The organism is Paenibacillus sedimenti (assembly GCF_014534655.1).
GTDB lineage: Bacteria > Bacillota > Bacilli > Paenibacillales > NBRC-103111 > Paenibacillus_E > Paenibacillus_E sedimenti.
Genome location: NZ_JACVVD010000013.1, coordinates 1 through 115,343 on the forward strand (window position 1 = coordinate 1; position 115,343 = coordinate 115,343).

Below are 115,343 nucleotides of genomic sequence, written 5' to 3' on the forward strand. Positions count from 1 at the left end.
ACGCCGCCAGCGTTCGTCCTGAGCCAGGATCAAACTCTCCAAAAAGGATGAATCTGAATAGCTCATTTAAAGCTGACGAGATTGTTAATCTCTTAAAGTTTAGAGTCGATTGCTCGACTTGCTTCTTCACTCGTTGTTCAGTTTTCAAAGAACAATTTCTTTCGTTTTCCGACTCGCTCTCGCGGCCGGATTTACAATGTACCACAGTTTCGACATCAATTGCAAGCTGTTTTTTCTTGGAATTTTTTGTCGACTTCTGCGAGATCACATCATAGCATATGTTGCTGATCGAATGCAAATCCTATTCTCTAGCGATCATGTACTCGTTCGGAGCAACGAGAGATAATGTACCACGATCCAAAAACAATTTCAATACCTTTTATAAATGTTCTACAATTCCAACTGTTCCGATTGTTCTGCATCCTAACGTGTAGATTTAATATTCAATTGTAATAATCGGGGTGCCCGCAGTTAAACGCCATAAACCTGTTGTAGATTCCTGATGAAGAGCTATTTGCAAATTTACGGTTTGATTACCGCTTTTAATAGAAGAATGGAACTGATCCGCAGCAAGCGACACACTTACCGTTTTGGTATCGGTATAGCTTTCCACGATTTTGCCTCTATATTCTTGTACTAATGATTCTATTAGTTCCACCGTGTTTGTTTGACCAGATAATACATAACCTTGGACCATGATATTCCATTCGCCTTTAATTCCTAAATCCGCAAGTCGATTCCCTTTTTCCTCTTGCCATTTGACCAATTTGGCCGGATCCGATGCCTGAGATGCATCCAGTTGCAGTATCATATAGCATGCGGATTGCCCTTGCGGACTTGCAACCGTTAGTGTGGCGACTGTACCAGGTACAACCTCTACTTTTTCCTTATATATAGAATGTGAATTTGTTTCGCTCAACGTTTCCGCCCGAGGAAGCCCAAAAGCTTCTGATAATCTCTTACCTGCTTGCAGCAACTGTTCCTCAGTTCCGCCGCATGTGCCGTAATACCCTGTATACTTCAAGGTGATCTGATATTCATTCACCATATAAGGCTTTATGCTGTTTAAAAGCCGCGGCGTATCTTCCCCACCCCGAGCATCGACATGACGGACCCACCCAAAAATAATACCTGTGATTGAAATCCATATTATAGATAAGAGCCAAAACTTTTGCATATAAAACAGCACCTCTCATTAGATAGAAATCTTCAACTCTAGTAAAAAGGATGCCCAAATCTAGTAATTGTTAAACTGCCTCATAAGGGAGTCACAGTTTCCGTGTCTTCGGGGATCGTATGTTTTAAAAAAAGCAAAGAGAATGAGATATAGATATGTATAACCTTTAAAATTTATATTTACAGGTTATGCATTTGCATGTATATTGAGTTTATAACCACTAATATTAATTTTAAAGGTTATAGTAACTGAAAGGAATGATGTCCATGAACATTCAAAAGCTTCCTTGGGCTGGTATTCGCGTACAATTCGAAACGACAAGCATCGTAATTGATCCATTGTTTCATTTTCCAAGCAAGTTTGGTCAACCACATGAACCGATGGTGCCGCTTAGCGATTTGGGAGCCATCGATGCTGTATTGATTACTCACCACCATGGAGATCATTTTGATCCCGAAGCATTAGCGATGTTTTATGGCAAGGATATCCCTGTACATATGCCTTCAGAATCTTTGGAGATCATAGGTGAAACCAAATTGACTAACGTAAACGGAGTCAGCATCGGCCAAACAATCCAAGTGGGAGCTCTAACGGCAACAGCCACCTACTCCGTAGATGGTATAGGCGACCCTCAAATCGCATGGATCGTACAGGGCGGCGATAAAAAAATGATCCATTGCGGAGACACTCTATGGCATGGATACTGGTGGAGAATAGCCAAATCATACGGGCCTTTTGATGCGGTCTGCTTGCCGGTCAACGGCGCAGTTCTCGAATTACCGGGCATGACACCCAGCGGACAGCCGATCTCCTTAACGCCGGAGCAAGCAGCGTCGGCCGCGGTTATTTTGGGGGCTGGCACTTGGATTCCTATTCATTATGGCGTGATTCATCATCCGCCTATTTACCGCCAAACGCCAGATTTGTTCGATCGTCTACAAGCGGCCGCGCAAGATAGAGTCAACCTGACATTGTTAAACACGAAGGAAAGCATTACACTATGAAAATAATCCCATCTTCATAGAAAATCAGGAGTTGATCTGCATTGGACACTCCCCCTTACCTCTTAGGCGGAAGTACATGGTTGAACTTGGTCAATACCCTTTACCTGCAAAATAAAGAAAAACATGATGCTCTGACTGATTCTGCATCGACCCTGCAATGGCTGCACGCTAATCAGTTGATTCGCGAACCATATGATGTTTTAGGAGCAGAAACCCTTCTTGAAGTTCGTGTTGAACTTGCTTCTCTTCGTGACCTTTGCAAAGAGATTCTAATCGATCTTGATATGGGCAATGAGCTTGCAGCGGAGACATTTATTAAGTTGAAAGCACGCGCTCAGAGCTTATCCATCCAAATTCATGCAACGGTTTCTGAAGGGAAGTTCACCCTTAATTATGAAGGAAAGAGTGCGGTTGATCATATGCTGTACATGATCATTCGTTCAATCTTCGATACTTTAGATACTTACACGCCCGATCGAATTCGAAAATGCGAACATGAAGACTGCATCCTTCATTTCGTCGATACATCCAAAAGCGGCAAAAGACGATGGTGCAGTATGGAAGCTTGCGGAAACCGCCATAAAGCAGCCGAGTTTTACGCAAAGAAGAAACTGAAGAAGTCAATGCTTTGAAAAAAGCCTAATCGCGCAGCGCAATTGCAAATAGCCGCTGCCGGATTAGGCTTTTTTTATAATGGGGATTTCATGTTGGCAAAGGCGTGCTGATGAAGAGCGCATTGGGCATGGGTGCCCTGTTGATAGCAGCGGTCCTTTGGGGCATGTTCGTTGCTCCTAAAGCATCCGTCGTCATTGCCGAACCGTATCGGCTGGTCGTCGAACTCGCAATTTTTGCGAGTGCATTTGCTGTACTTCATGTATCTGGCCAAAAGCCGCAACAAGAAACCCACCTAACCATTCGCTGGAATCGCGGTGGCAGATGGGCTTTTTTTCATTGATTGGACAGACGTTTATTTATTGCGTAAATACCAGTAGGCAGCTGATCGTTAGCGCCAATATCGATAACATCCGTTGCATCGAAATCGCTCAACCTTTGCAAGTTGGTTCCAGTGGCAAGTCCTTCTATTTCGGTTACGTCAAAAGATACAAACCTGTTTGCAAGCACCATGTTAAGCATCGTCAAAACATGGGCATCCCTATCAAACCAGCTTACGGTGAAGGTCTCTCCCTTCTCTGTTTTCGCCTCCGCGTACTGTTGAGTTATCGTAAGATCGTATTCTTTCTCCAGACGCATGAGACTCACGGCCGAAAACGGCTTATTAAAAGTAACCGCAAAAGGAATTTGCGAATCGGAAGGGGCTGTTTTCAATAAAAGTGCCGCATCTTTTTTATAGGTTTCCAGCTGCTCTTTGGTCTGAATACTTGCGTAGCTTTTTACTTTTTTATTTTTGGTCAGCAACGACTCCGCTCGGCCGTTTAAATTTTCACTGTCGAAAGGAACAACCGGATAATTTACACGAGATTCCATTATAGCGGCTTGCTTCCAATCGGCACTCACAATCTGATCTGCAGGCGATATCAAATCATTGACACTTCCATCCCCCGGTTGAGCGAATCGCTGCAAGGACTGTAATGAAACATTAGGATTATCTTGCTGCTGACCGATGAATTCCCATGCCGTAAAGAACGTCTAAGATTTATCTGACTGAAGTTTGGAGGCGTCCAGCACCGTAACCTTAGTCTCAATCCCCCTGTCGTCATCGATCAGCTTTCTATTAAATTTGGCACCTGGTAAATCTGTCAGCATGAGTCTAGGCTGCAATGCATCAGACCGGTCTGAAACGAATTTCAGAGCAGGGACAAAAAATTGCCGATTCGTAAAGTTAATTTGGTCAGAACTCCATTTGATATTCGCGGTAGAGGATAAGAACTTATCTTTTAACCTTGATGTTTTAAATTCTCCTTCAGACGGGTAATCCCAATTAGCAGAATCTTGATTGGTAAACTCAATCTCATTCGCACTTGCAGTAGTGCTGATCAATAAATTAACGGCAAGAAAAAACAGACCTAGTGTCTTTTTGCTCATCCTTCCACTCCCCTCCTTCTAAATTTTAACATTATTTTCCTGAAGGTACAAGAAATGAGTGATTAAGAACCGTTCTACACATAATTTCCCATAATGTTACGAAGCGTTGCGTTCTATCTGGAGCCGGCGGAGACTGATGACGATGCCGATCGGAAGGAAGCCATCGCCTAGCCAGGCAGACGAAAAAGCGGTTGAGCACGATAGTCTGAACTATCGGTACTCAACCACTTTTTTTGTTTATCCGTAAGGTCCGGCTTAAGCTTTTACTTTCGCTTTAATCTCTTCAAGCGGCTTGTGATTGCCGTACTTCGGATACTCGCGCGTAGAAGGAGCAGCCCAATGCACAGCGTTGCTGATCACACGACGGACTTGCTCATTGTAGTAAGTGCGGTATGTCTCGTGTCCCGGACGGAAGTAGAAGATTTTGCCTTGACCGCGCGTGAATGTACAGCCGCTGCGGAATACTTCGCCGCCTTCGAACCAGCTCACCATGATCAGCTCATCCGGCTGAGGAATGTCGAAGTGCTCGCCGTACATTTCCTCGGCTTCCAGCTCGATGTATTCGCCAATGCCTTCTACGATCGGATGGCCTGGGGATACGACCCAGATGCGCTCTTTCTCGTCGGCTTCGCGCCATTTGAGGTCGCAGGACGTGCCCATCAGTTTTTTGAACACTTTGGAGAAATGTCCGGAGTGCAGCACGATAAGCCCCATGCCATGCAGTACGCGTTGTTGAACACGATTTACGATCTCATCCTGCACTTCGTCGTGTGCTTTATGTCCCCACCAGATTAAAACATCGGTGTTATTCAACACTTCTTCGGTCAGACCGTGCTCAGCGTCATCCAATATCGCATAAGTAACTTCAACGGCACCATCCAAGCCCTCGCCGATGGCAGTATGGATGCCTTGCGGATAAGCGGCGCGTACGATTTCGCTTTCTTTTTCATGACGGAATTCATTCCATACAGTAACTCTAAGCTTCTGACTCATGTTCGTTTCCCTCCAAATAAGAGCGTATTCATTTATACCTCGAGTATAGTCACTTCCCCTGCAAAAAAAAATGCATGATCCTGCCCACTTCTTATTCGAAAGTGTCCTTCACATTCGAACAGTGTTATACTTATTGTTGATAGATCTTACTCGGATGCAGATATCATTTATTCAAAAATGTCCTTTCCGATAGCGAGGTATACGCTTCTATGGATGCTTTACACAGCTCTTCTACCGAAATCGTTAATGAAGAAGTCATTTATCAGAACCCTCTGCTTTTTTTGAAAATATGGGAAATAAGTATTGACGCCCCGACTTGCGGCATCCACGATCCTTGGTATTGGCATTATCACAAGCAGGTTGAATTTCTCGTCGTGATAGAGGGTCGCCTCGGCATTCAAACCAAGGACAACTACACCGTGATGGAACCCGGCGATGTCATGGTTCTCGGCTCCTCCCAACCGCACCGCACGCATAAACACTCGATCGAGCCGCTTAGACAAATCGTATTCCAAATTGACTTGACTCAGCATTTTGACCTGGGGACGATGCCTTACCTGCATTGCTTCTCGGAGCTGACCCACCCGCTTGAGCAATTTAACGAGCTGTTTCGCGGGAATGAGCCGGTCAAGCATGCTGCATACGGTCTCATTATGGATATTTACGAGGAATCACAATCCCGAAAGCTAGGGTATGAGCTGGCCATTAGCGCAGCGATCAAGAATTTATTGCTGCTTATGCTCCGTAACGACAATCGTGATTTATCGGCATTAGCCGAAGAGACCGGACTTTCCCGGCTGCGTCCGGCGCTCGATTATGTGGATCTGCATCTCAGCGACAAAATCGCGGTGGAAGACGTATGCAGCTTACTGAATCTGAGCTACCACTACTTCATTAAGTATTTTAAAAAAGTGATGGGCATGTCTTTCGTCGATTACGTGAATTACAAGCGGATCAAAAAAGCTGAGCGCCTCCTTCTCACCGGAGACCTCAGCATTATGGAAGTTAGCTTTGAGGTGGGCATTCTGAACATGGCGCAGTTCTATAAGCTGTTCAAGCGCCACAATCAGTGCTCGCCCAAAGAGTTCAAGCAGCGCATGCGAAGTCAGACAAGCTTGGCGCCTGTGCTTGCGCAGGCGGATTAACGCGCCTCAGGAAAGCGGCGTGCAAAGATCCGTAAGCCATCAAGGTAAGAACCCTTGCTGGCTCACAAACACCCGCTCCTGCGGAAAATACCGCAGGAGCTGTTCGTGCACGCGCGCGTACGCATCACGACTGTACCAGTCGCTCAGCCCTAGCGCGTCATAGATCGAGCGCACGCCGATGCGTTCCGTGCGCTTGCCTTTGCTGCCATCGCCCATGAAATAGTCGTCGATGCACACCCGATCCACGATGCCGGCCAGCCGCTCGGCGAACTGCTCCGAGCAGGGCAGCACAGGCGCAATCGTGGCCTGCACCGGAATGCCGCGAGCGGTAAGCTCGCGCAGTGCCCGAAGACGCGCCGGTATCGGCGGCGCGGCCGGGGTGAACGCCCGGCGGACGTCCTCGCGGTCCGTCTCTACCGTCATGCTGACTCGCACGCGCGGTCCGAGCAGCTCCAGCAAATCCATATCGCGCGTAACGAGCGGACTGCGCGTCTGCACGAACAAAAAGTCAGGCGGTTGCGCCGCCATGACTTCCAGAAGCGAGCGGGTAAGCCGCTCCGCGTACTCCATAGGTTGATAAGGATCCGTGCTCGATGACATGAAGATCGTCACGGGTCCTTTGCGCTTTGCTTTGACCAGCTCGCGTTCCAATAGAGCAGCTGCGTTTTCTTTTACATCAACCCAGCCTCCCCATTCCCCATCATGAAACAGCGCCACCGGCATCTGCCGCACATAACAATACGAGCACGCGAACGCACAGCCTGAGTAAGGATTTAACGTATGCGTATAACCTTGAAGAAAGCCGCTGGCCTTATTTAATAGCTGCTTGGCCGACTTTCTCGTTACTTTTGGCTGCACGACGTCCCTCCAATGATAGCAAGCTCTCTTTATTCTGCAGTCCGCCTCTGTAACCGGTTAGTGAACCATTCTTCCCTAGGACGCGGTGACATGGAACGACAATCAAAACCGGATTTGCGCCAATCGCAGTGCCTACGGCGCGTACGGCTTTGATTTTATCCAGCTTGTGAGCGATTTCCGAGTAACTGCTGGTTTGCCCGTGAGGAATACTTTGAAGCGCCTGCCAGATCGTCATTTGAAATGGTGTACCTCTTAGATCCAGAGAAAGGGTGAATACGGGGCGCTGTCCGCTTAAGTACTCCTTGATTTGCACAATATAAGGCTCTAGAAAATCCTGATCGCGCACCAATTCATGCCCTGGAGCATACTTTCGTATCCATTTCAGCAGATCCGACCATACCTCATCCTCCATATATTGGGCCGGTGAACTGTTCAAAAACTGCAGGTAACATAATCCCTGATCCGATGCCGCCAGGAGCAAATCCCATATATCCACATGGACAACCGTCCAGTAGATAGGGTTTTGTGTTCTGGTTTGCATTCTCCATCCCTCCTCGGTTATGGTTATCGTGTCTGACCCGCACGCCCATACGCATGGCGGAACTCCGTTGGGGTCAAACCGGTTTTTTTCTGAAATAATGTAGCAAAATGGGCTGCGCTGGGTATCCCTACCTGAATGGCAATGGCATTCATCGCCAAGTCTGTCTCTGTAAGAAGCTGTTTTGCAGCGTCGATTCGAAGTTGTTGGAGATACGTTAGCGGTGTGAAGCCCATTAAACGCTTGAAAGTGCGCTGCAGATGATAGACACTAGCATAAAAATGATCTGCCAGAACAGCTAGCGTCAACGGCTCTGCATAATTCTCTTCGATATGCTGCGTGATGTGCTGCACCCATTCCTCGTCAGGCAATCTCGCTCCATCGGGACGGCATCTTTTGCAAGGGCGGTAGCTTGCAGATATGGCATCCTGCTTATTCACGAAGATGCGAACATGCTCTTTGTTCGGAAGCTTGGATTTGCACGATGGCCTGCAGAAAATGCCTGTTGTTTTCACCGCATAAAAAAACTTGCCGTCATATCGGGAATCATTTTCGACAATGGCTTTCCAAAACTCACCTGTCATTTTCTGCTCTCCTTCCTATCAACCCGTCGTCTTTCTACACCCTCAGTATACCCAAACAAGAACGCACTTGTAAGAGATCGGGAATGAGAAAGCAAGAATACGAAAGTCCATTTCAGCGATAATGAAGGAAAGATTCTTTGTACCAACGCATGAAAAAATGGAATAAAGGAGAATCAAAGATGCAGGATCAACACCTTTTTGACCTTTCTATGATCGAGTGGCACGAGCGGACACGCTGCCTGACTTTGCAGCTTCCCAAGCCATTTAGCTACGAGCAAAATCTAGTTTATCTCTCCCGCTCCACCAATGAATGCCTATTCCATGTGGATAACTCCTATATCTATAAACTGCTGCGGATTGTGGATAAAGACGTGCTGATCGCTATCAACAGTGAGGATAATCGGGTGCTGTGTATCCGCTTTGTGAATATGGAGGATGTGGGCGATACAACCGACGACCTGCTTGACGCAGTAGCACGCTATGTGTGGGAATGGTTCGATCTGGGCAGAGACCTGACCCCATTCTATGCGCTCGCAGCAAACGACCGGCTGCTCAGTCAAGTAACGAAGAGCTTCTACGGACTACGTCTTATGGGCATTCCGGATTTGTTTGAAGCGATGAGCTGGGGAATTATCGGGCAGCAGATTAATCTGACTTTTGCTTACACGTTAAAAAGACGCCTTGTCGAAGCCTTCGGCACCCGACTGGAATGGGAGGGCCGGACTTATTGGTCATTCCCTACGCCCGAGCGTATTGCAGAGCTTACCCCTGAAGACTTAACGGCGCTGCAATTTACAGAAAAAAAAGCGGAATATCTCATCGGCGTTGCTAAATTGATGGCAGAGGGTACGCTTACCAAAGAGAAATTACTTGCTCTGCATGATCTCCAGGCCATGGAAAAAGAATTAGTGCGCATTCGAGGCATAGGTCCTTGGACCGCTAATTATGTACTGATGCGCTGTTTGCGGGATCCCGCTGCCTTTCCGATAGCCGATGTCGGACTGCATAATGCGCTAAAGCATGCGATGGGGCTGGAAGACAAGCCATCGCTGGAGGAAATTCGGCAGCTTGCTGCTAAGTGGTCGGGATGGGAGGCTTATGCTACTTTTTATTTGTGGAGGATTCTTTATTAATCATTTGGCGCAACAATATGTTATGTCCATGTTATATTTATTTCGTAATTTATATGATTTTCGGCATGTTTTTATAAATAATCGTTATTTGTTAATCGCGTTGAGTTAGATTATATTACATTTAGATAGAGAGAAGGTCGTGAACAATAGGAAAATAGAGGAGGACAATACTTATGATACAAATCCGGCGTTATTCCCCGCTCGATCATGACGATGTCTGGAGAATTCACTTATTAGTCATTTCCGAGGCGAATGTAGAGCCCACCCATCAGCATTACCACGATATCCTTAACATTCCCGAGCAATACTTACATACAGGCGGAGAATTTCTTGTAGGTATCGGCGATAATGGCGTTGTGTTTGCCATGGGAGGATTGAAGATTATCTCGGAGGGAAAAGCGGAAATCAAACGGCTCCGTGTCCATCCCAGCTTCCAGAAAAAAGGCTATGGTCAATTGATTTTATCCAAATTAGAGCTAAGAGCCCAAGAACTCGGCATCCAGCATCTCATCCTCGATACACTTTCGAATCAATACGGAGCTCAAAAACTTTTCGAGAAAAATGGATACAAGCAGCAAGGCCCGGCAATTATCGACGGTTTTAACGTTGTTTTGTATGAGAAAAAGCTTGCGTAAACGAACACGCAAAAAGGTTGCCCCTAGGTCTGTATAAGACCGGTCGGGACAACCTTTTTATCATTGTCATGGCGTGGCAATCGGTGCTGGCGTAGCAGCCGCTTGGCTCGAGTCCGCCTTCGCTCTTAGCTTCGCTCCACCCAGATGCGAACCACCTTTGCGCTGAACGAATTGCTTCAACTCGTCGGCCATACTATCCTTCAATTTGGCGATCAGTTGATCTTCCGTAATCCCCTTCTCTTGGGCGATTTCCGCGAGGGATTTCCCGGCTTTTTGCTGTGTGGCCAGCTCCTCTTCGGTGATGCCAAGAATGTTAGCTATGGCTTCGTGATTCCCCCGTGCTCCATGACCCAGGGTACCGCTCCGATGCTGCGGTTTACCATGGAAATCCCCGACTTTCGGTTTAGCCTCGATCATTTTTTTCAGACGTTCCGCCAAACCGGCCTTATGCTTATCAGCTTGCTCCTGCGTGATTTTGCCGGCGCTGAGCGCTTCATCAATCTTTTTCGTATGGGCTGCGGTCAGCTTTTGAAGCAGCGCCTCTTCCGTCAATCCGGCCTTTTCCTGGGCGATCTGAGCTGGCGTCTTCCCTTGTTTGATCTCTTCCTTCAACGCAGCCTGGTCAATCCCCAGGATTGCAGCTAAATCCATGCCGCCTTTGCCGAACTCAAATCCGCCATGAAATTTTTCAAAGCCTTTGTGAATTTTATCTTTATGTATAACAGAAGTTGGTGCGGGTGTTGCTGCGCTTGTCTCATTGGCGAACACCTGATTATACTGCAGAACAAGTCCGCCTCCGATCAATACGCCCGCCGCCAGCGTACCCGTAAGAATTTTTTTGTGAAGGGCCTTCATCATGCAATTCCACCTTTATTATGGATTGTTTTTACACAGTTTCAGTATAGGCAGCAATTGTGAAAAAACTTTGAAGGCCAGCTTAACGTTACATAAATTTATCCTTAATCCGGTTTATGTCCGCGTGTCATGAGGATGAAGCAAAGAATAGCGCCTACTTCCATCAGGGCGATCACAATACCAAGCGGAACCGCGGTTTGGCTGCCTCCGATGCCGACAAGCGGGGCGACAATGCCTCCTACGATAAAAGAAAGCAAGCCCAGCAATGCGGCAGCGCTGCCTGCTGATTTGCCTTGGCTTTGCAGAGCGAGCGATGAGGTGGCCGTGGACACTAGACCTACACTTGAGACGATGAAAAAGAAGGCCGGAAGGATCACAGATAACCCGCCGCCTGTAAGCGTTGCTGCGAGCAGCAGAAGCCCTCCGAAAGCGGCGATTGCGAGACCTGCGACGAGAATTCGGCGCTCGCTCACTCTGCCCGCCAGTTTGCCGGCGATTTGGCTGGCGATAATGATGCCAATTCCGTTAACTGCAAAGCACACGCTGTACATCTGAGGCGAGACTCCGAAAATGTCCTGCAGCACGAACGGCGACCCGGATATGTACGCGAACATGGCGGCGAATACGAGTCCCTGCGTTAGCGCATAACCCATGAACATCCGGTCCGTCAGCAGACCCCGGAATGTCTTGAGCGTGTTACTAAGCCCGCCTTTAAGCCGACGCTCGGCAGGCAGTGTTTCTTTAAGCCCGAGTACGACAGCGAATAGCATGATGACGCCGATCAGACTTAATACGACGAAGACGCCGTGCCATGTCGTCACCTGCAAGATTTGCCCGCCTACAATTGGCGCCAGAATCGGCGCCGCACCGTTCACCAGCATCAGAAGCGCGAAAAACTTGGTCAGCTCCACGCCGGAATACAAGTCTCGGACGATCGCCCGCGAGATCACAATGCCCGCTGCGCCGGCAAGCCCTTGGATGAAGCGCAAGCCAAGGAACATCCAGATGGAGGACGAGAACACGCAGAGCAGCGAGGAAATCGCATAGATGACGAGTCCGATCAGCAAGGGGATTCGTCGCCCCCGCACATCGCTGATGGAACCGGCTGCGAGCTGACCGAGCGATAGGCCGAGCATACAGGCGGTAAGGCTCATTTGCGCCAGCGAGGTTGTTGTGTGAAGGTCTTGGGCCAGGATGGGCAGCGCAGGCAAGTACATATCGAGCGATAGCGGACCGAAAGCGGCCAGCGAACCGAGCACCATGGCGATCCATAGTCGGCGTGAACGGCTTAGTGAAGTGCTCGCTTCGGGAGCGGCGCTGTTGCTATTTTTCATGTGCATCACTGTCTTTCTGTTATGTATTAGGCCATGTCATTCTTCCAATTAGTTGTTACGACAATTATTACATCTAGGCTAACACCGGCCCCAAGTTTTTGTCTAGATGAAGTTGTGCGTGGGTAAAAGCTACTAGTCAGATGGGGCTCCCTTCCGCTATAATGAGTGAAACGACGAAGAACGTCCCTATTCATCTTGCCGATGAGTTAGGGACGTTTTGTTATTTTTATACGTAGGAGTTGAGTGATATGAGCTATCAGGAAGCGCATCAAGTCTTCATCCAATCTCATATAAACCGGAGATCGGGTGAACGCAGAGGTCGGCTGGAACGCGGACATCAGCATGCTGAAATGCTGTTTTTACAGCAGGTATGGTATCCGCTTTACGGCCATTTTGATGATTTACACCCTGAATACGAAGTACTAGATTTACGAGGGCGTCCGTATTTTGGCGATTTTGCTTATTTACCCGGCGACTTAAAATTTATCTGGGAAATAAAAGGTTACGGCCCCCATGTGCTGGATATGGACCGCAAACGTTACTGCGACGAATTGAATCGCGAAACATTCCTGCAGGCGTTAGGCTATCGCGTCGTTTCCTTCGCTTATGATGATGTGGCTTACCGTCCAGAGCTATGCATAACGTTGCTGCGTATGCTGTTGAGTCGCTATCAACCTTCTCCATCCCCCGCTAGCGTTGCTCTTATTGCTGAGAAAGAGGTCGTGCGGCTGCACCTCAAGCTAGCCAGACCCATACGCCCTAAAGACGTCGAGGAACATTTCAGCGTTCATCATCGCACAGCAGTCAGGCTGCTCCATTCCTTAGTTGATAAAGGCTGGCTCCGCCCAGTACTCCGCGGCAAAGGCATCAAAATTGTGCAATATGAGCTTGCTCGAGGCGTGCTGGATTATTTCGATTGAAGCTACTCTTCTGCGATGGATACTCCCAGAGAAAGTGATAATATGCTTTGTTGCGGAAATAATCATGCAAAATGTGCCTTTTTTTTCTAGCGATAAGCGTTTGGTTGGCCGTAATCCTGCTAAAAATGCTGTTAAATCGGCCCAATTGCCTATGCATGGCCAATTTTGAAGAATTTACAGGCATTAAACGCATGTAAACGACCCATTTTGACGAAAACTCGCAATTTTACGGCACTTTTTGCTGTTAGGCGCCAGTGGAGGTTAGGAGACGGTAAATTTGCAGTTAGGTGCACCAATGGAGGTTGGGAGACGATACATTTGCATTTAGGTGTTCCAATGGAGGTTGGGAGACGATACATTTGCAGTTAGGCGTGCCAATGGACGTTGGGAGACGGTAATTTGCATTTAGGTGTGCCAATGGAGGTTGGGAGACGGTAAATTTGCAGTTAAGTGCACCAATGGAGGTTGGGAAAATGGCACTTTTTGCAGTTAGGTGCGTCAACGGAGGTTCAGAGGGAGCGGCTATGTCACGAAAAAAAGCCCTCACTCACTCCCATCTGGAGCGGTGAAGGCTTAAATAAGCTTACTTCGCTACATTAACCGTAATCTTCTCGCTGCTCGTTACGCCGGCGGCGTTCACGAGCTCAGCTACGTACTCATACACGCCAACCGTTCTGCCGGAAATCTCCGATACCGCGCTTTGCGCATTAGGCGTTGCAGCGGTCAAACTTTTCGTGTCGATCAACTGACCGTTCTCGTACAAGCGATACTCGGTTGCGTTGGTACCCCACCACATGTTCATCGTCACCTTGTAGTTGCCGTCGCCGTCCCAGTTATCTTGCGACAATACCGGTTTGCCCGGCGCAGCGTCGGTTACGTTTACGACAAGCGGACTGCTTGTTGTCGTTCCGAAAACGTTCGTCAATTCCGCCGTATACGTATACGTTCCGTTTGCCTTGCCTTTGACGTCGAATTTCGCGACTTGAGCGGAAGGCGAAGCGTCGGTCAAGCTTTGCGTGCTGACCAGGACGCCATTTTCATACAACTTGAACAAGGTACCGTTGTTCCCCCACCACATGTTCATTGTAACTGTGTAATTGCCGTCCTGAAGTCCGCTTTGTCCGTTATTGCCGGACAATACCGGTTCGCCGGGAACGCCCGCAGCGAGCGGCTTTTTCACAGTAATAACTACAGAATTAGATCCTACCGTAACACCGTTCAATGTCACGCTTGCCATTACTTGTGCAGTACCTTCGGCTACGGCAGTTACGTTGCCTTGAGCATCTACAGTAGCTACCGCACTATTGCTGGTGCTGTAAACAACAGTCGCATTACTTAAATCAGCCTGACTGCCGTTGCTCAGTGTACCGCTCAGACGAGTCGCTGTATTTTCACCGATTTGCAAGGTTGTGATATCAGCCGAGAGTGCGGCTTGGGCTAATACAACACTTGCCTTCACTTGAAAAGTAAAGCTTTGCTCCGATTTATTATCCGCAGCATCTGCCACACTATATTGTACCGTATGAGCGCCCAGCCCAAGATCGGAAGCTTTCAGCGCTTGACCGCTGCTGATCACATTACCGTCCAGCGTTAATGTTTGCGACGCAACACCGGAAACCGCATCGGAACTTGCCAAATCAAATTGCAATGAGTCGGCATCCGTTACATCACCAATCGCGTGCCCCGATTGCGTCAAAGTCACGATTGGCGCAGTTTTATCCAACTTCACCTGCAAGGACTTCGCTACCTCGGCATTGCCTGCAGCATCCGTAGAGAAATACGAAATTGTATTCGTTCCTTCTGTGGAAACCACCACCGGCGCCGTATAAGCAGCTTCCGCCCCACCGCCAATGGCATATTTCGTTATAACAGCATCCTCACGGTCATCCGATGCCGTCAATGTAACCGATACATCCTGGTTGAACCAACCTTGGCCGTTCGCACTACCTGACAATGCAGCCGTAGTTACGGGCGCTGTCGTATCCGCAGGCACCGCAAAATCGCTCAATCCTCTTGGTTTCAGTTGGAATACGCCTCTGAAAATAGCGGAGACCCCTTTGATGTTAACGGTTTGTCCCTCTTGGTACGGGAAGGCGCTTTGCGTTAAGCCCGTGCGCGCATCTACACGAATATGATTGCTTACCGAGCCGTTCACCGCATCAAATTCGAAAGAACCTGTAGGTGAAGCGCTAATCAAGTTGCTGATCGTTACATGGCTTAGCTCGACCAGTTGACCTTGGTTCTCGTACGTGATAGCAGTCACAGGAATCGCCGCCGGAAGCGCGGACGTACCCGTTTTCGTGATTTCAACCGGATCCGTCAATTCGAGCTCCGTATTAAATACCGCCGTTGGCGCTGTAATCTTAATCGTGTCGCCCAGATGGAAGCCGCTCAAGCTTTGGAACACGTAAATGCCGCCCGTCGCATCCTGCAAATAGAAAGCTTGTCCGCCAAATGATCCAGGCTCGGTCGTCACAACACCCTCTACCGTCACTAGCGTACCTGTCGATTTGCTGCGAGCTTCAGCGATGGTGATTTTCGCCGGGATCGGATTTTGCTCTTCCGGCAACGGCTCGGCCGGAACGTTCCCAAGGGTTACCGATTGGGTTTTCAGGTTCGTACCGTTTTGGCGCAGACGAAGGTTCGCCGCAGCCGTAGTGCCCGGTTTGATGCGGACCGTCAAATCCTTATAGGCATGGCCTTTGGAATCCGATGTCAAACTGAACGCGGTACTATAGCCTTCCGTAGCCGGCCATGTTCCGTCGGCGTTCTGAATCTTGGCAATTTGAGCGCCGCCGCTAACTAAATAAATACCCGTTTGATAGCCCGAAACTGTCGTATTGGCCGGCAAGTTGTCAATGACGACACGGATTTGGAAATCCTGTGCATTCGGCAATACGGCTTGATGCACGAAGCTGTATACGGCACTGGCCGTCGCAGCGGGACCACCGTACGAACCCGGCTTGAACGTACTGCGGTCGTACCATAAGTAGCCGGCATTCGGTGCCGCCCATGGCTCAGGCTTCGGTTCCGTAGAAGTAGCCGGTTCTTCAAAGGGCAGCAGTGCTGTCGGTTGATCCAACTGCAAGCCGCTGACCTCAGTGAGGCTCGTGTAGCTCTCTTTTTTCGATAACCAGTTCACCATGTTAACCAGCAGTTTACCATCGTCAACTTCTTTAAATCCGTCATAAGTCGTCTTCTTTGCACCTGTATCTTCACGCAAATATTTCGGTGTCGCATCCTCGACCGGCGAGGAATCGCCGATAAAGGCGGCTTTACCCGCTCCTGCTTTGGAAACTGCAACGTATGGGCCTTCAGCGACGCCTCCGCCATTATAGACGCCCTGATCTACCGCATTCGGCCATGCCTCATTGGTTTGCGGCAAGTAGACAATGCCTTTGGCCTTCGTCGGATCAATGATCGCGAGCGTAGAGCCTGCATGCATGGCAACGCCGGATACGCCGTTCGTAATGTCGAACGCTTGATCCGGCGTTACGATTTGATTCGCTGTAATATCGCCAAGCGCATTATAACGGAATCTGACGCCGAACTGCGTTGCCAGCCAGTCCGTGCTCGCAACATCCTGCATCGCTGAGGAAGCGATCTCTTCGGCGCTCATCCCTTGTACCGGATTCGTCCAGGCGCCACGGCGGTAACCATTGAATACTTCGGAGCCGTCCCAACGATTTTTGTTGCGGTCCGCATTATAGTGGTCGCCGATGAAGAAAATACTGCCGCCGCCTTGCACGTATTGCGCCATGGCCGCTTGCTCGCTTGTTTTATAAGGAACGTTCGCTTCCGCAACAACAAACACATCATAGCCGCTCAGATCACTCAGCGTGATTGGCGTTGTTTTACGAAGTTCTTTCACATAATAGCCATTATTCGCTAGCGCATTGGCAAAATCGGAGAACCCTCCGTCAATGACCCAATCCGCTGCACCGGCTGTTTGTTCATGTGTATTATCAAAAAGCACCTTTTTGCCGGCGTTCTCATTTATTACTTTGGCTTCGATGAACGGCGCCGGATCCGTCGGCCCCTCCGCCATTACCGCTTGCCAACTGCTTGTAGCCAGAACTTGCAACGGTAACGCAACAGTTAAAGCAAGTGCAGATTTCAATAACTTAGCTTTCCAACTTGCCATGAATCCCATGAATATCCTCCTTTGTTATAAAAGACTATCAATCTAGCGCATCTTATTCTACCAAAAATATACAAATAAAAGTGATATTTATTTGTAAATAGATGAAGTTTATGAAAAGCACCAATGGGTTTGGCAGAGTCGACAATATTTTGTATCATTTAAAGCAGTATGGATACAATAGTCCCCAGAAACACAAAGAAGGAGCGAATTTTATGGACTGGTTTTCAGAAACCGAATATCCATTCGCCATGTTTTCTCCGCAACATTTATTTCCGCTTGCCGTAATTGCTCTGCTGGTTCTCCTGTTATACCGGTTTAAAAAATCTCTTCGTCTGAACGTCAGCAAACAAATTATCAGGTTCGGGCTTAGCGCAATTCTTATTCTCTTTGAACTCTTACTTTACGGCTGGTATTTTTATCACGAGCAATTCGCCTGGGATTATTCCCTCCCCCTCCAGTTGTGCAGCATTAGTTACCTCCTAACCATTCTTATGCTCCTTTTCCCTTCCTATCGGCTGTATGAATTTCTATACTTCGCAGGCATCGGAGGAGCTGTTCAAGCCTTGCTGACACCTGCAGCGATCCTGTCCGGATTCCCTCATTTCACCTACTTTTACTTTTTTGTCGGTCACGGCGCCATTGTATGGGTTGCTTTATACATGACCTGGGTTCACGGCTATCGGCCGACATGGCATTCGATCTGGAGAGTGCTTCTAATGATGAACGGTCTATTGGCCGTCATCATACCGATCAATTGGATCACAGGAGGAAACTACCTTTTCGTCGCGGAAAAGCCCGCCGGGGATACGCTGCTCAATTACTTGGGTCCTTGGCCATGGTATTTGTTATCCCTTGAAGCGGTGATGGTGGTTATCTTCATTCTCATGTATCTGCCCTTTCATTTTGGCAAGTCCAGTAAATCTGAGTAATGAAACCCGAGTGGTGCGGACTCCAAAATAAAATGAACCGCTGCTGACACCAAGGCGCCCGCAGCGGTTCCACTAAAGAAAACTATAGCTTGAATTTTTGGATTTCATCCAGCAAATGTCCGGCACTTTGCGACAGTTTCTCCGAAAGTTCGGAGATTTTCAAAATAGTGGCAGTTTGCTCTTGTGTAGACGAAGCTACTTCCTCTGTCGCTGCCGCACTTTCCTCCACGACCGCCGCCACATTAGCCATCAAACTCGATATCTTGCATGCATTCTCAGATAATTCTGCTGCGGATTTCGGGACCTCCTGAATTTGCGTAACGATGCCTTCAATGGATTGCTTGATCTGCTCAAAAGACGCTTTCGTTTCTCCTACAGCGGCCTCTTGTTTCTCAACGACTTCCTTGGCCATCGTCCGTAAAAAAGCCTAACCAGGCACCCAACGGGCAACTAGCTAAGCTTTTTTCTCTCAAAAACTGTTCATTTCTTAATCGGATAGTCAATCACGACAACACTATCAAGGATACCGTCCAGCATTTTCACAAACTGTTGGTGCACAGGGTGCGGTCCATATTGGCGCAACGCCTCCTGATCCTCAAAAGTTACTCGCAGTCCTAGCGTAAAGCCGTGAATATTGTCCGTCTCTTCGGTTACATTCACGCCCGCTGTTAGTTCAACAATCCCAGGAATCTGATTTTTAAAAGCCAACAACGTTTCCACAAGCTGACTTTCCTGCTGCGGGGTATAGTTTGCATTGAATTTAAATGAAACGAGATGCTCGAACATAGGCAGTTTGCTCCTATCCTTTGTTATCCGCGGGAAATACGAGCCCCACTTGTCGTCTGGCCTCGGTCATGATTCCCGCAACGACCGTGGAGGTCGCATGGGAGTTCGTGCGGGATTCAAGCGTTCCGCTCTTAATCAAGCGAATGAATTCCGCTGCCTCATACATCATTGTTCTCGTCGATTGAGGCCGGGTTAAATCCTCTACAACACCACCCCGATAGCGGATCTCCACTTTCTCCGGCTCGTTGATTTTATCGATGACCATCGTCCCGTTCTCACCCTGAATCTCTGTAGGCGCATAGGAGCTGGTAATTTTCGAATGCATGATGATTGCATCCATGTCCTTGTATCCTAGAAGCAAACTGCCTTCCCCGTCTATTCCGGATTCCAGCAGGATAGCGTTAGCTTGAATACGATCCGGCTTGCCGAACAGCACAGCAAGGGGGTAAATGCAATAAATGCCAAGATCCATTAAAGAACCGTTAGAAAAAACGGGATTAAACGCATTGAGCACCGTTCCCTGCTTATAAGCATCATATCGCGAAGAATATTGGCAATAGCTCGCAAAATAACGGCGGACCGGCCCAATTTTATGCAGGTTATCTTGAATGGCTTGGAAATTAGGCATGAGTGTCGATTTCAAAGCTTCCATGAATACGACATTATTTTGTTCAGCAGTTGCTACCATGGCCGCAAGCTCTCGAGCGTTAGACGCCGCGGGCTTCTCGCACAACACGTGCTTGCCGTGATTCATGCAAAGCACCGCCTGCTCGGCGTGAAGAGAGTTCGGACTGGCGATATACACGGCATCGAATTCACCGCTTCTCACGAAAGTTTCCAAGTCCGTGAACTGATGAGGAATTTCAAACTTCGCTGCAAATTCCCGTGCTTTGTCCTCGGTTCTGGAGTATACAGCTGTGAGCGCGAACTCCCCTGTTTCCTTAGCTGCTTCAATGAATGTTTCTGTAATCCAATTCGTTCCGATGATGCCAAAACGTATCATAGCTTCTCCTTAATGCGCTTTTTTTCTTATTTTACTATAGCATGTTTCGTCAATGCGAATACACCGACATCAAGGATAGCTCTTCGGCATGATCAATATCTAACAATAATCTGATCCCGCTTGGGACCGGTAGAAACCCAGCGTATCGGCACTCCGATTAATCGTTCAATGTATTGGATATAGTTTTGAGCCTCTTTAGGGAGCTCATGAAAGGATTGAACCTGTGTAATATCACACTTCCATCCAGGAAGCATGTCATACACAGGCTCGGACTGAGCCAATTGCTGCGTATTCGGAAAATGCACGGTGTTTTCATCACCGATTCGGTAAGCCGTACAAACAGGGATCTCTTCCAAATAGCCGAGAACATCAAGATTGGTTAAAGCCACCTCTGTCGCTCCTTGAATTTCGCAGCCATACCTTGTTGCGACGGCATCAAACCAACCGACTCTCCTTGGACGCCCGGTCGTCGCGCCAAATTCCCCAGCGTCTCCTCCGCGTTTACGCAGCTCATCCGCAGCTTCAGCATGAATTTCGGTCACGAACGGCCCTTGCCCGACACAACTTGAGTATGCCTTCGTCACCGCTACAACTTGTTTGATGGCATGGGGAGGAACTCCCGCTCCAATAGCAGCAAATCCGGCGATCGTGGACGAAGAGGTCGTATAGGGATATATGCCGTGATCCGGATCCCGCAATGCCCCCAACTGTCCTTCAACCAATATTGACTCTCCATCGGCCAAGGCCTTATGCAAGAGCTCAGTTGTATTACAGATATAAGGCTTTAACAATTCTGCTTGCTCTTGTAAATCATCCAACAATTGCTCAGGCTCTATGGTCGCTTGATGATATAAATGCTTAAGCAGCACATTCTTCGATTCAAGCGAAGCTTTCAACTTTGATCTCAGATGCGTTTCGTCGAACAAGTCCGCAACCTGAATACCAAGCTTCGCATATTTATCCGAGTAAAACGGCGCAATGCCTTGCTTGGTCGAACCGAACTTGCGATCTCCGAGCCGCTGCTCTTCCAATTCGTCAAACCGAATGTGATAAGGAAGCACCACCTGTGCCCGATCGGAAATGCATAGCGCGGGTTCCGGCACTCCCCTTTCCGCCAGTTCATGGAGCTCGCTGAACAGTTGACTCACATTCAAGGCAACGCCAGGCCCAATCACATTGGTAACCCCGAGGTAAAAAACGCCGGACGGCAGCAAATGCAAAGCAAACTTGCCATAGTGATTAATGATCGTATGGCCTGCATTGCTTCCTCCCTGATATCGAACCACATACTTAGAGTTGGCGGCAAGCACATCGGTTATTTTCCCCTTGCCCTCATCGCCCCAATTGGCACCCACAATAGCCGTAACCGTCATATCCGCACTCTCCTCATCCACTTGGAATTCCAATCTAAAACCAAGTATAATGAAGTCGGACACATTAAAAAAATTAATATTAATAATAACTGGCATAAATCACATTAATGGCTAGCAGGTGAACCTAATGATCCATAACATGGAGCTGTATCAGGTATTTTATATCACAGCTAAAGCGGGAAGCTTGTCCAAAGCGGCTGAAGAACTGTACATTACCCAACCGGCCGTTACCCATTCGATTAAGCAATTGGAGGCTAAGCTTGGCGGTCAGCTGTTTGTCCGAACACCGAAAGGCGTCATACTGACGACTGAAGGCCAGACACTTTTCACGTATATTGAGCAGGCCTATCATTTTATACTTAATGGGGAACGCAAGATCTCCGAAATGCACCAACTGACGGACGGGGAGGTAAAAATCGGAGCAGGCGATACGCTGTGCAAACACTATCTATTACCGCATCTGAAAACGTTCCACGAGTCTTTTCCAAAAATAAAAATTCAAGTAACCAACCGGACAACCGCCGAAACGATCACGCTGCTCAAAGAGGGGAAAATCGATATCGGCATCGTGAATCTCCCCATATCCGACCATCAAATCGAAGTTCAAGAAAGCATTGCGATCCATGATTGTTTCATAACCGGAGAAACGTATAAGCATTTATCTGAAAAACCGATTTCGTTAGAAGACGTGCTGAGGCATCCCGTTATCCTTCTCGAAAAAGGAAGCAGCACCCGCGCTTACCTGGATCAATTCGCCTCTGAGCAAGGGCTGGCTTTCATGCCGGAGATCGAACTCGGAAGTGTGGATCTCCTGGTTGAATTTGCACGCAACGGGTTCGGCATCGCCGGTGTGATTAAAGAGTTTATCAAGCAAGAACTTGACGATCATTCATTGTATGAAATTCAACTTAACAAGCCCATACCCCCGAGAAAAGTCGGGATAATTAAGCTGAAAAGCACTCCTTTATCCGCCGCAGCGAGACGTTTCTACGAAACGTTATCATAAGATGCATAGATCACACGTTAGCATAAGATACTTGCAGGCCTTCCAGCGCACTTACGTGATGGTGCTTGGTTTCCAAAATGGCCGTTAAGGTATGCAAAGCGCCTTCCTTCAGTTGGTTGGACTTGGCATTCTTCTTCAACTCATTCAGAATCGTCCGGTTGACGATGACTTCCATCAGCTGGCTTTTGAGCTCCGCCGCGTTTCTCGCTTCGATCGCAGCGCCGACACCGACCAGAAAAGCCGCATTATCCTGCTCTTGGCCGGGAATCGGTTTGTACAGCATCATCGGCAGCTCCAACGCAAGCGCTTCCGATACCGTCAGCCCGCCAGGCTTCGTCACGATCAAATCGGACAGCGCCATCAGCTCGTGGATATGATCCACAAAGCCGGTTATGACCACGCGGTGACGGGTTTTATCCCCGCCAAACTCCTCTTCAAGTCTCATCTTCAACTTCTCATTGCGTCCGCATACGAAAATAAACTGCACCGGAGAAGTCAGATCATCCGATTGAAGCACAGATTTGAATTGTTTGCCGATCAAGCCGTGCCCGCCACCCATGACCAGTACGGTCGGCAGCATACGATCCAGCCCGTATTTATCGCGCAGCTCCACACGGTCATACGTTTGCGTGAAGGTCAGCCTGATCGGAATGCCCGTTACCACGATGCGGTTCTCCGGTATGCGGTATCGCAGCAGCGCTTTTTTCACATGTTCAGCCCCAACCAGATAACGATCCGTACAAGGGTGAACCCAGTAACTGTGATCGGTATAATCGGTCATTACGGTAACTGTAGGGACGGTCGTTAAGCCGTTGCATTTCAAATAGGACATCGCCGCGGCAGCCCCCGGGAACGTGCTGACGACCTCGGTCGGATTATATTCGTGCAGCAGCTCCAGCATGCGGTCGGTACTGAACGATTTCATCCGTTTGAACCAATGGGAGAACGTATTGTCATCCCGTGTCTTACGGTATAAGTACCCATAGACCGACGGAAGGCTTTTCATCCACTGCATGTAACAGTACTTGCCCACCGAGTGCAAATAGGGATGCGTCCATTCCAAAAAGTCGACGACTTTCACTTCCACATCCGGGCGATAGAATCGTGCCGCCTCGAGTATCGCTTGTGCAGCTTTATTATGACCATCCCCTAACGCGCCGGTCAGGATTAAAATTTTCTCTCTGCGAATCATCTTTCAAGACCCCCTTCAATTTGACCCCGCTGCATGCCGGCAGCTAATGGTTTAACGAACCAACCCTTACGCACTCTATTCACGACGTAAATGACACCTTCTGCAACCAACACCGCACCAATGATATCCAAGAGAACATGCTGTTTCATAAATTGGGTCGAAGCAATAATGAGCAGCGACAACAGGGTTACGATTGACGTGTATATGCGAGAAATATGAGCTGTGCTCAGATAAGCTTTCATCATTAAGTAAGAAGTCAGCACATGCGTGCTGGGAAAACAATTAAACGGTTGATCGTTATTGTACACCCACTGCACCATTCGCATCATCCAGTCATCTCCACCGATTGCAGGGCGTGGAACATGAGTCTGGTAAACGGCATAAACCCCATAGCACAGAAGAAGACCGATGATGAATTGCAGCAGCGTCTTGTAGTAGGTTTGACGATCCTTGTATGCCAGGTACATGAAGCCGGCCAGCAGGAAAACATACCAAGATACGTACGGCACCACGAAAATTTTCAGAAAAGGGATTTGCCGGTCCAAATCCGTAACCAAGCTATAATACCGCTCTCCCCCATGGTTCAAATACACATAGATGAGACCCACTAACGGGATCGATAGTAATGCGCTGCATGCCAGCAGATAAGAAATGAATGATTCCTTTTTCATTGCAACTCCTCGCTCTCCATTTCGTTATATTCATCTTAAAACAGAATGACTTCGGTCAAAACGCACTTTGGTAGTGTCTTCCTTTAGCCAAAGGTCTTGAGAAAACCTAGACCAAAGGCTAAGTTCTAAATGAAAAAAAGCTCACACATTAAGGTGCAAGCTTTCCAGTAGCAACGATTTTCGGAGCTACGGCATTGATTTTCTCATTTGACCGTAAATAGAAGCACATCCTGTTCGTTCACGAAAGTCAAACCGAGAGAGGCAACTTTGCGCTAAAAGAATTGTTCAGATGTGGATAACTCACCCTGTGGATATGTGTATAATCGAGCTGATGGATTATGCACAGCATGGTATGTGGACATGTGATATTGTGGGTAAGTGTGTGGATAAGTTGGGTTGTGGTGAGGATGAGAATAAGGATTGAGGGTGAAGAATAGTTGAAATGAGGGAGTGAACGAGATGGAAAAAGATTTTTTTGTTATTGACACGAAACCAAATGGTTGCGTATAATCCTGTTATGAAACTAAAAGGTTTCATATCGACCTAAACTTGCGGGAGGGCAGTTTTTATGAAAAGCGCAAATCCTTTTGTCGTTGTGAATAACTGCGAAGAAGCGATTCATTATTATCGGCAGATTTTTGGCGGCGACATCAAGATCCTGAACAATCATGGCGGCAAAATCCTGCACGCCGAGCTGCATATTAACGGCAGTATGATTCATTTTTCCGATTCCTATGGTCAAAACTACGCAGCTGGGCAAAATACGAAAATCATTCTTCAATTCGAAAGTGAAGAGGAAATTCGCAATGTCTTTGAAACCCTGCTTGCTGACGGCGACGCTACGATTGATCTGCAGGATACTTTTTTCGGGGCGCTGCATGGCCAAGTGACCGATAAATATGGGATCGGCTGGGTTATGAATTATTTCAGATCATAGGGAGGCATCATGCTAGAAGAACTACTGAAAAAGCTGCGTTACAAACAGGGACAAGCTATTGTCCTCAATGCACCGGAAAGCTACAAACTTGGGATCGAAGCACCGGGTATGCCTGATGGCAAATATGATTTTGTTCAGCTTTTTGTCAACAATGCAAGCGAAGTGAATGAATGGGTCCCCAAAGCGATCCCGCTCCTGAATGGCGATGCGGTGTTCTGGGTAACGTATCCGAAGCAAAGCTCAAAGGTAAAAACCGACATTAACCGTGACAGTCTCTGGAGCCTGATGGAAAGCATCTCCTCCTATCGGCCTGTCAGCAATGTGGCTATCGATGAGAAATGGTCGGCACTGCGGTTCCGCCATAAGGACCTTGTAAAATCAAAATAAACAAACGGAGGCAAAAGGATATGGGAAACCAATTAAATACACTGCCGGCAATCCGGCAAACACAAGTTTTTAACGCACCGATTGAGAAGGTATGGAGCGCTGTCGCGACTTCAGAAGGGATCGCCGTGTGGTTCATGCCGAACGATTTTAAGCCTGAAGAAGGTTATGAATTTCATCTGGAAGCGGGACCATTCGGTAAATCGCCGTGCAAGGTCACGGAAATCACGCCGCCGAACCGCCTTTCTTTTGAATGGGGCAAGGATTGGACGCTGACGTTTGAATTGGTTGACCTTAAAGGTAAAACCGAGTTCACCCTGATTCATGACGGCTGGGATCCGGAGAAAGTCACCGAATTCGGTCAAACTCACGCCGAGGTTCGCGAAAGAATGTCTGGGGGCTGGGTCGGTATTGTACAAAAGCTCAGCCAGTACATCGAGGCTTAAGATGGCTGTTCCTTCGCAAAAGCATGACGTATTTCAAGCTATCGCCGATCCGACCCGCCGTCAGGTGCTGAAACTGCTGGGCGAACAGGAGATGCCGGTTACGGTCATTAGCGGGCACTTCCCGATGAGCCGCACCGCGGTATCCAAGCACCTGCGAATACTCGCCGATGCCGGTCTGGTGAAAGAAAGGAAAGTCGGTCGAGAGACGAGGTATCGACTGGATGCTGAACCGCTCATGGAACTCAAACGATGGCTTGCTTATTATGAACGCTATTGGGAAAATAAATTGAACGTGCTCAAACGTTTCGTTGAAGCCGATGATGGGAAGAGCCTTTTTGCCGGGCTGGAACCGGTCGATCCGGAGACGAAGGAATAATCTTATTTGAAATAAAAGGATAGCCGGGGCGCATTACTGTACCCTGACTATCCTTTTCTCTTTTTAACTAATTCTGCACGTATTGCGGCCAAGTAATTTATTCATGCCGCATTTTTGCATCAATCCTGTAATTAGAAACGGAAGCGCGATAAGTCCGGTTAATTTCCAATATCCAGGCAAGAAGATAAATAACGACAATAGCGCAATACCCACAATTATGCGAATAACGCGATCCGCTCCGCCAACATTTTTCATCATCTAAATCCCTCCATGCAGCTTTGTTTTGGTTGATTGACTTCCTGTGAATGATCATAGCAAAAGTCGAATTCGTTCAACCGTAACTTTGTCACATAGCGAAAAATAGATTTGGCAGCGTCTGTACTGCAGGAGACATTGGCGTGATCCTTCCAATGAAGTATGATGGGTATATCGCAGGAAAATTATACCACAAAGCCATGTGCAAATCACTTGACGAAAGGGCGGGATCGTATGCAGGACATGAGCGCGTTACATCGCGGTTTGGCTATTATTTCTTCATGCAAAAAAGAAACCGGCGATATTTGGCATGCGCATTTTGGCGCAGCAGGCATTGCCGGATACCTGTTATTGAAAGAAAACGATTTGCCGGTCGAAACCTCCCGGGCGATTACCGAGCAACTGCAGGCGATGCTACTGAAGCATGCTTTGTCGGAACGTATGGAGAGCACGGTCCATCTGGAAGTTGATGAGGCAGAAAAGCGAATTACGAGCGCATTGGAAATTAATATCGACCAGCTCCACTGGGTCGGGCATAACGCCATCTATACCGCGCTCAGCTTAAGCGCTATCCGTGAACTGCGCGGCTGGGGAAGCGAAGCGGACATTGAGGGCATTTACGAGCTGATCCGCGCGTTCGATCGAACGATTCCCGGCAGGTCGTGGCTTGGTTGTACCGCTGGGGATGTGAAACGCTTCGTGATCGAGCCGGGCGAAATGCCCGTTATCGAGTATCCGGAGCAGTTGTCCGCCTTCGTTCTTGAGGAGCTGGCCGCGTTCCGGGTCATTTATCGCGCGGAGGCTCATCACGATTTGATCGGTCATATGCTGACCTTCTCGCATGCGCTATGCTTGCTGCATGACCTTGGTTACTCGGCTTTGTTCCGGCGAGGGCTGACTCCCTTATTGCAGCTTGTGAAGGCGCTGCGGAGAAGCCAGAATTTGCATCCGGAGAGTGCGAGCGAACTGCGATTAGTGTCGCCTGTCGATCGGCTTCCTCTCGTTCAAGCAGAGCCTTCGCCCTGGCTGCCGCTGGAGCAGGAGTTTTGGGAGCGCGACCATAGCCTGCACGATTGGGACTTCGGCCATCAATTCAAGTTTACTTGCAGTTATTATTATCATCTTAGGCGTGTCCCACGTCTGCATGAGGCGACTATAGATCGTTTTCGCTGCATTATTAATTTCTAATGAAAAGAAGGTCAACCCTCTTATCTTACAGATAAGAAGATTGACCTTTTTTACGTTTATTCCGGGACTGGCAACCACTCGGACGACCATTTGCCGATCTCGACAAAAATCGGAGCCAGCGCCCGCCCCTTATCGGTTAATGAATATTCAATACGAACCGGACTTTCCGGGAATACTACTCTCTTTACAATTCCTTCTTGCTCCAGTTCCTTCAGCCGTTCCGATAACACCTTGCCGCTTAAATTGGGAAGCGCATGATCGATCTGTACAAAACGCTGCGGACCCGAAAGCAATTGGAACACGATCAGCGATGTCCATCGCTTGCTTAGAATTTCTACGGCTTTCTCAAAGCGTGGACACATTTGCGATTGCGATTGACATTGGTCCATGTTCATCACCTCAGTATTCTTTTTATTATAGCGTAAGATGAAGTCGAAAAACAAGGTTACACAAAGTACATTAATTACTTGACGAAATGTAGTGTGTATTATATACTCAGTTACATTAAGTAACTAAATGATTTGAGGTAACAATATTATGAAAGGAGTGATATCCATGATTTCCCCTATATTTGTAGGCCACGGCTCGCCTATGATGGCGATTCAAGATACGGCGTGCACGGAGTTTCTTCTTGATTACGGAAAGAAGCTGGCTCCGAAAGCCATCGTGATCTTTACCGCGCATTGGGAGACTGAAGTGCTTACCATTTCATCGATGGACGACGTCTATGAAACGATTTACGATTTCGGCGGTTTTCCGAAAGAGCTTTACCAAATCAAGTATCCTGCCAAAGGTTCGACCGAGCTGGCCAGCAGCATCGCCGAGCGTTTCCAGGCCAAAGGAATCCCGGTAAATCTGGACTCGAAACGCGGGCTCGATCATGGATCCTGGGTCCCTCTGTCCCGGATGTTCCCGAACCCGGATTGCCCGGTCATTCAAATTTCCGTTCATCCTTATCTCCCTCCAGCCGAGCAATATCGCATTGGGGAGGCGCTGCGCGGTCTCGACCAAGAAGATATTTTAATCATCGGCAGCGGTGCAACCGTGCACAATCTGCGGTCGCTCAATTGGAATGCCACCGAACCGGATGCATGGGCCGTCGCCTTCGACGACTGGCTGGTGGAGAACGTACAAAAACAGGATCTGAATACCTTGTTCCAATACGAAACGCAGGCTCCCCATGTACGGATGGCCGTGCCAAGACCGGAACATTTCGTTCCTTTTTATATCGCAATGGGCAGCGGCAATCCGGATCGTCAGGCCCAGGTTATTCACCGCAGCTATGAACTAGGTTCGCTTAGTTATCTATCCATCGCTTTTTAACCATGATTAACCATATAAAATATTAATGACGAGGTGCTTAAAGATGAAATGGACAGTTCGCATTCTTCAAGGATTACTAGCTTTGGGTTATCTGATGTTCGGCTTTATGAAGCTATCGGGCAACGAGATGCAGGCGCAAGCTTTCTCAGAGGTTTATGGTTATGGGGTAGGCTTCATGTACGTGGTTGGCGCCATTGAACTTCTCGCTGCGATCGGGCTTATTATCGGCTTCAAAAAGCCGCGCGTCGCTTTCTACTCGGCGGGTGTCATCGTGCTGACAATGGTTGGCGCAGTAGGGACCCATTTGATGGCGGGTCAAGGGATTGGCGTTGCCACAATGCCGATTGTATTGCTGATCTTGGCATTGATCGTAGTGCTAGGTCGTCGTTCGGAGCGTGCTGCTTAATTTAAAAAAGGCTTCTCCCGTGTCACCCTTATGGGTGACGATGGGAGAAGCCTTTTTTTAGACCTCAAAAATGGAATCCACAACAACCGGCAGATTGTCTCTTAATGTGCTGGCCCCAAGAACGGATCGGGCATGCATGCCCTTCTCTCCGAATACCTCAAGCATCAGATCCGAAAAACCATTCAACACCTTATGTGGCTCTTCAAATGCAGGATCCGCATTGACGAAGCCTTGGACCTTCACGACCCGCTTTACCTTATCCAAGCTGCCGAGAGCATCTTTTAACACAGCGAGTACCTCAATTCCGGCAGACCGGGCAAACTGATAGCCCTCGTCCGTCGTAAAATGCTGGCCCAGCTTGCCTTTTGGCTTCCCGGAAGGTCCTTTGCCGGAAACAAATAGAAGTCCGTTAACGATAACGCAGTTCGCATATTTCGCCGCCGGCTCGCTCGCCTCTGGAAGTGTAATGCCTAGCTGTTCTAATCTTAGTTCGATGGATTCTTCAAGCATTGAGATGCCTCCCTGTCGACTAGATAAATTTTACCTATAGTAACATTGAAGGTTTGTTCGTGCAATGGAAATTTTGATTCTAATTGGAAGATGGAGAGTTTAAAAAACAAACACGATTACGTTTATCGCAGTTCGATTTCGCCCAATTGCAATAACGTGTTGAAAGGAGTTGCGGCTGGAGTTCGATTTTGCCAGCTTATCATGCGCTCATCGAACATCCCCCCGCACAAACCAAGCTGCAATTTTGTAAAATCGGACTCCAAACTATTTCGTGGATGTATCCTAGCAATTATAAATACCAGCATCCATTTCGCTATTTCGTAAATATCCTTCTTCCACAGCCTGTCTTCCCGTTAGGAACACCTTCTCCGCTCGAGCCAGCGACATAACAGGCGTTTCAGGATGCCGCCGTTTCATCTTGAGATCGTCCACTTCAACTTCACTCACATCTTCTAGACGAAGAGCAGGACCTTGTCTCGTCTCGATACGGACATGATGAAGTTCCAGGCCCTCCACGTGCTTGCAAAGCATGCCGTCTCCGGCCATGATGAGCTTCTCGCGCACCATATCAGGCTCATCGCCTTTTTCATCCGGATCAGTCGTCATTTCGATGTGTACATGGTTCAACTGAACGTCGCGGATCGGCATTTCCGGAAGACCGTATAGGAATCCCGCAGAAGCGCGGCATTGCTTGGCGGTGACATGGCTGATACGGACATGCTCGATCACCGGCGTGCTCTCGGAGACAGGAACAGCCTCCGGACTGCTGATTTGCGGTTTGCTTTCGTCCACGCCATAGCGGTAAAACGAGTTGATTGTCAGCGGGCAGAAAACATCCTCCATGTAGATGTTGCTCACCGAGACGTTCTTGATGTACCCGCCGCGGGCGCGGTTCGTCTTCATCCGAATGCCGCGGTCCGTGCCGATGAAGATGCAGTTCGAGATGACGACGTTGCGGATGCCTCCCGCCATTTCGCTGCCAAGCACGACACCGCCGTGACCTCTCAACATCGTGCAGTTGGTTATGGCAATATGCTCCGAAGGCTTGCCGACTCTGCGTCCGTCCTCATCAATGCCGGACTTGATGCAAAGGCAGTCATCGCCGACGTCGAAGAAACAATCGGAGATGCGGACGTTGGTGCAGGAATCGATGTCCAGCCCGTCGCCATTGGGCGTGTCGCTTGGATTTTTGATTTTAACGCCATGAAGATGGACGTCGCTACAATAAACCAGATGGGTATTCCAGAACGGCGAATTCTGCAAGGTTACGCCTTCGATGGTTACCTGCTCGCAGCCAATCAACTGCAGCAGCGGCGGCCGCAAAAATTGCGACGGCCATTCCACGATGTTGCTTTTTACCGAACGGATCAAAGCCTCATTCAACGAAGCGATCTCCTGGGTTCGGGCGCTGTTCACCGTTCCGCCCTGGCGCAACTCGCGGTAAGCTTGCCACCAAGGCCCGCCTTGCCCATCGATAATGCCCTGCCCTTTGATCGTAATCTGCGACAACCCGCTGCCATATATGAGCGGAGAGTAACCGTAACACTCGTAGCCCGACCATCGGGTCGGTACAGGCGGATACTTATCAAACTCGGCGTGGAACAGCAGCAGCGCACCTGCGGCAAGCTCCAGCGTTATTCGGCTGCGAAGTGCGATTCTTCCGGTTATATAAGTCCCCGCGGGGATATAAACCGTTCCGCCGCCATGATCCGAGCAGGCTTCGATCGCAGCCGCAATAGCCTCACTGTTATCCGTTATTCCGTCACCGACGGCACCGAAACTAGCAATATTATATAGCGACATAAGAACGCTCCTTAGGACTCTCTTTCAATAAGCGAATGCATTTCCGCACACGCCATCACAAACGCGCCTACGCCGTGCAGGTCGTTTTTGCTTGTCGGGCGGGTGACGTAATTCTCGTAGTCTCCTGCTGACGTCCCGATGCAAATATGCGGTAAAATCAACCGCCCATTTTCATCAAACTCCAGCGCCCGGATTAAGCCCTGATACCCTTTCACGGCTGCATCCAGGCATTCATTGCCGACAACGCCATGCTTGATGGCTTTGGCAATCGCATAAACAAATAGGCTCGTGCAGGAGGTTTCCAGCCAGTTGTCCGGCTGATCCCCTTTATCCACGACTTGATACCACAAGCCGCTCTCCGCGTCCTGATAGCGGATTAAGGCGTGAACGAACTCGCGCAGCGAACTGACAAGCTCCTCGCGCCCCGCTTCATCCGCCGGAAGCTCATCCAGGAACTGCGCGACCGCAAGGCCGTACCAGCCGAGAGATCGGCCCCAGAACTCCGGCGAGCAGCCCGTTTCGGCGTTCGCCCATGGCATGCGGCGGCTTTCATCCCAGGCGTGGTAGAGCAGGCCGGACTTCGCGTCTTTCATGTATTTGCGCATTAATTTCTCCTGATGAAGGACCATGTGCCGTAAGCTGTGTTCTCCGTAATGATTGGCGTATTTCAACGCAAAAACGCCTCCCATATACAATCCATCGAGCCACATTTGATAAGGGTATTTATCCTTATGCCAGAATCCTCCCTCGGAAGTGAGGTTCAAGGTGTTAAACAGGTTTCTCAATTTATTTGCGGCAACACGGTATTTGGAATGACCTGTACGCTGCTCCAATTGAAACAGCAGCAAGCCTGCCTGAATGGAATCCAGCTCGTCGCGGGCAAAGTACAGATTGCCCTGCTCATCGATCAAGTTATCGACATATTGCTGGATATAGCTGTCATACCGATCTTCCCGCACCGCTTCCGACACCATCTCCATCCCGCACAGGAACACACCTTGATGATAATGCCAACGCCCTGCAGGCGGCAGCTCTTGAGGCGTGTACGTGCTGATGATGGCGTCGCATGCTGCTTTGGCCCAACCCAGCGGTGTTCGTTCTATGGTTTGATTCATTTCGGTTTCCCCTCTCTACTCCTGATAAACATTCATTGTGGATAACTTTGGCGCTTCCATCCCGGCAAGTTGGTAACAGACCGAACGGATCAACAGCGCCTGCGTCCCTGCGTTCATGTCGCCTTCCACTTCGCCGCGCCCGATGTGAACGGCCTTCGGCATGTTCGGGTAGTACTCGCCGCCCTTGATTTGCGCGACATTCGGCGCGGTCGGCGAATGCGCCAGCTCCCGCGAAAAGCCGCCGTCTGCACGCAGCAGGCGCTTCATATTTTGCACGGTGTTCTGTATGATTTCGCGCAGCTCCTCTACGGGAATATCCAGCTTCATGTAGGATAATAAATGAATCGGGTTGCGGATATAGCACATATCAGCCGCTTCTTCGTTACGCAGAGCATTGAGGATGCTCTGGTAGATCTGCTCTTCCCTCGGCAGCGGCACGTCAAAGCGGTCGTAAAAGATGTGCAGCTTAAAGGTGCCCGATATCCGCACATAATACGAGCCCTCGCCCCAGAGCCCCGACTGGGGATCTTGCTGCTCCGCGAAGAAGTCGAAAGCGGTCTTCGCGTATGCCGCTCTGCGGCTGGCCGGCTCCACCTGCTCCACGTACACGCTGGAGGTGGATAAGCGGTCGCAGCCGCGCCAGCTGTTGCTGAGCTGGACGGATGCCAGCCAGCGCGTGTACGCTTCCCGCGAGCTCATGTACGCAGGCGCCTGCTGCGCTTCGTACGGCAGCGCATGCAGCGGCTGCCCGCCGAGCTTGCGCAGCGCGTTCACGCTGTAGCCGATGGCGCGCGCGACCATCACTTCATCCTCGCGCATGAGCGGGTTGTCGTCGTAGAAGTAACCGGACGGCGCTTCCTGCTTGCTCTGGAAGAAGCGGATCATACGCTGCTTCATAGCCTTCGGCATCTCGCTCAGCATGCCGCAGCGCTCCAGGATGTTCAACGCCTGCGCAGTTGATTCGATGTCCGGCCCGATGCCGGTCATCGATCTGGAACTTCGCGCATAATAGAAGCCGCCGCTTGCCGAATCATACTGCCCGCCAAGCCATCGAAAGAAGCCCTCGAACAAGCTGTCCATCTCGGCAAGGAGATGGCGGATATCGTTATTGCCCGTCTGAGTCTGCATATTCAGATGCCTCTTTTCCTAGCCCTTAATCGAACCCAGCATAGCGCCTTTAGCAAAGTGCTTCTGCAAGAAGGGATACACGCACAAGATCGGCAGCGTCGCTACGACGATAACGGCCATCTTCACGGACTGCTCCGGAGGCGGGGTGGTATTATCGAGCGCTGAGCTGTAATCCATCCCGCTTGCAAGAACAACAATTTGTCTAAGGAGGACCTGGATCGGCCACATTGCACTCTCATTCAAATAAAGGATCGCACTCAAGTAGGTGTTCCAATACGTCACAGCATAGAATAAGGAAATCGTCGCAATCGCAGGCATCGATAATGGCAGTACGATGCGGAACAAGATGCCGAAGTCATGGCAGCCATCGATTTTGGCCGATTCCTCGAGTCCTTCGGGTATGTTCTGGAAGAAATTTTTCAAAATAATCAAATTGAATGCGCTGATTGCCGTTGGCAAAATCAATGCCGCGTAGGTGTCGATCAAGCCCAGTTCTTTCACGACCAAAAACGTCGGAATCAACCCGCCGCTAAAGAGCATCGTGAATACCACAAGGAACATGATGACGTTTCTGCCATCCAAATCTCTGCGGGATAAACCGTATGCCATCAGAGCAGTAACAAACATGCTGAATATGGTTCCGACAAGCGTAACGCCGATCGAAACGCCCATCGCTTTAAAGATCGTACTTGTTGAGAAAATAAACCGGTATGCCTCTATGCTCCAGTCCGTTGGAATAAGCACAAACTTCTTGACGGCCATCTCCGCGCTTGTCGTAAACGATCCCGCAACAACATGTACGAAGGGTAACATCGTAACTAAACCAATGATGGTCAGCAGCGTATAATTGATAGTGGCAAACAGTCGGCCACTTAACGTTTTATCATCTACCATGATACATTCCTCCTAAGGTCTTCTACCGGCTTATTAATAAACGCCCTCTTCGCCCATCTTCTTGGCAATTTTGTTAGCCAGCATGACAAGAATAAGTCCGATAAACGATTTGAAGAAGCCGATCGCGGCACTGTAACTGAACTGACCTTGCTTTAATCCTGCAGTATATACATACGTATCAATGATCTCAGCAACATTTCGGTTCATTGAGTTGAGAAGCAGGTAGACATGTTCAAAACCGAGTTCGAGAACATCGCCAATTTTCAAAATTAACAATACAATGATCACGCTGCGAATCGCAGGCAATGTGATATGCCACATTTGTCTAAGCCGTCCCGCGCCATCCATCCGCGCAGCCTCATACTGCTGAGGATCGATCGAGGCAATGGCCGCCAGATAAATAATGGTCCCCCATCCCGCTTCTCTCCAGATAACCTGAAGAATATAGGTGGGTCTAAACCATTCAGGGCTGAGCAAAAAATTAATCTTTTCAAGCCCGACATACTCAAGTAAATCGTTGATAACCCCGCCGTCCATCGTCAGCATGACAAAACTGATCGAGACGATAATGACCCAGGACATAAAATGAGGCAGATAGACGATCGTTTGAAACGTTTTCTTGAACAGCTCCATTCTGACTTCATTCAACATAAGCGCCAACAGAATAGGAATCGGAAAAAAAAACAAGATATTCATGACAAACAAAATTAACGTATTGCTTAAAATATTGAGAAAATCCGGCTCCGTAAATAAGCGCTGAAAATGTTCAAAACCGACCCATTCGCTTCCGCTAACCCCTTTGAACGGTTTGTAATTCTGAAACGAAATGATCAAACCATACATGGGAATATACTTGAAAACGAGAAAATACAACACTCCCGGCAGCAGCATGACATAGATCCATTTATTTCTCCAAAGACGTCTGCTAAGCTCACTGCTTCGGGCTGTAGGTACTGTCGCTGCTCTACTAACCGATGCTTTCTCCATGATAACCCTTCCTTTCCGGGAATAATTCAAGGGATGAAGAGGCTGTTGAACTTTTCAACAGCCCTCTCCCATTTCTCTCTACAACCGATTGTGCAAATTATTTTTTGGCTGCGTTGTATTCTTCAATAATCTTGTTGCCGCCGCGATTTTTCCAATCCTCAACAGCCTTTTCAAAACCAGCCTTGTCAATGTTGCCGTAAATGTATTTATTGGTTGCGTCTTTGATTAATTCTTGAAGCTGTACGCCTTTCTCCAGATACGTTTTCGATTCCAGAGGAGCCGCCGGATCCTGTACGGCATACTTGAGGTTGTCGATCTTCAATGTTTGCGCCTTGGTAAATGGTACGGAATCAGATACGCCGATATATCTTCCAGTTGTATCTTCATCGCCTACTGCTGCATCGGTAAACGGCTTGACTTCACGTTCCACTAATTCTTTATCTTTCTTTTTAGCCTTGTTGTCGACTACGGTATAGTGGACGTCTTTAATGCCCCAGAACATCGTGTTGGCAACTTCCGGCGTCATCATCTTGTCAAAGAAGGCCAGGATTTTCTTTAACTCCGCTTCGTTTTTAACAGCGGATTTCGGGAACATAATTACATTGGCATAACCTGGGAGAGCCCATGACGAGAATTTGCCATCTTTTCCTGCCACCATACTATGAACATCAACTACGGCAGTAGGAACATTTTTCTTCAGATCTTTCTCCAACGTCTCGACGTCGGTCATTGCACCGATATATATGCCTGCCGTACCTTTTTTGAACAGATTCTGCTGATCCGTTTTACTTGTCGCCGCGAAATCCTTATTGATAATGCCTTCATCACGCAGTTTCTTGTAATAATCCATTGCCGTGATATATTCCGGGAACGTAAACTCCGGCTGAATCTTGCCGTCTTTCACACCCCAGTTATTCGGAACGCCTAACCAGGTGGCAACCGTTTTGAATGAGCCGTAAATCAGATCGTTACGATCCGTCAGACCGATCGTATCCTTTTTGCCGTTGCCATCAGGATCGTTCTCCGTGAATGCCTTCATCATCGCATACAACTCTTCTGTATTTGCCGGAGGCTTAAGCCCCAGCTTATCCGCCCAGTCTTTGCGGTAAATCATACCTTGACGAGCAATATCTACGCCGCGGTAAAGCGTGTATAATTTGCCGTCAACTTTCGTATTTTCCAAAGTCGTGGACTTCAATTTGCTCAGGTTCGGGAATTCTTTCAGGTAAGGCCCGATCTCCCAGAATTGACCGTCGCGAATGGCCGATTTCATTTGAATGAACGTCGCTTGGTTCTTCAAGTAAGTCACCTGCGGCAGTCCGCCTGTCGCAAAGGTCGTATTCAACTTCTCCTCATAGGTATCTGCCGGGAAGAATTGAAACGTCAGTTTCGTATTCGTTAATTTCTCCAACTCTTTAATCACGACATCCGGCGGATTCTCAGGTGTGTTCAATGGGGTCATGATCGTAATAGCTGTCGGTTTGTTATCAGTTGCCTTTGGTGTTTCACCACTTGTAGTCGCTGCGGGAGTTGCCGTTTTACCTCCGTCCGCGCAGGCTGCCAGCAGCGCGCTGGAAACGAGCAATACGCTGAGTGGAATTGAGACCAGTTTTCTCTTCATATTTGTTAGACCTCCACGAAATTGTGATGTGCTACAAGTTCCACATTACACGTTCGTTTTCGGGTACCGAAACAATCATTTGCTCATTTCAAGGAGGGGCAGCAAGGATAGTGAGAAGATGATTATTAACGGGGTAAATGATTATTGGCATGAGAAAATCATACTGATTGTGATTCAAAACCGGGGGTTAGGCGGTGTTTTTCGCATTAACGAACTAATGTTCGCTAATGACGAACATACTGACGCAATTTCACGGGGGAAACGGCTAAAACCGTGCTCGATAGAACAATGTTCTATAATTAGAGAAGCATGTTCGTTAATTATGGAACATTGTTCACTAATCGTCCCATGACGTGATTCTTGCTATTTATAGCGTCTCATGTTTCTTTATTTGCGAACGATAGGTACTGTTGGAGAGGCTCGGTAAGATAGCCGCGCAGGAATCGGTAGGCGAACAAAAAAAACCGCTGCACCTAAGTGAAAGCGGTTTAAGGCATGAGCATATTCCAGTTATTTAGCTCGACGATAAGCGTCGTTGTACTCTTGGATAATCTGGCTGCCGCCGTTGCGTTTCCAGCGTTCGATCTCCTGCAGAAACCCGGCTTTGTCCATTTTGCCCAGCATATAGTTATAAGTCGCGTCGGAAATAATTTTATAAAGCTCCACACCGCGCTCATCGTAGGTTTTCGACTCCAGATTGATCGTCGGGTCCTTGATGACATATTTTTCATTATCTGCGCTAAGCTTATCGGCGAGCTGTGATAGTGACTCGCTCTCGGCTACACCCATCACATTCGGATTATTCAGATCCGCAATCATCATCGCATAGAACGCATTGACCTCGTTCACGCGAATCTTAGAAGTTTCCTCCGACAGCTGCACCTTATCTCCTTTGGCCGTGTAATGGCGTCCTTCCAGGCCGTATTTCATCAGATTCGCAACATCTTTATCCATCGTCCGGTCAAAAAAGTGAAGCACCTGCTTCAATTCCTCTTCGGTACGAATCGCTTTCTTGGAGAACAGGTACAGCGCGCTGTAGTTCGGGATCGACCAGATCCGGAACCCGGTGGGTCCCTCAATATGGTTCACCAGCGTCAGTCTGGCTTGCGGATTGGCCATCTTTACCTCGTCGGAGAGCCGCTGCACATCCTGCATGCTGCCGATATAGGCTCCAGCTGTGCCGCGGATGAACTTATCCCGCTGAACATCTTTACTCGTGACCGCAAAATCCGAATTTATCAGCTTCTCATCGTACAGCTTTTTCATGAAATTCATCGTGTCCACATAAGCCGTCGTTTCAAATTCGGGAACGAGCTTCCCATCCGCCAGTCCCCAATTATTCGGCGTTCCGAAGTAGGAACTTAGCGTCTTAAACGCTCCGAAAACCAAATCATTCCGATCCGTCAAACCAATCGTATCGTTCTTGCCGTTGCGGTCGGGATCTTGATTCGTGAACGCTTTCAACATTTGATACAATTCATCGATTGTCCGCGGTTTGTCCAGCTTCAGGTTATTCAACCAATCTTCACGAAGGATAATTCCCTGACGCGAGGACGGCCGCTCGGTATACAAACCGTAAATTTTGCCGTCCACTGCCGCTTGATTTAAAATATCCTTGTTTAATTGCTTCAGGTTCGGGTACTGTTCCAGATAAGGTCTTATATCCCAAAAAGCGCCGGAACGGATCGAATTTTTCATCAGCATATAGTCGGTATATTTGACGTAAGTCGCTTTTTTGAGCGAGTTGGTCGTAAGCGCCGTATTCATCTTGTCCGTATAGATGACATCCGGCACCCAATTCAGATCCAGCTTCGTCTGCGTCCGCTTCTCGATCTCCTGTACCAGCTCAGGAATAGGAGGATGCGGAAAATGAAGGGGCGCCATAATCGAAACCACAGGGCGACCGTCGCTTGCCAAATCATTTGGTGAGGATGCCTCGTTATTGCAGGCGCTAAGCAAACTGACCGTCAACAGCAGCATCACGATCTGACAAGCCCTCTTCCCTATTCGTCGTTGCACATCCTTGCTCATCGTGTCATCCCCCTTGCCACAGCAGCGTTTTCTGTACATAATCTAAGTTAATGATTATCCGGACCTCAGATGATTATTGTAGATCTCCGGCGACTCTACTACAATATTAAAACATAGTAAATCATAACCTCAGGATAAGGTGTTGGATGCCGTGCGCTCTTTAAGTTTTCTAAGCAAAATGACGATCTTCGGGTTCCTGCTCAGCACGCTCCCGGTTATATTCATCGGCGCTTTCGCCTTCGTGACTTCTTCCCAAGAAATCCAAAAGAATGTCAACGAGGGAAAAATGCAGCTGATCACTCAAATCAACTCAAATGTAGAGCAGAAATTAACAACTGTCAACCATACGCTGAATCAGGTCATTAATTCGACCGTGCTGAAAAAAGCGATCGATATGCCTCTGACTGTAAACGATTTCATGATGTATGACGATCTGCGAAGCGAGATCCGGTATATGCAATCTTTTGACACAAAGCTGGAGGATGTCGTCCTGATCAATGTCCGGGAAAACTGGATGATCAAAAATTCGGGCTTGTACCGTTATGACGGCTATCCCTTTTACGATAAGCTTCATAGCATCATGACCACCCAGGAGAACAGCACTTGGATACTGAATCCGTCGCAGTGGTTCTATACCGAAGAGAACGCGCGAAGCGTATCCTGCAATTATACCGTAAGCCTGGTCAAAAAGCTGCCGACAACCGGTCTGGAGAAATACGGCATGGCGCTGGCCAACATCCCTGCCTGCAGCCTGCAGGATATGGTTCAGAGCGATGTCGAGCAGCCGGATGATATTCTGATCCTCGATGAGCAGAACCGGATCCTGATGCACCCGGACCCCGCTTTCATCGGCAAGCCCGTGACGGAAGCCGGACTGCAGGATGTGCAACAGTTCGCCGGGGCGCTCGGCCAATTCAAAACCAAGATCCACGATAAGCCCTACTCGGTGACTTACCTGAAGTCGAATATGAACGGTTGGACGTATTTATCGGCCACCTCTATCGAGAGCTTGACCAAGGAGTCCAGCAAAATCGGAACGTATACCATCTACATCTGCGTACTGATGCTGCTCCTGTCGATGCTGCTGGCCTGGCTAGGCTCGCGCAAAATGTACTCGCCGATTCAATTGCTGCTCAATCAGATCGGGGAGCTCGTTACCGTGAATCAGAAGCGCAAAGCGAACGAGTTTCAGTTGATCGGCGAGCAGGTGCATAACCTCTTCCAGTCCAAATCCCAGCTCGAAAAGGAAGTGCGCCAGCATATCGGGCAAGTGCGCACCTTTTTCTTAATCAAAGCGTTCCAAGGCCATGTAAAGCCGGGCGAGCTGCCGGATAAGCTGGAGCAGTTCGGCTACGGTCCGCAGCTGGGCGACTGGAAAACGATGTCCGTCATCACCCTGCAAATCGACTCCATTGATAATACTCGCTACGAACGGCGGGATGTAGAGCTTCTGCTCTTCGCGGTCCACAACATCATTGAGGAGCTGATCCCGGCGGAGCAGCGGCTCGCGCCGATCATTATCGATCAGACGGTGGTGACGCTGGTCGGTAGTCCCGACGCCGATGCGGCCGCCTTCCGCAATACGGTTTACGCCCTGACGGAGCAGATGCAGCAGCACGTCTTCAGCTATTTGAATTTGCAAGTCAGCATCGGGATGAGCTTGCCCATCCACTCTTTCGCAAACATGTCCATGGCCTACCGTGAAGGCTTGGAGGCGCTTAAGCACCGGATCAAGCTGGGCGAAGGCATCATCATTCAGTACGAGAATATCAATGCCGGCAAGCATTATTTGAATTTGAACTATCCGAAGTCGATCGAGAACGAGCTGATGGACGCCATCAAGCTGGCGGAAAAAGAGAAGTCCAAGGAGCTGCTGGGCCAACTGCTCCAGGCCATATTCGCCGCCCCGCTGTCGCCGCAGGAGTACCAAATGCCGCTCGCCCGACTGCTGAACAATTTGCTCATCGTGATGCAGGAATCCGGCATCAGCCTGAATCAGATTCATCCGGCTAAAGGCTCCCCCTTCGAGGAGCTGCTCGGCCTGCATATCGCGGCGGAAATCGAAGACTGGTTCTGGACCGGGGTCGTCCATCCGCTGATCCGCATATTCCGCGACCGGCAGGATGCCCAGTACCATAATGTGTCCGAAAAAATTATCGATCTCGTACAGCGTTATTACGATACCGATCTGACGCTGGAAGAGTGCGCGTCGCGGCTGCATTACAATGCCAACTATTTGAGCAGCATTTTCCGCAAAGAAACGAACTGCTCGTTCAGCGAATACTTGTCGACCTACCGGTTCAACATGGCCAAAAAATGGCTGACCGAAACCGACATGCCGATCAAGGATATTTCCTCCAAGCTGCGCTACAACAATTCGCAAAATTTCATCCGCTCGTTCCGCAAGCAGGAAGGGCTCACGCCCGGTCAGTACCGTGAGAAAACGAAAGAGGGCTTCATAGACCCAGGTCTATAAAGCCCTCTTGTTCATTCATCTGCAGGGAAACCGGCAGGTTTGGAGCATTGTTGAATTTTTTGAAGCAGTTCATTTACCCGTTCACGTAGCAGAAGTGCCTCTTGATCGTCCATGCCGACCTGACAGGACAACTGATTACGGATATCCGCGGCTCAGCAGCCATTCAACCGGCAAATTCTTTTTCGATAATCCTGACATTCTCCCGGTGGCATTCCTCTGTAAAAGAAGATGGAAAAGCGTGCTCGCGGCCGAGTGCGGCGATAGCGTTCTCATCTTTGGCCATGACGGCCTGAATCAGCTTCTCCAAATGCCTGGAAGCCAAATCCAGGCGTCTTTGCATTTCCTCTCGATTCGTTGCCGTTTGCCCATGTCCCGGAACCAGCAAGACGACCGAATGCCGCTCCATAATCTGCTGCGCAGTATGCAGCGTCTGCTTGTACGCTTGGGCGCTATGATAAATAAAAGGCAATTCGAAGTCCGATAAATAATCCCCCGCGATCAGAACGCCCATTGGCTCAACCACGGTAAACAGCCCGTCCTCCGTATGGCCCGGAGCAAGATAAAAGGTCAACGCTGTCTCCCCGACCTTCAACTGCTGGGCATCCTCGCTAACCATCACGTCAAGGTCCGGAAATTGGACGGGGTAGCCACGCTGAATATAATGCTCCGCATCGAAATTGCGGATCAAGGAGAGCTTGCGCTCTTTTTGCGGATGTTCGCTTAAGCCTTTGCTGCCGATCGTGATGGCGCCGGGAAACGCTTTGTATCCGATAATATGATCAAAATCCCCATGCGTAAACAATAAATAAAGCGGCCGATCGCCTTTAATTTCATTGACATAATTGACAATCCGCTCGATCTCGCCCGGAAGCCAATTCGGATCTACGATCAATACCATGTCTTTGGTCTGAATAACGGTTGAGGTCGTTTGAAATAACGCGCTTTGAAAAACAGTCATATGTTCGTTGCGAAATTGAATCATAGGGTGAGATCAGACTCCTTCAACTCGGATATACGGTTATCGTATCATCCAAGACAATAAAGGACTAGTTGAATTTGGGCGCCGCCTTACATAGGCCCATTAACTTTTTCTCTATCGGGCGGTCACCCACTTGGGGGGTATCTTAATATATTGTGGATATCAACATCATATGAGGTGAAGTTATGGCCGTCGTGAAAGCAAGAGAGCAGGATATTAATCTTCTAGCCAGATTGCTTCGGGCAGAAGCCGAAGGCGAGGGCGAGAAAGGGATGCTGCTCGTAGGCAATGTAGGGATTAACCGAATTAGAGCCAACTGCTCCGATTTCAAAAATCTTCGTACCATCCCGCAAATGGTACATCAGCCTCACGCCTTTGAAGCCCTCCAGCATGGCTATTTCTATCAAAGTGCGAGGGATCGGGAGAAACGCCTGGCGCGCAGAGCGGTAAACGGCGAGCGACAATGGCCCGCTAAGTTCAGTCTGTGGTATTTCAGACCACCGGGAGACTGTCCGCCTACCTGGTACAATCAGCCGCTCGTAGGCCGCTTCCGGAAACACTGCTTTTATCAACCGACATCTATAGAATGTGAGAATATCTTTAATACGTATTAACACTACGGAGCCGAAAGGCTCTTTAGTTCTCCTTCTCGGATACGCACGACGAATGGCAGTACTATCTGTCCGGTACAGGGCGCATGACGGCCTTTTCCGCGAACGGCAATGCACGTACCTTCGATGTTAGAGCCGGGGACGTCGGGTACGTACCTTTTGCCTACGGTCATTACATTCAGAACACGGGCACTGAGACCCTATGGTTCCTGGAAATGTTCCGAAGCGACCGGTACGCCGATCTCTCTTTGAATCAGTGGATGGCGCTATCGCCCGAGCAGCTGGTTCAGAGCAATTTGAATGCATCGCCGGAACTGATGGGCTCTTTGCGGAAAGCGAAATGGCCGGTCGTGAAGTATACGGATACGGATATGAGCAATGGCTGAAGCAACGGATACCGATCATCTATTATCACACTGACATTATGTTGTCAGTGTGTTTTCGTTATACTGGAAATAGAGAATGAGATCGGAAACATGGGGAGGCTTATTCAAACATGGACGTACAGGAGGCTTATAAAAATAATAGAGGCAGTAGGAATACTCAATCGGAACGGGTGCTCCGCCCGCGTAACCTGAACCGCGCACTGCTTGAGCGCCAGCTGCTGCTGCGCCGCTCTGCCATGTCCGTTCCAGATGCTCTGGAGCAACTGGCAGGCTTGCAAACGCAAGCGCCGAACCCGCCATACATCGGGCTCTGGTCGCGTCTCGCCGGCTTCCGCCACGAGGCTTTGTCGCGCTTGATCGTGGACAAGAGCGCCGTACGCATCGCGCTCATGCGCTCGACCCTGCACCTCGTCAGCGCCCGGGACTGCCTAACGTTCCGGCCTGTGCTGCAGCCCGTGCTGGAGCGCGGACTGCAGAGCGCCTACGGCAAGCACCTAAACGGGCTTGACGCGGATGCGCTCGCGGCCGCCGGCCGGGCGCTGGTGGAGGCACAGCCGCGCACGTTCAGCGAACTCGGCGCGCTGCTGGCCGAGCGGTGGCCGGACCGTGAGCCCGCCGCGCTGGCAGCGGCTGTGCGCACGTGGGTGCCGCTCGTGCAGGTGCCGCCCCGTGGCGTCTGGGGCGCAAGCGGGCAGGCCAGCCACACGTCTGCCGAGGAATGGCTGAGCCTTCCGCTTGCGGCCGATACCGCCCCGGACGCGATGATCCTGCGCTACCTGAGCGCATTCGGTCCCGCGACGGTCAAGGACATGCAGGTCTGGTCAGGCTTGACCAGACTGAGCGAGGTCGTCCGGCGGCTTCGCCCGCAGCTGCGCACGTTCCGGGACGAACATGGCAGCGAGCTGTTCGACCTTCCGGATGCTCCGCTCCCGGATGCGGACACGCCCGCGCCTGTGCGCTTTCTCTCCGAGTTCGACAACATGCTCCTGTCCTACGCGGACCGTACCCGGATTATGGCCGAAGAATACCGTGCACGGGTATTCACCGTGAATGGCATTATACGCGCCGCCATTCTCGTCGATGGCTTTGTTCGCGGCATATGGAAGATCGAGCTTATGAAGGATGCAGCCGTGCTCGTCATTGAACTGTTCGAGCCCCTATCTTCCCAGGATCGCGAAGCTTTAATCGAAGAAGGCGGACGGTTGCTCACTTTCGCCGCTGCTGAGGCCCAGTCTCACGACATCCGCTTTACTTAAAATCACGCCAAGTAAAATCGACGGATAAAATGCCTACGGTCGAACCTAGCGAGCGCCATGGTTCGGCCGCAGCCGCTTTCGGTTTCCGAAAGCAAACCAAATTGCTGTAATGTCCGAACGCCCGGCATACGGAGGGTCTTGCATCGTGAATGCCGCATTTATCTTTTTCCATATCGTAAAACATACAGGTTCCAAAATGACGCTGCTGATTTTTAAGCTCCACACGAATTTTGGCAGGCATCGCCTTTACTTTCTTGCGGATCTTTTTCAGCTCTTGCTCGGTGACGGGTACGGGGCCGCAGCACAACCCTCTGCAACCTTGGCATGGAAGATGACTATTCATAGCAACCTCCTTGAATGGATGATTATGGATATTAACGAGGACAAATATACAAGAAATTATCATATTCTCCGATTCTATTCAATTCATATTTTTCCTTCAGGCGGGGCATCCCTTCAGTCTCAACAATACCTGGGGGGCACTACCGGCAAGAATCAGCTTACTTCGACATGAACCTGATGGTATATTTTGTATGTACGTTTGTGCGAACGTTTGCTCATTATGATCAATGGAGGGAAATGATGAACAATCAATTGAAAGCCTTATATATTTCTACGGAGGTTTATCCTTTTGCCAAAACAGGCGGACTTGTCGATGTATCCGCATTTCTTCCTAAGTCCTTGCGTGCGCTCAGTTATGACGTGCGGATCATGATGCCAAAATTCAAACCGTCAAAGAAAGGTTGAAGACAATCTCCGATTCGTCGCCGCCCTTGAGATCGAAATCTCCGGGAAGTTGTTGCCCTGCACCGTAGAAATGATTGAACATAACGGAAACATCGTCTACTTTATCGATTGTCCGTATTATTTTGACAGGGAACGGATTTATGACTACGAGGATGAATTGGAGCGTTTTGTTTTCTTTTGCAAATCCGCGCTTGCCTCTCTTCCCTTGCTTGGATTCAAACCTGACGTCCTACACTGCAATGATTGGCCGACCGGGTTTGTCCCCTTTTTCTTAAAAACCGCATACGGCCAACAACCTTCGGCTCGGTCCTATATTCAACTGTACGAGAGCCTTCTAAGTGATTCTTTGGCTTAAAGCCTAACTCTTTAGAAACCAGCAGCCCAGGTTGCTGGTGTTTTATTTGACTCTGCTGTGCCTCAGTTGTTCAAAGTTCAGGGAGAATTGTTGCATTTTGTACAACTAAACATAAATAATAGTGACCTACTTGACGGTTATGCTGTATTCCCTACAACAAAAAACTGTAATACATTCACTTTTCATGCATGATGGCTGCTTGTTACTGCACATTTTGCAACAATATTCATTTCGGGCGAACAAATCCACTTTTTTGTTGCATCAAATACAATAATTTCTCGCCTTTGTCATCAGACTTGGCACATGGTTACATCAAAGTGCTTTGAGCACCTCAAAGTGCGTACTTCTCAACGGCAGCTCCTTCCTGCACAATAGCGTTAAACCTCAACCAATCAATAAGGAGCTGAAGTTCAATGATGAATGAATCTACAACAACGCGCAAAGTTGCTTTAGTCATAGGTGCAAATGGAGTCATCGGCCGCAATCTGATCGATCACCTTGCAACACTTCCCGAATGGGATGTGATCGGCGTTTCGCGTCGGGGCGGGGAATCGAATGATAAGGTTCAGTATGTAGCCGCCGACCTGCTCGACAAAGATGATGCGCGCGCAAAGTTAGGCGCTCTAACCAAGGTTACACATATCTTCTATGCCGCTTATCAGGATCGCCCGACTTGGGCTGAACTTGTTGCACCTAATCTGGCCATGTTAGTGAACACTGTTGATGCCATCGAGCCGATCGCACCCGGTCTTAAGCATGTCAGCCTGATGCAGGGCTATAAGGTTTACGGGGCACATCTGGGCCCTTTCAAAACACCGGCTCGTGAAACGGATGCATTCCATATGCCGCCCGAGTTCAATGTCGATCAGCAAAATTTCTTAGAGCAACGGCAAATAGGCAAAGCCTGGACATGGTCGGCGCTCCGCCCTTCAGTCGTTTGCGGCTTTGCGCTTGGAAATCCGATGAACCTCGCCATGGTGATTGCGATCTACGCTTCGATCTCGAAAGAGCTTGGCATCCCATTACGATTTCCCGGCAAACCGGACGCTTACGACAGCCTGTTGGAGATGACAGATGCCGGACTTCTCGCAAAAGCTACGGTCTGGGCGGCAACGGACGAGCGCTGCGCCAACCAGGCGTTCAATATCACGAACGGCGATCTGTTCCGCTGGAACGAATTATGGCCGAAGATCGCCGGCTACTTCGGCCTGGAAACAGCGCCGCCGCTGCAGATGTCGCTTGACGTCGTCATGGCGGACAAGGAAGAGCTTTGGAACGCGATGGTCCGGAAGCACGGGCTTGCGCAGCATGCCTACAGCGACGTTTCCTCCTGGCGTTTCGGCGATTTTGTATTCTCTTGGGATTATGACTTCTTCGCTGACGGATCGAAGGCCCGCCGATTCGGATTTCACGAATTCGTGGATACTGAAGCGATGTTCATGAGCATCTTCGACGATTTCCGTCGGCGCAAAGTTATTCCATAAAATGAAGAAAAGCCGCCCTTGTCCAAAGGGTGGCTTCTTATGTATGATCCGCGTCTTCAAGCCGCGGTTTGATCAGAACGGCAGCCTTCTCCCCATACGTTCGCTCTATATGCGAATCCCCCCATCTGCACATCGCGTGCAGGATTTCCTTCAAGCTCCAGCCATACTCTGTCAGCTCATACTCGACTTTAGGCGGAACCTGATTGTACGAAATGCGCGAGACGACGCCCGCTTCTTCAAGCTCACGAAGCTGCTCCGTTAATACTTTTTGCGTAATGGAGGGGATCAAGCTTTTGAATTCGTTGTTGCGTTTCTTGCCAAAGGTTAAATGGAAGAGAATGACGGGTTTCCACTTTCCGCCCATCACCTCAAGGGTAGCCTCAACGGCAGTGTTGTAAATCTTGTCAGGGTCTTTCATGACACGCTTCGCCTCCAATCTCCCAGTAATTTCGCCACGGCTCTGCCGCAAACCTCTTCCTCTGCCAAATTCCCGTAAAATGCAAAATGACCGGTAAATGAGGACATTTACCGGTTTCTGCGACTTGCATGACAAGCGATATTCGCAATTCCCTTCTAAAGCGTGGCAAGCTCTTCAAGGATCGCGTCAACCTGCTCCTTTGAAACGTTCGACATCGTATTTTCGGCCAGCTGTTTAAAGCTTGATTTTTTCATAAAATTGAAAACCGGACTCGCGAAAAAATGGGGGATATACTTCTGAAGGACTGCCATCGCAGCTTCATGAATCATAACCTCGTCAATTCTCGTATGCTCCGTGTACCGCACGCGGAACAAGTCCGCATTTACGTACGTGAAGCGGTAGCTGCCCGAACCGATGGACAGCAGCATGCCTTGCTGCGACTCCTGTACGGAATGAATACCTAGGGCTTGGTCAATTCCAAGTCCGCTTTCTCTAAGGCTGCTGACGGTTGCGCCCTGCAGAACAATATCCGCTGTCGTATTCGGCGGAATCCGAACGTCGATCTCAATTTGGCCGTCATTCACCCGCCAACCCGATTCCACCCGCCCGTACATCGATTGATGCGCCGCTTGGGCATAAGTCAGCTTGTCGAGCCCGAAAAGCGGCTCGATACGAATACGCTTATACGCCGGAGCGTCGGCATGCATGTCCAGGCCGGCCACTTTGCGATAGAGCCAGTCGCCGATCGCTCCATACGCATAATGGTTAAAAGAGTTCATATCATCGCTCCAGAAGGAACCGTCTGGCTTGATGCTGTCCCAATGCTCCCAAATGGTTGTCGCGCCCTTCGATACCGAGTACAGCCAGCCCGGATAACTCTCCTGCAGGAGCAGCTTGATTGCCGTATCGTGGTAGCCGTTGTTGGAAAGCGCGAAGCACAGATAAGGCGTGCCGACGAAGCCCGTCGTTAAATGATAGTCGTTCTCCACAATGAGGTCGTTCAACTCCCTGGCCACTCGATCCCGTACGGAATCGTCGACCAGATCAAAAACGAGCGCAAGAACATGTGCCGTTTGCGTAGGAGAAGCGATCCGGCCGTTCTTCGTCATAAATTCGTCCTGAAAGGCTTGAACGACATTGCGATGAAGCTCTCCGTAAGTCCGAGCTTCCTCTTCGTACCCTAGCGCGCGCGCCGCATCCCGGACAATACGCGTCGAATACGCATAATAAGCGGTCGCGACCAGCGCCGTCGGCGTCGCCCCGATATAACTGTTCTCCTTCGCATCCAGACCGAGCCAATCGCCGAAATGGAAGCCTGTGTTCCACAAGTATTCATTCTCGCCTTGGGACCTGATGAACTCGACCCACCGCTTCATGCTCTCGAACTGCTCGGCCAGAAGTCGTTGATCTCCATAGTATTGATAAACCGTCCAAGGACAGATGACCGCAGCATCGCCCCAAGCGGCCGAATTCGCACCGCCTACGATATCCGGGATAACGAAAGGAACGCCCCCGTCGGCATGCTGCTCCGCTTTCAAATCATGCAGCCATTTCGTGAAGAAAGGCCCTCCTTGAAAATTGAATAAGGCCGTACTGATGAACACCTGCGCATCGCCGGTCCAGCCTAAACGTTCATCACGCTGCGGGCAATCGGTAGGAACATCAAGGAAGTTGCCTCGCTGTCCCCACTGAATGTTGCTTTGCAGCTGATTCACCCGCGCATCGGAGCATTCGAACTCACCCGTGGGCTCCATATCTGTATGCATGACTTCTCCGACAAATGCTTCTAGCGGTAGTCCGTTCTCTTGTCCGGGAAAGCCTTCTACCTTGACATACCGGAACCCCATGAACGTGAAATGAGGCGCATAGCTTTCGCTGCCATTACCTTTGGCAATATATTCCACCCTTTGCTTCGCCGGCCGGAGGTTGCCGAAGTAAATGTTCCCGTCCTTATCGAGCACCTCCGCATGCTTCAGTTCGATGCGGGTTCCAGCAGGCGCTTCGACGGTAAAGCGGATGCGCCCTACCATATTTTGGCCCATATCCAGCACATGATCGCCGGCAGGCGTCACGAAACAGGAGACCGGGCGTATGGTCTGAGTCACCCGGGTCGGCGAATTCTCTTGAGCGACCAGGATATCCGGCGGCAGGTCCGGACAGAGCCGGACGGATTGCCACTCGCTGTCGTCAAACTGCGCTCGGCTCCACCCTTCCTGCTCCAACCGCGCATCGTAAGTTTCTCCGTGATAAAGCGTGGCATATCTGACCGCTCCCGTTGAAGCTTTCCAGGATGAATCTGTACCGATGGCTTCTTCCGCGCCGCTTTGATATCGGATATGAAGCTGCAGCAGCGCTGCCCGGCGATCGCCATACTTGAAATTCCGGTTCTCAAAGCCGATCCCGCTCTTGTACCATCCATCCGCGAGCATGATGCCGATTCCGTTACCGCCCTCCTGCAGCAGCTCCGTCACATCATACGTTTGCACCTGCAAACGGCTTTGATAGCTGGTCCAGCCCGGAGCAAGCAGGTCCTCCCCAACCCTCGCGCCGTTCATATACAGCTCGTAAACCCCGGCGGCCGTCGCATAAATCCGGGCAGATACGATCTTATCCTGCACATCGAAGCGCTTCCGAAGTAGAAAAGCCGGTTCCGACTGCGGGTCGATTTCATCCTGGTTCGGTGTAATCCATTGCCCCGAGGTCCACTCGCTTTGCGATAATAGCCCTATCTCCCACCATGCGGTTTCGCTCCATTCCGATTCCCTGCCGAAGCCATCCCATACTTTTACGCGATATGAATATCGGGTACGGGATTTCAACTCCGGCCCTGCGTAAGGAACTTGAATCGATTGATCCGATTCCTTATATCCCGAATCCCAAATGAGCTTATCAAAATTGCCTTTCTCATCGGCTACAACAATTCGATACCCGCGTTGAACAGTACCACGGCGGTCCGATTGCAGCTGCCAACTGATCCTCGGGCGAGATACCCCGATGCCAAGCGGGTTCGTCCTGTATTCGCATTTCAGCTTCTCAATCCCCAAATTCCCCATATGCTCCACTCCTCTTTGATTTCGATGGATGAACTAACCTTTCACGGCGCCTGCCGTCATGCCGTCCACAATTTTCTTGTTGAAGAAAACGAATAAGAACAGCGGCGGCAGTGTAATCAGCAGAATATTCATAAACAACAAGTTCCACTGCGTCACAAACTGACTTTGAAAGTTATAGAGCGTGAGTTGTACCGTTGCGTTCTTGGCCCCCGGAAAGAAGTACAAGGGGTTGGTGAAATCGTTGAAAATACCGACCGATGAGGTCACAATAATCGTTGCGGTAACCGGCTGCAGCAGCGGGAGAATAATTTTATAAAACAGCCTGATGCCTCCACAGCCGTCAACGACCGCCGCCTCGTCGATTTCGCGCGGGATGGCGGACATGAAGCCCTTATAAAGCAGCACCCCGAACGGAAAGCCCAGAGCAACCTCGACCAGCACAAGCCCTGTCATCGTTTTGAACAGCCCCAAGCCGTCGAGCACCCAGATCGTCGGTACAATCGCCGGCGGAATGATGAGTCCCGACAGCACGAGGAAATTCAACCAAGGCGTCGCCCTATCCGTCCGGCGCTGCATCACATAGCCTGCCATGGCGCAGACGATGATCAAGACGGCAATCGATAGTAGGGTCAGAAGCGTACTATTGTAAAAAGCGCGTACCAACATGTAATCCCGCGCCGTGATGACGGCTTTCATGTTGTCCCAGAGATGGATGGAAGTCGGCCAGGCCAAGCTGAGCAGCGATGACTCTTTCTTATCCTTCAAGGCATTCACGATAACGAAGTAGAACGGAATCCAGAACAACACGATCGTCACGAGAACGGCAATGACCTCGACACTCAACAGTCTTATCCTTCGGCTCATAGATCCACCTCTCTTCGGTTCAAATACGTATACAGCGGTAGCGCCAATGCCGTTACGACAATAAACAATATGACATTGCCTGCTGTGGCAAGCCCATAATAACCGCCCTGGTATTGCTTATAGATGATGGAGGCGATCAGATCGGTTGTAAAACCCGGACCGCCTTTGGTCATTGCCCAGACGAGGTCGAAAGAGCGCAGCCCGCCGATAAAGGCAAGAATAATCACCGAATTCGTTGCAGGACGGCTAAGCGGCAAAATAATGTTCCAAAATTTGCGGAAGGCGCCGCCCCCGTCAATTTGAATCGCCTCATAGTAGTCTTGCGGAATGGACATGATGCCGGCAATGTAGATCACAGTGGCAAAACCGACGCCTTTCCAAACGTCGACTAATGCTACAGACAACAACGCGATACGTGTGTCTCCCAGCCAGTCCGGCCCCGAAATGCCGATTGCTGCAAGCGCCGTGTTGATTAATCCCTGCGACGGATGCATCATCATGCTGAATGTAATCCCTACAGCAATCGTACTTAACAATGTAGGAAAAAATACAACAGACCTCAGGTACCCTTTGGTTCTTATTTTTGATGTTAGGAAGACGCCGAGCAGAAGACCGAATATGACTTTGAGCACGCACGTTACGGCAGCGTAAATCAATGTATTTTTAAACCCGATCATGAGCGACGCTTCTTGGAAAAACATGCGGAAATTATCCATCCCGATAAATTCCCAGTCGGTTAAATTCCATCTCGTTAAACTGAAGAAAAAGGACATCACGGTCGGCAATATGAAGATTAGCAAGTAAATCACTGCCGCCGGAATCAAAAACGCATAGGAATACGTCCGTCTGAACACCTTGGTCACGCTAGTTCACCCCTATTTCTTGAAAAAAGGAGCCGGCTTTCGCATCAGGGCTGCATCGCCGACTCCATGACAGGCTTATTGCTGTACGTTTACCAGCCTGGAATACCGAGCTGCTTCGCTTGCTTCTCTACGTCTTTATCGTACACCTCGGCACCTTGCTTGCCGGATTTGATGCCTGCTCCGACTTCCGTCGTAATTTGCGGCAGGCTGGGTCCTTTGATCGGGGAAAGGAATTCCAAGGCAGGAGCTGTTTTGTTCGATTCAAAATATGGCGCCAAATCTTTAACCACTTGCGGTACGTTATCAGGAAGCTTGGCGCCTTTAACAGCGTACGGGCCAGGAGGCTTGGACGCCTGTGCTTGTGCGGCGGCTCCCTCCACTGAAGCTACGAATTCAACGAATTTTTTCGCTTGCTCCGCATGTTTCGTTGCTTTGTAAATATAAGCGCCGTTTGGTGTCCATACGGTCAAGCCGTTCGTTCCGGCATCATCGCCCGGTTGCGCGAAGAATCCGATATGGCTGATTTTATCCGGGAAGTTCTGCTCGATCGCAGGAATCGCGAAGGAAAGCATCGGATAGTGGGCACCTTTGCCTTCCGCCAGCATCTTCAGACCGGCATCGTAGGTGGTGGCCAGATAATCTTTATTCATATAGCCCTTCTTGGCGATTTCCTCTAACTTCTCGAAGCTCCTTAACGCCGCCGGGTCTGTGGCATATTTCGCTTTATTGGCCGTGTAGTCGTCAGCAAACTTTGGATTAGCCGCTTGAACATTGTAGTAATCCGCGAGTACGACCAGCTGTGAAGTCCAGTCGTCCTTATAGGTGCCGATCACAGGCGTAATGCCTGCTGCCTTGATTTTCTCGTTGTTTGCCATCAGCTCGGCCCAGGTTTTCGGAACGGAAAGGCCAAGATCCGCATAAACCTTTTTATTGTAGAACCAGCCGCCAGCCATCGTCGTCCCTACCGGACCCGCATATAATTTGCCTTTGTAGCTGACTGCGTTTTTAAAAGAATCTATGACGTTAGCCATAAAAGGCTCGTTTGTCACTTCAAGCAGATTTTGCTCCGGATTAAGCGCTTGCATAAGCGAGCCGCTGTTATAGAAAAACACGTCGGTCATATCGCCGGTTGCCAGACGGGTCTTGACGATATTGTCGCCTTCGCCGCCGCCCGGGCGCGTCTCCGTTTCTACATGAATGTTCGGATATTTCTTCTCAAAAGCATCGACAAGGCCTTTGGCCACGTTGACAGAGTCTTGCGTATTATCGACCAATAGCGTGATGGTCACTTTTTCTTCTTTTTTAGTTTCGTTCTGGGTGGTGGCCTGATTGCTGCCGCCATCCGCTTGGTTCGACGCGCTGCCGCCATTGCCGCAACCTGCAACAACGCCTGCCAGCAACACGGTAGCCGATAATAATGCAGCCAGCTTTGTTCCATTTTTACTCATCTGCATATCCCCCTTATTCTTCACGGTCAGGATGAATGATTGATGCTTTCAGAGCCCGTATACCCTGTGATTTCATACTAACCGCATTCCAGCCGTTTCGGCAGTGCGTCATAATTTGGTTTCACGTCCGATTTTTTTGGATCGGTCCCTTGTCACTTCTCGCACGTCAGCTGATCTTTATACTGGCCCGGCGTTGCTCCCGTATATTTCTTAAATACTTCCGAGAAATGCCGATAGGTGTGGTAGCCGACCTTCTCGCTAACCTCATTCACTTTCAAACCTTTGCCGAGCAGCGACTTGGCAAGCTCCATCCGGTATCGCGTCACATATTTGATATAGGATTCCCCGACCTCTTCCTTAAACAGAACGCTGAAATAAGTCGGATTCATGCCGACATGCTCCGCAACCTCCAGAAGCGACAAATCCCGGGTACAGTTCTGCTCGATAAATTGGCGGGCGCGCGCAACGGAATTAGGCTTCGTCACCTCGTTCCCGGCCTTGCCCCATTCCGCGATTTGCACGATCTGGCTGCGGAACCACTTTGCGATATTCCCCTTCGCCGCCACTTCGCCAAACTCAATGTGCGGCTTGTAGCTGTCGTATTTTGCAGATGATCCGGCTCCCCCGACTTTCCTCTCCTCCTCAACGGCCAGGTAGATGAGCTTAAGCATCTCATGTTCGGCGACCGCGAGGTCTAGCTTCTCGACTTGAAGCCATTGAATGAAACGGTCGATCTGCTCGAGCAGTGCCGCCTTATTCCCTGTACGGATGCTTAGAATAATCGCCTCTTCCCGCTCCGTCATCCCTTCCGGCGCTTCAGCCAAGTCACCCAGATCCTCAAACCGAAAAACCCCTCGCGCATCGAGAAAATGAGCCGATCTTAAGGCGCGAAGCGCTTCCCTGTAACTTATCGCAGCATCCGCTGCGCGGCTATACGTCTTCCCGTATCCTATCGGAGTCTGCGCATGTTCAAATAGATGATCCAGACGCTCCCAAAACGCCGGCATAGGCGTTCCATAATGAAAAATGACGATGATACGCTCCTGTCCATTCCTTACAAAGACAGATGTATACGAAGCATCTTTCGGGCTTATCTCCACTTCCGGGGCAGATGCCAAGACCGTCACCCCGCATATCCGCTCCGCATCGGAACCAAAGCTGTCGCGCCACTTCGCTTCCGCTTCTTCGCCGACCAAAAGCAGGTCCAGCGTTGCCTTTTCACGCACCAATTCGCTTACTTCCTTCTGCTGACGGATGCGCTCCAGCACTTTGCGGATCGACGTTTCGATGCTCTGTATCGTAACCGGCTTCTCCAAATAGTCGGCAACGCCGAGTTGGATTGCCCGTTTGACATACTCAAATTCGTTAAATCCGCTGAATACGACACAATACGTATCAGGCGCTTCCCGCATCACTTCTTCAATGAGTTCCAGACCGTCCATGCCCGGCATTCGGATATCCGTAAAAATGATATCGGGACGGCAGCTTTGAAATAGATCCAGCGCAGCGTGACCGTCACCGGCCGTACCTACTAACTCAATACCGAAACCTGCCCAATCGATCATTTCCCGGAGGCCTTGCAGGACGATATATTCATCATCAAATACGACCGCTTTCAGCATGTGCATCCCTCTCTCCCACCATAGGATTGAAACGTATCTCGATCTTGGTCCCTCGATTCGCCTGACTCGTAATTTGTAACGAACTGGTCGTCCCATAGTAAAGCAGCAGTCTTTCGCGCACATTTCCAAGGCCATATCCCTGCTCAGTCTTAACGATATCTTCGATGCCTACACCATCGTCCTCCACGGTGAAAACAAGGAAGCTCTCTTCCCTTCTACCTGTTAAACGAACGAAGCCGCCGCCGACTTTGGGCTCCAGACCGTGATAAATGGCATTCTCCACAAGAGGCTGCAGAAGCAGCTTCATGATCTCCATCCCCATGATCGAAGCTTCTACCTCTTCCACATACTGAAACCGGTTATGGTAGCGAATGTTTTGGATCGTCATATAGTGCTCAATATGCTTTAATTCCTTGTAAACGGAAATCATGTCTTTCCCTTTATTCAGACTAAGCTTGAAGCTTTCCGAGAGCGAGATCGCCATTTGTGCGATGTCATTGTTTTTTTGCAGAGTCGCCATCCAATAGATCGAGTCCAATGTGTTATATAAAAAATGGGGCTTAATCTGCGCCTGCAGCGCTCTGAGCTCAGCTTCCCGCTCCTTCAATTCCGAATGAACGAGCCGCTGATTCAATTCCTCGTTTTCCGAAGCCATCCTCTTGAAAGTCTCCCCAATCGCGCCGACCTCATCCCGCTCGAACGTCTCCGCAAAATGGCGGGTCCCTTTCGTCCAATCCACCATCATCTTTTTGATCTGCAAGAGAGGCCGGGTGATGCTGCCTGAGAGATAAATCGAGAGAATAAGGGCCAGGATGCCCATTGAAACCGCAATCAACGTTGTGAACGTTCCAATCTTATTGGATTGCTTCAGCAGTTCCTGAAGCTTAATGAGGTGAATGAAGGTCCAGCCTGTGGTTTGATTCTCGTAACGGCTGATCAGGAATCCTTTTTTCTGCAACTGACGAAGCGTGCTGTCCAGATCGCCATCCATCGGGAGCTCGGCGTCTGAAAGCGCGTTATTAAAAACAATATGGGTTTGGCCGTTAGCAGCTTCAAGTGCCATAAAACCGCCATAGTCGCTTTTCGCGTTAAAAATATTTGCGAAAATCGATTTCGACAGGTTCGTCACTAACAAACCGATCGGTTCGCCGCTTGGACTGGCAGCATCCCGAAACAGCTTAACGGTCGAAAAGGAATCCTTCGACTCCCCAAGCACGTCGTAACCGACAAATACGACCCGCCCTTGTTCCCCAAGGGCTTGCTGATACCACGCCGACTGCGTGATCAGCGCCTTTTTATCGGCCCTTTCATAAATACCTGCATCATCCGACCTGCCGGCGCAAAAGGTTTGAAAATCAAGATTAAAGATACATATCGAGTTCACAAACTTGGTATCGAACAAATTGTTATTAATCACCTTTTGCAGCCTGGAAGCTGTCCAATCGCTCATATTGTGGGATTCGAGGCCTCGCTGCGTGTTATTGCTGCTGCTTAACACTTCCCTTACCTCGTTATTCATGACGATGGAACGGTTCAAATTAATCATGTTCCGGAACAGCAAATCCGCGACTTCGCTGGACGTTTCCAGATGATCCTCATTCGTCTGCGCATTCGTTTCCATCAATGTAGTTTTGGCGATATTGAAGGAGATATAACCCAAAATAAACAACGGGGGGAGTGAAATGACGATCATCGCGGTAAGAAAGCGGCTTCGGAGCTTTTGTAAACGGAATTTGGCGATAAGCCATCGTTGCCAGGTTTTCATGATGAGCCTCCCCAAGTCGTTTGTTAGATTATTATAACTAGGTTTCATCGGGTTACAACATGTGCAATCTTTTTGGGTAGATGTCCGTTTTTTTCAGGTTATTTAATACAAAAGGCCGACCCCGGCAGCTTAGCTACACTGGGTCAGCCCCCTATTTACTTATTCATCGCCGTAATCGACATTATGGTACACTTGCTGAACGTCTTCCAAATCTTCCAAGGCGTCGATCATTTTGTCGAACTGCACTTGGGCGTCTTCCGACAGCGTTACGTCATTCTGTGCAAGCATCGTGACTTCAGCAACCGTAAATTCCGTCACTCCCGCATTCTTGAGCGCTTCTTGTACGGCGTGGAATTGCTCGGCATCCGCATAAACCATAACGGTCTCATCTTCCTCGGTAACGTCTCGCACGTCCACATCAGCCTCTAATAAAATCTCAAATACCTCATCCAGCGTTTTGCCTGTAAGACCAATGACAGCCGTCGCATCGAACATATACGATACCGAACCGCTGACACCCATATTGCCGCCATTTTTACTGAATGCCGCACGCACAGCCGAAGCCGTACGATTCACATTATTGGTTAGCGCATCGACAATAATCATAGAGCCGTTAGGACCGAAACCCTCGTAGCGCAGTTCTTCATAGACCTCGTCCGAGCTTCCTTTGGCCTTTTCAATGGCGCGATCAATGATTGCTTTTGGAACGTTATACGTCTTGGCCCGCTCCAGAACGACTCTTAAAGCACGATTAGATTCCGGATCAGGCTCGCCTTTCCTTGCCGCAACATAAATCTCGAGGCCAAATTTGGCATAAATACGACTTGTATTTGCATCTTTTGACGCTTTTTTTTCCTTGATATTGTTCCACTTACGACCCATGTAATCCACACTTTCTTTGTTTACTTTAGTTTCATTATAACCGATTTTCGTGCATTTGGGACATGCTACTGCAATAAAAAGCGGTATCCGATCCCCGGCTCTGTCTCAATAAACTGAGGCCGTGTCGGATCCTCTTCTAATTTCTTCCGCAGGTGTCCGATGTAGATACGTAAGTAATGACTATCCGATTCATGGTGATGTCCGCCCCAGACTTGCTGAAGAAGCTGGCGCTGCGTGACCACCTTGCCCGCATTGGATGCGAGAATTTTTAATAGATCGTATTCGGTTGGGGTCAGCTTCACCCGGTTGCCGTCAAGCTCGACGAGCCGCTGTGCCAGGTCAATCACAAGCTTGCCGAATTGCAGAATCGGTTCGTCGACCGTTTTGGCCACATGCCGCAGCGCAACGCGAATTCTTGCGACCAGCTCCCCCATGCCGAACGGTTTCGTCACATAATCGTCGGCTCCGCTATCCAGCGCCACAATTTTATCTTCCTCCCTGTCTTTCGCCGTAAGAACGATGATCGGTATCCGTGACCATTCCCGAATTCGATGCAAGACCTCCATCCCCGACAGATCAGGCAATCCGAGATCCAGCACAATGAGGTCCGGGTGAGTGACGCTGGCTTGATACATGCCGTCCTCCCCTGTCGATGATTCATGAATCTCAAAGTGAAGCGCTTGTAAGGTGACTCTCAGCAGCTTGCGGATCTGAGGCTCGTCATCGATGATTAAAATCCGTGCTCCATTAGCTGTTGTCATGATGTTCTGGATTCCCCCTCCGGATCGATTGGATACATAAAGCTCTGATCTCCTTTAGGCAGATTGATGATGATCAAGGTCCCTTTCTCGATGTTCGGCGCAGCCGTGATGGTTCCCCCGTGAGCTTCGATGATACCTTTGCAAATGGCGAGTCCCAATCCGGTTCCGGGCACATGCCTTGTCTTGTCAGCGCGATAAAACTTATCAAAAACACGTATTCGATCAGCGTCCGGAATGCCTATCCCGGAGTCCGCAACAGTCAGGGTCACACCATGGTCGTCCTGTCTGACCGAAATGATGATTTCACTGTGATCAGGCGAATATTTGATTGCGTTACTCACAACATTGACGAGCACTTGCTCGAGAAGCACATCATCGCCTAATAAGAAAGGCACATTCTCCGGTAAATCGACGCTGATCTTGCGATGCTGCTGAAAGTCTTTCACCTGTGACAGCACTACACCAATGATATCCTCGACATCACACCACTTCTTCCGCAAACGCAGCATGCCGCTCTCCAATTTCACCATGCCGAGCAGGTTGGTCACTAACCGGTTCATGCGCAAAGCCCCGTCTCGAATGGTCGAAAGCAGATCAAGGCGATCTTCCGAAGAGAATAACCGGTCGCCTTCGATCAAGCCTGTTGCCGATCCAATGATGGTCGCTAAAGGCGTGCGCAACTCGTGGGAAACGGAATCTAACAACGCCGTTCGAATTCGCTCGGATTCGGCAGTCAGATGAGCCAGCTTCGCCTCTTCGCCTAACTTGACACGGGCGATCGCGCTTGCGGCCAGGCCGCCGATGGCCTCAAGCAAACGCAAGTTTTCCGCGACGACACTTGGAGCCCGCTCTTCCAGATTTACAGCTAACACGCCGTATATTCGATCTTCCGTACGCAATGGAACGTAGAGACCAGGCGATTCTCTGAGTGTGTTAGATCCTCTTCCGGCCATCTCGCCATGTTCATATACCCATCGGGCAATAACCATTTCCGACTCCCCTTTCCCCCAGACCGGATGACTGGAAGAAGAGGCCGTTACCTTCAAATCGTCAATAGGATCAGGCAAGTAAATGGCGACTTGCGTGCCGATCGTATCGGATATTTGATTTGAAATGTTCTCCAGCAAAGAGTTGAAGTCTGTAATGGCTGTCATTTGACGACTTAATGCATAAAGGGTTGCTGTAGTCGCTTCTCTTTGCTTTACGAAGTTGAGCTGTTGTCTTAAGCGCGCAGCCAGGCTGGCCGTCAATGCGGCAACAGCCAGATAGACCACAAAGGAAATCGTATACCGTAAATCGGCAACCGTAAAACTTAGAACCGGGGCGACAAAAAAGAAATCGAAAGCCAGCACGCCCAAACTTGCCGCATAAAAAGAAGGCCGTAGCCCCCAATATACAGCGCTAAAAAGGACGGGAAACAGATAAATGAGTGCAATATTGACCAGGTCGAACGCTAACCCGAAGGCATGCAAAATTACGGTTAGCAGGGCAATAAAAAGTGTAACTGCTGCATAAGGCCTCCAGCTGAAAGCACTTACCGAGCGAGATTTCGTCTCTTTATCAACAGATATTTTAGGTTTTCCAGGGATGACATGAATGTTGATCCCATCGCTATTCCGGATCACCTGTTCAACAATGGAGCTGCGAAACCATTCGACGATCCGTAAACGATTGGGTTTGCCTATGATGATTTGCTTCACGTTACGGGAGCGTGCTAAAGTCAGCAGCTCTTCGGCAATCTGGTTACCCGTAACGGAAACGACTTCAGCGCCTAGTTCTTCGGCCAATTGTAAATGACGAGCCAACTGATGCTGCCCCTTCTCGCTTCCCGGCATCCCTTGAGGCGTTTGCACATAGACGACGATCCAGTCTGACTTCAAACTGGCTGCCATTTGGCGGCCCATACGAATGAGTTGCGAGGAAAAAGGACTGGCGCTTACACATACCATCAGCTTCTCTGCAACAGGCCACGGACCTGGGATATGCTTAGCGTGCATATAAGCCTCAAGCTGGCTGTCTAACCGCTGAGCGGCGTAACGGAATGTCATTTCACGCAGTGCATTGAGGTTCCCGACTCGAAAAAATCCGAGCAGCTTTTCTTTTTTGTTATCATCATGATAGCTTTGATTGAACCTGCCGATCAATTCATCGGCAGGAATATCGACCAGCTGTATATGATCCGCGTGCTCCAAAAAAGTATCAGGTACCGTTTCGATGATCTTAACACCGACAATCTGTGTCACAATATCATTTAAGCTTTCCACATGTTGAATGTTAAGCGTTGTATATACATCAATTCCTTGAGCAAGTATGGCCTCTACATCCCAATATCGCTTGGGCTTGAGTGATCCTGGCACATTCACGTGCTGAAGGTTATCGATTAGTACTAGATGGGGACGCCGCTTGATAATTTCTTGAGTGTCCATTTCATATGCCTGGTTGCCTTGATATTGAATAGAACGCGGCGACGCGGAATTGAACCTCTCCTGAGACGCCAGTTTCCGGGTATCCGGGTAGTTGTCAGCCTCTATCCATCCTAACAGTACATCTGCCCCTCTATCTCTCTGCTGCTTTGCAGCCGTCAGCATGGCATAGGTCTTGCCCACGCCGGGAGCAGCCCCAAGAAATAAAGTTAAATTGCCTCGCTCTTTACGCGATGATTCCATTCTAGTCACATCCTGCACAAACTCATGAATTCCATTCCATTATAAAACAATATTCGGATCAAAATCAGCAATAATGAGTACATCCATATGTCTGGAAAGACGTATTAACTTTTTGACGACAGAGCCTTTCCGCAACTCTTCCCAGAAAGATAGCTTGGATTGTCCGATAATTAACTGCGTAGCTTCAACTTCCCTTGCTTTCATAGATAAAATGTTTGCGATTTCCTTCGGGTTATGACCTTCATGAACGATAAATTTCCCGCCTAATCGAACCGTCAACCGTTCCATCGCTTCGAGCCTTTGCTTTAGTTCGTCGGAAATGGTTCCCCCTATATTTACATAATTGACATACCAAGCAGCCTTTAGCCGGTATGCGGTCCGGAAGCCGCGACGTATTAATCGTTCGGCGTGCTGCGTACTATTCACGCATACGAAAATGACTTCTTTTCTTCTCCACGGACCGCGGAGCGAGCTTTTTCGTTCCCATGATTCCAATCTTTCATCCACATCATCGGCGATTTCGCGAAGCGCGAGCTCGCGCAAGGCGATGAGGTTGCCCGTTTTAAAGAAGTTCGATAATGCCTGATCCACTTTGGCCATGGCATAAATTTTCCCCTCCCGCATGCGCTGCTGCAAGGCTTCCGGGGCAACGTCAATGAGCTGCACTTCATCCGCCATTTGAAGGATATTATCCGGCACTGTCTCCCGGACCCGTATGCCGGTTATTTGTTCAACAGCATCATTCAAGCTCTCCAAGTGTTGAACGTTTACTGTTGTAATGACGGATATTCCGGCACCCAGAATCTCTAGCACGTCTTCATATCTTTTTTTATTTTTGCTCCCGGGAACATTGGTATGGGCAAGCTCATCGATCAGTACGACCTCGGGACAGCTCCGAATGATCGCCTCAGTGTCCATTTCCTCTAAAGAAACGCCTTGATACCTGATATTTTGACGAGGGATTACTTGCAGACTCCCTATTTGGGCGATCGTTTCTTTACGATTATGCGTTTCTAAAAGTCCGATTTGCACATCGATGCCCTTCTTGAGATGATCGTTCCCCTCCCGAAGCATCATATAGGTTTTCCCGACGCCAGGTGCCGCCCCTATATACACTTTGAACTTGCCTCTCTTGATCTTGCCGATTTTTTCGGCGACTTCCTGTTCGCTTAACCGGCGGTATTTATGCTGCTCCTCGGCCGATACGATCTTGGCCGGGAGAATTCGCTCCCCCTCATGCGCTGCCCGGTCGGCGACCAGAAAAACATCAATGTTTTTGGTGACTTTGAGCAACTCATTCACAATGGATCCCTGCCAAAATTCTTGCCACCTCGTATGCTTCGTATGTCCCATGACTATACGCGTAACCTGATGACGTGTCGCATAGTGGACGATTGTTTTGGGCATCCATCTGCGATTCCGGAAAGGCAGCTCTTCGAACTCGCCCCCCACCTTCTCTACAAGCTTAAGCATACTCCGCCGAAAGGTTGTGGCTTCTTTGGACAACGGTTTCTTGAAATTGCGAAACGTGACGACCATCAGATCACCATTCAATCGTTTGGCAATTTGTTGACCTCTCCGAACATAGATGGAGCCGTTCCAGTGATATTGGGTAGAAACAAGGATTCGCTCCGTAGCTCCGGACGGGCCGGCAAGTCCCATTTCTTCCCGGTGCTCCTTCAAGGACTCATTGACATCCTCAGCAACTAACCGAAGAGCCAGTTCTCGAAGAACGCCCAAGTTGCCCCGCTTGAAAACCGATGTATCTTTATTGACTTTGAGGTGCCCCTCTGCAAGCCTGCTCAATATCGTTTCCGGTGTTACGTCAATGAGTCTTACCTCATCGGCCAACTCCAACGTGTCTACAGGTACCGTATGTTCGACCTCGATCCCCGTCAATTTATGAGCAAGCTCTGTATACCCTTCCAATTCATAAACATTCACCGTCGTTATAACGCTAATATCATGAGAAAGCAAAAATTTGATATCTTCCAACCTGCTGGGGAACCGGGCATCGGGCCGATTCACGTGAGCAAGTCCGTCAACAAGAACGACTTCCGGATTCCTTTCCAACAGGGCATCCAGATTCAAATCTTTCATTTCAGTCCCGTTTTTGGACCAATGAATACTTGGGACTCTTTCCAGATCCCCTAATTGTTCAACGGTCTCAGGTCTTTGCAATGTTGAAACCGCACAGATGACGACATCAATCCCTTGCTGCCTTAAGGTATTCCCTTCCCGCAGCATATGGTATGTCTTGCCGGAGCCGCTGACCGGTCCGATATATATCTTTAAGGTGCCTCGATGGAGCTTGGAGATGGAGTGCAAAATTTCCTCTGGCGTTTTTCTTTTAAAACCTTCCAATGCCGATTTCCCCTTTTAAGAAAAGATGAATGAAAACAGGAGAAAGCCACTCCCGATTGCCCGGAAGCGGCTATGTCATTATAGCTTCACTTGCTTCATCAACTCCATGTTTAATTCGGTTACATTTACACGTGGCTCTCCGAATACACCCAGCTGCCTGCCTTTTGTATGAGCCTCTATGAATTGTACGAGCTGCTGCTCGCTTATTCCCGTTTCGCGGCTGATTCTTGGCACTTGCGCTTTGGCCCCTTCCGGAGACAAGTCCGGATCGAACCCGGAGCCTGAGTTCGTCACCAAATCAGCCGGAATGTCGTTCAAATTCGGGTTTTCCTGCTTGACTGCATCAATCTTTTCAGCGATCCCTTTTACGTAATCTTCGGAAGTGACCGCCTTATTGGAACCTGCTGAAGCAGTAGGATCGTATTTAGCATTCGATCCTCTTGGATGAAAGAGCTTTGGAGACTCGACGCTTTGAGCTAACAATTCCGATCCGACAATTTGACCACCTGACTCGATTAAACTGCCGTCAGCTTGCCGAGGAAAAATGGCTTGAGCCACCCCGGTTGTCACCAGGGGATAAATCAGTCCGCAGATAAGCATGAGCACTACAGACGCACGGATTGCGGTCAGTATCATTTTCATAATGCGCATCTCCTTTTATACGATGTGAAGCCCATACAGCACTAGATCAATCAACTTAATGCCGATGAATGGCACAATAACCCCGCCGATTCCATAGATGAGAACGTTTCGTGCAAGCAGCCTGTCGGCTGACATGGCACGGTATTTCACGCCTTTCATGGCAATCGGGATCAGCAGCGGAATAATAACGGCATTAAAGATTAATGCCGAAAGAATCGCTGACTTCGGCGATGCCAGATTCATAATGTTTAATGCCTCTAATTGAGGCATCGCCAGGATGAACATGGCCGGAATAATCGCAAAATATTTGGCGATATCATTGGCAATAGAGAACGTGGTCAACGCCCCGCGCGTGATCAGCAGCTGCTTCCCGATGGAAACGACGGAGAGCAATTTCGTCGGATCAGAGTCCAAATCGATCATATTGGCGGCCTCTTTCGCAGCCATCGTACCCGAATTCATCGCTAGACCGACATCCGCCTGAGCCAGAGCCGGCGCGTCATTCGTACCGTCGCCAGTCATCGCAACCAACTTGCCTTCTTGCTGTTCTTTTTTAATGGAAGCAATTTTATCTTCCGGTTTCGCCTCGGCAATGAAATCATCCACACCCGCTTCAAGCGCAATCGTAGCCGCCGTGAGCGGATTGTCGCCTGTACACATGATCGTCTTGATCCCCATCGCTCTAAGTTCTGCGAATCTTTCCTTCAGTCCGGGTTTCACCGTATCCTTCAAATAAATAACGCCATAAATGCGTTCGTCCACGGCTACGGCCAGCGGAGTTCCTCCGGCTTTTGCAATCCGGTTTGCGATCTCTTCCAAGTCGCTTGGAATGCTGCCGCCTTTGGATGCGATATGCTTCTTGATCGCATCAACCGCACCCTTGCGAATTTGAATGCCACCCGGCAAGTTTAGACCGGACATACGAGTCTCAGCCGTAAATTCAACTACGTCAGCCTCTCTATACTCATCTTCGGCCCATGAGTCGCCAAGCTTGCCTGCAAGCTCCACAACGGAACGTCCTTCCGGTGTTTCATCCTTGACGGAAGCTTTGAGCGCGGCAAACGTCATTTCTTTCGATGATACGCCTTTAACAGGAAGGAATTCCGAAGCCATCCGGTTTCCATACGTAATTGTTCCTGTCTTATCCAGGATAAGCGTATCAATATCACCGGCGGCCTCTACAGCTTTACCGGACATGGCCAGCACGTTAAATTGCGTTACGCGATCCATACCCGCGATCCCGATCGCGGAAAGCAGTCCGCCGATCGTTGTCGGTATTAAACAAACCAGCAAGGCAATCAAAGTGGCTAAATCAAGCTGCACATTCAAATATTGCGCCATCGGAACCATGGTAATGATGACAATCATGAAGATCAGCGTGAGTACGGCAAGCAATGTTGTTAGTGCGATCTCGTTCGGCGTTTTTTGCCGTTTGGCGCCTTCAACAAGGGAAATCATACGATCCAGGAACGACTCACCGGGATCGGTCATTACTTTTACAACAATGTAGTCGGAGGCCACACGCGTTCCCCCCGTAACCGAAGAGAAGTCGCCGCCTGCTTCCTTAATGACAGGAGCGGATTCACCGGTTATCGCGGATTCGTCGATGGATGCAAGTCCCTCAATAATTTCGCCATCCGTCGGGATCATTTCCCCGGCATCCACTCGGACGATGTCCCCTTTTTTCAATTGAGTCGACGGTACCTGCTTGAAAGATCCGTCTTTTTGGACCAGCTTCGCCATCGTTTCGGATTTGGTTTTCCTTAAGGTATCTGCTTGCGCTTTGCCCCGCCCTTCTGCCAATGCTTCGGCAAAGTTGGCAAACAACAAGGTAAACAGCAAGATGAAAAATACAGCGATATTGTAGCCACGACCTACATCCGAAACGATAAATAGATCAGGCCAAATCGACAACAATAACGTAATGACCGTTCCTACTTCGACAATAAACATAACCGGGTTTTTCACCATGACCGCAGGATTTAACTTCTTAAAGGCATCAATGCTCGCCTGTGATACGATTTCCTTCGTTAATGTTTTCTTACGTTCAGTAGCCATATAAATCGGATCCTCCCTAAACTAACCCCACAATGTGAAAGCTTGATCTAACAACTCTTATCGCGACATGGCCAGGTGTTCAGCAATCGGTCCCAATGCAAGAGCAGGGAAGAAAGTGAGCGCCCCAATCACAAGAATGATCATAATTAAAATGCCTGTGAACAAAGGGGTATTGGTTCGCAGCGTCCCTGTCGTTACCGGAACAACCCGCTTCGTTGCAAGAGATCCTGCGATCGCAAGCATCGCAATCATCGAAATATAACGGCCTAACAACATGACGAGTCCAATGCCTATATTGTAAAAATTCGTATTTGCGTTCAGTCCGGCGAATGCGGAACCGTTATTGGCCGCCCCTGAAGCAAAGGCATAAAGCACTTCGGATAGACCATGCATGCCTGCATTGGAAATCGAAGCGATCGCATCCGGACGCGTCAGCGCAAGAGCTGTCGGCGCGAGAATGATTAATGGGTGGACAAGAAGCGCGATGGAGGCCAGTTTGACTTCCTTGCCTTCAATCTTTTTACCGAGAAATTCCGGCGTACGCCCCACCATCAGACCGCAAATGAAGATGGATAAAATGAGATATAACAAACCATTCAGGAGCCCAACCCCTTTGCCGCCAAAAACGTTATTGAGCATCATTTCGGCAAGGGCTACAAAACCGCCAATTGGGGTTAACGATTCATGCATATTGTTCACAGTTCCTGTTGTGGCCGCTGTTGTTGCTGCGGTGAATAACGCGGACTGGGATAACCCGAACCGGACTTCCTTGCCCTCCATATTTCCGTTAACGCCCATTGTATCCAGGGCAGACACCCCGCGATACTCCGAAACCAAGATCGTTGTCAGCATAACCAGGAAAATGAGCCCCATAGCTGCAAATACAGCCCAGCCTTGCTTTTTATTTTTAATCATTAGACCAAATGCATAGACAAGAGCGGTCGGCAGCAGCATCATACAAACAATGTGGACAAGATTGGTTAAAGGCGTCGGATTTTCAAACGGATGCGCGGCATTGGTTCCAAACCAACCTCCTCCATTTGTACCTACATGCTTAATGGATTCAAGCGATGCTACCAAACCTCTGGTAATAGTCTGCTGCGCACCTTCCAGCGTGGTAGCCGTAACTGCGCCTTGCAGTGTTTGCGGAACGCCTTGGAACACCAGGAACAACGCAACAATGAAGCTAAGCGGCAAGAATATACGAGTAATCGAACGAACCAAATCCACATAAAAGTTGCCGAGATTATCCTGACGACCCACTAAACCGCGAATGAAGGCGATCGCCACTGCAAAGCCGGTTGCCGCCGATGTGAACATCGGGAACGTAATCGCAAGCAACTGCGATAAATACGAGAGTGCATTTTCTCCGCTATAAGACTGCCAGTTCGTATTCGTAATAAAGGATACCGCCGTATTAAACGCTTGCGCGGCCGGCATATTATTTATGCCATCCGGATTCATCGGCAAGTACTTTTGCAGCCTCAAGACAAGATACATAAGAATCAGCATAACGAAGTTGGATAGGAGCACTGCCCCCAAATACTGTTTCCAACCCATGGATTCTCCTTCGCGAACCCCCATGATTCGATAGGCCATCCGCTCAAACGGGCCAAAAAAACGATCTAAACCCGACTTTTCATAATCAAATACTTTGACCAGATAGGTGCCTACCGGCTTAACCAAAAGCATGATAATAAGCAGCGTTATAGCAACCTGTACGAATCCCATACCCATCTCGAAATTTCCTCCTCAGTCAATTAAACCGATATGAATTCACTAGAACTTCTCCGGCTTTACTAAAACAAATCCAAGGTATACAATAAGCGCCAATGCAACGATTCCAATTATGATCATGGATTTACCTCCCTAGGCTTTTTCACAGAACTTAAGAAAACCCCAAAAGACTAAAAATGAAACAATGAACAATACAACCATCGTAAAATCGTTAACCATACTTTTGACTTCCTCCAATCGGCAAAATACTAATCCAGCAAAAATGAAACATTGCCTGTCTTTGAATAAATGACATGATCAGCACCAAGTCCTTTGTAGATAAACCTTGCGTTATCACGCTCGGTGATGACATAGACCGGTTTAGAGGACCACTTCCGGATGATTTGCAAATATCGGCAGCATAACGATAAACTACTTTCAAACAAAAAGATTTTACCGATTCTGTATTTGGGAGCTATCCAAGTCTCATGTTCAGTCGTATCCAAAACAATGGCATGATCCGCGCCAATCTCGGAAAGGTGCTGCTGCTCCTGCTTGTTATTCGTTACAACCGCAAAAGGCAAGCCCTTAAACTTTAAATAATAAATAAATTGCTCGCTAGCTTTCGTGGTAGCTCCAACCAGTATGAATTCCGATTCATTCATGACTTACTCATCCCCTTCGTGAATACATTGAAATCTTAATACGGAATGCTGTAAAAAGGGGGTAAAGAAATCTAGTCCAAAGTGTAAAAAAAACGTAAAAATGATGAAAATGTCGAATCCGTCCGTCTTAGAAACCCAAATATTCACTCTCCTTATCTGTGAAAAACAAAAAGAAGCCCAGGAGCAGAGAAACTCTACTCTCAGGCTTCTACTCAGCATTAAGAAACGAGCTTCTGAAACACGATCGAATGTCGTTCTCTCTCAATACGCTTACGAGGTTAGCTGTCGGATTCGGGCTTGAGAGTCCCCTGTTTCGGCAAAAACCAAACAACCCGCATAAAAAAAACAAAGGCCATTCGTTGTGAACGGCCTTTGTTTATCATTTATTTATTTTAAGATCCTTCTGATAAAGAGATTGTTGAAAGACCGCCCTCATACCGAGCTGCTCGTACAGACGGTTGGCTCCAGTCAGACTGGATGCATCGACGCTAAGCCGGATATTCCGGATCCCAAGCTCATAAGCCTTCTTGAAAACATGAAGCAGCAGCGCAGAAGCAGCACCTTGTTTCCTCCATGCACGGCGAACACCCAATAGATCGATGTATACGTGATCTTGAAAATTTTTACTGATGATAAAACCGGCAAGCTCATTGCCATCCCAAGCGGTAAACCACAGATTCCGCTCATAGTGTACGCCGCTCTTTCCTTCCATCCACTCCTCGAAGCTTGTTTCATAAAACCGGTTTGTATCTTTAAAGGATTCCCGGTATGCTTGAAAAACCGCTTCTTCCATGCCCTGTTGAAAAGGTCTGATCTCAATGCCTGCAGATGGCGGACGAATAACAGGCTCTTCGGTAAGTTCTATGATCATCCGACTATATAAGCGCTTAAATGCATATTCGCGTTCTGCCATGATGGTTCTGGCAGATTCATTACTTGCAGGTATTGCGTTACACAACACCCAACCCTGTTCCGGATGGTCTGCTGCGTAATGCGCTGCCCTTTCTTCGATGCGCTCTACCAGTTCCGTTCCCACTCCCCTGCCTACATAGCTAGGATGAACATATCCAAACGACATCAGTGCGCCTTCCCCTGTCTTCTCTACAAAGGCAAAACCGATGATTCGTTCCCCGGAGCGAGCTACCCAGGTATCTTTGTCCAAATCCAGAGGTCCTAGAATGTCCAGGAGATCTTCCAGAACAAAATCAGGCTGGCCGAAGTCCGCGATATCGCAATCGATGACGAGAGCGGTAATCTCTGAAGCGTCATCCATGGATGCAGGAGTTATCTGAAATGATTTTTTAAAGTTTGTCATAAGCAGTTTTCAACCCTTTCTATTACGTTCGAACGATGAAATATGAGAAAATAGCCGCAGCAGGATTAGTTCATTATTCGTGTTGTATGTATACAATTCCTTTAAGCAAATCCGAGAGCATTTCGAAATCGTTTTGGCATGTCAGCAACCTCATATAGGAAAACTTTTAGCAAGAATAGCAAAATAAAAAGCAAGGATTGTAAAGAATTAAATAAGCCGGATTGCTATGATAAAGATGATCCAATAACCGTTGGAAATCTTAAAGAAAGTCTTGGAAATTTACTACCATAGTAATGTTGGAGGTATATGAATGACTCAATATATTGGAAATGGTGCTTACTGCTATGCTAATTCTACTGCTATGCTATTAGCTTCTATTGGAGAGAAAATTTCCCCTTCTACAATAGAAGTTTTAACGGGCGTAGGACTCGGGGCTATGTGGGTTGATGATTTACTCTACTTTAGCAGTTGGGCTGGCATGCCTGACAATGGAATTAGCCGGGCATTACGAATTCTCGGATTCGAGTTTGAGGAGAAATATAGCCAAGATGGGGAACAACTGCCGATCCGACAATTAAAGCAAGATTTGCAAAAGTCGCCCGTCGTACTTGGACCTCTTGATATGGGTTATTTGCAATATAACCCTAATTATAAGAACCTTTTCGGGGTAGATCATTATGTGCTGGCTTATGCTATTGATGATGAGTATATCCATGTTCACGATCCTGCAGGATTCCCATTTGTTTCGTTATCACATGCTCTTTTAGAAAGGGCTTGGAAAGCAGATAAAGTGTTCTATCGCAAAAACAGTTATCGAAATTGGGTATCTCCACTACGTACTTCTTCTCCAACCGCAGAGGATATTTATCACCAGGCAACCGCATTTTTCAAATCTATTTACAAAGAATCACAGGAATATGCGGAGAAAGAAAATAAGCTTTACGGAAAAGAAGCCATCACAGCTTTGTCCGATAAAATCAAAGACGGAAATGTGGCTCCTCATCTAATTGGACATTTATCTTATTTTGCTTTCAGCGTTGGTTCAAGACGGTCTGGAGATTTCGCGGATTTTTTCCGCCCCTTCAATAAGAGATTATCTGACCTAAAACTGGGGCAAGGTAATTTATTAGGCAAATGTCAGTTGAACATGGTTCAGAATAACTTTCATAACGTTTCTGATGCTTTAATGGAACTTGCTTGTGCTGAAAATGAATTTTGTGAAGAACTTCTTAAATAAACTCTCTAATGACTGAAATTCCATAGACTAACGATACCTCACCATCCAAAATTCACAAGAGTATAAATAGCAAATGAGAAAGAGATAAGAACAGATACGACGGTAATAGTGACTGCCCAAATTTCCCTACAATTGTGTTTGAACAGACGGTAGATGGAGAAGAGTGCTGTTACGAAGGTCATTAAGATCATAATTCGTCTAACCCATATGACCCCTGACATTGTAACCATCATGTTTGTGCTTCCGCCCAAAAACAAAAGTATGCCCATGTGGAGCCAATGGTGAGAAGAAGCTAGAATGGAAAACAGGACAGAAAAAATAGAAGTAGCAGATTGCCTCAATTTAATATTCATTTGTTTTACCCCTTCCTTTTGCTAATGCATTTGTAAATAACTTAAATCCATTCAAGACTTGAAACTGCTCATCTTCTAATAATTCATCCAAAATCGATCGATAATATTGGATCGATTGCTCATGCACTTTTTCTAGAGAACGCCTTCCTTTATCAGTCAACGATACTAACACTTCCCGTCGATTCTCCTCATTTAAATTTCTGTTTACAAATCCTCCTTTAACCAAGGTATCGATTAACCTACTCACTGTACTACGTTCCAAAAATAATCGATCCGCCAATTCGCCAATTGTCAAGATCCCATCCTCCAGTTCTTGTAAGGAAAAGACTTGAGAAGGAGATAAATTAAAACCGCAAGGAGTAACATTTTGTTCAAGTAACCCGAATAACCGAATAAATTTCTGAACATTGTGACGCAGATCTAATATTTCTTCTCGATTCAACTTTTGTTCCTCCAATTTCTTAATGGCATCCACAAAAAAACGTGTATCACACAATATATGTATCATACACATAATAGATAAGTCAATAACGAACGAACTTATTCGTTATAACTATCCTGTCCATTAGCGCAACGAAGGCAGCCGAACTTTCTGGACCGGCTGCCTCCAAGTCTATATTGAGCTATCGTACCCGTTAACGTAATGGAGTTGACATTTCCCGCGGTAGTATTGAAGTAGGGATAGTACCAGCGAAGCTGACACCATTCGCAAAGTAGATGGATAAAAATGTTAATTATGTGATGTTGGAAAACAGACCGATATCTATTTTGAATCGGTCTGTTTTTTTCATAGGAAAGGAAGAAATCACACGGGTATATCTTCTTGAGCTTCTGGCTGTAATAGCTAATTTCGAATATACTTCAAACCACTAGCGTCTAAGCAAGTACCGAAGGCAACTTTTGCTTCCAATCTTGCAAGTGGCGCAACCAAACAGTGATGAATACCTACGCCGCCCTTGGCAAACAGGGCCAAGACCAATAGTGGAAACGTCGACGGTTCGGCCGCTAGGGGCTGACCGTTGCGTGTCGTGATTGAAAGCGGGCGTTCGAGGCATGGGCTCGGTGTTAGTCTTCGATTGCCTGATAGACCATGGTCCAGAAGTCTTGGATAAGATGCGCCGAATCCGGTGTGGACATCCCGACTTGAGTGAGCAGGATTCCGGTGAGCTGTTTGTCCGGGTCGGCGTACGCCGAGGTGCCGCTTCCGCCGTCCCAGCCGAACTGACCGATGGAAGCATAGTCGCCGCGGTAGGTGCGTACCGCCATCCCAAAGCCCCAGCCACCGTGCTGCCCTTGGCCATGCGACAAATGGACGTTGTTTTTTGCCAAGTCGTCTCGGAATGCTTGTTGCTCGGGCGTGAGGCGGTTGGTGGTCATCAGCTGGACGGCGGGACGGGACAGGATCCGTTCGGTCCCGTGCATCCCTTGGTTCAGCAGCATCCGTAAAAACGCGTGATAGTCGTCGACGGTTGAGAGCAGCCCACCGCCGCCTGCTTGGAACGCCGGAGGTTGGGTGTAGCGTCCGCCTGCGGCCTCGTCCCACACGTTGAACTTTCCGGTCTGCGGATCGGGGATGTAGGCGGGCGGCAGCCGGTCAATCTTGTTGGCGGGCACGTAGAAGCCGGTGTCCTTCATCCCCAGCGGATCAAGGATGCGTTCGCGCAGGAACGTCTCGAATGTCTGACCCGTGACCCTGGCAACGAGCACGCCGAGCACTTCATTGCTGACGTGGTACTGCCACCGCTCACCGGGCTGGTAGCTCAGTGGGAGTGTACCCAGGCGGCGCATCCACTCATCCGGATCGGGCAATACCACTTGTGGCGTGTCGTATATCCCCACTTCGAAGATCGCGTTCTGAATCGGGGAGCCCATCAATGTCAGATCCATTCCGAGCCCGAACGTAGAGGTCAACAGGTCCCGAACGGTGATCGGCCGCCGCGCCGGCACGGTTTCGTCCAGCGGGCCGTCGGGTCGTTTCAGCACCTGCCGGTCGGCGAGTTCGGGCAGCCATTTGTCTACTGGGTCGTCCAGGTGCAGCTTGCACTCGTCGAGCAGGATCATCACCGGCGCAACCCCGACCATCTTGGAAGTGGACGCCATCCGGAAGATCGTGTCCCTGCGTATCGTCGCGCCACCATCATGGCGCATCGTGCCGATCGCTTCGACGTGCGTCTCGCCGTTCCGGCTGACTAGGGCGACGAGCCCTGGAATCTTCCCGGAATCGACATGCCTTGTCAGCACGTCGCGCATTCTGCGCAACCCTGTTTCGGAGAAGCCGCTATTGCTTTGTCCCATCATCTTTTTCATTTAGTTTCCCTCTCTTTACTTTTTTATTAACCCTATTGTTTTAAATTACAATTCTTAAATAAAGTCACAAAAACAGCTCACCGGCCAAGAACAATATTCCGCTTGCCGTGAATACGCGGAGAAGCGAGATCCCTTTCGATCCGAAACGGTCAAACCGTTCTTATGTTCAACAAGCTCCCTTAAATGACTGTAACTTTTGACAAATCGGCATCCATGCCTTTGAGCAGAGCAAAGGTCAATTTATCCATCTTTGCGCCGTCAAAACAGATGGTTTTGATCATACGATAGTACTTCTTAGTCAAAGTAAACCCCGGCTGGAAAGAAACATCTTTAAATGTAGCGCCCTTGAACGAAACGTCGGTTAGTGCCGCTTTCTCAAACTTGACGCCGATAAACGTCTGTCCGTCCAAACACTTCCCGCTCAGATCGGAGTACTTGAAGTCAACCCCATCAAATAAACAACCTTCAAAAATCGTTTTTCTAAGATCGGTCATCGTTAGCGTGACGTCGGTCAGTCTTACTCCTGTGAATTTGGCTCCGTCAAGACCAGACTTGCTGAAATTGGTTCGTACAAGGATCGTCTTATTGAAGCTTGCATTTGTCAGGTCAAGCGCGGATAGGCTGCAGTCCGTCAGATTCGCGCCGTCAAAATTGGCCTCGCGTACATCGCTGCCTTCGAACGTACTGCCGTTCAAATCTGCGCCAGAAAAGTCGGAACCGTGCAACGCGCTGCCTTTAAACTGTCCTTTATGGGCTGTAACGCCTGCAAAATCGCTTTTCGCCAGGTTGCTTGCGCTAAAGTTTGTCACTACTTGCCGTTCTAGCGAGCGGGAGGTCATTGTCAATTTCTGATTCATAACATTCACATCTCCTTATAATAAGTTTTCTAACACGCGCTTTGAACCCGGATCGCTCATACATACCAACAGATGGTATGTATGACTTTAAAAATAAGCTGCCTTTCGGCAGTTTAGTTATCTATGCTGACTTCTCTAGCTGACAAACGAAACAGTTCCTCGTATCGTTGAAACATTTGCTCATCGAACAGATCAAGCCCCAGGCCTTTCAATATTTCATCGAAAAACCTTACCTTGCGCAACATCATCTCGGGCGAAGCTTGGATGACCGCCGGGTTTAGCCACAGGTTGGTGAGAATCATCAACGCTTCGCTAAGCTCCCTTGGATAGTCGGTTCGGATCGAGCCGTCTCGCATACCCTGTTCGATGATGGGCTGGATATAGACGGGTACGCCTTTTTCGATGATGTTCTCGATCTGGGCCGCCAGCAGCTTCGGATTGCGTAAGAGGTTCGGCGCAGCCGATGCCATTTCGTTTTGGGCGGGATTGTCGAGAGAGACGCGGGAAATCTTGCGGAGCTTCTCCAGGCCGTTCAGCCCATTGTCGTCCCGGACGCCGGACAGCATCTCGTCAACGCCTTTGAACAAATGTTCGGTGACGGCCTGCAAGATCTCTTCCTTCGACTTGAAGTGATGGTAAATAGCCCCTTTTGTTAGCCCGCCCAGCTCGTTGATGATATCCTGAATGGAGGTCTGCTCGTATCCTTTTTGAATGAACAGGTTAAGAGCCACGGTTAGGATTTGGTTGATTGTTTCTTCCGGATATTTATTTCTTGCCATTCGCTCCCTCCTTTCATACATTCGGTTGGTATGTAATTAATATATCCGATCAACCTTTTAATGTCAATCCAAAAAAAAAAAATTCAAAATCATTTGATTTGGGGGTGCTTTGTATCACAATTGCTATCGTGGACTTTTAAACTGGCTTGTCCCAAAGATGAATTGCTTCACCTGTTGACTCGCAAGAAAGGCAGCTAACCCGGCCTATGACACGGGCCGGGTTAGAGTTGTTGAACTAACGTTCCTCGTTAGCGTAATAGATCTGTTTAATCGATTATGGTTGCCAAACTTCCCATATGTTACCGTCAGGATCAGCGAACGTTATGTTTGGTCCGCTTGTCACCCGTTCTCCTAAAATATTCACTCCGTTTTCCTTGAAACGCTCAAATAGCTCCTCGATCCGTGGAGTAATGAAACATGCCATTGCATGGGGTTTGCCACTGTCCAATGACCATGAAAAGCGTAATCGACCGCCTTTTGCTCTCTGACAAATTCCTGCCACAGGTTGTCCATCGGAAGTTGTCATAAAATAGTCAGTGTACTCCCCTCTTCTATATTCGCTATGCTCCCATCCGATGACTTTCTTATAAAAGTCACGTACTAGCTCTGACTGATCAACGGTAATATCAGCCGAAAGTATTGTAGGGGTAGCTAGTTCTATTAGCCGTTTGTTGCCAGATGATAGAACAGTCCCGCCGCTTTAACATGATAAGTAAGTATTGTCGGACTTATTTCCGGTATCCCTTACATAAACTAAATTAGGCGTAGCCTTCAGATGTAAAGGAGTGAAAAAGGAGTCATGGCATTGAAAATATGGGTTGCTCGAAACAACGATACACTTCGAATCATCGCGGATCAAAAGCGTGTATCGATTGATGATCTCATAATACTTAATCCATCCATCGAAAGCCCAGATCAGAACATCGCTGGAAAACCGGTAAATCTTCCTGTCTTCACCGTATTGGATATAAGGCCGGTCACGATTCCACCGACTTGTTACATACCCCCAGAATATATCGAAAATTGGATTCCTTTGACTTCATTGGAAACCATGGCGGACAACGAATACGATGTTCTAATTGTTGGTACAGGTGCCGGAGGAGGAACCATGCTCTGGAGACTGTGCGAACAGTGGCGGAACAGCAATAAGCGGATTGGCATTATTGAAAGTGGCAACATTGTCATGCCTTCGCATGGCCGCAACCTTCCAATGATGAATCGCACACGTCTTGAACAATATTACCGGTACATATCAAAACCTTTGCAAGGCTCCTATCCGGAGTTTATAGGGGCAAGAGAAGTTATTTGCCTTGGAGGAAGGACCGTTTTCTGGGATGTGGTTGCTTCTCGCTTGGATTTGTCACTGCTTCCGGGTTGGCCGGTTCCGATTCGTGAAATGGAAACTTATTACGACATTGCCGAGCGGGTCATGAATGTCACCGAAGAGTATGCCAGAGGGTCTTCGTTAACGGAGATATTGCTGGATCGCCTGCAGCTACGCGGTTTTCCCGAATCGAGATATATGCCGATAGCCGCCGATATTCATCCGACAAAGTTCGGGGAAGTTCATGCGGATGTTTTTTTCAGTTCTTTTTCTCTCCTTGCCAGAGCTTCATTTCTCAGATCTTTCGATTTGGCTATAAACGCCCGTGCCGTTCAAGTGCTGGTCGATCAGGGGAAAGCAGCCGGCGTTAAGGTCATGTCTCCGGATATGAGTTCTTATAATCTTAAAGCAAAAACGATCGTATTATCAGCGAGTACGTATGAAACACCGCGTTTGCTTCTTCATTCGGGCATCCAGGGAGGAGCGGTTGGCCACTATATGACAAATCAAGTTTTTATGCTCGCTCCCGGAAAAGTGAACCACAGAGATTTCACGGATATTCCGGGAACTCTCGCGATTTTAATTACTGGAACGCCAGATAAGCCCTATCAGATCCGTCTAGTAGGACCAAGCGGTTATGATTGGTATCCATCTTCCCAAGCAAAACCGATCTTGGAGGAGCTGGAGATTCTTCTCCAATGTTTTGGTAAGATTGACCCTCGATATGAAAATAGGGTCGTACTAAACCCTGACAGAAAAGATGAATACGGAGTACCGGAAATAGAAGTACACTTTTCATTTAGTGAAGCAGAACTAACCGAAATTCAAAAGATGGTAGAGTCTGTAAAGCGGATTTCTTCCGTTGCCGATATCACCTTGGGTGAAATCTGCCTTGTACCTACCGGAGATTTGCATCACACTTCAGGTACATGCCGTATGGGTGATGATCCTACGACCTCGGTCACGGATAGCTACGGTCAGGTTCACCGCATTTCCGGACTGTATGTGGCCGACAACAGTGTATTGCCATTCATCGGGTCCGGAAATCCAACGTTGACCACAGTCGCGCTTGCTATTCGAACGGCAGACCATATCGTCTCCCTGGCATGAATAATTCATGCTGGCTCCCTTTCAATGGGGGGGGAATTACCATGTGTATTTGTACTTGACCTTTCCCAAGAGGAAGGGAATCAACTTCTCCGCATTGCCGCTTAAAAGACCCCAAACAGGAAAAAAGCGTCCTACCATATTTCATGAGCATTTCTTCGTTTTGGGGGTGGAGGTATTTCTTAACTTGATGGGTATGAATGGCAACCCTCCCCGTAACCTTTTCATTTATTGTTAAAATAAATTGCCATACCTAGTAGTTGCTCCAGCTTTTTTTCTTGTATAAACCCGTCATAATTGTTTTAGCTTTTTCGTCATCAGCTTGTTCTATAAAGTATTCTAGCATTCGTAAAATCATAGTTTTTTGTTGGTATGTAAGCCATAAGGTTCCAAGTTCAGATGATGTAATTGTTGGTTTTTCAGGCATATGGTATTCCCTCCAAATATCTTAATTTGTCCTAAGAAAATTAACATATACAATCTACTTTTTGTCAGTTTATGGTAATAGAGGGGCTCGCACACCTTAAAACTTGTCAATTAAACTGCATTTTAGGCGAAGGGTTGCCTCGTGGCAGCCCTTGTGAACTATCGTTTCCTTAGTTGAAGTAATAAATGATACTACATCCAATAATTGGAAGGAGAAAAAAGAAGAAACTGGTGTTTTTTTGCACAAGATACTCTTAAAGTATTGAATATAGGAGGTTTTCAAAACATTATGCATGAAAAAGCGAAGAATGAAAAAGAACACAATATACGACTAACATCGCCAGAAATGGCAAGTCTTTGGACTGCTTATTTAAATGATACTATGGCAATTTGTGTCATTAAGTATATGCTGGAAAAAGTTGAAGATAGTCAAATAAAACCAGTATTTGAATATGCCTCAAACTTGGCTGAACAACATGTCCAAATAATTGCCGGAATTTTTGAGGAAGAAAACTTTCCGATTCCATTTGGATTTACAGATAATGATGTTAATCTGTCAGCACCACGTTTATTTTCAGATACCTTCTGGTTAATGTACCTGAATGAAATGACAATTCACGGTCTAACTGGATATAATGTTGGATTAACAACTGCGACACGTTCAGATATTCGTGAATATTACACAAAATGTAATACTTCATCCATGGAACTTTACCATAGGACAACTGATTTATTGTTATCAAAAGGGGTTTTCTCCAGGCCCCCATATATTTCAACACCCTCAAATGCTGATTATGTAAAAAAACAATCTTTTATAAGCGGATGGTTCGGTGACCACAGACCTTTAAACTCAATTGAGATAAGTAATATTTTTTTCAATTTAAAAAAAGACATAGTGAATAGAGCTTTACAAATGGGATTTAGTCAAGTAGCAAAGTCTCAAGAGGTTAGAAATTATATGGTCAGAGGGGTGGATTTGACTTTCAAACATATAGAGGTCTTTAGCTCAATCTTACACGAAAACGATTTGCCTTCCCCTAATCGTTGGGAGTCGGAGGTTACGAATTCTAATATTGCACCATTTTCGGACAAGTTGATGATGTATCATGTAATGGTATTGGTTGGAACAGCAGTAGGATTTTATGGTGCTGGAATGGCAGTATGCATGAGAACGGATATAGTATTACAATATCAACGTATTATTCTTGAAACGCAAAGATACGCAGAAGATGGAATAAACATAATGATTGATAACAGTTGGATGGAACAGCCACCTCAAGCTGATGACCGTAAAGCTTTAGCACATATTTAATAATCGTTAATGAAAAGTTGGGAAGGATATGGGAAAATGTACCCGCACTGAGGTATTTCTTTGGAGTATAGCGTTACCTGGATTTGGTCAGCTTCTTAATGGAAAATTTTTAAAAGGATTGTTACTTGTTGGGTTGGAATTTTTGATTAACTCTCAATCCAACTTAAATGAAATTATTATTTCCAGTTTTCACGGTGAAATTGAGAAGACCATAGACCAAACAAATTATCAATGGCTAATGTTTTATCCTTGCATTTATATGTTCGGTATTTGGGACGCATATAAGGATGCAGGTGGCGGTACAACACCATACTCAGTTGTCCCCTTCGCATTTGGTGCATATTGTGGTACGTTTGGGATCATATATTCACGTGACTTTCTCGGTGCAGTTTGGCTTGGTATCGTTGGATTGTTCTTGGGAATAGCAGTTGGATTACTAATAAGAACAACTCTGCGAAACCGATTGTAACTAAAAGGCGGGTGACGGTTTATAACCGTTGCCTTTTTCTTGTTTAACATGACTGTGGCCATTAGTTGAACTAATTCCATGATTACCATGTGTTGGAATCCCCTCTATATCGTTGTCGTTCAAATTCAACTCTTGGTCGTTTTTTTATATATCAATTGATGTAATATTAGGCTATGATGTAACCATCACATAACCTAATTTCGTTTCTTCCAATAGATTGGAATCACACGCGGGACGGACAACAATTCTAATTTGATTTCTGCAAAGAAAGCGAACTCAAAAATAAATTGTTAGAACGTACACATTCCTTAAAATGCCCTCTAAACGTTCAAAATCATCATGCTTAGATGCACCTTCTTTCCCCTCTTGTCTACCGTAATATATATCCAACAAATTTCCCCCTAGAAGGTGTAACTTATTGACTACTTACGAGTATTATTATTGCTTTAATTGTCAACGATTAGAACTTGTTACAGAAGCATCGAAGGTTTTCAAAACTGGATTCACAAACTTTAAAAGTATTGAGTATCCTATTGGTTACTGTAAAGAGAGCCATGCAAAGCAACAAAACTTCGACAAAGCGTAGTGCAATCTGAATATTATAAGCTATTCTGCGGTGATTCGAATCATAAAATAGGAGTCGTTGCTGCGTTAATCTGCCCGTTAAATGAAAATAGGAGCAGCTGCCGCGGCGGACTGCTCCTTGTTATATTCAGCTATCGTCTCCGTTAGTTGAACGATCATCCTTCATACAAAAAGTGAGATCTATTCAAAGTGATGCACGTTTTCAGACACCCACTGGGCAAAGGTGCGTGCTTGACGACCAGTGACCTGCTCGACAGTCGGAACCACAGTATACGCAGATTTTGGAGGGTTGGCGTGCCATCCTATTACAAAATCGATAACGTCCTCTTGAGCCCCTCTTTTTCTCATACGTTCGCGCGCTTGCTCTTCGGTGAGCTCAACGAAATGGATATCCCTCCCGATCGCTACACTGATCGTGCGAACCTTCTCGGGAATGGTCAGCACTTCGGGGCCGGTCAGCGTATAAATTTTACCTGCGTGACCAGAGTTGATTAGCGCGGACGCAGCCACACTGCCTATATCAGCGGGGTGAATCATAGCATCCAAAGAGTCACCAAATGGCTCACTCAAAACACCTTCCGTGCGGATGGACTCCGCCCACATTAATGCATTGGACATAAACTCGGGGGTAGGCTGGAGAAAGGTCCACTCAAGGCTGCTGGCTTCCACTGCCTGCTCCACTGGTCCGTTCACACCACTCCACAATACGGTGACTCGCCTTACACCGGCCTTCATAGCCAGTTCAATAATCTCAGGTCCAGTCTGCAGTGGTCCGTATCCTTCACTGCTGAAAGTGATCAAATGCATCCCTGTAACGCCGTTCAATGCCGGTACAAGAGATTCTGGTACAGTAAGGTCGCCATACACGACCTCAACTCCTTCCGGAAAGTTTGCATTTGCCGGATTGCGCGTCATCGCACGCACACGTTGGCCGGCCTGGACAAGTTGATCGACTACATGACGACCAACATTACCGGCTGCTCCTGTTACTAAAATGGTCATTGTTCACGGGGATGCTCAGGAGACGTTGGCAAGGATCAATCAGTTGGGTCGAAGGTGCCTCACGCTCGCCGGAGATATCGGAGAAGAATCATTTTGCGGGCATGTGGTGGAAATGACGAACCGCACTTTCGGCCGAATCGACTGCCTGGTCAACAACGCGGCGGTGCAGTTTTATCAGGAGAGCATCGAAAGCATTACGCGCGAACAGCTGGAACGGACTTTTCGAACGAATATTTTTGCGATGTTCTATCTCACCAAAGCGGCCCTCCCTTACTTGAAACCGGGAAGTACGATCATCAACACCTCTTCCGAAACCGCAAATATCGGATTTAAAGGGATGATCGACTATTCAGCGACCAAAGGCGCGATTAACACGTTTACGCGTTCCTTGAGCGTGTCGCTGATCGACCGCGGGATCCGTGTAAATGCAGTTGCTCCGGGTAGAACGTGGACGCCTCTACAACCGGCATCGCTGCCTCCGAAGCTTTATATGTCGGCCGGTTTTGATCATCCTATGAGACGGGACGCCCAGCCTTGGGAGATTGCACCGGCGTACGTCTACCTAGCATCGGGCGATTCCACTTATGTGATGGGACAGGTGATTCATGTGAACGGGGGATCGGTTTTCGGTCAATAACCGATTCAGGGGTCCCGCCAACGTTTTAATGTTAAAATGTTGGCGGGACCCCTGAATCAAAATGATGTTTGAAGCCTTTTTGAGCATCTCACTGGTTTCAAAAAATAAGTTGTGAATTTGAAAAACGACAAGCAAGGACAGAACTACGTGTTGGTTTTTAATATATATATCCCTATACGTTACCCTAATAAGTCCTTTAATAGCAGGAATGGCACCTGAGAGCGGAAGCGTCAATATCATGGATAATCCCGCCTTCGCAACTAAATGTAGTTGTTTGCCATCATTCTTTTCGCCTGTCGTAACAACGGCTGCAGTCATAATCCGCGCTCTTGTGGCCCACCATTGCATCCTGGTCTTCTGAGACCCATAACTGTTCAAGGTCATCTGGAAAACAAGGACAATTAAAAATGTATAGACAATCTTGATCCCGGGGGAAATACAGTAACTGATCAAGTTGGAGAAAATCCCCATAAGAAATCCACCCAGTACCGCGCCCGGCAAGGTGATAAATCCTCCAAGTACGGCCCCAGCAAAAGACATAATGATCGCATCAAACATCATGTGGGTGTCCAGGAAAACGAACGGTGCCGACATGATGCCCGCTACTCCTCCCAGTACCGTTGCGATAATCCATGTTGCGGACAACACGCTTGATACCTTGACCCCCATCAGTTGAGACGCTACCGCATCCTGTGATGAAGCTCTCATGGCAAGCTAAACCTCTTATCGTGTGAATCAGCCCTCCCAATAATCCGGACGTTTACTTCAGATTGTCGGCATATGTATAAAAATTCCACCACAGAAAACAATATAGCTAGTATTAGTGGGAAGTAGGGATCTTCCATGTTAAAGGTTGAAACAACTAATCTCATTGTTGATCAAATCACGGAACGTCTTGGTCAATCACCCGATTTTATTTGTGAACAACTGGAAATCAATGAGGGGTTGAACCTTTACTGCATTTATCTTGCATCAATCGTAACGGCCAATCAGGTCGATGAAATGCTACTGAAGCCCATTTTTGAAGGCAATTCAAGCATAGAAGCATCTACACATCATCCAGTTCACTGGTTGACTAATAGAATCCCGCTTATCCAACGGAAGGAATTGTCAGGATCCACAGAAGGTATCAACGAACTTCTTGAAGGTCATTGTCTTCTCATTCCAACCTGGGGAGATACATTTCTAAGTTATGATGTCTCAAATGGGGAATATCGTAGTGTTTCGGAACCCACATCGGAGGCTGCTGTTCGTGGTCCAAGAGAGGGCTTCATTGAGGATATAGCGAGGAATGTCGCTTTAATCCGGAAAAGACTGAAGAACGAACATCTCGTGTTTGAATCGATGACGATCGGGTCAGCAACAAAGACTAAAGTTTACCTAACGTATCTCAATCATGTGGCCGCAGAGCAAGTTATTGATGAGTTCCGTCGTCGTCTAAATGCCATTCAAACCGATAGTATTTTGGAGAGCGCATATATTGAAGAATGGATTCAAGATAAAACATTCTCGCCGTTTCCCCAACTAGTTACTTCAGAACGGCCGGACATCATTGTCGCTAAATTACTCGAGGGACAAGTCGCAATCATGACAGACGGTACACCGATCGTTATCTTGGGGCCTGTCACATTTTTTCAAATGTTCTCATCGCCGGAAGATTATTACCAGCGAGCGGATATTGCCACTCTAACGCGTTGGCTGCGTATGATAGCTTTTTTGTTATCCATCTTCATACCGTCACTATATATCGCGGTGGCAAGCTACCACCAGGAATTACTGCCTACATCCCTCTTAATCAGTTTGGCGGCTCAACGAGAAGAAGTGCCGTTTCCTGTGTTTATTGAAGCCATTATCATGACGGTTACGTTCGAGATCTTACGTGAAGCCGGACTTCGTATGCCGCGTATTGCCGGCCAATCCATATCGATCGTAGGCGCTCTCGTTTTAGGCCAGGCTGCAGTGGAAGCAGGGCTCGTCTCGGCAGCTATGGTTATTGTTGTATCCCTTACGGCAATCTCGAATTTCGCCTCTCCAAACTACAGTTTCGGTATTGCTCAAAGAATCATTCAGTATTCTTTTATGCTATTGGCCGGGGTACTGGGTTTCTTTGGTATCATGTCCGGCGTTTTTTTTCTATTGATTCATTTAGTGTCGATACGTTCGTTTGGCGTCAAATATATGTCTCCACTAGCTCCCGTGGCGCTTTCCGACTGGAAGGACACCTTGGTTAGGGTGCCCCGGTTTTTAATGAAACGAATTCCGCGTGCGTTTTATTCCAAGAAATAAAATGGAGTGAGAATCGTGAGAAAATCATGTTTTGCCTTATTTCTTCTCCTGTTCTGCTCAGGATGCTGGGATATGAAGGAAATTAATCAATTAGCGATTGTCAACATCGCTGCAGCCGACAAAGACCCGAAAACAGGTATGATCACCGCTTATTATCAAGTCATTAATCCCTCAGGTGTCTCAGCAAGAAAAGGCGGATCAGGAGGCGCAGCCGTTTATACGTTTGATTTCAAGGAATATAGCTCGGGGAGATTCGCGGATAAGACAAGCAGGGTAATGCCAAGGTTGTTTTATACACCTCAAATACAGTGTTATATTGTTTCGGAACGGTATGCCCGGCAAGGTATTTTGGATTTAATTAATTTTCTGGAGCGAGATCCGGAACATCGGACGAATGTGGATATTTTCGTTTCCGATGCACCGCTATCCGTTGTCATGAACAGTTTTACCTCTCTGGAAAGAGTACCGGGACGGTATATTCGATCTTTGTTTGAACTTCATGCGCGTAATTTTCATATGAGTGTATTCCCTAGCCGGTTAAACGATTTAGCGAAAGGTATCAATTTCCACCAACCGACCATCATTCCCATTCTCGACTATAGCAGCAAGCAACCTGCTTCGAAGGCAGATAAATTGGAAAGCATCAATGCAAGTAAAGAGGCGATGAGTTTTGATGATGGTGCTGTGTTTGTCCATGCTCGCATGGTTGGCCGTTTGGATGTGGAAACAAAGACGGTCTTTTACATCTTGAATGGCAAGCTTAACAAATTTGTAGAATCCGTTGAAGTTAATGGAGAAAAGGTCGATGTAGAAGCGCAGAATGTTCGAGTTCAGAGGGAATACGACCGGTCTTCCTTTCGTCTTACTATTCGGATCCGTGCTGATCTTCGGATATTAAGTAATAAACAAAAAAACGAAATGACCGTTCAGAATCTTCATGATATCGAAATGGCATTTAATCAATCCCTAAAACAGAAAGCAAAGTCTTTAGATGAATTGTGTAAAAACAAAGACTGGGATCTGTTAGGCCTTCAGGATGAAGGCGTTAATCCTGCAGCATGGCATCAATTTAAGGTCTTGTTTCTCGTGAACTCCAAGGTCACAACGATCGGGAATACCGGATCCCCATACAAGGTGGAAAAGAGTGAAAGATAAATGGAAAATGCCCAGCTAAGCGGATGGCAATTGGTCACATTAACTTTTTGCTTTGTCTGCGCGTCTACGTTTCTTTTGTTACCCGGAAAACTTATCGATCATGCAAAACAGTACGGCTGGCTCGTTTGCGTGTGGTCGTTCTTGTACGGGATAGTTTTGGCTGTGCTATGGCTGTATTTATCTAAACGTTACCCTGGGAAAAGTCTCGTACAAATTGCGGTACAAGTTCTGGGGAAATGGGCTGGAGGAATCGTCGCTTTTCTTTACATCCTTTATTTCATCCAAATTGCATCCTGGGTAACACGTAATTTAGGTGACTTTATGCATACCAATCTGATGCCGCGAACTCCCATTTCCATCTTCAATATCGTGGTGTTGATTGTGTGCGCTTATGCCGTTGTGAAAGGGATTGAGTCGATTGCAATGGTTTGCGAGCTTGTTACGCCGTATATTGTGGTCGCTTTCTGGATTCCTTTCTCGGTCATGCTTAAGGTCTGGGACTGGCGGGCATTCAGTACCCCCTATCATTTTCAGCTTTGGACCACAATCCTTCAAACCAAATATGCGCTTGCGTTTCCCTATATGGAGACTGTAATGTTCATGATGCTTTTTCCTTTTGTCAAACGTAATTTGAAAACTACATTTCTTTTAGGAATCGGCTCAGCCGGGGTTATCCTTTCTATTTGTGTGTATATGACAATTGGTATTTTAGGATTAGAGCGCGGCTCTAATCATATATATCCGGTTTACACCATTTTTCGCGAAATGCAGTTTTCCGGCTTCTTAGAACATTTAGAATCAATTCTTTCTATAAATATTTTCCTGTTGATCTGTATCAAATTAAGTTTGTTATTTTATTGTGCGGTAATAGCGATATGCCAGCTGTTCAATGTGGAAAGACGCTCTGTAGTGGCCTATCCGTTAATATGGGTCATCTCCGCGTACTCCCTCTTATTCGCAAACGTTATAGAGAATATCGAATGGGTTGAAAAGTATTTGTTTAGCTACTATATGCTCTACGCCGTCATCGTTCCGGCCATTTTAATTATTGGTTCCTGGCTGCGGAACATACAGAGGAGTGAAAAAGCGGCATGATCGGTTTGCTAATCCTGTATACACTTTTTCTAATCGGAGGTTTGATGGTTTATAACCGGGTACGAAAGTTGTTTAAAAAGGAATTGCTTATTTTTATCGGGGTGACAACAGTGGGAGGAGTTCTCTGGGGAAGCAATATTGTACATCATCCACTTGATTTGAATAAGGTTATTGCATTGATTATTGATCAATTGCAATAAGCAAATGAACGCATCCTTACAAACAGGATGCTCTTCGTCTATCATCCGGATACAAGATTTTACGTTATCAGAAAGAGTTTTGCTTCTTTAATCTTTTGGATCTCCTGTTTTTTTCATATATTCAACAATTAATCTATCTAATAACTGGCTAATGCATAAGACCTCAGGGTTTTGTAAGTCAAATCCAGAGGAAATAACTTTGTTTTCCAGTTCATTTTTCATTATCTGTATGAGTAAGAATAAATCGTGCTCTTGGATGAGTTCTTCCATTCTTTTATCTATTTTTTTCATTACTTCTTGCCTAAGATATTAATAACTTGGAAGTCTAGATAGTTGAACATGGACATGTTTATTCTCTCCTCAAAACTTGTCTTTCGTCACCGTTTAGATTTACTTGTTCTGAGCGGCCGCTGTGTTAAATATACCTGACAAATCCTGCCGGCCGATAAATTAACTATACTGAACTTTTGACGCTTTCACTTCTCTGCAAAGTCCGAACTATTTGTTCATTTAGCTCATTTCTGTTTTGTTACAATAGAATAAGCCCATGCGAATTGCATGAGCCTCTGATAGAAATCTATTATGATAATCTTAGCGGTTTTTTAAGCAGTGATGGAGAAATACCAAATCTCTCCTTAAATACTTTTGAAAAGTGAGATACATTTTCGAATCCCGTAGAAAAGCAGACATCAGTTACAGAGAGTGAAGTATGAGTCAGCAGCTCTTTTGCCTTATCCAACCTACGATTACGTATATAGTGTAAAGGAGAAGTATTATAAATTTCTTTAAACTCCCGCTTAAAGGCTGATAAGCTTCTTCCAGACAAATAGGCAAGATCATTTAAAGATACGGGATTAAAAATGTTTTCTTCAATAACCTCCGTAATGCTTTTTCTTTCTTTCCGTTTTAATTGCAAAAACTGAAAATAAAAATTTTCATCCGTGTCTGCCACATCAAATAGCAATTCAAGCAGTTTAATCTTGATAAGCCCACTACTTATTTCGCCAGGTTGCTGAAAATAAGGTTTTAGAGATTCAATATAGCTAATAAGGCGGTCATTGACTGATTTAACCGATACTGCAACAAGACCCGCGGGGTAGGAAGGCTTAAGATCGGCCATCTTGACAAACTCGTTAATTAAATCTTCCCTTAAAAAAAACATCATATAGTCGAGCAAATATTCCTCGTCCTTCTCCCCCGACTTCTCATACTCGACAGTGATTGACTTCTGCAAGAGAACCATCTCATTCTTCTTTACCGTATATGACTGGTTCCCGTAGCGAACGGTATACTTACCTTTAATTACAAACAAAAGCAAGTGGTCCTCAAGAAACATGCTTCCTGTGTTATTTTGTGTGTGCGTACACGATTCTATGACAGATAACCCGTTCATTTTTAAAATACTCTGATGATATGGAGCAGTTGTCAATTCTAGAGGCACCTTTACAACCTTACTGGACCTTATGAGCAATATGATTCCTCCTTTCTATTTAAGATTTTCATTTAATGTTCTAACAAATCTAAAACATGATACTTTACCGATATATCAATATCCGTAGGTCGGTAATAGCTGCCCCCATAACGGACAACTAATGACGCAGCCCTGAATTCGTTACCAGCGATCCGGGTCTTACTTTTCAAGGGATTTCATGCTTACATTCATTATAACCTAAAGCGATGGATTTACCCGTCACCGCCGAGCTGCAGGAGTCGAATTTTTATATCTTTCCCCACTATCCTCCTATTAACTTACAACTTTATTTAATGTGCTAATATGTTTTATTTATTAGCACGTAAGGGCTTGCATACGATCGTCCAAAGGCGGCAAGTCGGCTTCCCCAAGCGTCAATCACACTACAAATAAAAAAGACGATCCTGAGAAAGATAATCAGGATCGTCTATTTTATTCCGGAAATTGATATTTTATATGTTATATTCTAGGATTCTTTACCACAACATCCCAAACGTCCGAAATCGCATTTTCAAAAATTTTGTGCCAAATTATTCAGGTAACCGCTTTTTGATTTCCCGTATAAGGTCTTCCAATTGAAAGAAAAAGGCAATTAAGTCATTGAAACTTGTCGTCTTCTCTTCACTTTTTTCTGATAATTGTTGAATACTCCCCGTTGTATTCCTTGAACTGCTGGATATCGAACTGAATATTTCTATCAAGTTGTTTACATATTCTGAATTTTGCACAGTAGATCCCGCGATTCGTTTCATGTTTTCATGAATAACATCCACGTTTATCAATACATTTTCGAAAACATTCTCTGTCTTTTCCATCAGCTGCAAACCCTTAAGTAAGTCACTTTCGCTTTTCTTAAGCGTCATCTCCATTTGATCAACCTTATCGGAAACATTTTTTACAATCTCATTAATATATTTCGTTGCTTGACTCGTTTCCTCCGATAATTTTCTAACCTCGTTTGCAACAACTGCGAAACCTCTTCCCTCTTCTCCTGCTCTTGCTGCTTCTATGCTTGCATTTAAAGCAAGTAAATTCGTTTGAGATGAAATAGATCCGATCGTGCCAGTTATTTTCTGGATAGATTTAGAGCTTTGTTGCAGCTCTTCAAGCATATCTGAAATAAGTAAAAATCGATCATTAATGACATCAAATTGCTCAGATAATTGCTTAATTTCATTGTTCCCTTCATTTACGATACTGGACGTTTTTTCAATAGATTCCCTCGCTACAAACTCCGTAATATCTTTAACTTCCTTAAGCTTTTCCCCCATAGCTATAACTTTTTCTGTTCCGACTATTAATTCTGAACTGTCTTTATTAGAATTCTTACTAACATGCCTTGTTTCTTGTATGATTACGACATCGGCTTCTCCGGATTTCTCAATTTCAGTTTGAATGAGCATACTCAATACATCCATGGTCTCAAGGAGCTTTTTAAGATCACGGAGTTGGTAGGTGGGCATCTCAACAGTATCCTTACTTCCAACCGAAGAAACATTTTTTTCTTTGAAAGAATCAAACAATTTAACCCACTTCATTCCATCTCTCCTCAGCATTCATTATTCACCTATCGCTAATAGGGTTAGGGTATGGTTAAGGTGAAACCTTCCAATTTGTTCTCCATACGTAGTAGCTCCAAACAGGTCACAGGATTTCGACAATGCTTTGTAAACGGCCTGACCGTTTTTTTCCTTTTTAAATTGTATGTTTCTTAAAACACAACTAAAAGCCAGGATAGCTTTCGGTTTATGTATTTCGTTTGCAATGATAGATGCCGTTTTTTGGGCGACCTCTACTGGATCTAAAGGTTTCATAATATAAATCTCTGAGTTCGGAATAATCTGAGCATAAGTCGTTATGGAGAGATCCGGATTTATCTGAAATGGAGAAGCAATCCAATATTCGTTCTTATACAATCTACCAAATGGGTGAGACATAAAGTAGTTCGACAACTGATCAACCGTGACTCCAATTTCTTTTGCATAGTATTTGGCTGCAGGTACATGATTAATTTCATATATTTTTCGATCGCGTATATCTGCTTTTGTAACGATCAACGGCTCGCTTTTGGGGATGAATATATTTTCTCGGTATAAAAAGAAAGGGTGTTTTGTCTTTATCGTAGTTAAAATGGCTGCATTTGAGTACACGGAACCATTATAACTCAATGTTTCTACGAATTTACCGTTATCTCCAGCACTCCCCCCAATTAATGGGAATTCTTGAATGGGAAATATAGATTGTATAACAGATAGAACTTTTTCTTCTGCATTCCTGAGACCGTCAACGAATAAAATCCCGAACGTATTGTTTTCTTCCAAATTAACCTTTAGCTTCTGAAACGAGCTTGCCACCCGCTCTCTATAAATCATTGGTATAGTTTCGATTTCCTCGATCACTGTTACTTCTATCTGTAGACCAGGAGACGACAAACCGATGGCAACAATACTTTGATCAGTAAACCCTGCTTTTGAAATGCCCCCAGCTACAACACTGCCTACACATCTAGCATTTGGAAAATTCTGATAGAAAAGGAGCGAAGCCTCCTTGAAATCATAGTTATCCGAACAAAAAAACAAGATTATATCAATCGATTGTTCTTTTAACTGATTGATAACTTCATATGTCGCGCTGGCTGTCTGTCGATGATTACTTATACCTTGCAGTACTTTCAACAAATCAATCATCCTCCGCTAATTTAGACTTTTACTGTAGTGAGTAAGTATTCACACAACGGACCTTTCCATAAATAAGCAGTCAGGATATGCCTGACTGCTTGGGGAACTTATCCAGGAGACAATCTTACAGATAGACGCATACAGTACAAGAAATTCCCAAGGCTGCAGGCATTATTCATTACGCATTGCCAAGGGCTCTGCAGATTATTAAGCGTTACAACAACATGGAAAGTTAATATTCCTACCTGCTCTGAAAAGTCGAATCTCTTCAGATAGTATATAATCCGCATACTGTTTCGCACTTAAGGCAAGTTCTTCATCACTCTTATCATCTGTATCGAATAAAGTAAAAGGAGTTATAAAATGGGTTTTTATTAAATTACTTGTAGAATGAAAGGGGCTGATAAGTTCATTGATTGTGTTCAAATCTCCGCCGCCCGACTGATATTCCACTTCGGATCCACCTATCGAAATCGCCAACCCTAATTCCTTTCCCCTCAGCTTCCCTCCCTCTGAAGAATACGCCCATCCGTAAGTGAGCACATCTTCCAGCCACTTTTTTAAAAGGGACGGTGAACTATACCAATAAAACGGAAACTGAAAAATAATTCGATCATGCAAAAGAGCAAGCTCTTGTTCCTTTTGAACATCAATTTGCCAATTTGGATAATTGGCATACAAATCATGTACCGAAATTCTACTTTGATACTTCCTTAATTCTTCCAGCCAGCGTTTATTCACTCTGGATTTTTCCAAATTGGGATGTGCCACAAGTACAAGTGTGTTCATACTGGTTCCCTCTCTATCCCAATTGTTTCATGATTCCCATCACCCAGCAACAATAATGCGATTGATGCTTATGCAATTCCCTTCTATGTTCTATAAAGACAGGCCTTATGAGTAAACTATACCGCCTTTTAATGACCTTCACTCTTCTATGAGGCTCATTTTTTTTGTCCATTTAGATCAAGATGAAGAAGCCTGTACGCATATGACCCAATCGAGGCATTATAATACTTGTTCCAAAATGATGGAATGATTACGGCTTAAATCGATTTAACTCCCGTCCTGAATTGTTGCCGCCGCGGGTGAAAAGCAATAAGGGGCTGTCCCAACTAACATGGCCTTACGGCCACCACCATGAATGTAAATGTTTTGGCCTGTGAATCTGTATGTTCCATAATGGAACTGCAGGTCACAGGCCGAGACTTTTTTGGTAGGACAAACTCCGGGTCCCAAACCGGCCGACTGTATCCCACGAGCACCGCCAATTGTTGCTATGAGCACGTGTATAAAAATTCTTTTCTCTGAGGGTACATGACCTGCAACATAACAATTACGGGAGTGATTTGCGGGATGGAGGCGATTTTGGAAAGGTGTGCTGGGCTGGGCGTTCATCAAGAAACGGTGAACCTGCATTTTCGTATAAAAAGTAGATAATTTGACTTAACAGGACGTCTCATTTACGAAAAAGTAACTTTATCTTATTGAAAAAGAGGTTAAGCAGTTGGTTCCTGCATAACCTCTTTGCGTTTTTTATCCACTGCTGCTTTCTACAGCAGATTATGGGCAAGGGAAAGCCACCCGCCCCGCCCTACTTTTGCGGATAAAAGGTATCCATATATCGTAGTGCCGAATCGTATTAAAGATATACTACTCATATTTGTCTACCTCATAAGCGGCTAAGCTTTCAATAAATATTCGATGTCGGAAGCCGGGAGCGCCTTGCTGTAAAGGAAGCCTTGCGCTTCATGGCATCCGCTATTTAGAAGCCATGCGTGCTGCGCACTGGTTTCCACCCCCTCCGCGATGACTTGTAGCCTCAGCTTCCGAGCTAGGGAAATAATCATCTTCGCCAACAATTTATCCCGCGGCAAATCTTTGATAAAAGCGCGATCGATCTTCAACGCGTCTACATCGAATAGCTTCAGATATTGGAGTGATGAGTACCCTGTCCCAAAATCGTCGATAGATAAGAATATCCCCATATCCTTGAATACCTTAAGATCGTCAATGATAGGTTTCGCATGGCCCATTAATGCACTTTCTGTGATCTCAAATTCTAACAAAGACGGGCCAATCCCGATTTCGTTGAGAATGTCTTGCACCTTATCGACAAACGAAGCCTGATTAAACTGCTTGGCCGAGACATTGATTGAAGTTCGGACCGCCGGAATACCTTGCTCCTGCCAATGCTTCATCTGAGAACACACCTCACGAAGCACCCACTCGCCCAGAGGTATGATAAAGCCTATCTCCTCTGCTAAAGTGATAAACTCCCCAGGGGCGACAATCCCTTCAGTCGGATGCTTCCACCTTATCAGAGCTTCTAGACCGATGATCCCACCACTCTCCAGATCTACCCTTGGCTGATATTCCAAGTAAAATTGTCGATCCGCCAGCGCTTGCTCGAATTGCGACTTTAACAACAGCCTTTTGTAATCCCCTTGATCGAAGGATGGTCGAAAGACCAGGTAATGATTCCTGCCTTGATGCTTAGCCTGGTTCATCGCTTTATCTGCTTTCTTCATCAACATGCTAAGCGTCGTTCCGTCGTTCGGAAATGTACTAATCCCGGCGCTTAGCGTCACTCTGACCTCATGATCATCCAGCAGCATAGGCTGCTTGAACGCATCGATAATACGTTCTGCGACTTCGGCAATATCACCTTCCTGTTGGATGCCGCTTTGAATTACGATAAATTCGTCGCCACCCAATCGTGCTAACAGCGTATTGTTTCCAACGCTAGCGACGATGCGTTCTGCTGCTTGAAGAAGAAGCTGGTCCCCTGCGTCATGACCAAGTGAGTCGTTTACCCATTTGAAATGATCGATATCGATGATCATCAATTCGAGCGTTAGTCTTTCGTTCATATGCTGTTTGATCAAGGAGACAGCCTTTTCCTTAAAGCCTCGTCGGTTGTATAGGCCGGTCAGCCCATCGTGATATGCTAGCAGTTTCATCTGCTGCTTCTCTTCATTTCGATTGTTGGCATGCGCCTCGAGTTCAGTCAAGACCTCCACCATTTCCATCCATCCGTAACGTTTAGTTTCCATGAGAGCTCGACGCTTCTCGTCGATTGCATTCATGATTTTGTCAAAGGTCGCCCCTTCCGCGAACATCATTAAGATTTTGTTCATTGTTTGCAAGAACTGATTTTGTTGGAAAAGCTCATCTACGTTTAGCTCCTTGTCTATTCTCATCTATGTCCCCCCATAACGCCTTGATTCAGTTCCGAATTCGAGAGTTCAATAAATTCTTTTCAGCATTTTATTTCTTAAGGATATGATGTATCTGATCCATGACCATTTTCGCAGCGCCAAATTCCGTGATTTTTTTTCTGTTTTCCAACCCTTTAGTTTTACTTTCCAATTAGTAAGGAGTCACACTTTTGTAAGGTTGATTTCCTGGCATGGGCTAAATGAACAATAAAATAGAACTATATGGAAATGTAAACACCCTAAAATTTCGGTATAGTAAGCTTATCAATCGACAGGAACAAACAAAAATAATAACTGGTGGTGACCACTATGCATCGATTGCGGCGCGGAGACTCTGAAAGAGCTGATGCGGAAGCTAAAGTATCCTACTTTGAACTTTTCTTTGACTTGGTATTTGTTTTCACAATTATTCAGGTAACCCATCTAGTCATCGATACACACTCCGTATTGGATGTGTTTAAAGCTTTAATGGTTCTGACTGTAACCTGGTGGATGTATGGCGGATATGCTTGGCTGGCAAATAATATTGGGACTGACCGATTTCTTTATAGGATGCTGATGTTTTGCGGTATGGCCGGCTTTCTTAGTATGGCCATTAGTATTCCATCTATTTTTGGGACGGGTGGAGTTCCGTTCGGCATCGCTTTTTTACTGGTTACGGTCATTCATATCCTTCTGTTCAGACGTTCACCGCATGTAACATCGATCAAGGCAATCACATACTTGGCACCTTTTAACCTTTCAGCAGCTCTTTTGGTTCTTGCCTCCGGAATATTGAATACCTGGTATACATGGAGCTGGTGGTTGACGGTTGCAGCTGTTTTGGTTATTCTGACCGCTTCATTTAAAAATCAAGGCGATAGTTTTGTTATTAACACACGGCATTTTGTTGAAAGGCACAGCTTGATTGTGCTCATTGCGCTAGGTGAAACCATTCTGTCCATGGGTTTAGGTTCCAGTTATTTGAATTTCAGATTCACGCTATTTGTGTCTATAGTTTTAGGATTGTCCATCGTCATCGCATTATGGTGGAGCTATTTTGACAAGGATACGATACTGGCTGAAGATTATATGTTGCAGGCATCACCTGAGAAACGCGCTCGTCTAGCTATGCAGGCTTATTGGCATGCTCATTTAATTATGATATCTGGCATTGTCATCTCCGCTGCAGGTATCGAAGTAGCCATTAAACAACTTAACGACGAATCGGTACACTCTTTTTCATGGTACTTAAATGGCGGCATTGGCTTATACCTTATCGGAACCGCCATATTCAGAAGACTGGTTCGCATCGGACCAGCTGGAACGAGACTTGGTTCAGCCGCTCTATCTTTATTCATTCTTATGTTCAACGCCTTCAGTTGGATTGGAACTTTACAAATGATGACAATTCAGATTTTAGTGTTAGCAGGAATGATTGTAATCGAACAACACAAGTACAAAAAAATTTCTAATGAAATCCTCAGATTACATAGTCAAGCCGAAGGAGGGCAGACAAATCATGAAGGTTTTGATCATTGAAGATGATGTCATCTTTGCAGATATGGTTCGAATGTATCTTGTGGAAGAAGACTTTACTGTTCAAACCGCTTTAACGGTTCAGGACGGGCTCAAGACATTTCATTCCTTTGCTCCGGATGTTGTATTGCTCGACCTCTCGCTTCCTAATGTAGACGGGATTACGATGTGTAAAACTTTGCGACAGCAAACGCAAACACCTATTATAGTTGTTTCTATCAATTCCAGAGCAAGTGAAATCATCCAGGCTTTTACTGAAGGTGCTGACGATTTCTTATCAAAACCCTTTAGTATGCAGGAATTGAAAGCAAGAATCATGATAGCAATCCGCAAATCAATGCAACCACCTTCTACGGAAAACGGTCCGGAAATTCCCGCAACTGAACATTCTTCGCAATTGCAATTGGACCCGGTTCGTCGGTTTATCTCAGTCAATGGTGATATGGTTGAGACAACATTTTCAGAATTCGAACTCTTGAAGGTTTTTTATCACAATCCATATCGAGTATTCACTCGCGATGAATTAATTACGATCATTCGAGGCATTGATTACCATGTTAATGAACGTTCCATCGACATTCATATTACGAATCTACGGAAGAAGATCGAGAGCGATCCCAAAAAGCCGAAATATATCCAAACGGTATGGGGTCTAGGCTATCGATTTGCGAAACCTTAAATTGCGTCTTTACAACTTAAAATTGCCCATCAATCCTTGCAAAACTCCGCCATGTATGTAAGGTCTGATGATGATATTTCTTGAATGGATTCCAACGCGTTCTAGATTTCATCCCGAACGCGTTGGCTTAATTCGCTCGCGATCTTCCGGGACGTTCCAGTCCAAAATACGAATTGGGAGGCAATAAAGCGGACAATGAAAAACACAATCGCGGCTCCTGCCAGCATGCTGAGGCAATTATTCTTAACGTATTATAGAAAATAGTGGCTTCTTCCTACGTTAATTCTTTATCATACCAAGTTCCGTTCCTTGCAACATGGGTTAGTCACACAGACCACTCTTTTAGACTTCCCGTCCGTTGGGGTGATATAGGAAAGAGTGCCCGAATCGAAGTTCTCCGACTAACTTTGCTCGGCTCTTGTATAGGAGAGACAAAAGCTGCTTTTTCGTATCCGATAAAATGATATATCTCTCCTTTGCCTGCTGACTTTGGCGTTTTCACGATTTCACCAAGCGTTTTTAATTAAAATTATCTAATTGGTAAGAAATAAGCCCGATGGATAGACTCGGTAGGAGTAGAATAACTGCAATAGACATCTCATCTCGCTTATGTACTTACTATCCAGAATAATCTCTAAATGTTTGGAATCATCAGCAGTTCCACAATTTTTTTATTTGTTTTCTAAACACTGTACTAACAAATTTGGGAGAACGAAAGATTACCTTACAATGTATTGTCCAAGTGGGAAAGTTTGGAAGATGGGGAGAACGGATAGTCCGTGATTGCCATCCGCTCCGTCTTCGTCAAAAGATTATAATCAGATTTTAAGGGGAGCCTCATGATTGGGCTTTTGCAGGGGGTGCTTGCATGTGGATGGAGCCACGTCAAACCTTTCTTTAAACACCTTGGAAAAATGAGCCACACTCTCAAATCCTGTCGAAAAACAAACATCCGTAACGGATAAAGAGGTGTGAAGCAGCATTTCTTTCGCGATATCCAACCGGCGATTACGGATCCAGCGTACAGGTGATGTTGTATTATAGATCGCTTGGAAATCTCGTTTAAAAGCTGATAAACTTCTGCCTGATAAGTAAGCAAGATCATTTAGCGAGACAGGGTTGGTTAGATTCTGCTCCACAACCTCCGTTATGCTCTTCCTCTTTGAACGCTTGAGCTGTAAAAACTGGAATATAAACTGTTCGTCAGCATCCGCAACATCAAACAATAATTCCAACAATTTTACTTTAATTAATCCATCCCTAATGTTATCGGTTTCCTTGAAATACGGTTTCAACGAATAGATATAATTAATTAATCGTTCATTGACCGCTTTGACAGATACCGGTACTAACGCTGATGGATAGTTACTTTCGAGATATGCCATTTTGATAAATTCGGTGAGGAGCTCTTCTTTAAGAAAGAACATCATATAGTCCAAAACATAGTCAGAACCTTCTTCTCCCGATTTCTCATATTCAACCATGATCGATTTCTGCAGTAGAACCATTTCATTCTTTCGTACGATATATTCCTGACTGCCGAATCTTACCTTATAGGTTCCCTCTAGTACAAACAAAAGCAGATGATCCTCCAAAAACATGGTTCCCTTTAAACCTTTTGTAAAGGTACAAGACTCGACAACTGTAAGTCCTTTCATCTTCAAGATCCCTTGATTAAGCGGTTCTCTGGCCAGACCGTGAGGAACCTTTATTACTTTTTCGGCTCGCAAAAACAACTGTATTTCCTCCTTATTGTTCAACTGCTAGGAACGGCTCCATGGTACCAAGGACCATACTTTCGAGTAGTATGATCCTACCGCCTCCGCATTTATAAAATTCCACTCGTTAAGAAAATTTCCAGATGGAAAAAATAACTCTTGTGAGTTCTTTACTCAATGACCAGAGTCGCTTGGCAGCCAGCTCGTCTGCAGCCCACGGGCATACCCCCCGATTACCCCTGGATTTCCTAATAATTCAATCGGAACCAAAGGAGCAATATCGATATTTTGGTATTAAACGCCACCTTTCCCGTCAAGTTGGTTGCTTACAGCACACCAGACAATCGTGCCGCTCCTTCCGGTACGGTTTTGCGTTCCTCCGTCAATTCGCTAAATACCCGCCGTCCCTGCACGTCGATCACGCCAAAAGCACCCATTTCTTCGTCGGACAAATAGCGGGAGAGATTGGTGACAATGGTGCCGGGGTGTACGGAGAACGCTCGTACATGATTCGGCTTGCCACGCTTATCCAGTTCTAGCCGAATAGGGCGTTAGCCGTCTTGGATTGCCCGTACGCCTCCCATTTGCTGTAAGGGCGGCGCAGATAATTCGGATCCTCGAACACGACCCGAGTGCCATTTGCCCGTTTCAGTGCCTGCCAAAGGCGAGATGTCAGTTGAAAATGCCCCAGGTGATTGGTGGCGAACTGCAGTTCATATCCTCTGCGATCACGCTATTCCGGTATGGCCATGATCCCTGCACAGTTCATGAGAATGTGAAGGGGACGGCCCGATTCCTCGAATCGGCGGGCAAAGACATCGATCGAATCCGGGTCGGTAAGCTCCATCTCACCTAGTTCCGCTTCAGGAACGGAGTCCAATGCGACGATGGCTTTGTCTCGTGAGCGGGCCGGAACGATCACTTGGGCGCCTGCCTTGGCTAATACCCTCGATACCTCCAAGCCAATACCGGAAATATACGCCAATCACGATGGCAACCTTACCTGCCAAATCTACTCCTAATATGATTTCTTCCGCAGTCGTACGTGGTCCGTATTCGGTGTGCAAAGGTTGTTGCGGCGTCTGTTGGTTTGCTTGAGTTGTCATAAATTTACTTCCTCCCTTTGAAAGAGATACAAACAGTCATAATAAATGTGACCAGGATGATCATATTAATAAAGACCTATCGAATCGACCCTAGGCGAAAAGCAGAATGAAGGTACCAAACTTTAGCGCCATCCACAGGTGAAGTTGCTCGGCGTATAACGATCGGAATTGAAAAACCGGAGAGCGAACGCCCCCGGTTCAATTGAATGTATTCGACTTAGAAATTAGACATCATCATGATCTGTACCTATAATAACGTCATGCCATGCCTGTATATCTTTTTCAAAATTAGCCGTCTTTTCCCGGTATCTTTGCAGCGAATCCTTGCCAAGCGGCAAGTGGACCGGCGGCTTCTCCGCGTTTGCAACCTGCACGATTGCCTTGGCCAACTTGACGGGATCGCCCGGTTGTTTCTTATTTGCTTGGGTAGCAAATTTTCTCATTTCTCCTACCGTTTCCGCATAATCCGGAATGATGTTACCTGACCGCGTTAGCGACGCAGCATCCAGAAATTCCGTACGGAAGAAGCCCGGGGCTACCACGGTCGCATGAATCCCAAGCGGAGCCAACTCCAATGCAAGTGACTCCGTCAATCCTTCAACAGCGAACTTCGTTGCACCATACACGCCCCATCCGATATAACCGCTCAATCCGCCAACTGACGAGAAATTGATGATATGTCCAGAACGTCTTTGACGCATATGGGGCAGGACCGCCCGGGTCACATTCAACAAGCCAAAAACGTTGGTTTCGAAGTTTTTCCTCACCTCTTCAGCAGTGGCTTCTTCAACGGCACTCAACAACCCAAATCCTGCATTATTGACAAGGACATCAATTTTGCCGAATTTCTGTACGGCTTGATTCGCAGCCGCTATCGCCTGTTGTTCATCGTTAATATCCAGAAGAACAACTTGAAGATTCTCCGGATTTCCTAATTTATCAGCTAAAGACTCCGCCGAACTCCGGACCGTTGCAACAACATTATCCCCGGTTTCCAACACAGCCTTCAGGATTTCAAAACCAATGCCTCTTGCTGCCCCGGTGATAAACCAAGCTTTTTGATTTGTCATATTGCTTCCTTCTTCCTTTGTCTTATTTTTGTAGTACGTTATCTGCTTGGAACCTCATAATCTCATCAGCAAGCAGATATTCTGCATATTGCCGAGAGCTCGAAATTAATTCTTCCTCGCTTTTATCATCGGTATCAAAGATCGTGAAAGGCCTCAAGAAGTCGGTTTCGATTAAATTACTCGTAGCATGGAAAGGGCTAAGGAGCTCATGAATCGTATAAAGATCACCGCCTCCAGGCTGATAATCAATTTCCGAGCCACCTATAGAAATTGCCAACCCAAGTTCCTTCCCTCGCAGCTTTCCACCTTTCGATGTATAGCCCCAACCGTAAGTCAGGACATCATCCAACCACTTCTTGAGAAGAGGAGGTGAACTATACCAATAAAACGGAAACTGGAAAATGATCCGATCATGCTTTTCCGCAAGTTCTTGTTCTGTTTGAACATCAATCCGCCAATCTGGATAGGATGCATATAAATCATGCACGGTAATCTGATCCGGATACTTCTTTACTTCCTCAATCCAAGCCTTGTTCACTCGAGATTTGCCCATATTAGGATGAGCGACTAGTACCAAAGTCTTCACGATTACCCCTCCTATTCTCGGAAATTCGTATTTTTACTTCCTTCAGTATTTGCCTTGTACATATTGTTTATGAATTCCGGATGATGTATTAACTTTAACGTATATTTGGGCTTTTCGCTTTTCTGTAAGGTCCGATATATTTGTTCATTTAGCTCATGCCCGTTTTTAGAAAAGAAAAATGCACCCACTAGAATTCCATTGGATAAACCAGGGTGGTTATTCCAATGTCCATTCTAGGGGTGCACTACCAGTAGGTTATAGCGTTGCCTGTGATATACCAATTCTACTAGAGAAATCAACTTGATTAATCTTATTCAGCAGTCTAATCATTCCGATACGACTTCCTATTGTTTCGATATGTATCACTCCCATTAAAAAGAAAATCCCGATGATTATTAAAGATCATCGGGACTGACTAAGAGTTCACGACATTTTTTACTGGTTCATGACTTTTTTTACTGGTTCACGACTTTTTTATCACCAGACAACATAAAGAACCGGTACTCCTACACAATTATATCGGCCATGCTGAGGAGGGCCTGACTAAGGGAGGAGCCCACATCTGCTCTTTTTTCAGAACAGCACCGGAATCCCTCTTCCGGCTGCGGCCGCGGTATAAGGTTCCTATCCCCGGAGTTAATACGGTATAAGCTTTCGCCTCAAAATGCGTGCGCCATTTCCCTACCATGACCACAAACACACTGAATATATTGGCATAGCAGTTGATGTAGTTCTTCGGGACCCCCTTGTTCGTACAAGTACTCGGCCACACTGATTCCTTTAGTCGGTTCCATTCGGGAGTTTGGATCATGAGGGTCATTATTGTAGGCATGCACCAAATTCCCACGTTCATCCCCTTCACAGTACATGCATCCAGCGATTTCTTCGCCAATCTGATCTGCGATATTATTGAGAATCTCTTCATCTACGGTAAGTGTGTAGTACGAATCCTGATCTATGATTTCATCATGACAGTACTCACAGCAAAGGCTCTCCATTCCGTCATGAATCTTTTGATGGCAGTCTAGTTGTGTTTCAATAAGATAGTGCCTATGTATTTTCGCAAAACCGAGAACAAGCTCTCCGCAATCAAAACAAATTTAACTCCGTAATCACGAGAACCCCCCTCTGGTAATTACTCTTTTTGGTAACGATTTAATTTCAGATTCAGGAATTGTATAATTTCTTCTCTATCATAATCCTTTAAGTTTCTAAAAATTTCAATTAACTTTAATTCCATATCACCAAGCGATACATTAAATAAATTTAACGATTCATTTTCCACTAGACTATCCCCAGTTAGTAACCAACTTAAATTTGTTTTAAAGACTCTATGTATGGATAGAATTGTTTCTAAAGATGGGCTATATTTCCCCTGTTCCAATTCACTTAGAGTTGCTTGAGAAATTCCGATTAAGTTTGCAAATTCATTTTGATTTAATCGATTTGTTTTACGAATGATTCTGATACGATCTCCTAAATTTGATTGCAATTTGCCCTCTCTCCTTTCGAAAATAAAAAAATGTCCCGATGACAACAACCATCGGGACTTTAAGTGTATGTGAGACAAAATCAATTTTCAGTTACTGACTCTAATGTAAAGTTACAAACTCTAATGTAAAGTTACCAACTCTAATGTGGAGTTACATACTCAAATGTCAACGAACATAAACAAATGTGAGTAATAATTAATCCTGTCATAAAAAGAGTACTTATTTTAGCACTTTTATAATAACAAACCGTCATTTTCTGTAATAACAACTGTCATAATAACGGCGATGTATAATATAAGGTGTCATAATCAGTTTCGCTTAGTTTAAGAAAGGCTTTCATAAATTACTTATGGCACCTTAATTAATTTAAATAGCTACTCAATGACTCCTTCTTCAATTCGGTCCAATAATGGTTGTTCCTTAACTCCTTTCTAGTATTAAGCCGCGCTGCTCGGATGACGAGATAAGTGCGGCTTAGATTTCTTTTACTTCCTTGATTTACTTCATTCCTTGGGGCTAAATAAGCAGTGTCTTCAGTTCTTTCTCAGAGAGATCACCATAAATATATTATCCTTGGCTTCTTCAAGATACCTAATCGTTAATCCAGGACATTGATCCATTTTATCATCAAACAATCCTGCCAACCGCTAAGCTTCGATTAGGATTTGAACGAACAAGCCAATAACACCTTGGCTCCATTCATGCAACAATTGGGGAATGTTTGTTTCCAGAGTATCTAGATCACTAAGGCCTTTCATTTTCGGCAGATTCAGTTGTTTCTCTATCTGAAACAGAACTTCAATGAAGGATTTGTCGTATTCTGAATATTTCATTCTAATAGAGCCACCTTTCCGGAAAATTTGAGCCACTTCTCCCGGTGATGGGAGCCATCATGTACCAGGCCTTTTGGATTGAACTAACTGGTAACATAGTTTAACAACTTTACGAGGGATGAAAGAATTAGTAAAATAGAATTCATAAAAATTAGATACTTAAAGCATGTTTTGAAACAGCACTGATACACAGGGAGGAATAATGAAAAGAACACTGATCATTGGAACGTTAATATTATCATTGGGTTTTGGACAATCCGTAAGTGCAGCAGCTACTAACGGAAAAGTGGATTTCAAAGATGTTGGAGGGCACTGGGCTAAAAGTAACATCGAATACATGGTAGAACAAGGAGCGGTTGATGGATATCCAGATGGCACGTTTCGTCCGGAAGGAACCATCACAAGAGCTGAGTTCAGTAAGGTTCTTGCTGATCTGATGGATGCAGATGGTGGGAGTAACGCTTTTGCTGACACAAAAGGACATTGGGCAGAATCGAAGGTTAATGGTTTGGTGAATGAAGGGATCATCGTGAAGTCTGAATATCCTAATGGGTTTGCGCCGGACACGAAAATCACGCGACTGGAAATCAGTAAGATGGTCGCTAGAGGCCTGGCGCAAGAAAGCTTACTTTGGAAAGCTGTACTGTTAGGTTTTCAGCAGCTACCGGCAATTAATGTCCCGTTTAACGATCAAGACGAAATGAAGTTGTCAGATGTGCCTTATATTGCATTAGCTAACAGTTCGGATATTATTAACGGTTACGACGATGGGACGTTTAAAATAGATCGTTCTGCAACAAGAGCAGAAGCGACAGTTATGCTTAAACGTTACCTTGATGCTAAGAGTAAAAAGCCGGTATTGAGCGAGTTGTTGGAAAAGTTCAAGGGTGAACAAGATGTTCAAAAATTCTCCAAAAGTCAATTGGAAGCATGGGTTGATAAAGATGCGGATATTAAGCGGTTAGCAAATTTGCCGATTAATCATTACACCGGCACTTCTTTGGCTAAAAATCACGATGCTTTGATCTATCCAATGGGACATGATTCATCAACTAATGATACCGAATTGGTCACGCAAGCGATGAATGATATGATTGGTTGGATGAATGTGTACGAAAACCTTGATTATAGAACGGTTGGCGATTCGTGGAAAAATAAAATGCTTCGTTACTATAGTCAGAGTTCCACTTACCACGGAGTCCATTACTCAAATGAAGATCTTCCTAAATTAATCGATGTTTATGTTAAGGAAGTAAAAGACGGGAAATACATTCAAGAGAGCTTCTTCGTGACTGATCTATCTTTGGCATTTAAACAAAAAAGAACTGAATACTCCAATAATGAGTTTGTAATTCGAGGAACGCAATATGTACGTTTCACATCCGTTACCGATCTGCCAGAGGGTGTTGAATTGAATAAGTGGTATAAACGTGATGTTGATGTGAAGTACATGCAAAATCTATGGGGTGACAAGGTTTCTTGGGATACAGCAGACAATATAGCTGCGGGTTACACTGTTATTACTCCATATAAATTAGTTACAGTAAAGTAAAAAGACATATGCGAGCAGTTTTATTGAACTAACGATCGGAGAGCCACTCAAGATAATGGGTGGCTCTCCTTGCCGGAGTGGTGGCTCAAAAATGCCGGTAACGTGGTTCTCACTCACTGGAACGATGGCTCAATTTGCTCTGTAGTATTCATATTCTACATACCGCTCCAGTTTTTTTACATAATATCGATTAAGATATCGAGAGTCTAATGTCCTTAAGCCATCGTTCACTGGTGTACCAACACAGACTATGGATACCTGTCCTACGTTCGCGGCGTACTCAATATTTTCCAGAACTCCATCTCTCTTGATTGAATGACCTTCTACAACCTAATCACTGATCAATTTAGTTACACCTTGATACAAATATCCATGAATATGATCCTTTAGTTCTGGGTAAGCCCGATAAACATTGTCTGTTAAATTCGACTTTTTCAATATACTTTTTTGGCTAACTGAATTACCCATTTTAATTAATTCATTAATTGCTTCTTTAACCATAATTTTATATTGCTCTAGCTTGATTTTACTAATTCTTTCTTTATCGAGGTCTACCAACTTCACTATATATTTATACAAATCAGGATGGTTCTTCATTAAAAAGGTATGTGAATACCCTATATATTGATAAAGCTCTTTACTTAAAATAGGTTTATCTTCTTTGAATTTATGATTGCAAAATCCCTTGATTTTCCCGTATAATATTTTCTTCTCACTCTTTATCATTCTAAGGTTCTGCTTCTCACCCGTCTTTATTATTTTTTCCGTGAGTCCATATTTTTTCAAAGTTTTTTTAGTGCTTTTAAGTTTTGAAGCAATATGATTCACAGTAATTTTGACATTGTTCTTCAAGCATTTTTCTAGTTCAACATTAACTTTGGCTTCAAAGTCCTCTATTTTCTCAACCAAGTTTACATTAAGTGCATCAAAATGGAGGTAACTTTGGATTTCAGGCAAGTTCAAATAATAGTAAAATTCGCCCATCGTCCAATTATTCTTTTTTTGTGCTTGCCTAAAAAGATTACCTCCGTCTTGAACAAGTCGCTCAAAAACAGCTAAAATATCGCCGTTAGAATCAATAGGTTTTTTGACATTTAATTTTTTCGGTAATAATTTATAATTGCACGCATATCCCAATAGATCATAAAATGCTTCTAATGAAAGTTTAAAATGCTCTCTATTCTTCTTAATCAAAGTTTCATTTGGATAAAAGTTAATAAAACGTTCTATCAAATGCACCTTATCATCAGCTGCTTCCCAATGACCATCATTTCTCCTGTAACCATATTTCATATAACATTTCGTGCAAACAAAAGCTTTGGAATATCTGTTTCTACCCTTAAAATATTTAGATCGTTTCACCTTCTTCATGGATTCATTCGTTCTATAAGACTTGCACCATGGAGCTAAACAATTTCCAGCTACATCCGACGTTATTAAATAATGCCGGTTTAAAGATTCTATAAACATATTAGGTACTGTAATGTCCTTCAGGAAACCAATATCAATATTCAATTCCATTATTATCTCAAAGAAATTTTCAATGGTTAAATTACCGGTCTTTTTAATTCCCCTTGCAAGCTCTATGATTCTTCTTATAGTTTTTTCACTATGAGCATTATTAAACTCTTGGCGGTTAAACTCTTTTCCCTCACCATTCATGATGTATAGCAATATAATTGCAAGAGATCTTTCTCTATCAAACCCATCAATATTATTAATTAAAATGTTGTTTGGATTAATAAGATATTGATAGTTTTTTATTAACAACCTTTGTTTTTCAATAAACTCCAGATCAGTTACTTTTGTATAGCTGCTCTTTAAAGAATGACTGCATTTATAACAAATGTCCTTGAGTTGAGTTGCTGTATTTAAATAAGGTTGTTCTGAATCGCAATTATTACACTTATTTTGCAATCTCACCTCATGAACATCGCATATTTCAATATCTATTAATTGCCAATGTAATTTGAAAATACCTTTTTCTATGCATTTTGGGCAAAACCTTCGATACTTGTGTTCAATAATTTTGGTTATTCCAAGCTCTTTGTGTGCTTTTTCTTTGAAGTCTTTTTTTTCCATAAACTTAGAATACATAGAAGTAAATGTTGATGCTTCTATGTATTCTTCGGGTCGATTTAGTAAAATTGATAGCATTGATGTATCTAGAATATAAGCAGGCATTACATCGAGGTAATAGTTATAACGGGAATCATATCTTTTAAATGTACCCTTGTTTAGACTCCCGAATATTTCCGTATATTCTGTATTATTTAAACTCCCAATTCGAAGTAAATAACTTGAAAAAGATTCTTCTTCTTTAATCTTTGGCCTAATAGTAAACCTTCTCAATTCAGCCACTACCTTTATAACTCCTCTCCGGATACTTTCAATTTTTGATTATGATCCATCCTCCTTCTTCCAATATAAGCTGTTATTTCTGGTGCAACCCTCCATAAAACGGTTCTTTGGAATTCTATATGTTTATAAATTTCAGCCGCACTCAACTTTGTATTAATGTTATTCAACAAGAAATCATCGACCTTAGAATATATAAGCGTCTTTTTTTCTAATATACTTTTCACTTTTTGTTTTTCCTTCATCTTGGAAATTACTTTATTACACCCCCAGTATCTTATGGTTTCAGCACAAACGCCTAATTTTTCACATACTGTTTTTAATGAGATCTCCTCATCTTGTTCATACATACATTTTAACAACTCAATTATTTCATGCTTTTTATCCGGTTTTATTTCAATAACTTTCACATCTTTCTTATTCAAAGTTTGAATAACCCTAATGTGATATCGATAGGATAAGTAGTCATTAATATTTCCCCATAGATCCCAATTACTTATCACTTTAATTGTTTCACCCTTATCAATAGCCTTTATAAATTGACTCAATAAATCCTCATTAATTACGAATCCATTTTGATAGTCCAAATCTTGAAAAGCACTCCTACTGCGAAAGTATGCCATACTTCTTCTGACTTTATCAGTTGTTAATCCTGTTTTTAAAACGAGCTCATTTAGACTTGGTTTTTCAAATACCTGTTCATTTAGTTTGTTAAATGCTTCAATAAAATATGTTCTTTCTTCAAGCTGATCCTCCTCATTTATGGCATACTCACAACCGCACGTATTACACACTAAATAGTATTTTAAAATATTACCGCTAGCTCTTCGTTTCAATGATTTCCCTGTTTTCATGAGCGATCCTGATTTCTTATAAGATGCGCACCAGGGTGCAAGACAGAACAATTCATCCTTCAATAACTTTTTTTTATAATTAATTGCTTCACGGAAAATGTTTGGCAATTCCAATTTCAAAAATCCCCTTAGCCCTATTTCATTATCTTTTAAAACAGACAATAAAAAAGTTATGTGGAGCGCCCTTTCGTGAGCAAGACTTTGACGTGCATGTTGTAACAATGTTGGAAGAGAACCCGGTCTTCTCATGTTATTTTCAATCACATTTAAGTCTAGATGTTCTTTTTGATTATTGAGAAGAAATAGAATACGTAAAGCTACTTCATACGTTTGAATTGGTGTATCGTGATTGTTTATTAGATATTCCCAGGTGGCAGAGTACCAAGATTCATTTTCAAGATTTTCTTCGTCAATTCTTTGGGAAATCCGACTATCACATAAGCTATTTTCACAATATGGGCATTCTCCTATAACAGAGATATCTTTGTACTTAATCTCTTCATTACAAAAACTACATTTCTGTAATAACTTATCTCCATGTTTTATACAGCCATTTATATGATCAATCCTCCATAACAAACGGTTATATTTTTTTTCTTCAAAACACTTTGGACAATAATGCAAATTTTCACGAATTATACCGGATAACAACCTTGACCGTTCTATTTCCTTACTTCCACAAAATAACCTTTGTACATTGTATAAGGTGCAATCAAGTAAAACTCCCTCACTAACATTAACGTATTCGCTCAACCTTTTTACATTAATAGTATTTATTGGAGCGGAATCAATTAAATTAATGTCATTCCATTGAGCATAATGAGCGGTATAATTGACTTTTAATGAGTTCCAAAGCTGTAGCATTTTAGTTCCATTAAAGGAAGCTAATCGATATAAATAACTAGATAATGACTCATCTTGATAAGGTTTTACTCTTACTGTAAATACTCTATGGTTCAATTACACCACTCTCCTCAAAAGGGTTACTATCTTTATTCCCCTTTTGAAGAGATATATACTTTGATATATACTTTTATATATACTATTTTATATACCAATAGATGTACTTAATTTTACTTTTTACTGTTTTTTTTGTTTTTATCTATATCGTCATCTAATGCATCACCCAGTATGATTTGGTAAGCTTCTTCTAAAACTTCTTCATCAAATTGCAAATTATTGAAATCATCAAATCCCTCATCAAGCACCCCTAATAAGCTAAATGCTTCTATAAGTAATGGTGTTATATAGCCAACCTTTCCTTTACTCATAGCATGAATGTATTGAGCTACTCCAGCTTCTTTATCCCATAAATATAAGTCTTTTGGGGGATCCAATTGTTCCTCAATTTGCTTTAAGAAGTTGCAAAATTCTTCATTACACGTTTCAAATCTTGTTAATGTTTTTGGTCTATATCTTGATCGATATTGTTCATCGAGTGTCCTTAATTCTTTTGATTCAGGTGTCCCCATAAGCACTTGTGGTACTTTGGTCTTATTAGCCATTTGTTTAATGCTATCCATTGCTGTTTTATTATTAATTGGAGAAGTAATAATATTATTAATTTCATCGAAAATTATAAGTTTGACCCCTTGCTTTTCTATTAATTCGTAAGCTTTATCCTTTAAATCATTTACGCTCGGTCTGCCCGATAATCTAGGAGAACCTAGTGAGTCTAGCACTTCATGATAAAATTCCATAAGTGTAAATGGATGTGGTATCTCCACCAATATTATTGGTGTTTTGTCAATTTCAGTACCTTCTTCATCCACCTCCACATACATCTGATACTTTTCTAAGAACTTTTCTGCCATTGTTGATTTGCCTACGTTAGAACTTCCCATAATGAAAAGATGTCTAGTTTTTCCTGGTCGCTTCATCATTGATTCGAACGTCTTATATATGGTTTTTATTTGAGGATGTTCTATATTTAAATTAAGTAAACGTTCAGCAAAAGGATGGTAGCTTGCATTATTAAGCATTAGTTTTCAACCCCCTTTTTTCCCTCGCCTTTTTAGCCATCATCTTCAACTCATATAATGTTGGGTCTGAGTTTGATGAAGAAATAGCTTCTGGCCGCTTCACCTCAACCTGAAGACCCAATCGTTCAGTTTGCTGCCTTGTTTTCCTGTTTTTCTTATACATGCGATCAATATCATCTCTTAACTTTTCCTTCGCCTTTAGGACTTCCTGACTGCTCGGAATCGATTTTAAGCTATTTTTTTCTCTAGTAATTTCAATTATTTTTTTGTAAGTAAATCTATTGATTCCTTTTAGGGAATCTGCAGATGGATTAACTGCCCCAACTTCTATATACCGTGCTGAATCAGGTAGTTGGATATATATTTTTGATATATCGTCATCATCATACTTCACCTTGTATTTGACTTTGCTTTTATCAATAAGATGTGTAAGTTCAGGGGATTTATAGCGTACATTTTCTAGCGTCACACCATCCCTTGTATAAGGCTTCATTTCCGATGGTAATAATTCAATCTTAAATAATTCTTCATCCTCTTCAGCAATAAATTCTGGATAACCTCTTTTCTTCAATCCGTTGATGTACCTGGAGATTGGATTTTCAACATCTAAAGGAAGGCCTCGATGTGTCTCAAACGGATATATATCCGTGAAATATCTGATTAATATTTCTCTAACATTCTCTAGGGTTAATGCTGCATTTGCCTCTGGGTCATACTCCCCTAAGTCAGCAACACTACTTTTTCGTGTTCCATCCAAGGTATGAATCCATTTTGAATTAACCGTCCGAAATAGACGTTCAATTGTACCGCCGTAACGAGGTGTTGATCTTGGTCTATATCTAACGTTTGATTTTAGGGTTTCATTAATTAATCGCTTGATTTTATAATTATTAAACTCTGACCCGTTATCCATTTGAATAATATCCGGGACACCAAATACATCCCATTCGTAAGTAGTATTGTAATTGTCCTTTGTTCTCTTAAATAAGACTCCTTGTTGAATCGCTTTTCTTACTCTATTTGCGGAAGGCGGTTCGAAGGACAAATACATACACCAGATCATCCTACTATAAACATCAATTCCTAATGTTAAGAACGGACGACCTATTACTAATCCACTTTCCCCATCTATCACATCTAAATCCAATGGCGTATGGTCGATTTCGACAATATGTAGTGGGTATAATGCTTCTTGATTGGCATGCCCTCTCTCTACAGGATCATACTTCTCATTACCCCTCTTTCCTTCGCGTGCCCTTTCTTTTGTTCGGTCTGAGATTCTACCCAATAATTTATATATGGTTTCTGTTTTTAGTGGTTCAAGCCCCTCCTTTAAGCATTTAATTTGAATCAATTCAATGACAGCACTTTTATCTTTCTTTTGCACAGTCAAATAATGATTTTCTAGTACTTCTTTGATAATGGGAATATATTTTTCATCTTTGCGGAAAGCAATCGTTTCTAGTACCCAATCTGGATCGTTTGGGTGACAAAGATCAATTTTTCTATTGTCTGAGCGATATTGATACCCTGTTCCTGCCTTTGAAACCAGTCCTTCCTCACCTCGGTTGTTATCCCCACCTGCCGCTTTGCGGAAATCGGTTAAATAACGATAAATTGTTCTATCCGAAACCCCATATTTTTTTGCTATTAGACCAATTAATTCTGTTTGATTTAACATTTCCACATTTTCGTCTGATTTTAGGTATTCTCGATAATGATCCATAAATTCGTAATATGAAGTAAACTTACCTTCCTTAATTTTTTCTAGCACAAGAATTGGCTTTATCATTTCAAATCTCTCGGATATTTCCATTCTTTTTTTCTCAGGCAAGTTATCTAAGATGGCGGTGTATTGTTCGTTCTCTTTTTCAATTCTCTTTACCATTGTTTTGCTTGCTTTAAATGACGGATTCAATACCAGCTCTGAGAAACTGATAGAAATTGCTTCTCCGTCACTATCAACCCTTTTGATAGCTACATTAGGTGGATCTATTGACATAACAATATATGTCTTAGCAAAATACATTAACTTTGAGTTAACTTTTAATTCATTCAGCTTCATCATTATCACCTTCTTCTAAAACAAATCGATCTATTTGTTCTAATAAAGAGCCCATTGAAATCTCACTGTATTCATCTATGTCTTGATATATATTGGTTGTGAATATCCCTTTCGCTATCAAGTGATAAATAACAGGTAAAATAAATAAAGGGGATATTTGTGTCGAAAAACTCTTTGCCAGATCTATAATTGCTATTTTCCCCATATACCTCAACCTCATCTCGACAATCGGAATCCATTCATCAAACCATTTCCGTCTTTTTAAAGCACCATGTAAAGACTTAATGTTGCGTAAAATTTTATCGGGAATTTGTTTTGGGTATATAACCTTATAATCCCAACCATTTATTACAGCGTATTTATCACATCTTCTATTTACTAACTCATGTTTTGGTGTTGTAATTGGATTTTCCTACTCAACCGTTCTATCCATTTTCACACTATTAAAAGACCCAATTAGATTGTGGATCTTCCAACTCAACTTATTATTTACTTTACGTTTCGGAGCAAACTCTTTATCTTCTTCAATCCAACTTTTGGAATCCCAATTCATGTCTTTCTTCCTTCCATAAATCAAGTTCTTTGGTTTTCTTTAATGGGCATAAGTTTGATCCATTTGTTGTGAATCTTCGCATATGCAATTTTTATATCCTGTGGATCAAATTTCACCTCAACCTTGTTCCGGCTTGCAATTTGATTCTCAAATTCATGCGATGAGTAGAAAATATTATTAACTCTAACTCCCTTTTCCGGCATGGCCACTCTTTTCCCTCCTTTTATTCTTGGGCAAGTCAGAATCTCAAAATCGCCGTTATATACAATTTCTTTAGCAGTCATATCAAATGTGGGTTTTTTTCCATCGCAAGTATCATCAAACCACTGATTTAAAATCCCGCACAAGTCTTCCAAAGAGTATCTAACTGTATTAGGTTTCCATTCCTTTAGACTTATCCTGGGAAGGCTATAAAGGAAATTTGCAGTATTTAAATTAATGACCTCATGCCTGCAAATAGTTTTTGGTTTTCTCAACACCGTACAATTGCATATTGCACATAATTCCTTTAGCTCTTCACTATAAAACTCTTTCTCATTGTCTAATACAATCGTTTCAGGAAGTCTCGAGTGTTTCTTTATGCACTCTCGCAATACCATCAAGCATGATACATGTGATGGTGGATCCATACTCAAATTTACCGCTATTGCTTTTTTTGAGTATTCATCTGTTAAAAGTGTCACCCATGGTCTACCTAGTATCTTATTCGTCTTTGAACAAACTATTTCCATGTCCAAAAGTGTATTTTCAATATAGCCTTTCTCAAAGGGCCGATTACCAAGGGATTGGGGTTTATCTAGGCCCTTGTCAAAGACTCGTTTTATGTCTTTCTGCATTCTGATATTTTCCCCATTTCTTTTTTCGCCTCTAAAGAACCTCATAGATTTTCAACTCCCATTTATTTATTGTATTGATTCTTTGTTAAAAACTTCAGCTGCAATATATTAATCTTAATTATTGATCATTATCCAAGGAAGATTTAATGGACTTTCTCCTATGTACAAGTAATGATAAATACCTTCCTCATTAATGGCGAACAAAAGCGATTTTTTTCTTTGATCTACATTTAATGCTACACACCTCCCTGAGTAATGGCGAACAAAAGCGATTTTTTCTTTGATCTACATTTAATGCTACACACCTCCCTGAGTAATGGCGAACAAAAGCGATTTTTTTGCGACGACTACAATTAGTTCTCTTTAGATTTCCGATAATGTTGTCTTCTACTTTTTAGCTCTTGAATGGAACGAAAGTATTTTTCCAATTTGGAATTTTGATACATGCAATATTCAACGAGATAACAACTTTCCAGCTCCTCATCATTTTCCCCCTCTAAGAAAATCAGATTAAAA

106 protein-coding genes, 3 pseudogenes and 1 riboswitch (1 of these 110 running past the window's edge) are annotated in these 115,343 nt (G+C 45.9%); of the genes and pseudogenes, 36 read left to right on the forward strand and 73 right to left on the reverse strand.

Annotation, left to right across the window (positions count from 1 at the left end):
• Nucleotides 1–436 precede the first annotated feature (436 nt).
• Nucleotides 437–1,177 carry a YwmB family TATA-box binding protein gene (locus ICC18_RS27060; protein WP_188177560.1) on the reverse strand — a complete coding sequence of 247 codons (741 nt, stop codon included), beginning with the start codon at nt 1,175–1,177 and terminating at the stop codon, nt 437–439.
• Nucleotides 1,178–1,443: 266 nt separating this feature from the next.
• Here ICC18_RS27060 and ICC18_RS27065 point away from each other — a divergent pair, with 266 nt between their 5' ends.
• The 3 genes and pseudogenes from ICC18_RS27065 to ICC18_RS27075 form a co-directional block, all read left to right on the forward strand.
• On the forward strand, nt 1,444–2,181 hold the full coding sequence (locus tag ICC18_RS27065; RefSeq protein ID WP_188177561.1) for an MBL fold metallo-hydrolase: 738 nt from the start codon (nt 1,444–1,446) through the stop codon (nt 2,179–2,181).
• Nucleotides 2,182–2,261: 80 nt separating this feature from the next.
• Nucleotides 2,262–2,813 carry a CGNR zinc finger domain-containing protein gene (locus ICC18_RS27070; protein ID WP_223192907.1) on the forward strand — a complete coding sequence of 184 codons (552 nt, stop codon included), beginning with the start codon at nt 2,262–2,264 and terminating at the stop codon, nt 2,811–2,813.
• A 74-nt stretch (nt 2,814–2,887) separates the two neighbouring features.
• Nucleotides 2,888–3,136 (forward strand): annotated as a pseudogene (locus tag ICC18_RS27075) (YrdB family protein); the annotation flags it as partial.
• Here the strand turns inward: ICC18_RS27075 and ICC18_RS27080 are convergent.
• From ICC18_RS27080 to ICC18_RS27090, 3 genes are all read right to left on the reverse strand, one after another.
• Nucleotides 3,130–3,666, reverse strand: coding sequence for a hypothetical protein (locus ICC18_RS27080; RefSeq protein ID WP_188177564.1), 537 nt, complete (start codon nt 3,664–3,666; stop codon nt 3,130–3,132). The pseudogene ICC18_RS27075 and the gene ICC18_RS27080 sit on opposite strands and share 7 nt — an antisense overlap.
• A 162-nt stretch (nt 3,667–3,828) precedes the next feature.
• Nucleotides 3,829–4,224, reverse strand: a complete 396-nt coding sequence (locus ICC18_RS27085) for a hypothetical protein (protein ID WP_188177565.1) — start codon at nt 4,222–4,224, stop codon at nt 3,829–3,831.
• A 255-nt stretch (nt 4,225–4,479) separates the two neighbouring features.
• Nucleotides 4,480–5,217, reverse strand: a complete 738-nt coding sequence (locus ICC18_RS27090; protein WP_188177566.1) for a ThuA domain-containing protein — start codon at nt 5,215–5,217, stop codon at nt 4,480–4,482.
• A gap of 209 nt (nt 5,218–5,426) precedes the next feature.
• Here ICC18_RS27090 and ICC18_RS27095 point away from each other — a divergent pair, with 209 nt between their 5' ends.
• Nucleotides 5,427–6,362: an AraC family transcriptional regulator gene (locus ICC18_RS27095; protein WP_188177567.1), complete on the forward strand. Its 936-nt coding sequence runs from the start codon at nt 5,427–5,429 to the stop codon at nt 6,360–6,362.
• Between the two features lie 39 nt (nt 6,363–6,401).
• Here ICC18_RS27095 and ICC18_RS27100 read toward each other — a convergent pair whose 3' ends face one another.
• From ICC18_RS27100 to ICC18_RS27110, 3 genes are read right to left on the reverse strand one after another with little or no spacing between them, the layout of a single operon-like run.
• Nucleotides 6,402–7,220: an SPL family radical SAM protein gene (locus tag ICC18_RS27100; RefSeq protein WP_188177568.1), complete on the reverse strand. Its 819-nt coding sequence runs from the start codon at nt 7,218–7,220 to the stop codon at nt 6,402–6,404.
• Nucleotides 7,174–7,761, reverse strand: a complete 588-nt coding sequence (locus ICC18_RS27105; protein WP_188177569.1) for a methylated-DNA--[protein]-cysteine S-methyltransferase — start codon at nt 7,759–7,761, stop codon at nt 7,174–7,176. Before ICC18_RS27105 ends, ICC18_RS27100 begins: the two co-directional genes overlap by 47 nt.
• A 23-nt stretch (nt 7,762–7,784) precedes the next feature.
• On the reverse strand, nt 7,785–8,342 hold the full coding sequence (locus ICC18_RS27110) for a bifunctional transcriptional activator/DNA repair enzyme AdaA (protein ID WP_188177570.1): 558 nt from the start codon (nt 8,340–8,342) through the stop codon (nt 7,785–7,787).
• Nucleotides 8,343–8,521: 179 nt separating this feature from the next.
• Here ICC18_RS27110 and ICC18_RS27115 point away from each other — a divergent pair, with 179 nt between their 5' ends.
• Both ICC18_RS27115 and ICC18_RS27120 read left to right on the forward strand, forming a co-directional pair.
• On the forward strand, nt 8,522–9,475 hold the full coding sequence (locus ICC18_RS27115; protein ID WP_282559213.1) for a DNA-3-methyladenine glycosylase family protein: 954 nt from the start codon (nt 8,522–8,524) through the stop codon (nt 9,473–9,475).
• A gap of 173 nt (nt 9,476–9,648) precedes the next feature.
• Nucleotides 9,649–10,110, forward strand: coding sequence for a GNAT family N-acetyltransferase (locus ICC18_RS27120; RefSeq protein ID WP_188177571.1), 462 nt, complete (start codon nt 9,649–9,651; stop codon nt 10,108–10,110).
• 66 nt (nt 10,111–10,176) lie between these two features.
• Here the strand turns inward: ICC18_RS27120 and ICC18_RS27125 are convergent, their stop codons facing one another.
• Both ICC18_RS27125 and ICC18_RS27130 read right to left on the reverse strand, forming a co-directional pair.
• Entirely contained in the window at nt 10,177–10,968 is a 792-nt protein-coding gene (locus ICC18_RS27125; protein WP_188177572.1) for a hypothetical protein, read from the reverse strand.
• A gap of 101 nt (nt 10,969–11,069) precedes the next feature.
• Complete coding sequence (locus ICC18_RS27130) at nt 11,070–12,299, reverse strand: multidrug effflux MFS transporter (RefSeq protein ID WP_188177675.1); 1,230 nt, start codon at nt 12,297–12,299, stop codon at nt 11,070–11,072.
• A gap of 248 nt (nt 12,300–12,547) precedes the next feature.
• Here ICC18_RS27130 and ICC18_RS27135 point away from each other — a divergent pair, with 248 nt between their 5' ends.
• Nucleotides 12,548–13,219, forward strand: a complete 672-nt coding sequence (locus ICC18_RS27135; protein ID WP_188177573.1) for a hypothetical protein — start codon at nt 12,548–12,550, stop codon at nt 13,217–13,219.
• Nucleotides 13,220–13,802: 583 nt separating this feature from the next.
• Here the strand turns inward: ICC18_RS27135 and ICC18_RS27140 are convergent.
• The gene (locus ICC18_RS27140; protein ID WP_188177676.1) at nt 13,803–17,363 is read right to left on the reverse strand and encodes an OmpL47-type beta-barrel domain-containing protein; all 3,561 of its coding nucleotides are present in this window, start codon (nt 17,361–17,363) and stop codon (nt 13,803–13,805) included.
• 212 nt (nt 17,364–17,575) lie between these two features.
• Between ICC18_RS27140 and ICC18_RS27145 the strand changes: the two genes are divergently transcribed.
• Nucleotides 17,576–18,292, forward strand: coding sequence for a YwaF family protein (locus ICC18_RS27145; protein ID WP_188177574.1), 717 nt, complete (start codon nt 17,576–17,578; stop codon nt 18,290–18,292).
• Between the two features lie 82 nt (nt 18,293–18,374).
• On the opposite strand, the gene ICC18_RS27150 is transcribed toward ICC18_RS27145, so the two are convergent.
• From ICC18_RS27150 to ICC18_RS27165, 4 genes are all read right to left on the reverse strand, one after another.
• On the reverse strand, nt 18,375–18,704 hold the full coding sequence (locus ICC18_RS27150) for a methyl-accepting chemotaxis protein (protein ID WP_188177575.1): 330 nt from the start codon (nt 18,702–18,704) through the stop codon (nt 18,375–18,377).
• A 68-nt stretch (nt 18,705–18,772) separates the two neighbouring features.
• Nucleotides 18,773–19,078, reverse strand: coding sequence for a Dabb family protein (locus ICC18_RS27155; protein ID WP_223192910.1), 306 nt, complete (start codon nt 19,076–19,078; stop codon nt 18,773–18,775).
• Between the two features lie 13 nt (nt 19,079–19,091).
• Nucleotides 19,092–20,081 carry a Gfo/Idh/MocA family protein gene (locus ICC18_RS27160; RefSeq protein WP_188177576.1) on the reverse strand — a complete coding sequence of 330 codons (990 nt, stop codon included), beginning with the start codon at nt 20,079–20,081 and terminating at the stop codon, nt 19,092–19,094.
• Nucleotides 20,082–20,173: 92 nt separating this feature from the next.
• Complete coding sequence (locus ICC18_RS27165; RefSeq protein ID WP_188177577.1) at nt 20,174–21,454, reverse strand: adenylosuccinate synthase; 1,281 nt, start codon at nt 21,452–21,454, stop codon at nt 20,174–20,176.
• A gap of 127 nt (nt 21,455–21,581) precedes the next feature.
• Here ICC18_RS27165 and ICC18_RS27170 point away from each other — a divergent pair, with 127 nt between their 5' ends.
• Entirely contained in the window at nt 21,582–22,460 is an 879-nt protein-coding gene (locus ICC18_RS27170) for a LysR family transcriptional regulator (protein ID WP_188177578.1), read from the forward strand.
• Nucleotides 22,461–22,470: 10 nt separating this feature from the next.
• On the opposite strand, the gene ICC18_RS27175 is transcribed toward ICC18_RS27170, so the two are convergent.
• Both ICC18_RS27175 and ICC18_RS27180 read right to left on the reverse strand, forming a co-directional pair.
• On the reverse strand, nt 22,471–23,652 hold the full coding sequence (locus ICC18_RS27175) for an MGDG synthase family glycosyltransferase (RefSeq protein WP_188177579.1): 1,182 nt from the start codon (nt 23,650–23,652) through the stop codon (nt 22,471–22,473).
• Nucleotides 23,649–24,323, reverse strand: coding sequence for a phosphatase PAP2 family protein (locus ICC18_RS27180; RefSeq protein WP_188177580.1), 675 nt, complete (start codon nt 24,321–24,323; stop codon nt 23,649–23,651). Before ICC18_RS27180 ends, ICC18_RS27175 begins: the two co-directional genes overlap by 4 nt.
• 568 nt (nt 24,324–24,891) lie before the next feature.
• Here ICC18_RS27180 and ICC18_RS27185 point away from each other — a divergent pair.
• Genes ICC18_RS27185 through ICC18_RS27200 form a run of 4 tightly spaced genes read left to right on the forward strand, consistent with a single transcriptional unit; the run spans nt 24,892 to nt 26,466 of the window.
• On the forward strand, nt 24,892–25,260 hold the full coding sequence (locus ICC18_RS27185) for a VOC family protein (protein ID WP_188177581.1): 369 nt from the start codon (nt 24,892–24,894) through the stop codon (nt 25,258–25,260).
• Between the two features lie 9 nt (nt 25,261–25,269).
• Entirely contained in the window at nt 25,270–25,647 is a 378-nt protein-coding gene (locus tag ICC18_RS27190) for a hypothetical protein (protein ID WP_188177582.1), read from the forward strand.
• A gap of 20 nt (nt 25,648–25,667) precedes the next feature.
• Nucleotides 25,668–26,090, forward strand: a complete 423-nt coding sequence (locus ICC18_RS27195) for an SRPBCC family protein (protein WP_188177583.1) — start codon at nt 25,668–25,670, stop codon at nt 26,088–26,090.
• Nucleotide 26,091: 1 nt separating this feature from the next.
• Nucleotides 26,092–26,466 carry an ArsR/SmtB family transcription factor gene (locus tag ICC18_RS27200; RefSeq protein ID WP_188177584.1) on the forward strand — a complete coding sequence of 125 codons (375 nt, stop codon included), beginning with the start codon at nt 26,092–26,094 and terminating at the stop codon, nt 26,464–26,466.
• A 63-nt stretch (nt 26,467–26,529) separates the two neighbouring features.
• Here the strand turns inward: ICC18_RS27200 and ICC18_RS27205 are convergent, their stop codons facing one another.
• Complete coding sequence (locus ICC18_RS27205; protein ID WP_223192911.1) at nt 26,530–26,724, reverse strand: YgaP family membrane protein; 195 nt, start codon at nt 26,722–26,724, stop codon at nt 26,530–26,532.
• Between the two features lie 231 nt (nt 26,725–26,955).
• Here ICC18_RS27205 and ICC18_RS27210 point away from each other — a divergent pair, with 231 nt between their 5' ends.
• Nucleotides 26,956–27,909 carry a hypothetical protein gene (locus ICC18_RS27210; RefSeq protein ID WP_188177585.1) on the forward strand — a complete coding sequence of 318 codons (954 nt, stop codon included), beginning with the start codon at nt 26,956–26,958 and terminating at the stop codon, nt 27,907–27,909.
• 56 nt (nt 27,910–27,965) lie between these two features.
• On the opposite strand, the gene catR is transcribed toward ICC18_RS27210, so the two are convergent.
• Entirely contained in the window at nt 27,966–28,298 is a 333-nt protein-coding gene (gene catR, locus ICC18_RS27215; RefSeq protein ID WP_188177586.1) for a catDE operon transcriptional regulator CatR, read from the reverse strand.
• A gap of 166 nt (nt 28,299–28,464) precedes the next feature.
• On the opposite strand from catR, the gene ICC18_RS27220 reads away from it, so the two are divergent.
• Nucleotides 28,465–29,232 carry a DODA-type extradiol aromatic ring-opening family dioxygenase gene (locus ICC18_RS27220; RefSeq protein WP_188177587.1) on the forward strand — a complete coding sequence of 256 codons (768 nt, stop codon included), beginning with the start codon at nt 28,465–28,467 and terminating at the stop codon, nt 29,230–29,232.
• A gap of 43 nt (nt 29,233–29,275) precedes the next feature.
• Nucleotides 29,276–29,638 (forward strand): DoxX family protein, encoded by a 363-nt coding sequence (locus ICC18_RS27225; protein WP_188177588.1) that lies wholly within the window; start codon nt 29,276–29,278, stop codon nt 29,636–29,638.
• 57 nt (nt 29,639–29,695) lie between these two features.
• Here ICC18_RS27225 and ICC18_RS27230 read toward each other — a convergent pair whose 3' ends face one another.
• The 8 genes from ICC18_RS27230 to ICC18_RS27265 form a co-directional block, all read right to left on the reverse strand.
• Entirely contained in the window at nt 29,696–30,148 is a 453-nt protein-coding gene (locus ICC18_RS27230) for a RidA family protein (RefSeq protein ID WP_188177589.1), read from the reverse strand.
• Between the two features lie 282 nt (nt 30,149–30,430).
• Complete coding sequence (locus tag ICC18_RS27235) at nt 30,431–31,951, reverse strand: glycoside hydrolase family 28 protein (protein WP_188177590.1); 1,521 nt, start codon at nt 31,949–31,951, stop codon at nt 30,431–30,433.
• A gap of 11 nt (nt 31,952–31,962) precedes the next feature.
• Nucleotides 31,963–33,066, reverse strand: a complete 1,104-nt coding sequence (locus ICC18_RS27240; RefSeq protein WP_188177591.1) for a glycoside hydrolase family 88/105 protein — start codon at nt 33,064–33,066, stop codon at nt 31,963–31,965.
• A 15-nt stretch (nt 33,067–33,081) separates the two neighbouring features.
• Nucleotides 33,082–34,194: a hypothetical protein gene (locus ICC18_RS27245; protein ID WP_188177592.1), complete on the reverse strand. Its 1,113-nt coding sequence runs from the start codon at nt 34,192–34,194 to the stop codon at nt 33,082–33,084.
• A gap of 18 nt (nt 34,195–34,212) precedes the next feature.
• Nucleotides 34,213–35,088: a carbohydrate ABC transporter permease gene (locus tag ICC18_RS27250; RefSeq protein ID WP_188177593.1), complete on the reverse strand. Its 876-nt coding sequence runs from the start codon at nt 35,086–35,088 to the stop codon at nt 34,213–34,215.
• Nucleotides 35,089–35,121: 33 nt separating this feature from the next.
• Nucleotides 35,122–36,075, reverse strand: a complete 954-nt coding sequence (locus tag ICC18_RS27255) for an ABC transporter permease (protein WP_188177594.1) — start codon at nt 36,073–36,075, stop codon at nt 35,122–35,124.
• A gap of 97 nt (nt 36,076–36,172) precedes the next feature.
• A complete protein-coding gene (locus tag ICC18_RS27260; protein WP_188177595.1) occupies nt 36,173–37,696 on the reverse strand; it encodes an extracellular solute-binding protein in 1,524 nt (507 codons plus the stop codon).
• Nucleotides 37,697–38,206: 510 nt separating this feature from the next.
• A complete protein-coding gene (locus ICC18_RS27265; protein ID WP_188177596.1) occupies nt 38,207–39,727 on the reverse strand; it encodes an extracellular solute-binding protein in 1,521 nt (506 codons plus the stop codon).
• A 151-nt stretch (nt 39,728–39,878) separates the two neighbouring features.
• Between ICC18_RS27265 and ICC18_RS27270 the strand changes: the two genes are divergently transcribed.
• On the forward strand, nt 39,879–42,203 hold the full coding sequence (locus tag ICC18_RS27270) for an AraC family transcriptional regulator (RefSeq protein ID WP_188177597.1): 2,325 nt from the start codon (nt 39,879–39,881) through the stop codon (nt 42,201–42,203).
• Nucleotides 42,204–42,366: 163 nt separating this feature from the next.
• On the opposite strand, the gene ICC18_RS27275 is transcribed toward ICC18_RS27270, so the two are convergent.
• The gene (locus tag ICC18_RS27275) at nt 42,367–43,185 is read right to left on the reverse strand and encodes an MBL fold metallo-hydrolase (RefSeq protein WP_188177598.1); all 819 of its coding nucleotides are present in this window, start codon (nt 43,183–43,185) and stop codon (nt 42,367–42,369) included.
• 182 nt (nt 43,186–43,367) lie between these two features.
• On the opposite strand from ICC18_RS27275, the gene ICC18_RS27280 reads away from it, so the two are divergent.
• The 3 genes and pseudogenes from ICC18_RS27280 to ICC18_RS27290 all read left to right on the forward strand — a co-directional run bounded on the left by ICC18_RS27280 (nt 43,368) and on the right by ICC18_RS27290 (nt 45,435).
• Nucleotides 43,368–43,796: a cell wall hydrolase gene (locus ICC18_RS27280; protein WP_188177599.1), complete on the forward strand. Its 429-nt coding sequence runs from the start codon at nt 43,368–43,370 to the stop codon at nt 43,794–43,796.
• Between the two features lie 44 nt (nt 43,797–43,840).
• Nucleotides 43,841–44,179, forward strand: a pseudogene (locus ICC18_RS27285) (cupin domain-containing protein); the annotation flags it as partial.
• A gap of 110 nt (nt 44,180–44,289) precedes the next feature.
• Nucleotides 44,290–45,435 (forward strand): winged helix DNA-binding domain-containing protein, encoded by a 1,146-nt coding sequence (locus tag ICC18_RS27290; RefSeq protein ID WP_188177601.1) that lies wholly within the window; start codon nt 44,290–44,292, stop codon nt 45,433–45,435.
• Here ICC18_RS27290 and ICC18_RS27295 read toward each other — a convergent pair.
• On the reverse strand, nt 45,428–45,778 hold the full coding sequence (locus ICC18_RS27295; RefSeq protein ID WP_188177602.1) for a YkgJ family cysteine cluster protein: 351 nt from the start codon (nt 45,776–45,778) through the stop codon (nt 45,428–45,430). The two genes, ICC18_RS27290 and ICC18_RS27295, sit on opposite strands and share 8 nt — an antisense overlap.
• Before the next feature lie 236 nt (nt 45,779–46,014).
• Between ICC18_RS27295 and ICC18_RS34405 the strand changes: the two genes are divergently transcribed.
• From ICC18_RS34405 to ICC18_RS27310, 3 genes are all read left to right on the forward strand, one after another.
• The gene (locus ICC18_RS34405; protein WP_188177603.1) at nt 46,015–46,182 is read left to right on the forward strand and encodes a glycogen/starch synthase; all 168 of its coding nucleotides are present in this window, start codon (nt 46,015–46,017) and stop codon (nt 46,180–46,182) included.
• Nucleotides 46,183–46,231: 49 nt separating this feature from the next.
• On the forward strand, nt 46,232–46,537 hold the full coding sequence (locus ICC18_RS34875) for a glycogen/starch synthase (RefSeq protein WP_376745673.1): 306 nt from the start codon (nt 46,232–46,234) through the stop codon (nt 46,535–46,537).
• Nucleotides 46,538–46,953: 416 nt separating this feature from the next.
• On the forward strand, nt 46,954–48,021 hold the full coding sequence (locus ICC18_RS27310; protein WP_376745674.1) for an SDR family oxidoreductase: 1,068 nt from the start codon (nt 46,954–46,956) through the stop codon (nt 48,019–48,021).
• Between the two features lie 37 nt (nt 48,022–48,058).
• Here ICC18_RS27310 and ICC18_RS27315 read toward each other — a convergent pair whose 3' ends face one another.
• From ICC18_RS27315 to ICC18_RS27395, 17 genes are all read right to left on the reverse strand, one after another.
• On the reverse strand, nt 48,059–48,439 hold the full coding sequence (locus ICC18_RS27315) for a winged helix-turn-helix transcriptional regulator (RefSeq protein WP_188177605.1): 381 nt from the start codon (nt 48,437–48,439) through the stop codon (nt 48,059–48,061).
• A 155-nt stretch (nt 48,440–48,594) separates the two neighbouring features.
• Nucleotides 48,595–51,492: a family 78 glycoside hydrolase catalytic domain gene (locus ICC18_RS27320; RefSeq protein WP_188177606.1), complete on the reverse strand. Its 2,898-nt coding sequence runs from the start codon at nt 51,490–51,492 to the stop codon at nt 48,595–48,597.
• A 33-nt stretch (nt 51,493–51,525) separates the two neighbouring features.
• Nucleotides 51,526–52,356: a carbohydrate ABC transporter permease gene (locus ICC18_RS27325; protein ID WP_188177607.1), complete on the reverse strand. Its 831-nt coding sequence runs from the start codon at nt 52,354–52,356 to the stop codon at nt 51,526–51,528.
• Nucleotides 52,353–53,219, reverse strand: a complete 867-nt coding sequence (locus tag ICC18_RS27330; RefSeq protein WP_188177608.1) for a carbohydrate ABC transporter permease — start codon at nt 53,217–53,219, stop codon at nt 52,353–52,355. The genes ICC18_RS27325 and ICC18_RS27330 overlap by 4 nt, the downstream gene beginning before the upstream one ends.
• 89 nt (nt 53,220–53,308) lie before the next feature.
• On the reverse strand, nt 53,309–54,667 hold the full coding sequence (locus ICC18_RS27335) for an ABC transporter substrate-binding protein (protein WP_188177609.1): 1,359 nt from the start codon (nt 54,665–54,667) through the stop codon (nt 53,309–53,311).
• 152 nt (nt 54,668–54,819) lie between these two features.
• The gene (locus ICC18_RS27340) at nt 54,820–56,295 is read right to left on the reverse strand and encodes a response regulator (RefSeq protein ID WP_223192912.1); all 1,476 of its coding nucleotides are present in this window, start codon (nt 56,293–56,295) and stop codon (nt 54,820–54,822) included.
• Nucleotides 56,267–58,054, reverse strand: a complete 1,788-nt coding sequence (locus ICC18_RS27345) for a cache domain-containing sensor histidine kinase (protein WP_188177610.1) — start codon at nt 58,052–58,054, stop codon at nt 56,267–56,269. Before ICC18_RS27345 ends, ICC18_RS27340 begins: the two co-directional genes overlap by 29 nt.
• A gap of 159 nt (nt 58,055–58,213) precedes the next feature.
• Complete coding sequence (locus ICC18_RS27350; RefSeq protein ID WP_188177611.1) at nt 58,214–58,936, reverse strand: YebC/PmpR family DNA-binding transcriptional regulator; 723 nt, start codon at nt 58,934–58,936, stop codon at nt 58,214–58,216.
• A 65-nt stretch (nt 58,937–59,001) separates the two neighbouring features.
• Complete coding sequence (locus tag ICC18_RS27355; RefSeq protein ID WP_188177612.1) at nt 59,002–59,697, reverse strand: response regulator; 696 nt, start codon at nt 59,695–59,697, stop codon at nt 59,002–59,004.
• On the reverse strand, nt 59,694–62,363 hold the full coding sequence (locus tag ICC18_RS27360; protein ID WP_188177613.1) for an ATP-binding protein: 2,670 nt from the start codon (nt 62,361–62,363) through the stop codon (nt 59,694–59,696). Before ICC18_RS27360 ends, ICC18_RS27355 begins: the two co-directional genes overlap by 4 nt.
• Before the next feature lie 39 nt (nt 62,364–62,402).
• Nucleotides 62,403–64,727 carry a histidine kinase gene (locus ICC18_RS27365; protein ID WP_188177614.1) on the reverse strand — a complete coding sequence of 775 codons (2,325 nt, stop codon included), beginning with the start codon at nt 64,725–64,727 and terminating at the stop codon, nt 62,403–62,405.
• A gap of 78 nt (nt 64,728–64,805) precedes the next feature.
• Nucleotides 64,806–65,369 (reverse strand): potassium-transporting ATPase subunit KdpC, encoded by a 564-nt coding sequence (kdpC, locus tag ICC18_RS27370; protein WP_188177615.1) that lies wholly within the window; start codon nt 65,367–65,369, stop codon nt 64,806–64,808.
• 15 nt (nt 65,370–65,384) lie between these two features.
• Nucleotides 65,385–67,427, reverse strand: coding sequence for a potassium-transporting ATPase subunit KdpB (kdpB, locus tag ICC18_RS27375; RefSeq protein WP_188177616.1), 2,043 nt, complete (start codon nt 67,425–67,427; stop codon nt 65,385–65,387).
• Nucleotides 67,428–67,484: 57 nt separating this feature from the next.
• A complete protein-coding gene (gene kdpA / locus ICC18_RS27380; protein WP_188177681.1) occupies nt 67,485–69,158 on the reverse strand; it encodes a potassium-transporting ATPase subunit KdpA in 1,674 nt (557 codons plus the stop codon).
• A 48-nt stretch (nt 69,159–69,206) separates the two neighbouring features.
• Nucleotides 69,207–69,284: a potassium-transporting ATPase subunit F gene (locus tag ICC18_RS34880; RefSeq protein ID WP_188177682.1), complete on the reverse strand. Its 78-nt coding sequence runs from the start codon at nt 69,282–69,284 to the stop codon at nt 69,207–69,209.
• A gap of 128 nt (nt 69,285–69,412) precedes the next feature.
• Nucleotides 69,413–69,808 (reverse strand): hypothetical protein, encoded by a 396-nt coding sequence (locus ICC18_RS27390; RefSeq protein WP_188177617.1) that lies wholly within the window; start codon nt 69,806–69,808, stop codon nt 69,413–69,415.
• A 251-nt stretch (nt 69,809–70,059) separates the two neighbouring features.
• A riboswitch (cyclic di-AMP (ydaO/yuaA leader) is annotated at nt 70,060–70,200 on the reverse strand.
• A complete protein-coding gene (locus ICC18_RS27395; RefSeq protein ID WP_188177618.1) occupies nt 70,188–71,123 on the reverse strand; it encodes a GNAT family N-acetyltransferase in 936 nt (311 codons plus the stop codon). Its footprint overlaps the riboswitch before it by 13 nt.
• Before the next feature lie 310 nt (nt 71,124–71,433).
• Here ICC18_RS27395 and ICC18_RS27400 point away from each other — a divergent pair, with 310 nt between their 5' ends.
• Entirely contained in the window at nt 71,434–72,360 is a 927-nt protein-coding gene (locus ICC18_RS27400) for a YobF C-terminal domain-containing protein (RefSeq protein WP_188177619.1), read from the forward strand.
• Between the two features lie 342 nt (nt 72,361–72,702).
• On the opposite strand, the gene ICC18_RS27405 is transcribed toward ICC18_RS27400, so the two are convergent.
• The 5 genes from ICC18_RS27405 to ICC18_RS27425 form a co-directional block, all read right to left on the reverse strand.
• The gene (locus tag ICC18_RS27405; protein ID WP_188177620.1) at nt 72,703–73,155 is read right to left on the reverse strand and encodes a MarR family transcriptional regulator; all 453 of its coding nucleotides are present in this window, start codon (nt 73,153–73,155) and stop codon (nt 72,703–72,705) included.
• A 623-nt stretch (nt 73,156–73,778) separates the two neighbouring features.
• On the reverse strand, nt 73,779–75,008 hold the full coding sequence (locus ICC18_RS27410; RefSeq protein WP_188177683.1) for a serine hydrolase domain-containing protein: 1,230 nt from the start codon (nt 75,006–75,008) through the stop codon (nt 73,779–73,781).
• A 191-nt stretch (nt 75,009–75,199) separates the two neighbouring features.
• Nucleotides 75,200–75,877, reverse strand: coding sequence for a pentapeptide repeat-containing protein (locus ICC18_RS27415; protein WP_223192913.1), 678 nt, complete (start codon nt 75,875–75,877; stop codon nt 75,200–75,202).
• A gap of 113 nt (nt 75,878–75,990) precedes the next feature.
• Complete coding sequence (locus ICC18_RS27420) at nt 75,991–76,656, reverse strand: TetR/AcrR family transcriptional regulator (RefSeq protein ID WP_188177621.1); 666 nt, start codon at nt 76,654–76,656, stop codon at nt 75,991–75,993.
• A gap of 274 nt (nt 76,657–76,930) precedes the next feature.
• Nucleotides 76,931–77,317, reverse strand: a complete 387-nt coding sequence (locus ICC18_RS27425) for a VOC family protein (protein WP_188177684.1) — start codon at nt 77,315–77,317, stop codon at nt 76,931–76,933.
• A gap of 138 nt (nt 77,318–77,455) precedes the next feature.
• Between ICC18_RS27425 and ICC18_RS27430 the strand changes: the two genes are divergently transcribed.
• Nucleotides 77,456–79,090, forward strand: a complete 1,635-nt coding sequence (locus ICC18_RS27430; RefSeq protein ID WP_223192914.1) for a GMC oxidoreductase — start codon at nt 77,456–77,458, stop codon at nt 79,088–79,090.
• A 277-nt stretch (nt 79,091–79,367) separates the two neighbouring features.
• Here the strand turns inward: ICC18_RS27430 and ICC18_RS27435 are convergent.
• Nucleotides 79,368–79,514, reverse strand: a pseudogene (locus tag ICC18_RS27435) (DUF3231 family protein); the annotation flags it as partial.
• A 288-nt stretch (nt 79,515–79,802) separates the two neighbouring features.
• On the opposite strand from ICC18_RS27435, the gene ICC18_RS27440 reads away from it, so the two are divergent.
• Complete coding sequence (locus ICC18_RS27440; protein ID WP_188177622.1) at nt 79,803–80,825, forward strand: DUF3231 family protein; 1,023 nt, start codon at nt 79,803–79,805, stop codon at nt 80,823–80,825.
• 28 nt (nt 80,826–80,853) lie between these two features.
• Nucleotides 80,854–81,294 carry a hypothetical protein gene (locus tag ICC18_RS27445; protein ID WP_188177623.1) on the forward strand — a complete coding sequence of 147 codons (441 nt, stop codon included), beginning with the start codon at nt 80,854–80,856 and terminating at the stop codon, nt 81,292–81,294.
• Nucleotides 81,295–82,059: 765 nt separating this feature from the next.
• On the opposite strand, the gene ICC18_RS27450 is transcribed toward ICC18_RS27445, so the two are convergent.
• Complete coding sequence (locus ICC18_RS27450) at nt 82,060–82,881, reverse strand: NmrA family NAD(P)-binding protein (RefSeq protein ID WP_188177624.1); 822 nt, start codon at nt 82,879–82,881, stop codon at nt 82,060–82,062.
• On the opposite strand from ICC18_RS27450, the gene ICC18_RS27455 reads away from it, so the two are divergent.
• Nucleotides 82,874–83,518, forward strand: coding sequence for an SDR family oxidoreductase (locus ICC18_RS27455; RefSeq protein ID WP_188177625.1), 645 nt, complete (start codon nt 82,874–82,876; stop codon nt 83,516–83,518). The genes ICC18_RS27450 and ICC18_RS27455 overlap by 8 nt on opposite strands.
• On the opposite strand, the gene ICC18_RS27460 is transcribed toward ICC18_RS27455, so the two are convergent.
• Entirely contained in the window at nt 83,444–84,226 is a 783-nt protein-coding gene (locus ICC18_RS27460; protein WP_188177626.1) for a branched-chain amino acid ABC transporter permease, read from the reverse strand. The two genes, ICC18_RS27455 and ICC18_RS27460, sit on opposite strands and share 75 nt — an antisense overlap.
• A 135-nt stretch (nt 84,227–84,361) precedes the next feature.
• On the opposite strand from ICC18_RS27460, the gene ICC18_RS27465 reads away from it, so the two are divergent.
• The 4 genes from ICC18_RS27465 to ICC18_RS27480 all read left to right on the forward strand — a co-directional run bounded on the left by ICC18_RS27465 (nt 84,362) and on the right by ICC18_RS27480 (nt 88,254).
• On the forward strand, nt 84,362–85,804 hold the full coding sequence (locus ICC18_RS27465; protein WP_188177627.1) for a spore germination protein: 1,443 nt from the start codon (nt 84,362–84,364) through the stop codon (nt 85,802–85,804).
• Between the two features lie 72 nt (nt 85,805–85,876).
• Nucleotides 85,877–86,959: a Ger(x)C family spore germination protein gene (locus ICC18_RS27470; RefSeq protein WP_188177628.1), complete on the forward strand. Its 1,083-nt coding sequence runs from the start codon at nt 85,877–85,879 to the stop codon at nt 86,957–86,959.
• Entirely contained in the window at nt 86,960–88,054 is a 1,095-nt protein-coding gene (locus ICC18_RS27475) for a GerAB/ArcD/ProY family transporter (protein ID WP_188177629.1), read from the forward strand. It begins immediately after the preceding gene.
• Entirely contained in the window at nt 88,051–88,254 is a 204-nt protein-coding gene (locus tag ICC18_RS27480) for a hypothetical protein (protein WP_188177630.1), read from the forward strand. Before ICC18_RS27475 ends, ICC18_RS27480 begins: the two co-directional genes overlap by 4 nt.
• Before the next feature lie 87 nt (nt 88,255–88,341).
• Here ICC18_RS27480 and ICC18_RS27485 read toward each other — a convergent pair whose 3' ends face one another.
• The 6 genes from ICC18_RS27485 to ICC18_RS27510 all read right to left on the reverse strand — a co-directional run bounded on the left by ICC18_RS27485 (nt 88,342) and on the right by ICC18_RS27510 (nt 95,606).
• Entirely contained in the window at nt 88,342–88,545 is a 204-nt protein-coding gene (locus ICC18_RS27485) for an aspartyl-phosphate phosphatase Spo0E family protein (protein WP_188177631.1), read from the reverse strand.
• Between the two features lie 289 nt (nt 88,546–88,834).
• A complete protein-coding gene (locus tag ICC18_RS27490) occupies nt 88,835–89,683 on the reverse strand; it encodes an AraC family transcriptional regulator (protein WP_223192915.1) in 849 nt (282 codons plus the stop codon).
• A gap of 572 nt (nt 89,684–90,255) precedes the next feature.
• Nucleotides 90,256–91,263 carry a methyl-accepting chemotaxis protein gene (locus tag ICC18_RS27495; RefSeq protein ID WP_188177632.1) on the reverse strand — a complete coding sequence of 336 codons (1,008 nt, stop codon included), beginning with the start codon at nt 91,261–91,263 and terminating at the stop codon, nt 90,256–90,258.
• Nucleotides 91,264–91,284: 21 nt separating this feature from the next.
• Nucleotides 91,285–92,403, reverse strand: a complete 1,119-nt coding sequence (locus tag ICC18_RS27500; RefSeq protein ID WP_188177633.1) for an FIST signal transduction protein — start codon at nt 92,401–92,403, stop codon at nt 91,285–91,287.
• 207 nt (nt 92,404–92,610) lie between these two features.
• Nucleotides 92,611–93,192: an NAD(P)H-dependent oxidoreductase gene (locus ICC18_RS27505; RefSeq protein ID WP_188177634.1), complete on the reverse strand. Its 582-nt coding sequence runs from the start codon at nt 93,190–93,192 to the stop codon at nt 92,611–92,613.
• Nucleotides 93,193–94,085: 893 nt separating this feature from the next.
• Entirely contained in the window at nt 94,086–95,606 is a 1,521-nt protein-coding gene (locus ICC18_RS27510) for a putative bifunctional diguanylate cyclase/phosphodiesterase (protein WP_188177635.1), read from the reverse strand.
• A 327-nt stretch (nt 95,607–95,933) separates the two neighbouring features.
• On the opposite strand from ICC18_RS27510, the gene ICC18_RS27515 reads away from it, so the two are divergent.
• Complete coding sequence (locus tag ICC18_RS27515; protein WP_188177636.1) at nt 95,934–97,145, forward strand: low temperature requirement protein A; 1,212 nt, start codon at nt 95,934–95,936, stop codon at nt 97,143–97,145.
• Complete coding sequence (locus ICC18_RS27520) at nt 97,126–97,821, forward strand: response regulator transcription factor (RefSeq protein ID WP_223192916.1); 696 nt, start codon at nt 97,126–97,128, stop codon at nt 97,819–97,821. The genes ICC18_RS27515 and ICC18_RS27520 overlap by 20 nt, the downstream gene beginning before the upstream one ends.
• 818 nt (nt 97,822–98,639) lie before the next feature.
• Here ICC18_RS27520 and ICC18_RS27525 read toward each other — a convergent pair.
• The 5 genes from ICC18_RS27525 to ICC18_RS27540 all read right to left on the reverse strand — a co-directional run bounded on the left by ICC18_RS27525 (nt 98,640) and on the right by ICC18_RS27540 (nt 102,301).
• Entirely contained in the window at nt 98,640–99,557 is a 918-nt protein-coding gene (locus ICC18_RS27525) for a helix-turn-helix domain-containing protein (RefSeq protein WP_223192917.1), read from the reverse strand.
• 715 nt (nt 99,558–100,272) lie between these two features.
• Complete coding sequence (locus tag ICC18_RS34045) at nt 100,273–100,461, reverse strand: hypothetical protein (protein ID WP_312029616.1); 189 nt, start codon at nt 100,459–100,461, stop codon at nt 100,273–100,275.
• Nucleotides 100,403–100,645, reverse strand: a complete 243-nt coding sequence (locus ICC18_RS34050) for a hypothetical protein (RefSeq protein WP_223192930.1) — start codon at nt 100,643–100,645, stop codon at nt 100,403–100,405. The genes ICC18_RS34045 and ICC18_RS34050 overlap by 59 nt, the downstream gene beginning before the upstream one ends.
• 224 nt (nt 100,646–100,869) lie before the next feature.
• The gene (locus tag ICC18_RS27535; protein ID WP_188177637.1) at nt 100,870–101,715 is read right to left on the reverse strand and encodes an oxidoreductase; all 846 of its coding nucleotides are present in this window, start codon (nt 101,713–101,715) and stop codon (nt 100,870–100,872) included.
• A gap of 22 nt (nt 101,716–101,737) precedes the next feature.
• A complete protein-coding gene (locus ICC18_RS27540; protein WP_188177638.1) occupies nt 101,738–102,301 on the reverse strand; it encodes an NAD(P)H-dependent oxidoreductase in 564 nt (187 codons plus the stop codon).
• A gap of 809 nt (nt 102,302–103,110) precedes the next feature.
• Here ICC18_RS27540 and ICC18_RS27545 point away from each other — a divergent pair.
• Nucleotides 103,111–103,329, forward strand: coding sequence for a hypothetical protein (locus ICC18_RS27545; RefSeq protein WP_188177639.1), 219 nt, complete (start codon nt 103,111–103,113; stop codon nt 103,327–103,329).
• Between the two features lie 107 nt (nt 103,330–103,436).
• On the opposite strand, the gene ICC18_RS27550 is transcribed toward ICC18_RS27545, so the two are convergent.
• Nucleotides 103,437–103,793 carry a helix-turn-helix domain-containing protein gene (locus ICC18_RS27550; RefSeq protein ID WP_188177640.1) on the reverse strand — a complete coding sequence of 119 codons (357 nt, stop codon included), beginning with the start codon at nt 103,791–103,793 and terminating at the stop codon, nt 103,437–103,439.
• A gap of 648 nt (nt 103,794–104,441) precedes the next feature.
• Nucleotides 104,442–104,627, reverse strand: a complete 186-nt coding sequence (locus ICC18_RS27555; protein ID WP_188177641.1) for a hypothetical protein — start codon at nt 104,625–104,627, stop codon at nt 104,442–104,444.
• Nucleotides 104,628–104,829: 202 nt separating this feature from the next.
• Here ICC18_RS27555 and ICC18_RS27560 point away from each other — a divergent pair, with 202 nt between their 5' ends.
• Nucleotides 104,830–106,179 (forward strand): S-layer homology domain-containing protein, encoded by a 1,350-nt coding sequence (locus ICC18_RS27560; protein WP_188177642.1) that lies wholly within the window; start codon nt 104,830–104,832, stop codon nt 106,177–106,179.
• A gap of 330 nt (nt 106,180–106,509) precedes the next feature.
• Here ICC18_RS27560 and ICC18_RS27565 read toward each other — a convergent pair whose 3' ends face one another.
• The 7 genes from ICC18_RS27565 to ICC18_RS27595 form a co-directional block, all read right to left on the reverse strand.
• Nucleotides 106,510–108,540, reverse strand: a complete 2,031-nt coding sequence (locus ICC18_RS27565; RefSeq protein ID WP_188177643.1) for a TniQ family protein — start codon at nt 108,538–108,540, stop codon at nt 106,510–106,512.
• A 5-nt stretch (nt 108,541–108,545) separates the two neighbouring features.
• Nucleotides 108,546–110,351 carry a TniQ family protein gene (locus ICC18_RS27570; protein WP_188177644.1) on the reverse strand — a complete coding sequence of 602 codons (1,806 nt, stop codon included), beginning with the start codon at nt 110,349–110,351 and terminating at the stop codon, nt 108,546–108,548.
• Nucleotides 110,352–110,464: 113 nt separating this feature from the next.
• On the reverse strand, nt 110,465–111,373 hold the full coding sequence (locus tag ICC18_RS27575; protein WP_188177645.1) for a TniB family NTP-binding protein: 909 nt from the start codon (nt 111,371–111,373) through the stop codon (nt 110,465–110,467).
• A complete protein-coding gene (locus ICC18_RS27580) occupies nt 111,366–113,441 on the reverse strand; it encodes a TnsB C-terminal domain-containing protein (RefSeq protein WP_188177646.1) in 2,076 nt (691 codons plus the stop codon). Before ICC18_RS27580 ends, ICC18_RS27575 begins: the two co-directional genes overlap by 8 nt.
• A complete protein-coding gene (locus ICC18_RS27585; RefSeq protein WP_188177688.1) occupies nt 113,425–113,841 on the reverse strand; it encodes a TnsA endonuclease C-terminal domain-containing protein in 417 nt (138 codons plus the stop codon). The genes ICC18_RS27580 and ICC18_RS27585 overlap by 17 nt, the downstream gene beginning before the upstream one ends.
• A 170-nt stretch (nt 113,842–114,011) precedes the next feature.
• Nucleotides 114,012–114,872 (reverse strand): TnsB C-terminal domain-containing protein, encoded by an 861-nt coding sequence (locus ICC18_RS27590; RefSeq protein ID WP_188177647.1) that lies wholly within the window; start codon nt 114,870–114,872, stop codon nt 114,012–114,014.
• 308 nt (nt 114,873–115,180) lie between these two features.
• Nucleotides 115,181–115,343, reverse strand: partial view of a hypothetical protein gene (locus ICC18_RS27595; protein ID WP_188177648.1) — the end only. It continues 167 nt past the right edge of the window; the window shows 163 of its 330 coding nt (coding positions 168–330); the start codon falls outside the window, past its right edge; it ends in the stop codon at nt 115,181–115,183.

Coding starts and splice junctions, on each gene's coding strand:
- ICC18_RS27355 (WP_188177612.1), bottom strand. CDS start 59,697: ATGACAACAGCTAATGGAGCACGGATTTTAATCATCGATGACGAGCCT.
- ICC18_RS27545 (WP_188177639.1), top strand. CDS start 103,111: ATGAGGGTCATTATTGTAGGCATGCACCAAATTCCCACGTTCATCCCC.
- ICC18_RS27460 (WP_188177626.1), bottom strand. CDS start 84,226: ATGAGAGCTTCATCACAGGATGCGGTAGCGTCTCAACTGATGGGGGTC.
- ICC18_RS27105 (WP_188177569.1), bottom strand. CDS start 7,761: ATGCAAACCAGAACACAAAACCCTATCTACTGGACGGTTGTCCATGTG.
- ICC18_RS27140 (WP_188177676.1), bottom strand. CDS start 17,363: ATGGCAAGTTGGAAAGCTAAGTTATTGAAATCTGCACTTGCTTTAACT.
- ICC18_RS34050 (WP_223192930.1), bottom strand. CDS start 100,645: ATGACAACTCAAGCAAACCAACAGACGCCGCAACAACCTTTGCACACC.
- ICC18_RS27485 (WP_188177631.1), bottom strand. CDS start 88,545: ATGAAAAAAATAGATAAAAGAATGGAAGAACTCATCCAAGAGCACGAT.
- ICC18_RS27115 (WP_282559213.1), top strand. CDS start 8,522: ATGCAGGATCAACACCTTTTTGACCTTTCTATGATCGAGTGGCACGAG.
- ICC18_RS27415 (WP_223192913.1), bottom strand. CDS start 75,877: ATGAATCAGAAATTGACAATGACCTCCCGCTCGCTAGAACGGCAAGTA.
- ICC18_RS27535 (WP_188177637.1), bottom strand. CDS start 101,715: ATGACAAATCAAAAAGCTTGGTTTATCACCGGGGCAGCAAGAGGCATT.
- ICC18_RS27135 (WP_188177573.1), top strand. CDS start 12,548: ATGAGCTATCAGGAAGCGCATCAAGTCTTCATCCAATCTCATATAAAC.
- ICC18_RS27450 (WP_188177624.1), bottom strand. CDS start 82,881: ATGACCATTTTAGTAACAGGAGCAGCCGGTAATGTTGGTCGTCATGTA.
- ICC18_RS27395 (WP_188177618.1), bottom strand. CDS start 71,123: ATGACAAACTTTAAAAAATCATTTCAGATAACTCCTGCATCCATGGAT.
- ICC18_RS27475 (WP_188177629.1), top strand. CDS start 86,960: ATGGAAAATGCCCAGCTAAGCGGATGGCAATTGGTCACATTAACTTTT.
- ICC18_RS27260 (WP_188177595.1), bottom strand. CDS start 37,696: ATGAAGAGAAAACTGGTCTCAATTCCACTCAGCGTATTGCTCGTTTCC.
- ICC18_RS27120 (WP_188177571.1), top strand. CDS start 9,649: ATGATACAAATCCGGCGTTATTCCCCGCTCGATCATGACGATGTCTGG.
- ICC18_RS27145 (WP_188177574.1), top strand. CDS start 17,576: ATGGACTGGTTTTCAGAAACCGAATATCCATTCGCCATGTTTTCTCCG.
- ICC18_RS27160 (WP_188177576.1), bottom strand. CDS start 20,081: ATGATACGTTTTGGCATCATCGGAACGAATTGGATTACAGAAACATTC.
- ICC18_RS27290 (WP_188177601.1), top strand. CDS start 44,290: ATGGACGTACAGGAGGCTTATAAAAATAATAGAGGCAGTAGGAATACT.
- ICC18_RS27130 (WP_188177675.1), bottom strand. CDS start 12,299: ATGAAAAATAGCAACAGCGCCGCTCCCGAAGCGAGCACTTCACTAAGC.
- ICC18_RS34405 (WP_188177603.1), top strand. CDS start 46,015: ATGATGAACAATCAATTGAAAGCCTTATATATTTCTACGGAGGTTTAT.
- ICC18_RS27065 (WP_188177561.1), top strand. CDS start 1,444: ATGAACATTCAAAAGCTTCCTTGGGCTGGTATTCGCGTACAATTCGAA.
- ICC18_RS27245 (WP_188177592.1), bottom strand. CDS start 34,194: ATGCAGACTCAGACGGGCAATAACGATATCCGCCATCTCCTTGCCGAG.
- ICC18_RS27470 (WP_188177628.1), top strand. CDS start 85,877: ATGAAGGAAATTAATCAATTAGCGATTGTCAACATCGCTGCAGCCGAC.
- ICC18_RS27430 (WP_223192914.1), top strand. CDS start 77,456: ATGGCATTGAAAATATGGGTTGCTCGAAACAACGATACACTTCGAATC.
- ICC18_RS27060 (WP_188177560.1), bottom strand. CDS start 1,177: ATGCAAAAGTTTTGGCTCTTATCTATAATATGGATTTCAATCACAGGT.
- ICC18_RS27170 (WP_188177578.1), top strand. CDS start 21,582: ATGATCCATAACATGGAGCTGTATCAGGTATTTTATATCACAGCTAAA.
- ICC18_RS27225 (WP_188177588.1), top strand. CDS start 29,276: ATGAAATGGACAGTTCGCATTCTTCAAGGATTACTAGCTTTGGGTTAT.
- ICC18_RS27345 (WP_188177610.1), bottom strand. CDS start 58,054: ATGAAAACCTGGCAACGATGGCTTATCGCCAAATTCCGTTTACAAAAG.
- ICC18_RS27315 (WP_188177605.1), bottom strand. CDS start 48,439: ATGAAAGACCCTGACAAGATTTACAACACTGCCGTTGAGGCTACCCTT.
- ICC18_RS27210 (WP_188177585.1), top strand. CDS start 26,956: ATGCAGGACATGAGCGCGTTACATCGCGGTTTGGCTATTATTTCTTCA.
- ICC18_RS27180 (WP_188177580.1), bottom strand. CDS start 24,323: ATGAAAAAGGAATCATTCATTTCTTATCTGCTGGCATGCAGCGCATTA.
- ICC18_RS27560 (WP_188177642.1), top strand. CDS start 104,830: ATGAAAAGAACACTGATCATTGGAACGTTAATATTATCATTGGGTTTT.
- ICC18_RS27090 (WP_188177566.1), bottom strand. CDS start 5,217: ATGAGTCAGAAGCTTAGAGTTACTGTATGGAATGAATTCCGTCATGAA.
- ICC18_RS27440 (WP_188177622.1), top strand. CDS start 79,803: ATGCATGAAAAAGCGAAGAATGAAAAAGAACACAATATACGACTAACA.
- ICC18_RS27555 (WP_188177641.1), bottom strand. CDS start 104,627: ATGAAATATTCAGAATACGACAAATCCTTCATTGAAGTTCTGTTTCAG.
- kdpB (WP_188177616.1), bottom strand. CDS start 67,427: ATGGCTACTGAACGTAAGAAAACATTAACGAAGGAAATCGTATCACAG.
- ICC18_RS27400 (WP_188177619.1), top strand. CDS start 71,434: ATGACTCAATATATTGGAAATGGTGCTTACTGCTATGCTAATTCTACT.
- ICC18_RS27445 (WP_188177623.1), top strand. CDS start 80,854: ATGGGAAAATGTACCCGCACTGAGGTATTTCTTTGGAGTATAGCGTTA.
- ICC18_RS27465 (WP_188177627.1), top strand. CDS start 84,362: ATGTTAAAGGTTGAAACAACTAATCTCATTGTTGATCAAATCACGGAA.
- ICC18_RS27295 (WP_188177602.1), bottom strand. CDS start 45,778: ATGAATAGTCATCTTCCATGCCAAGGTTGCAGAGGGTTGTGCTGCGGC.
- ICC18_RS27275 (WP_188177598.1), bottom strand. CDS start 43,185: ATGATTCAATTTCGCAACGAACATATGACTGTTTTTCAAAGCGCGTTA.
- catR (WP_188177586.1), bottom strand. CDS start 28,298: ATGGACCAATGTCAATCGCAATCGCAAATGTGTCCACGCTTTGAGAAA.
- ICC18_RS27185 (WP_188177581.1), top strand. CDS start 24,892: ATGAAAAGCGCAAATCCTTTTGTCGTTGTGAATAACTGCGAAGAAGCG.
- ICC18_RS27480 (WP_188177630.1), top strand. CDS start 88,051: ATGATCGGTTTGCTAATCCTGTATACACTTTTTCTAATCGGAGGTTTG.
- ICC18_RS27085 (WP_188177565.1), bottom strand. CDS start 4,224: ATGAGCAAAAAGACACTAGGTCTGTTTTTTCTTGCCGTTAATTTATTG.
- ICC18_RS27150 (WP_188177575.1), bottom strand. CDS start 18,704: ATGGCCAAGGAAGTCGTTGAGAAACAAGAGGCCGCTGTAGGAGAAACG.
- ICC18_RS27255 (WP_188177594.1), bottom strand. CDS start 36,075: ATGGAGAAAGCATCGGTTAGTAGAGCAGCGACAGTACCTACAGCCCGA.
- ICC18_RS27080 (WP_188177564.1), bottom strand. CDS start 3,666: ATGGAATCTCGTGTAAATTATCCGGTTGTTCCTTTCGACAGTGAAAAT.
- kdpA (WP_188177681.1), bottom strand. CDS start 69,158: ATGGGATTCGTACAGGTTGCTATAACGCTGCTTATTATCATGCTTTTG.
- ICC18_RS27575 (WP_188177645.1), bottom strand. CDS start 111,373: ATGCTTAATAATGCAAGCTACCATCCTTTTGCTGAACGTTTACTTAAT.
- ICC18_RS27455 (WP_188177625.1), top strand. CDS start 82,874: ATGGTCATTGTTCACGGGGATGCTCAGGAGACGTTGGCAAGGATCAAT.
- ICC18_RS27220 (WP_188177587.1), top strand. CDS start 28,465: ATGATTTCCCCTATATTTGTAGGCCACGGCTCGCCTATGATGGCGATT.
- ICC18_RS27580 (WP_188177646.1), bottom strand. CDS start 113,441: ATGATGAAGCTGAATGAATTAAAAGTTAACTCAAAGTTAATGTATTTT.
- ICC18_RS27520 (WP_223192916.1), top strand. CDS start 97,126: ATGAAGGTTTTGATCATTGAAGATGATGTCATCTTTGCAGATATGGTT.
- ICC18_RS27110 (WP_188177570.1), bottom strand. CDS start 8,342: ATGACAGGTGAGTTTTGGAAAGCCATTGTCGAAAATGATTCCCGATAT.
- ICC18_RS27190 (WP_188177582.1), top strand. CDS start 25,270: ATGCTAGAAGAACTACTGAAAAAGCTGCGTTACAAACAGGGACAAGCT.
- ICC18_RS27495 (WP_188177632.1), bottom strand. CDS start 91,263: ATGAAGTGGGTTAAATTGTTTGATTCTTTCAAAGAAAAAAATGTTTCT.
- ICC18_RS27410 (WP_188177683.1), bottom strand. CDS start 75,008: ATGGGACAAAGCAATAGCGGCTTCTCCGAAACAGGGTTGCGCAGAATG.
- ICC18_RS27320 (WP_188177606.1), bottom strand. CDS start 51,492: ATGGGGAATTTGGGGATTGAGAAGCTGAAATGCGAATACAGGACGAAC.
- ICC18_RS27340 (WP_223192912.1), bottom strand. CDS start 56,295: ATGCACATGCTGAAAGCGGTCGTATTTGATGATGAATATATCGTCCTG.
- ICC18_RS27205 (WP_223192911.1), bottom strand. CDS start 26,724: ATGATGAAAAATGTTGGCGGAGCGGATCGCGTTATTCGCATAATTGTG.
- ICC18_RS27325 (WP_188177607.1), bottom strand. CDS start 52,356: ATGAGCCGAAGGATAAGACTGTTGAGTGTCGAGGTCATTGCCGTTCTC.
- ICC18_RS27280 (WP_188177599.1), top strand. CDS start 43,368: ATGGCCGTCGTGAAAGCAAGAGAGCAGGATATTAATCTTCTAGCCAGA.
- ICC18_RS27335 (WP_188177609.1), bottom strand. CDS start 54,667: ATGAGTAAAAATGGAACAAAGCTGGCTGCATTATTATCGGCTACCGTG.
- ICC18_RS27510 (WP_188177635.1), bottom strand. CDS start 95,606: ATGAGAATAGACAAGGAGCTAAACGTAGATGAGCTTTTCCAACAAAAT.
- ICC18_RS27310 (WP_376745674.1), top strand. CDS start 46,954: ATGAATGAATCTACAACAACGCGCAAAGTTGCTTTAGTCATAGGTGCA.
- ICC18_RS27195 (WP_188177583.1), top strand. CDS start 25,668: ATGGGAAACCAATTAAATACACTGCCGGCAATCCGGCAAACACAAGTT.
- ICC18_RS27360 (WP_188177613.1), bottom strand. CDS start 62,363: ATGGAATCATCGCGTAAAGAGCGAGGCAATTTAACTTTATTTCTTGGG.
- ICC18_RS27390 (WP_188177617.1), bottom strand. CDS start 69,808: ATGAATGAATCGGAATTCATACTGGTTGGAGCTACCACGAAAGCTAGC.
- ICC18_RS27175 (WP_188177579.1), bottom strand. CDS start 23,652: ATGATTCGCAGAGAGAAAATTTTAATCCTGACCGGCGCGTTAGGGGAT.
- ICC18_RS27505 (WP_188177634.1), bottom strand. CDS start 93,192: ATGAACACACTTGTACTTGTGGCACATCCCAATTTGGAAAAATCCAGA.
- ICC18_RS27165 (WP_188177577.1), bottom strand. CDS start 21,454: ATGACGGTTACGGCTATTGTGGGTGCCAATTGGGGCGATGAGGGCAAG.
- ICC18_RS27155 (WP_223192910.1), bottom strand. CDS start 19,078: ATGTTCGAGCATCTCGTTTCATTTAAATTCAATGCAAACTATACCCCG.
- ICC18_RS27200 (WP_188177584.1), top strand. CDS start 26,092: ATGGCTGTTCCTTCGCAAAAGCATGACGTATTTCAAGCTATCGCCGAT.
- ICC18_RS27240 (WP_188177591.1), bottom strand. CDS start 33,066: ATGAATCAAACCATAGAACGAACACCGCTGGGTTGGGCCAAAGCAGCA.
- ICC18_RS27350 (WP_188177611.1), bottom strand. CDS start 58,936: ATGGGTCGTAAGTGGAACAATATCAAGGAAAAAAAAGCGTCAAAAGAT.
- ICC18_RS27095 (WP_188177567.1), top strand. CDS start 5,427: ATGGATGCTTTACACAGCTCTTCTACCGAAATCGTTAATGAAGAAGTC.
- ICC18_RS34880 (WP_188177682.1), bottom strand. CDS start 69,284: ATGATCATAATTGGAATCGTTGCATTGGCGCTTATTGTATACCTTGGA.
- ICC18_RS27230 (WP_188177589.1), bottom strand. CDS start 30,148: ATGCTTGAAGAATCCATCGAACTAAGATTAGAACAGCTAGGCATTACA.
- ICC18_RS27250 (WP_188177593.1), bottom strand. CDS start 35,088: ATGGTAGATGATAAAACGTTAAGTGGCCGACTGTTTGCCACTATCAAT.
- ICC18_RS27125 (WP_188177572.1), bottom strand. CDS start 10,968: ATGATGAAGGCCCTTCACAAAAAAATTCTTACGGGTACGCTGGCGGCG.
- ICC18_RS27235 (WP_188177590.1), bottom strand. CDS start 31,951: ATGTCGCTATATAATATTGCTAGTTTCGGTGCCGTCGGTGACGGAATA.
- ICC18_RS27515 (WP_188177636.1), top strand. CDS start 95,934: ATGCATCGATTGCGGCGCGGAGACTCTGAAAGAGCTGATGCGGAAGCT.
- ICC18_RS27420 (WP_188177621.1), bottom strand. CDS start 76,656: ATGGCAAGAAATAAATATCCGGAAGAAACAATCAACCAAATCCTAACC.
- ICC18_RS27265 (WP_188177596.1), bottom strand. CDS start 39,727: ATGAGCAAGGATGTGCAACGACGAATAGGGAAGAGGGCTTGTCAGATC.
- ICC18_RS27590 (WP_188177647.1), bottom strand. CDS start 114,872: ATGAGGTTCTTTAGAGGCGAAAAAAGAAATGGGGAAAATATCAGAATG.
- kdpC (WP_188177615.1), bottom strand. CDS start 65,369: ATGAAAATGATACTGACCGCAATCCGTGCGTCTGTAGTGCTCATGCTT.